Consider the following 115343-nt stretch of genomic DNA (forward strand, 5'->3'; position numbering starts at 1 on the left):
GAACAACATTAGACCGTCTATGACAGATGGCTATGACTGTTATCAAAATGCTTTAGCTGAACGCGTTAATGGCATTTTAAAGGATGAGTTTTTAATTCATCAGTGTAATACGTTAGATGAGCTAAGAGTGCTCGTTGATGAGTCGGTTTATATTTATAATCATATGAGACCGCATTTGAGTTTGAATATGAGAACGCCTTTCGAGTTTCATCAAAGTTATGGGTGTTCTGCATAGAAAAAACCAGATACACGGGGTATCTGGCTTGTTTTAAATCATCAACCTATTTTAGGACGAGACACTACGTATAGAAGAAGATAAGTTAAAGGAAATAATTTAGCTGAGTCTCAGACCAATAATTGCTGGGATACCTTGACGGATGACTTCAATCGTGACCACCCCTTCTGTCGGAAGTTGACTCAATGCCTTCTGAAAGTCCTCTATATTAGTGATTGGCCTTTGATGAAGGTTGGTAATAACATCTCCTGGGCGAATACCTGCACGTGCTGCAAGCCCTGTTGGATCGACCTCTGTGACCAGTACGCCTTCACCGCCAAGCTTCGCTAAGCTTGCCTCAGGCAATGCCTGAATACGTAGGCCTAAGCGTACTTGGCTGTTATTAGCCTTAGTCATGGTATCAGACGTCACATCACTTGGCGCGACTTCAAGCTTACCTGAGATACGTCTGACTTTGCCGCCACGCAAAATTTGTGCAGTAAAGCTGTCACCTGGCTTAGAGCGGTTGATTTGGTTAATCAAGTCATTGGCTTCTAACACATTACGGCCATTAAACTGGGTAATAATATCGCCTGATTGTAAGCCCGCCGCTTCTGCAGGTGACTTTGAAGATACTTTAATCACTAGAGCACCTTGTGGCTTACTTAAGCCATAGGCTTCGGCTAGATTGCGGTCGATATCTTGTGGGAATAGACCCAAATAAGCACGGGTTACTTCGCCATTTTGTTTTAATTGCTGATAGATATCCATCGCCGCATTAATGGGAATAGAGAACGACAGACCCATATAGCCACCGGTACCACTAAATATACGCGAGTTAATACCTATTACCTCACCTTTGCGGTTAAACAACGGGCCGCCCGAGTTACCTGGGTTTAACGCCACATCAGTTTGAATAAAAGGCACACTGGTATCACGTGAGAAGTTACGTGATTTGGCACTGACGATACCTGCAGAGGCAGAATAGTCAAAACCAAATGGAGAACCAATTGCCAGTACCGGCTCGCCTACTTTTAGTAAGGTAGAATCGCCAGTTGGTAATGACGGATACGTCTTACCAGGTTGTGGCTTGACTTTTAACACTGCCACGTCCGAACGCTCATCACTACCAACTAAAGTCGCATCCAGCTCGGTACGGTCATTTAAGGTGACTGTGATTTTATCAGCACCAGCAATCACATGATGGTTGGTTAGTAAATAACCATCAGCGGTCACAAAGAAGCCGGTACCGTAATTATATTCGATGGCAGGGGCGGTTTGTGCGCCCGGTATGCGAATACGGTTACCGAAGAATTGACGTAATAGCTCAGCAGTTTGCGCTTTGGCCAACTCTTCTTGACTGACTTGCTTAACCACGTTAACGCGGACCACACCTGGGGTCACTTGCTCGACTAGGTCAGAGAAGTCAGCAGCGACCACAGCGGCCTGAGCAGAGGTAGGCATGGTAGAGGCAGCAACCACAGCGCTACTCACCGCTAATCCGCCAATACCAGCGCTAACGCCGATTGCGCTTAGGGTTAATAATGAACTTGCTCCTAAGGCTTTCAAAGCAGCCTGTCCTTTTTTGAGTATAGGACTAAAAGCTGCTTTATTATCTTGATTCGTATGTGTTTTTCTCATTTGTCTCGCCAAGTTATTTGGCTCCATGTTATTCACTGTTGTATCCTCCAAGAGTACTTTCCTTTAAATAGTCTGTTATCTGCTGCGCCTAACGACTTTATCAGCGCTCAGACGTATATGCTCATGATCTTTATAATCAATTACTTTGATAAAATTAACAAGTATGCAGACCTCGCCTTACTCTTTTATACCAGAGTTTTAACACACTCTGATTGCACGCGTTTGTAATTTTGGTAAATAGTTTCCTATTAATAGCCAATATTCACATCGACTGCCATTACCATTAAGACATTCTTGATGACGTGTAGAGCAGATACAATCCACTTTTGTATTTCGTGATATCATAACACGCAGTGAATCATCGATTTTAATCATTGCACTAATTACTTACCGCATTATTTATCACCGTATTGGCAGAATAATTACGAGCATTAGGTTATCAGCTTAGATAGGATACCTGTCTTGATAATTAGTTGGATAACTCGCTTATTGATAAACTGAGTGTACAAATAATCTTTCTTAAGTGCTGACAATAGATTAAAATCGACTGATGACTGTTATTGAACAACAAAACAGCTGCCCGAAAAAGCCTAGTCATGACTAGGCTTTTTTTTACAGTACGTCTTTTTAATAGCCATATTTGAGCCATATCCATCGGATAGTCATCAATATTTATTATAATAATAAAGCACGTGCGTCTACCATTAGATAATGGGTTAGCTGACACAAAATGATATCGTGATGATGTCTTGCAAACACAAGGAAAACTTCATGGATACCGCCTTATTACTATCTGGCGTGGTCGGGCTTGGCATTGCAGCTCAGTGGCTTGCTTGGTACTTAAAACAGCCGTCCATCTTATTTTTATTACTTATCGGCATCTTCGTTGGTCCTGTGATGGGCTACTTTGATCCTGATGCTGTGCTCGGCGACTTGCTGTTCCCGTTCATCTCCCTCGGTGTGGCCATCATTTTATTTGAAGGCTCATTGACCTTAGAGTTTGAGGAGATTAAGCAACACGGTAAAGTGGTACAAATGTTGGTCTCCTTAGGTGTGGTTATCACCATTGCGGTGGTGGCACTTTCCACTTACCTATTATTCGATGTCGATCCGCTGATTGCCCTATTATTTGGCTCCTTGGTGTGTGTGACCGGCCCAACGGTAATCATGCCGCTGCTGCGCAGTGTGCGTCCGAATAAGACCATCTCCAACATCTTGAAGTGGGAAGGTATTATTATCGACCCTGTGGGCGCCATCGCAGTGGTTTTGGTATACGAATACATCATCTCAGGCGGTGAGGCGAACAGTATCTTCTTGTTTGCTGAAATCGTCATTATCGCGACCATTATCGGTATGTTTGGTGCCTTTGTACTGGCAAACCTGATCAAGCGCCATATGATTCCTGAGTTTTTGCATAACGTCTTTACCTTGGCATTTGTGCTGTTGTTATTCTCTTTATCTAACCATTTAGAACACGAATCAGGCTTATTGGCCGTGACCGTAATGGGTGTTGCCCTAGCTAATTGGAAAGGCTTCCCACGTGAGCAGATTTTAGAGTTCAACGAATCGTTAACGGTTCTGCTTATCTCGGTTCTGTTCATTGTATTGGCCGCCCGTGTACAGCTTGATAGCTTATTAAGCGTTGGCTTTAGTGGCCTTGTGCTATTGGCAATTGTCATGTTTATCGCACGTCCATTATCGGTATGGGCATCAGCAATGGGGTCGAATTTGAAGACCTCTGAGAAGATGATGATTAGCTGGATTGGCCCACGTGGTATTGTTGCCGCGGCAATCTCATCACTGTTTGCGATTCGTCTACAAGAGTATGACATCCAAGGGGTTGAGCTACTGGTACCACTGGTATTTATGGTGATTATCGGTACGGTCTTGATTCAAGGCTTGGGTGCTAAAATCGTCGGTAACTTGCTTGGTGTACGTGAGCCTGCCAGTAACGGCGTGCTTATTGTCGGCTCAAACCCAGTGGCATTAAAAGTCGCTGAATCGCTGCAAGAACAAGGCTTTGATGTATTGGTTGCACATAACAACTACACCAATATTGCCAAAGCACGTATGGCCGGTCTACGCACTTATTTTGGTAACCCAATCTCAGACCATGCAGACCGTCACTTAGACTTGATTGGTATTGGTCATTTATTTGCGATGAGTACCGACAAAGAGATGAATACGCTGTCGGAGCTGCATTACCGTCATGAGTTTGGTGAACAAAAAATCTATCGCCTTAAATTCAGTGATGATAAGTCTAAAAATGAGCGTGAAAAGAAACGCTCGCACTTCGAATCACGTTGGTTGTTTGGTAAAGATGTGACCTACACCAAGATGGCCAGTATGCTGTCGAAAAAGGCCCGTATTAAGATTACCAATATTACCGACAGCTACAGCTATAGCCAGTATCGTGCGGATAATAAGCAGTTTGTGCCGTTATATACCATTGATAAAGAGGGCCATCTTAACGTCATTACTGACAGCTTCGAAAATGAGATTCCACGTGACCATAAGCTGGTTGCACTGGTTATCGAAGGTGAGGTTCAGCCAAAAGAAGTCGATGTGACGCAAAAACAAAATGAAGCGCGTGCTTTGGCAGACTCACAGTTTGAGGCGACCTCAAAAGCGCCAGAGAAGCGTAAGCAAAAGACGCTGCTTGATGTGCGTGACCCTATGTATGATGACGATAAAAAGTCAGATACTAAAGCGGATACCGCAACTAAGCCAAAAGCGGAGACTGCTGCTGCACCGGAAACGGCCGCTACGACAGATGATAAGTCTAAAGCTACGCTAATGCCGACACCTGCTACTCAGCTTGAAGCCGACTTAGCAAGCAAGCTTGAAAAATCGCTTGAGAAACAAACCGAAGCGTCTAGCAAGAATAAGAACACCTCGGTTAAATCACTACAGTCGCAAGCCAATGGTAACTCGCAAGCCCCGAAACAAGCCGATGGCTCACTAGATCCAGAGCGCCTACCAGACACGCAAGCACGCAAAAATGAAGCTGATAAGAAGTCGTGAGTTAGTGATCGCCCTTAAAGTTATCGTTAAACCGTTACCGTAAACAAGGGCAGCCCATGGGCTGCCCTTGTTGTTGTCTGTCTCTATAGTTAGCGAAGTCTAACATGGTTATAAGGCAACTGAGCGCAATTACAAGCGTAGGTTTAGCGGGTTAACACCGTAACCGTTTAGTAGGCCACTAACTCTACCAGACAAACTAATTAAACTTATAACGCACTCACTACATCCCAAATACGCTCAGCAACTTGCGTCTCATCGCCGCTAGCATCTACACGCTGAATACGGCTAAGATTGTTCTGATACTGCTCGCTAAAGCCCTGATAAACCCGCTCAAAAAAAGCCACCGCTTCTTGTTCAAAACGGTCGGCTGCGCCACGTTTACCGGCACGGCGCATGCCCTCTTCTACCGGCAAATCTAGCCACAATGTGGCATCGGGCAAACGTGGTACAAACTGCGTCACTAATGTCTCAATTTTGCACAGCACCTCAGGGTTAGCAAAGCCGCGGCCATAACCTTGATAGGCAACCGTAGAATCAATAAAGCGGTCGCAGACCACCCACTTACCGTCCCTAAGCGCTGGCAAAATAACGTGATTCAAATGGTCGCTTCGTGCCGCAAACATCAGTAGCAGCTCGGTATCATCATCAATCTTGGTATCAGTGTCTAGTAACAGGCCGCGTAGCTGCTCTGCAAAGGGACTGCCCCCTGGTTCACGAGTACGCACATAATCAATGGCTTCTGCCTCTAATCGAGCGCACAGGCTATTGATAGCAGTGGTCTTACCCACGCCCTCTGTGCCCTCAAAACTAATAAATTTACCTTGCCCAGTTACCGCCGCTGATGTCATGCTTCCCCCCACCTAATCTGCTAATTAATTGCTATTTTTTTCACGCATTACTTTGAGATATTCTTGCACCGCGCGGTTGTGCTCAGCATAGGTCTTGGTAAATTTATGTCCGCCATTACCAGTGGCCACAAAGTACAACGCATCACTGTCTGCAGGGTGCATTGCCGCTTCAATTGAGGCATGTGAAGGCAGTGCGATAGGTGTTGGCGGCAAGCCGTCGATTTGGTAGGTATTATAGGCGGTCTTCTCATCGATATCGGCGCGGCGAATATTACCGTCATAACGATGACCCATACCATAGATAATGGTTGGGTCTGTCTGCAAACGCATGCCTTTATTCAGACGGTTGACAAATACCGCTGACACCAATTCACGCTCTGATGGCACGCTGGTTTCTTTTTCGATAATAGAGGCCATAATTAGCGCCTCGTAAGGTGAGTCATACGGTAAATCATCGGCACGATTGGCCCACGCTTTATCTAGTGCCTCACGCTGACTTTTATATAAATCAGTCAAAATCTGCTTGTCGGTCGCACCCTTAGCATAATGATAAGTGTCAGGGGTAAACCAACCTTCTAAATTATCCGAAAACTCGCCATCTGGCGTAGTGGCATCAATCTCTAATAGATTTTTGAAATTATCTTTGGGCGTGCCATCGGCATTGAGTACTGTCAGCTCAACGCCTTCGGTCGCCGCTAGAGCACGATATAAATCGGCAGCAGTTTTACCCTCAATAATCTGCACCACGACCATATCCATCTTCTGCCCTTCTTGAAACGCATCAATTAACTGCTTCAAGCTTGGGTTCTCAGGGACCTCGTAAGTGCCGGCATGTAGCGGCGCATCGACACTGGTCTTAATATACAACTTGGCAATCATCGATGAGAACATGGGCACATCTTGTTGAAACTGTGGCAAGAAGCCGTAATAGCTCTGCCCCTCTTCCACCACCAAATCCCCGCCTGACTGATTGGAGTGACCAAATAAGGTCTGATACCCCATGGCAGCGATAAATAGCAAAATCAGTCCTAGCACCAGTAATACCTGATAGCCGCGATTGCTACGTGGCTCAGGCGCTTTATGCGGCTCCGCTTTGGCATCACACACTAAAGACACGTCGGTTTTCGGCATATGCTCTGTCTCGATATGCGGTGGTTGCTGGGTTTCAGGCGGAGTACTCGAATTATTATCAGGTTTTTGAATATTTGGTTCGCTCATAGCCACTCACGAGGTAAAAGTTTGGCTAGAATTTAGCACTCTCTGCACTTATATTCAATGGGGATTAGGCATCTGGTCTTAGTTTTATCTTCATAGAGTAAAAGCATATATCCTTACCTAAGATTTGAGTCCTTATTATTTGCTATAATACTGAGCTATTTGATTTCCAAAGTAGGCGCAGCTAATGGCGAAACCGTTTATAAAATGGGTGGGTGGTAAAAGCCAACTTATACCTGAGATTACAAACAGACTCCCTGACTATATCAAAGTGGGTCAACCTTACCAATACGTTGAGCCTTTTGTTGGTAGTGCTGCTGTCGCTCTACACTTGCTAGATAGCCCAAACCCGCCTACCAAGGTTATATTGAGTGACATTAATGCTGATTTAATTAACTTATACGAGGTGGTTCAGTCGCATCCTCAGAAACTATTGAACTACCTTCAAACGCTTCAATATGAATATGACCAATTAGAAGATAAAGAAGCTAAAAAGCCTTACTACTATGCAAAACGAGAAGAATTCAACCTCAGAGACACTGATGCTATAAAACATGCAGGCTTATTTATGTTCTTGAATAGAGCAGGTTTTAATGGGCTATATCGCGTGAACAGTAAAAACAAATTTAATGTGCCTATTGGTAGCTATAAACAGCCAAAATTTGCTTTTGAAGAGGTTATTTATAGGTGTTCTGAGTTACTTCAAAATGCCGAGATTCTTAATATGAGCTTTGAGGACACGATACAGACAGCTCAAGATGCCAATATTGAGCAACTATCAACCTTTGTCTATCTTGACCCTCCTTATAAACCACTAAGCGAGTCATCTAGCTTTACGTCATATGCCAAAGATAGCTTCAATGATGATGACCAAAGAAAGCTCAAACAAACATGTGACCTATTGCATAAACAGGGATATCAATGGCTTCTTAGCAATTCAGACACCACTAACTTGGATCCTGAAAACAAGTTTTTTGATGAATTATATTCAGAATATAATATTGAACGTGTCTCTGCAGGAAGAAGCATAAACTCAAAGGGCAGCAAACGCGGCAAAATTAATGAGTTACTGATTAGGAATTATTAGAGAATAGCAATACTTGGAATAGATTTTTCTTGAATTGCTATCATGAACTCTTTTTTGAAATAAAAGGCAAAACCCTTATTAGATACATTACGACCTAAGTATTGGGAATATATTGGATGATAAGGTTTGCTATCTTTGGTCCTGATCTGAATATATTGACCACTAACTGTGTGTAACATGCCATCTTCAGTATCATTCATCAAATTATGAACCTTCTGTTTTATAAGCTCAAAATCATTGTCTAAAATATTTTTTAGACTTTCATCATCCCTAAGATCTAAATAATAAGCTGGTAGAAAATACCATTCCTCTTCTTTGTTTCCCTTAACAGCTGGTACATATAAAATACTTTCTATTTTCTGATATAGGTGAGTTTCATGAAACTTTTTATCACTATAAAATAATTCATCAAACTGTCTACCTACTTGGGTAATAGCCATAGTTTCCATAGGTTTGCCATCAGGGTAAGACTTATTAGTTTTTAGCTCACCATTATCAAAGTCTCTAATTTGGTTTGATAAAGTTAAACCTAATAACTTTTCTAAAAACTGCCCAGCAAAACCTTTGTTTTTTTTAATACTTGCAAGATCAATAGGTTCAGCTAACATTTCATGATTTTTTAAGTCTCCAAACTTGATATTGTAAAACTTTGGTAATACTTTAAAAGCCTCTTCAATCTTCATTTTAGTCCTCTACGTTAAATAGTTCCGACAAACTCATACCAAACGTTTTAGCAAACACCTCTATGTTAAGCAGCGAGGGATTTCGCTCTCCACGCTCAATCATCCCCACATAATTACGATGAAAGCCCGCCATCTCAGCCAATTGTTCTTGGCTAAGTCCACGCTCTTTACGTAAAGCTCGAATGCGTTGTCCGAATTTAATTAAAATTGGTTCTTTCATTTGCTTTATTCTCGAGAGTTCGTTAGACTTTAACTACACACAATAAGTGTCATTTTTAAATCGGGTAAATACTTACACTAAGGTTCTGCTATGCTTAATATCGAAAATATCACTATTAATATTCAGCAAACACCCACTCAAAACGTACCTGATGAAAATTTAGGCTCACAGAGTCCTGTAGTAGTAAGAGACGAGTTAGTTAATACCTTAAGAATAATCAGTGAAGATCCTAGGTTTCTTGGCCAACAGGTTCTAATCCCTGAAGACTGTGAACAATATGGCTTCGCAGAAGGTACATTCGATCTCCCAACACTGCTCCATTTTTTAGCAGATATGTTGGAATAACATATGCAAACTCCATATTTTCAAAGCAATAATAAAGACTTCACTCTTTATCAAGGTGACTGTTTGTCAGCGCTTGATAATGCTAGCCAACCAATAAATATGATTTTCGCTGATCCTCCCTATTTCTTATCTAATGACGGTCTAACCGTTAAAAATGGCAAGGTTCAATCCGTTAATAAAGGGAAATGGGATAAATTTACAACAGATACTGAGACTTATGACTTTACCTATGAGTGGTTAGCTAAAGCTCGTGAAAAAATGGCAGATAACGCGACTATTTGGATAAGTGGCACACACCATAATATATTCACCCTAGGCACTATATTGCCGCAGCTCGGATTTAAAATACTTAATGTGATTACTTGGGAAAAAACAAATCCACCACCTAATTTCTCATGCCGCTTTTTTACACACTCTACTGAATTTATTATCTGGGCAAGAAAACACCCTAAAGTTCCACATTATTTTGACTACGATCTCATGAAAAAGCTTAATAACGATAAACAAATGAAAGATGTATGGCGTCTGCCAGCTATCGGTAAATGGGAGAAAGGCTGTGGAAAGCATCCTACGCAAAAGCCTTTAGCGCTTCTTGCCCAAATGATATTAGCATCTACTAAAAAAGATGACTTAATTCTTGATCCATTTACAGGTTCTTCAACGACTGGTATTGCGGCTAACGTACTTGAGAGAAACTTTATTGGAATAGATAAAGAAGACGAGTTTATGAAACTAAGCGAAGACCGGTATCACGATTTACAACAAGAAGGGCGTAAACCGTTTTTTAAACAACATTTTAATCGCTTACTAAATAAGGCTCTATAGACAACCCCAACCGCTGATTATCCACAATCAGCTCACTCACCGGTATCACGCCACGTACCGCATTACAAAAGAACAAGGATTTTATATTACCCAAATCCTCGTCTCGCAGGCTACGCAGTATCACCGGATATTCTGTGGCCTCAAGCTTATCCATAATCGCTTGGCGCATGGTGCCGCGCACCCCTGAGGATTCAATAGGCGGAGTAAACCATTGCTTATCAAGCATTTGCTCATCTAAATAATCGCAGTCACGTTCAGAGTCACGTTTTAACTGATAAAACACATTACTCATCACCCCTTCAACCCAGTGACCTGCCATATCACTGACCAAACCTTCTGCGACTTCAGGATGCATTATCTTAACACGCTCAAGCTCGCCGGCAATCATCACACCATCTAATCGGTTGAGACTTTTAAGACCAGCAATAGGCCGTGGCAGCGATGCAAGCTGCGCGCTCAAGCAAATAGCGGTTATCGGTGATTGTTGTAGGATAATCGCTTGAGAGGTGAGCTTATTTTGAGAGTCCGGCGATTGTGCTTGGGTCAGAAAATCTGCGTATTGAGTAGATAAAGGCGCACTGGGCATGACGCCCATCCAGACCAAGGCCTGATTATGTTGCAAATTATCAGAGTACGCATAGCCGCGTAAGCTTTGGGTAGGACGCGAGACGATAATCTTGATAATACCGTGCTCAATATCATCCGCAAATGCGGTCGCCGCTTGCCACAGCGTTGATTGTGCGTCTGCACTCAAATAAAGATGCAAAGCCTCACAGTGACTACGAATTCGAGCTTGATGATAAGCTAGACCGAGTATCTGACCTTGATAAACCCCAATCGTGGTAAAAAAACCATCACCATAGGCCAAACCACGTAAGGTCGGCAGAAATAAGGCGGGGTAAGACGCTGATGTCTCGGGGTTGTCTGAGTTTGTATTTAAATCTATCGAATCAGCGCCACCAAAAAAAGCCATGCCGGCATCGCTGAGGTGATACCAAGTCATGACTTTAGACATAAAACAACCCTTTAGAGCAGTAGATAAAACCGAACCAATAAACACCAGTTAAACAACGAGCAACTCGTTATTCTCTATTCCTCTTTATCCAAAATCAACATACAGCTATAAAACTCGCATTTTGCCAACTCTACCGTATGGTCTGATATTTGCTTGTTTTTAACAATTTGCCCAGACAGGATATTGGCAACCAATTGACCGCCTTGCTCGCCCATCAGTGCAGTAGCAGCTTTATAGACCTTTTTGGCGTGCTCGATACTGGTTTGTTTTTCGCTATCTGAATCGGTCGGATTAGCATAATACCAGCCAAATTCTAGGTAATCTTGTGAGTCTATAATATCCAAATAGGGCTCTTCACCTTTCATAAAGCGGTATTTGACCGCCGTATTACTGGCATAATCTAGGCTATTCTCATCGGTGACGGTGACTTTGCCAAATATTTGCTGCAAAGCATCCAAGTTATCCGTAGTTAACGGCTCTCCGGTATACGCTTCCCAGTTTTGCACATCGTAGCTGACTGGTCGGTGCTCGACCACTGCCCCATCAGCATCATCACGGCCTTTACCTAATACAGCCGCCTCTTCTGCGTCACCTTGCTCAACTACTTGTTGCTCTGCGTCCTCATCGACGACGGTATTAGCAGGCTCGGAGTTCGAATTGCTACAAGCAGTTAGCATTAGCCCTGCAGCCAAGCTCAGTGCGCCTATACGTGATAGAACCGAGCGGCTAGATAAATTGCGACTAACGTTTGTTGACTTATTTGAAATCATGCTGAAAATCATTCACGCACACCTTTTACTTATATTCCAATATCGTTACCAACCTTAGTAACTTGTTGATGATGCCTTTATAGTAAGACCATCACCCTGACTACCACTGAGCAATTGCCAAATAGGCTCATCTCATTCTATCCTTTAAACGAACCCCTAGTTTATCCAAAAGCCCTGCTATTGCATAGTGAAAAAAGCACGCAAAGGGCTTTAAATCTTACTGAGGACTCTCGCTATGTTGGCGCCTTTGTTATAGTAGCCTTGCTAACTACCACAATAATCGATAAAAATAGAGCAAAATACACCGTAACTGCCCTCATAATGCCTATGCCTATATCAATATAGCAGCAACGCCGTGTTGATAACAATAAGACGCAGCGTATTATCCATAAAACAGCATACTAATAAAGAGTGACTTATGACCCAAGCAGCCAGACAACATTTCGTGGTAATCGGTAATCCGATTGCACACAGCAAATCGCCTGACATTCACGAGGCTTTTGCTAAGCAAGCAAACCTTCATATTAAATACGCACGCCAGTATTGTCCAGATGATGCCGACAGCTTTCAAGCGGTTGTTGATGCTTTTTTTAATGGTGGCGGCGTGGGTGCTAACGTGACTGTACCTTTTAAACAAGTCGCTTATGATTTATGCCAACAGCGCGCCGGCGTATCACAGCATGCGGCAGTAGCCGGTGCGGTGAATACCCTGAGGCTAAAAGACGGGCAGCTTTATGGTGATAATACCGATGGCCAAGGGCTGGTTAATCATTTGCAGCAATTAGGCTGGCCACTTGAGCGTGCAAAAGTTGCCCTGTTAGGAGCAGGCGGTGCTTCTCGCGGCGTGGTATTGCCGTTAATTGAGGCCGGTGTTATACAATTAAGTATCGCCAACCGCACGGTTAGTAAAGCTGACGCTTTAGTGAGCGAGCTGCGTGCCGCAAGTCCACTGATTGATAATATCGACATCTCAAGCCATGCGCTTGATGAGCTACAAGGTGACTTCGATATTATTATAAATGCCACATCGATTGGGCTGTCTGGTGAGATGTTGCCCTTAGCTGATAATTTAAGCGCCAAATATGCTTATGACATGATGTATGGTCGCAATCTGCCCTTTTTAAACCATTTTAAGGCAAAAGGTGCGCAAATATCTGAAGGTTATGGCATGTTGCTTGGTCAAGCGGCACTTAGCTTTGAGAGATGGACCGGCGTTCAGGTGAGTACGGATATTTAAACGGCATCTTAAAGACTAAATAATAAGCATCTGGTTATTAGTAAACTCCACGTCACTGGCCAGAGGCACAACCTTTTTAGGCCTTTCGCTGCATAATCTTAGCTTCAAAGGTGGTGAGCGGACGTCTGAACCAGACCGAGTGCATCACCACGCCGCCGATTAACGCCAAGGTACAGCCAAGTACCGTATCCCAAAAACGGGCTTGGATAATGCCTTGATGGCTCAGTGCATTTGCAGCAGTCACAGCATAATCACGGCCGTACTCAGCAATAAAAATCGTCAATGGGGTAATCATCACCACCGCTAAGGCATAGTGGCGCACCACCATCGACTCAATCCAGATAAACATTAAGAATAACGCAATCACTACCCCAATAGGTTGTAGCGGTAAGGTTAATAAAACCCCTGCAACCAACATCCCAATACCAGTGCCCAAAATACGATGGAACTGTTTGATCCACATGGTGCGCAGCTGCATACCCTGCATAATCACAAAGCAGCTCATTGGTACCCAATACGGATACGGCATATCAAACCATAAGGCCATTTCCATTGATAACGCCACAAAGGTAGTCACCACCACGCTATCGGTAATCATACCGTGCTCGTAGCCATGTCTACTTGGCGTACGCTCTGAGGACGGTCTAACGACAGTTAAGTTATACAGCAGTACCATAAACCAAGAAAATAGCGCCCCTGCTGTAACCACACCTACCTTTAAGGGTAACTGCTCCCAGCCCACCGGCATCAAAATAGCAATTACCGATGCCATCATGATAAACATGCCACTTGGCGGCGCTAAATGCAGATAACGCCCCAACATCACTATGGTAAAGGTCACCAGTACAAAGATAGGAAACCTAAATAAGGGCAAATTATGTGCCACAAGCCCAAGCGCAAAACTCATCACCATTATCATTACCACAAATAGCAGCTCACCTTGACGCTGCCATAAGTTACCGACACTGGGCTGATTAAGCACAATCATGGCACCAAGCGAGGCCAAGATACCCGTTGATAACTTATCGAGTAATAGTCCGGTTAATATTGACAAGGTAATGGTTACTGCGGTTATCAAAACCAGATGCCACGGCCGAGTAGTGCGCTGAATGGTGAGCAGATGATCGGCTTCACGTTTGGCAAGTTCTTTGATACGTGTTTTTTTATTTGGCATAGTCAGTGATGCGCTGTTGGTTTAAGTAAAAAGTCGGTTTGAGCCAATAAAGAGATAAATTAAGCGGTACTGAAATAAAGCCGTGCGCCGTTATAACAAGATGTTACGCAATATACGAGCTGATACTGGCAAATTATTGATTGTTTATGATACCGTTTATTATAAGGTTTGATGTTTGAATATAGTAGACATTACCGAGATTTTACCCTTTTCAAAATGCATTCGAATCATCAGTCATCTCACAAAACAGCCTGACTCTCTTCATGATGCTGATCTTTTAGAGCTCATTGAGTTTTGGGAGTGGTTTTATCGTCTTTAGTTATGACAAGTCTAATTTATATAAACATTATTTATCATACACCTGTTCACCGATGAATAATATTTATCAATCATAGGTTTTTATATAAATTGCGCTTATACTAAAATTGATGATAATTCTCACATTGTCATGGACTGATAATGGTCGACTGATACACACCTGAATATACAAGAGATTCAATTATGCTAAGTTATAAAGCCCCCCTACGCGATATCAAATTCCTATTAAATGACGTTTTTGACTTTCAAACTCATTATAAAGATCTAAGCAATGGCGAAAACGCTGATCCAGAAACAGTAGATATGATTCTACAAGGCATGGCTGATTTCTCTGAAGATGTTCTTAGCCCACTTTATCAGCCAGCAGATGCAGAGGGCTGTCATTTTGAAAATGGTGTTGTTACTACACCAAAAGGCTTCAAAGACGCTTACAATCAATTCGTAGAAGGCGGCTGGCAAGGTATTTCATACCCAGAAGAGTACGGCGGTATGAACCTCCCAATGTCACTTAACCTAATCAAAGCAGAAATGTTTGGTACGGCGAACTGGCCATGGGCAATGTACCCAGGTCTAACCACTGGCTGTATCAATACTTTAATGCAGTACGGTACCGATGAGCAAAAAGACACCTACCTACCAAAACTAGTTGAAGGTACTTGGTCAGGCACTATGTGTCTAACTGAGCCACAAGCCGGTACTGACTTAGGCCAAGTAAAAACCAAAGCAGTGCCACAAGATGACGGTACTTATAAGCTAAACGGTACTAAAATCTTCATCTCAAGTGGTGAGCACGACCTAACCGATAACATCATTCATATCGTTTTAGCACGTCTGCCAAATGCACCTGAAGGTACTCGTGGTATCTCACTGTTTATCGTACCTAAATTTAACATCAACGAAGAAGGCGAAGCCGGTGAGCGTAACGGCGTAAGCTGTGGTTCAATTGAACACAAAATGGGTATCGCCTCATCAGCCACCTGTGTTCTAAACTTCGACGATGCAAAAGGTTACCTAATTGGTGAGCCAAACCGTGGTCTAAAAGCGATGTTCACGTTCATGAACACTGCCCGTATCGGTACCGGTATCCAAGGTCTAGCGCATTGTGAACTTGCTTTCCAAAACGCCCTACCATACGCTATCGAACGTCGTTCAATGCGTGCTCTTTCTGGTACTAAAGAGCCAGAAAAAGTAGCTGATGCGATTATTAACCACGCTGACGTACGTCGTATGCTATTGACCATGAAGGCGTTCGCTGAAGGCGGCCGCTCAATGATTTATCATGCTGCTCGTTATGCAGACAAGATGTCTCAAGGCGTTGCTGAAGATAACAATGAAGAGTTTGAGAAGTGGGATGACAAATTAGGCTTCTACACGCCAATCCTAAAAGGCTTCTTAACTGAGCTTGGTATCGAAGCGGCTAAAGAAGGTCAGCAAGTATATGGTGGCCACGGCTATATCAAAGAATGGGGCATGGAGCTAATCGCTCGTGACGCACGTATTGCTACTCTTTATGAGGGTACAACTGGCGTACAGGCTCTAGACTTATTAGGTCGTAAAGTTATCTTGCAGTCTAAAGGTAAAATCATCCGCGATTATACCTCAAGCATCATGAAGTGGTGTGGTGAATACGCACTTGATAAAAACATGCGCAAATACGTTTGGGCATTAACCAAGCTATGTGCTGAATGGAACACTCTAACCGTACGCTTAATGCTAAGCGCGCGCAAAGACCGTGAAATCATCTCAGCTGCCTCTGTTGATTACCTAATGTACTCAGGCTATGTAATGATGGCATATCACTGGGCACGTATGGCAGCAGTCGCTTATGATAAGCTTGAGAACGGTGGTACTGAAGCGCCTGAATTCTATACAGCTAAGATTCAAACGGCTAACTTCTACTTTGATAAGATTCTACCACGTACATCAGGTCACGCAGAAAGCATGGTAGCCCCAAGCTCTTCTATGACTGATATGGAAGTAGAAAACTTCTCGTTCCTAGACTAATTAGCCTTCTGTTTTATCGAAGGATCTATTCTAGAACATAAAAACCGCCCTATTTGATATAGGGCGGTTTTTTTATTGATGTTATTTTTGCTATAGTCATTAGGCTAAAAAATTAAGTAGGATAAAAATAAGGAGAAGGTAGTGAGCAAGGAACACGATTCAAAAAAAGAGCCCAATAAGTTAGTGCAAGACTGGATAGACAGACAGGCATTAGTCGCCATACAAATGAGCGAGGACGACAATTATCGTCAACTGGTAACAGTCAGGGCAACAAATTGGGGAAAGCACATACAAGCTAAGTCCGACGCTCGCATAAGACGAGCTAATGCTCCGCACCTCGAAATTAAATAAGAGTGCGTAGAACTTAACCTAAATCAGCTTAATGCTTGTGTTGTCTGTTGTATGCAATATCTTAAACCCGAGCTTTGCGATAAGCAGCCGTCAACTCCACTACTTCAACACAATACTGCACCGTAACGCGGCTTGATTGGTCAGCACCTAATTGCGCTTGCAAACACGCCAATAGCGTATCCGCTAAATCATCTCGAATCTCTTGACTGCGCCCTGGCATCAGCCTCAATTGCACATAGACAAAGCCTTCCGCTTGTTGGTCATCTTCAATGCCGACTAAGAAGGTCTCGACATCGAGCATGCGTGCTTTAATCGCTTGTGGTGAGCCGAAGTGACCGGTATCCCATAAGGTAGTATTTAACTTTTTAAGCAGGCTCTCAGGGTTTTTAATAGTGACATTTGGGGAAGCTTGAACAATAACGTGCGGCATAAGCAGGTCTCAGAATAAGTGGCTTAAAAACGATTAACCACAGTCTATACGTAAGGTAGATAAACTGATAGGCACTAAACAACATTGATTGGGTTACGCTATTTCAAAGCTTCACAAGCGATACCGTCTTTATCTCTATCTAGTCTTTTGTAGCCTGGTTTTTTGGCATCAAAGTAAGCTTGTGCTTCTGCTTGACTGCGAAAGTCAGCACATTTAACACCAGCAGCATTTGCAGGTAGACTAGCAGCTAGCAGCGTAAAAGAAACGATAGAACAAATCATCTTATTCATAGAAAGTAACTCCAAATAATAAAAGTTAAGACCCATGAGTAATTTTAGCAAAGAAATTAATTTTTTTATCAATCATTGTTAATCAATTATGTCAGCAAATGTAGCAGACAAGGTTTTCGCTAGGTGTTTTGGTGGTAATTCAATCTCAAGTCCTCGTTTACCGCCACTGACATGCATCGTATCTAGCGCCTTTGCTGAGTCATGGATGACAGTTGGCAATCGCCTCTTTTGACCCAAAGGGCTAACACCGCCCAACACATACCCAGTAGTACGTTCAACAACCTTTGGGTCTGCCATATGTACCTTCTTAGCTCCCAAAGCCTTAGCCATCTTTTTGAAGTTTAGCGTGTCACTTACGGGCAAGATAGCCACGGCTAATTTATCGGCATCGGTTGTCACTACCAAGGTTTTAAAAACGTGCTCTGGTGCGACACCCAATTTGTCAGCAGCCTCTAAGCCATAAGATTCTGCGCTCGGGTCATGTTCGTATTCATGAATTTGATAATCAAGTTTTAGCTTTTTGGCTAAATTGACAGCTGGGGTCATTGGATGACTTCCTTACATTTATATGCTAAAAAATCTTTTAAGACGTACCAAAATAATAGCGATTAAACACTAATAGGTGGCTGGATGTTATTTATTAAGTGCCTAGATCTACTTAAGTGCCTAGCTCTACCTCTCAGACAGTACAAATAAATAATAACCAGTCACTAAAATTTTTAATTTGAGTTAAATCTCATGCTAAGTAAGACAAATAATGAACCTCTTACGAGTTTAGATTACCCTATTTCTCAAAAAACAAAAAGCCCTCCTTTAATAGCTAAAGGAGGGCTTTTTAAAAAGATATTACATAAGAAACTACGGCTTAACCGCGACCAACACACGGATGCTGTCTGGAACCAGCGATAGATTACTGAGCGCTTGCTCCCCTTGAGCTTTAAGCGATTCTAGACGTTCAATCTCTTCATCACGTACGTTCGGGTTAACCTGTTGTAGCTGTTTTAGACGGCTGATTTCACGTTGCCACACTTGGCTAAAACGCGCCATGGCTTGTGCGCTGATATCATCCAATTTACCTTGCGCAATGGCTTCGGCATCATGGTAGCGTGATTCAATCACACCGCTACGTACCTTGACCACCTGACGCGCACGGTTTTTATCCAAGCGCTCGATGTGCGGCATAATCATATCGGCAGTGATACGCTCTGATAAATCACCGCCGTGCTCGCCTAAGAACACACGCAAGGTCTGGGTCGGTAGCGTCGCCGTTAGGTTCAAAACTTTAGGCGCGATCGTGGTCACTCTAAAGTTAACCTCTAATAACAGCATACCTTCCGGCACAGTGTTGCTCTTAAGCATCGCGACCGTGGTATTACCAAATGTGCCCGAGTTAATCATGTCATAAATAGCCAACATCAACGGATGCTCATGGGTAATAAAGTCCATGTCCTCACGCATCAAGGCTTGGCTACGCTTAAAGGTCAGCGTCATGCCATCTTCAGAAATCGGTAAGTTTTCGATATCCGGATGTTGGCTGTTTTCAGCCTCTGGCGGATGGACAATCCATGAACCATCACGCTGTACGCTGTGATCTAGGTTTGCTGAACCTAAGAAGCGGTCTAAGAATGCTGGCAATAAATTATTGGCATCAAAATCACTCATTGCATCGGCAATACGCGACGCCACACGTGGACGACATGAATTGTATTCAAGCAAACGGTCACGACCGGCTTGCAGCTCTGCTTCTAACTCTAAACGCAGCTGACTGGCATTTTCGATTAAGGTGTCTAATGCTTCACGGTTTACTTCGTTATCCTCGCCCTCAAGCAGCGGCTTTAAGTCAACAATAAACTGCTCTTGCACCGTTTGTGCCGTTGGCGAAATATGATTAAAGATATTTAGCGCACCGTCGTACCATTTGTACATACGCTCTTGTGCGGTGCCTTGTACGTATGGCACATGTAGAGTGATTTTTTGGTTTTGACCAATGCGGTCTAGACGACCAATGCGCTGCTCTAGCGTATCTGGATTGGCCGGTAAATCCCATAATACGAGATGACTCGCAAACTGGAAGTTACGACCTTCTGAACCAATCTCTGAACACAGTAGAATCTGTGCGCCCGCTTCATCAGCAAAGAATGCTGCTGCTTGGTCACGCTCAAGTAGGCTCATCTGCTCGGTGAAAATCGCAGTTTTAATACCCGCATGTAGACGCAGTACCGCCTCCAAGCTCTCTACCGTTGCACCACTACGCGCAATGAGTAGTACCTTTTGCTGCTTCAACTCATCTTTTAACAGGTTAATTAGCCAAGGCACACGGGGGTCATCTTCTAGCCAGCTACCATCGGGCTGATTTTCTTCACCCCATAGCTGCTCACGAAGTTTACCGCAAGTTTGATAGTTACCAACCCAAGCGTCGGGACAAGGCAGTGGATGCGGACGGCTGGTACGACCATGGAAGCCCTGTACGCTATCACGGGTATTGCGGAACAATACACGGCCGGTGCCATGACGATCTAATAACTGATTTAATGCATAAGTACGCAGCTTGTCATCTTCATTAATCGTCGCAAGCTCATTCTCATCTTCAAAGCCAAGCAGATGCGTCAGCGCGCTAATCTGACCTTCAGACAGTGGCTTTTCATCCATCAATACTTCTGCCACAGCAGCGGTATCGGCAAAGGCATCTTGACCGGCAATAAAGTCATCTAAATCATCAAAACGATCAGAATCTAGCAGGCGCAGACGCGCAAAATGACTCTCAACACCTAACTGCTCAGGCGTTGCGGTTAATAATAGAACGCCTGGTGTTTCATGAGCAAAATCGGCGACCAGCTCGTACTTATCGTTACCGCCGTGGTCGCGATCCCAATGCAGATGGTGCGCCTCATCAACCACCAATAAATCAAAGCCTGCTTCCATCGCCTGCTCATACAAATCATGATGATCAAGCAATAAGTCCAGACCGGCAATAATACACTGCTCGGTGGCAAAGACATTTTGATCCGGATTGTGCTCTTTAATTGCCGCCGTACGAACCAAATCAAACAAGGCAAAGTTCAGATTAAAACGACGACGCATTTCAATCATCCACTGATACTGCAAGCTGTCTGGCACGAGAATTAACACGCGCTGTGCTTTACCGGTTAATAGCTGCTGATGGATAATCAGACCGGCTTCAATGGTTTTGCCCAGACCCACTTCGTCCGCTAATAATACGCGCGGTGCAATACGTTTACCGACTTCATGTGCAATATAAAGCTGATGCGGAATGATATCGACACGGGCGCCCATCAAGCCTTTTAGCGGATGACCTGCTAAGGCCGACTGCATACGCAGGATATCTTGACGCAGCTCATACCAGTCACTACGCTCAACTCGGCCCGCCAGCAAGCGCTCTAATGGCTTAGCTAGAGTAATATTGGCTGCCAGACGGGTTTCCATAATGCCTCGTGGATGCCCTTCCACATGGTATTTCACCACGCCCATCACCTCATCAACGCCAGTAACGATATGGGTATTGCCATCTTGGTCGGTAATCTCATCACCGACTTTGAAGGTCACACGCGATAACGGCGCAGAGTTTTTGGCATATACCCGTGTCTCTTCGCTTTGCGCAAATAGGATATGCACGCAGCGGTCATCGACATCAATGACGACACCCAAGCCAAGCTCTGCTTCAGTGTCTGAAAGGTAGCGTTGACCAACGGCGAATTCGGGGATTAAAGCAGCTATTGTCATAAATCAGTCAATTCTTATTTATCTAGTAAAGTGTCGGGGACTATTTTAGTCTACAAAGCACAGCGCACCAAGCGCTATATCAATTTGAGTCGGTCTGCATCTATATCTTATATTCTAAAAACCATTCAGCAGGCGCTAGATAGATAGAGACGCTAACCGTCGTCTTGATGCTTTGTATTAACCTAGTCCTTTATATTATAAAGTCTATTTGCCTTTATGAGGACAAACTTCTCAATTTCTATAGCCGATTGCTGAAAAGGCGGTTAAACCAATAGTGGCCTTTTTAAGCTTAATCTTCTGCAAACACAGTAATAACAGGCATCTTGCCTCTATGTTAACGTCAATACATAAAAAACAGAGCACTAAATTTTGAGACATATATTTGCAACTATAAGCACAACTCATACACAACAATCCTGCCCTACCCCTAAAATGGGTACTACTCATTAAACTTAGCATAGGTTTAAGTCATATTAATTATAAAATCAGACTTTTTGTTCGCTAATTGGTTTTGATGATGTTCTTCGATAATCACTAATTTTTGATGAGAGCTAATTTTCATTAATAAATAATCATAGGAGTTAATAATGAAAGCCGTATTACTGGATGAAGTACGATTTAATGACGAACTAGAATTACCGCAGCCAGAGGGTGTCACCGAGTACGTTACCTACCAAAAGACCCCGCAAGATAACCAGACCATTATCGAGCGCTGTCAGGATGCCGAGATTGTCATCGTTGGTACACTAAGAATAGAGCGTGACGTGATTGAAGCGCTGCCTAACTTAAAGCTGTTGCAAGTCACCTCTGTCGGTACCAATCAAATCGATATGGAAGCTTGTAAAGACAATGGCGTCGAAGTATACAACGCGCCAGGATTTGCGACCCAAAGTGTGGCAGAGCATGGATTTATGCTTATGCTAAACGCCATGCGAGCTGGCATCCATTATCATAATACCGTCCTTGATGGTACTTGGTATAAAACTGGACAAGCCTACTACATGGATGAGGAGCTGATTGATGTTGATAACTTAACCATCGGCATCATTGGCGTCGGCTCAATTGGTAAACGTATGGGCGAGCTTGCCAATTCGTTCGGCATGACGGTGCTTTGGGCAGAACACAAAGGTAAAGAGCCTCGTAATGACGATTATACCGACTTTGACTCTGTGCTTGCCGCCTCAGATGTGCTTAGCCTGCACGCCCCGCTAACAGAAGAAACCAAACATCTTATTAATGCTGATGCCATTACAAAAATGGATAAAAAGCCTCTAATCGTCAACGTTGCCCGTGGTCAAATTGTAGATACTACCGCATTAGCAGAGGCCATAAAGAACGATAAAATCTTAGGCTATGCCACCGATGTGTTCGAAAAAGAGCCTGCGAAATCAGACGACCCCATCGTACAACTGGCAAAAGACAATCACCCCCGCGTTATTCTGAGTCCACACCACGGTGCCGGTAGTAAAGCGGCGCAAAGAAAGCTGTGGAATATCGTGTGTGAGCAAATAAACGAGTTTATTAAAGAACACGGGCATTGAACGTTAAGAGCTTATATTCAACGTTAAGACCCAAGATCAGTTGAACCTTCCCTATTATAAGTTATAAAAGGTTATGTTATGAAAGCCGTTTTTTTAGATAAAGGAACATTCTTAGACAGTGTTGAGTTGCCAGCACCTGATGGCGTCACCGATTATGTCACCTTTGATGACACTGAGCAGGACAATGACTTGATTATTGAGCGTTGCCAAGATGCCGATATTATTCTCACCAATAAGGTTAAGATTGACCGTGAAGTTATCGCTGCCCTCCCCAATCTTAAGCTCATTCAACTCACTGCCACTGGCATGAATAATGTCGATAGTGATGCCTGTAAAGAGCATAATGTCGAGCTGTACAATGTCGCAGGCTATGCGGTCAAAAGTGTGCCCGAACATACCTTTATGCTGATGCTGGGGGCACTGCGGGCGGTGGTTCATTATCACCAAAAGGTCGTCGATGGTACATGGGAGGCGTCAGGTAGCTTTAGCCTATTGGATATTCCGCTAATTGATTTAGAGAACAAAACGTTAGGCATTATCGGTGTCGGTACTATCGGCGAGCGGGTTACTAAGATTGCCAAGGCCTTTGGTATGAAAGTTCTTTGGGCGGAGCATCAAGGCAAAGCGCCGCGTAATGATGACTATACTGACTTTGACACCGTACTCAAAACCTCCGATATCATTAGTCTGCATTGCCCATTGACCGAGGAGACCAAACATCTGATTAATCAGGATACCTTGGCGAAAATGAAAAAGCAGCCCTTAGTGGTCAATGCAGCACGTGGCGGTGTTGTTGACACTGAGGCTATGGCAGAGGCGATTAAGCAGGAGCAAGTGCTTGGCTATGCGACCGATGTGTTTGAACAAGAGCCGATTGCAGAGGATGATCCGCTACTGGCGATTGCCAAAGAGCAGCATCCTCGCGTTATTTTTAGTCCGCATAATGCATGGGGCAGCGAGGCGGCGCAGAAGAAGTTATGGAATATTTTAACCAAGCAGGTTGAAGACTTTATTGCCAAAAATGATTAAAGCACGATACTATTAAATGGCTAAACAAAGAAAGGCGACACTCATGCAGTGTCGCCTTTCTTTGTTTTTCTGACGCTGTTTTAAAGTGGTTATGCCGTGATTTCGCTTCAATATTTGGCTACCTTGACTATCTTAAGTTAGCCCCAAAATAGAACCAATACGCAGCAGATAGCAAGCACGATACCCAGTAGGTTAATTTTGCTAAGTGTCTCTTTGAAAGCGACCACACCGACAAGGGTCGCCACAGCAATTACGCCGACGTTCATACCTGTGAATACCACGCTAGGCGCATCGGATAAGGCTTGGTGTGCTTTGACATAAGCGTAGATATTACCCATGTTTAATATGCCCAAAATGACGCCAGACGCTAATGCTTTGCCTTGCCACTGCGTCTTTTTGATAAGCAGGTAAATAAACAACAGTAAGCCTGCCAGACCGAAGCTCATAAACAGGGTTAAGGGGAAAGCGGCGCCTTGTTTTGCCACTTGTTTGAACAAGATGTCAATGACACCGTAGCCAAGCCAAACACCCAGTAACCATAATCCTACCGGAAGCTTTGGTGCATCATTAAAAGCCGTTGTATCATAAACGCGATAACCAATCACACTTGGATTATTTTGACGATAAACCAGTGCGATTAGTGCCACAAAACCAATAGCAATACCCAATATGCGCTGCGTGGTTAACGTTTCACCAAACAGCAAAAAGGCGGAGACGATTGGAATAATCAATGACAATCGCTGCGCAGCATCAGTGGCAATAATACCGACTGACTCAATCGCACGACCCAAGATTAGAAAGACCAGTGGCAGTAATATGCCCAGTAAAAGAATAATACCCCACGCGCTACCAAGCGTATCAATACCGCTTAAATCTGGTCTGAGTAACAGTCCTGTCAGCAAAAAGGCGACTGGATAACCTGCCACAATGGTCTGACGGATATCGATGCCTTGTTGGCGTAATATTTTTAGTAATACCGATACCGAGACACTGCATAGCACAGCAATAATGAGATAGGTCATAAGTTTGTCTCTAAAATGACAAATGTAACAAAATATTACAATCTATGCAATCGACTTTTGATAATTCGCTCATTTAATAAGAAAAGTATTGAACTAATTGAGTCGTTTAAATAGGAGTTTGATTGCTTATCAATTTATCGACCTATTGGTCAGCTGCTGACACGTTATTTAAAGTCTCAAAACAGATTTCACATAAATGGGTGAGCCGAATGAGTGACGCTCTAAATGGTAGTTATTTATGAACAAGCTTTTCAATTATTTCGAAACCCGCCTGCCAGCCTTCCCCGAAAACAAGATTCCTTTACCAAAGGAGGGCTTGTTTAAATTTTTGTGGGCCTGTACTTATGGCCTTCGCGGCTGGCTGCTGATGTTTATCATACTTACGGCAGGTATCGGTATCTACGAAGCCATGCTATTTGCGTGGATTGGCGATGTCGTCGATTGGCTCGGCATGTATACTCCTTCCACACTTTGGGCTGCCAAAAGTGACACCATTTTGTTGATTGCCGCAGTGCTGTTATTAAGTCCATTTTGGGTGGGCCTCGCCTCGCTGGTGCACTTTCAGGTAATTCAAGGCGTGTTTCCGATGCAAATGCGCTGGCGGTTTCACAAGCGTATGCTGGGCCAGTCTATGCAGTTTTATCAAAACGAATTCTCTGGTCGTGTTTCAGCGAAGGTAATGCAAACCGCACTGGCCGTCCGTGACACAGTCATTACCGTTGTGGATATGATGATTTATGTGCTGGTGTACTTTGTGACCAGTGGCATCATCTTGTTCCAACTCGATAGCCTGCTGCTGATTCCTTTTGGTATTTGGATGGTGCTGTTTGGCTTTACGCTGTGGTACTTTTTGCCCCGTTTAAAGCGAACTGCCAGCGTTCAGGCCGATGCACGTGCCCTGATGACAGGACGTATTACTGACGCTTATGCCAATATTATGACTGTCAAACTGTTTAGCCACTCGCAGCGTGAGCTTGGCTATGCCAAATCGGCGATGCGTCAGTTTTTACATACGGTACATGGTCAAATGCGCTGGGTCACTTGGCTTGAATTTGTGAACCATTTAATCAGTGTTATTTTGATTGGTAGTACTGCCGGTATTGGTCTGTATCTATGGCAGCGCGGTGATGTCGGTGTCGGCGCGATTGCCGCTGCCACTGCGATGGCGCTGCGTCTTAACGGTTTGACGCACTGGATTATGTGGGAAATGGCAAGTCTATTTGAGAGCATCGGTACTGTGCAAGATGGTATTCACACTCTGTCAGCACCACAATCGATTATAGACAAAGACGGTGCTGCCGATATGGTAGTTAGTGAGGGACGCATTACCTTTGAGCATGTTGATTTTGGCTATGAAGGGTCGGATTTAAGCATTGCGCGTACTGAGCCACTGAATGCCGACAATGTGCTGCCAGCAAATCCTAACTATATCAAACTGCTTGATGACTTTAATCTAGATATCAAACCAGGTGAAAAAATTGGGCTGGTCGGTCGCTCAGGTGCCGGTAAATCAACCTTGGTCAACTTACTACTGCGCTTTTATGATGTCGATTCTGGGAAGATTACCATTGATGGTCAGGCCATTGACGAGGTCACTCAAGAAAGCTTACGTCAGCAAATTGGTATGGTGACTCAGGATACCTCACTACTGCACCGCACCGTGCGTGAAAACATTGCTTATGGCCGTCCGACAGCGACCGATGACGAGATTATCGCGGCGTGTAAAGAAGCGCAAGCTTGGGACTTTATTCAAGATTTAAATGATGCCAAAGGCAATACAGGGCTAGATACCCAAGTGGGTGAGCGCGGCGTTAAGCTCTCTGGCGGTCAGCGTCAGCGTATTGCCATTGCCCGTGTAATGTTGAAAAACGCACCTATCTTACTGCTTGATGAGGCCACCAGCGCACTAGATTCTGAGGTGGAACATGCCATTACTGAGAGCTTAAAAAGCATGATGACCGGCAAGACCGTTATCGCTATTGCGCATAGACTCTCAACAATTGCCGCACTTGATCGACTTGTGGTGATGGATAAAGGGCGTATCATTGAGCAAGGCAGCCATGACGAACTACTGGCTAAAAATGGCGTGTATGCTGGATTGTGGCAACGTCAAAGCGGCGGCTTCTTGGGCGATGACGACGACAACGCACTCTAATACCGGAATTAAACGCATAATTTAAGGACATAATGATAATGAATGGATATCAACAGCCAATGCAAGATTTTGAAAAGAAGCTCACTTTGGCGGGCAAGCAAGCCCGCTATTATGACTTTACCACTCTGGGGACTAATGAGGACTCAAGCAGTCAGGATACAAAACCCATCGCCCACTTCTATGGCGGCAATGGCTTTGCTGTAGGGGTTTATGAGCCATTAGTCACTGAGCTTAGTCAGCAATTTAATGTTATCAGCTTGGCGATGCGAGGCTATTGGTTGGACTTGCCAACAGATAAGGTACTAACCCGTGAGCAAGATGCAGATTACCTCATTGAGTTTCTAGAGCAGACGCAAAACGGTCCTGTTATTGGTATTGGCCACTCACAAGGCGCCACAGCAACCGCGATGGCAGCGGCCAAACGGCCTGATTTATTCTCTGCACTGTATTTGATTGACCCGGTGACTTTTACCAAAAATCAGACCTTTATCTATAGGCACATTCCTCGGCCTATCTTACTGACGCAAGAGCCGTTTAAAAGCACTAAGACTAAGCCAAATAACTGGTCAAGTATTGACGCTTATTATCAAAGCCTGCGTGATAATCGTGCTTACCGGCGTATCAGTGACCAGCATCTAAAGCTGTTTGCAAAAAACAGCCTGATTAAAAAGGAAGAGGATAGTTATCAGCTGTTATTTGAGCCTAAATATGAGCTTGCCAGCTATTTTGGTACTCCGTATGTCACCCCTGCCCTAAAAAAACTGAACAACACAAAAGTTAATTACTTACTGATATTGGCAAAACCTTCTGTATTTAATAGCGATAAGGTCCGCGACAGCTGGAAAAAAATAGTGCCAGACTCGCATATCGTCACTCTCACCGATTATGGTCATTTATTACCGATAGAAGCGCCTGAGCAATGTGCAAAGGTTATTTTCGAGTCGTATAAGCAGACTAACCCTCAACCCTCAAAACCTCAACCCTCAAAAACTAGCTAACTGCCTAAATGACTGATTTATTTGCGCCACACCCCACAGATAACTTGCTGCCTTACGATGGTATTGTCAATGACTTAGGCCTTGTCGTAGAAAACGATGCAGACCTTTATGAGCAGCTTTTACGTGAGCTGCCATGGCAACCTGATAAGGTCACCTTATTTGGCAAAACCCATATCACGACTCGGCAGATTGTGTGGATGGGTGATACAGGCGAGCGTTCAGGTCTGACATTGACCTACACCTATTCTGGGCATACTAGACCGATTAATCCGTGGCACCCTGTAGTGTTTCACGTGAAACAATTCATTGAACAGCAGCTATCGCAGATGGGCGTAGCGGTTACTTTCAATACCTGTCTGCTGAATAACTATCCCAGTGGCCTAGACGGTATGGGCTATCATGCCGATGATGAACCAGAGCTTGGCCCCCAACCTATTATTGCCTCATTATCACTGGGTGCGACACGTAAATTTGTCTTAAAGCACAAAAAGACCCAAGACAAAGTCGAACTTTATCTTGAGTCAGGGCAATTGATTATAATGCGCGGCGCCACACAGCAGCACTGGAAGCACACCGTTACCAAAACCAAAACAATCCACGACGGTAGAATCAGTCTCACTTTTCGCTATATGCTCAATCACAGCAAGGCGTAGTGACTGTCTAGAGATGAACTAGCTGGTTTAATTAGGCCGCTGCACGATCTAAGAAGCGTTTACGATAGCATTGATAGGCCGCTTCACAGACGGTGGCAGTATATTTAGCATTCACACCACCCGCGACGACGGCACCAACCGCTGGTACCACTTGAGCGGCTTTTGTTTTAACCAAATTGGTCGCTACTTGAGTCGCTGTCTGACGGATAACGCGTGACATCAGCTCCTCATTCACCTTGTTAAAAGCCATCGTTTCTGGGTCTTTTAGTAAATTTAGGGTATCATTTAGCGCAGCCTGACGCTCCTTCTCTGAGTGAGAGGTAGCAATTGCCAACAAAGAGATGGCAAATAGTTGCTCGCTCTCCTTATTTGTATCAAAGCCATAGTGCAAGGCATACTCGTTGATGGCTCTCAGATTGGCAGTTAATAGCCCTGCTATATCTACAGCAATACCAGCCCAACCGACGACACCTGTGGTAATACCTTGTGCGCTTGCTGCGGCAACATATTTACTTTTAAACAGTTTTACCTGCTCATCAATGGTCTTTAATGGTAGTTTTTGAATATCCGCAATGGATTCTATCTTGTCTGAGGTATGCGTCTGATTATATTCTTCTAGAATCTGTTCATTATCAATCGACCAACTGGCGGTATCACTTAGCGTGGTTAGCGCCTCTTCGACAGCGTCTTTTAGGGTGTCACCAAACTGCGGCGCATTCATGATGGCATCGCCTGCCTGCTCAATCGGTGCACTGATTGCGGATAGGCTTTTGGTTAGCACATTTTGCTTCGGATTCATCCAGTCCTCAATCTCTTGACGAGCGCGAGCAACATACTCTTCTGAGGTTAATTTATCGTTGCTGTTTTTTGAGTCAGTGGCATTTTGTAGCTTTTGTTTGAGTGACATAATTTGTCTGTATCCTTTGATTAAGACTTTGATTAAGAATTGAATGACTAAAAAATATTTAACTGTTTAAATTCTGTCTTTAGTTGAACATGCTACAGCTACCCATGCCACCATGTTTAGTTAGTCAAGCATAAGGTTCGTGTTAACTATGTATTGCTTTCTTAAGCAAACGAGGCTGCACAGTCCTTTATTTGAATAACCCAAAAAAACCCAAGACAGGGCTAATCTCATCTTGGGCTGAACTTTTGATTGAACTTTTAATTGAAATTGGACTAAATTTATCTAACCTAGACTCAACTTGCCTACGACATCTCTAACACAATCTTACCAAAGGTACCGCCTGTCTCGAGTGCCCGATGTGCTTCAGCGGTTTTGGCTAGGGGATACGTCTGCTGAATATGCAGCGTCAGCTTCTCTTTAGCAATTTGATCCAGTACTGCTGCTAAGTCTGTCGCATTTGGCTTGGCAATAAAGCCTTCAATAGTTAAGCTATCAGGGCCTTCTTGTTTTAATTTATCAACCCAGATAGACGGCAATACCACAACTCGGCCGTCCTCTTTAAGCACAGGCAAAGCACGTACCCCAGCATCGCCTCCGACCAAATCTAACAAGACGTCAGCATTTAATTCTGGAAAAGCAGCGCCTTTAGTGTAATCAATCCACCCCGTCAGCTTACCGGTATCAATCAAGTCGCCTATCTTCTGATACTTTTCAGGCGAACAAATCAGTGTCAGCTTAATACCTTTATCATCCACCAACTGCGTTAACATTTGTAGTGCCAAGTGCCCAACACCGCCTGCTGGCGCATTTATAACCACGTGCTCGCCTGCTTTAATATCAGCAAATTCTATGAGCTGATAAGCCGTAGTACCGACGCAAGGTAGCGCCCCAGCTGTTTTTAGATCTACGCTCTCAGGCACCCGAGCTAATAATTCAGCGTCTATGGCATTATATTGAGCATAACAACCGCCTTTAAAGCTCAGTGAGGCAACTCTATCTCCTGCCTTAAAGCCATCGACATTACTGGCTACCACCTCACCTGCCATATCAAAGCCTAAAATAGCCGGTTGATTATTAGCGAACTGATTGTTACGGATATTATCGGCACCCCAGCCTTTACCTTGACGGGTTTTATAATCAATAGGGTTGATACTGGCATAAGCAATTTTGACCAACACCTGGTTCTCTTTAGGCTCAGGTACTGACACATCACTTTGATAGTTTAAAACATCTGCCTCACCAAATTCTGTGATGGTAATGGCTGATTGGGTTTGAGGATATGTTGAAGACATTGCATACTCCTTGTTTGATTATTTTAAATTCTAACCATGTTGTTCCTAATAGCTTATCTATTTAGCATACTAAACGCTACTCTCAACATCTATCAAAATAGACAATAAAAAGCTGAGTCCCGTTGGAGCTCAGCTTTTTATTGGTTAGTTTATTTTATTAGCCACCTTATTCGATAAGATTGTCTAACTATAGAGTACACCGTGCTATTGGATTCGCCTTAGGAGAGTAATACTCACTCTTTTATATGTGCCTGACGATAGCTATCTCTGTATTACTCTTGCGGGCTGTCGTGACTCAGTAAATCTTGATCGCCACCATTGTCCTTTATTTCCTCCTCCACTTTTTGCATCAGCTTAGGATCAGGACTTGCATCGAACATTTCTTTGACATTGCTATTACCCAATATTTTCTTCGCACGCTTCTTAGCCGCTGCTTTTTCGGGGGTTTCTGGCTCAATGACTTTGTCTCTAGAGGTTGGCTTAGGCTCAGTATCCGGTGTTTTAGACGCGACATTGACGTTAAGCGTGTCCTGATTATCTGTATCTTTATCGACCACATAATTGGCCTGTTTGAGTGCATTTTCCACATCGCCATTAAAACGCAGCTTATAAATTGGCTCGGGTAAGCTAAAGCCTTGGTCCTCAAGCGCATGCTTGGCTTCACGAATGGCAATACTACGTGCTTTCAACAAATCCGTATCGGCCTGATTGACCCAAGCCTGAAATTGAAGCACGATATTAGAATTACCCACCTCATCGATAATGGCCACAGCTTTGGGGTCTTTTAAAATAAAGTCCAATTCATTAATCGCATCCAATCCTACTTTAATAGCAGCAATGGGGTCATCATTGGCATCAACACCGAGCTTAAAATCAAAGCGACGTTCTGGATTTTTGGTGTAATTCAAAATAGTCGCTTTAAACACCTCAGAGTTTGGCACCCGCAATTGATTGCCATCTGGGGTCATTAAAATCGTCGCACGACTGGTCAGACGCACCACAATGCCCTCTTTATCATTAATTTGCACGAAGTCGCGTGCCATAAACGGCTGACGGATACTGAGCATCAGCGAGGCGATATAATTTTCAATGGTGTCTTTTACCGCAAAACCGACCGCAATACCAATCACACCAGCACCGCCAAGCAGTGTCCCGATAATGGCTTCGGCCCCTAATAGACTCAGTCCCAAAATCAGACCAAGAACAATAAACAATACCTTGACCGTTTGTGATAAAAGCTCTGCCACAAAGGGATTGGGCGTAACACGTTGCCATAGACCCTTACGGCGACCGAGCCACGAGCCAAACCATACCACAAAGGCAAAGACCAATATCGCAACCAATAATAAAGGCGCCGCTTTAATCAGCGCTCGTGCTTGCTGCTTTAAGCTATCAATGACTGGCGTGACATTGTCCTGAACATCTAGCGTACGGCTGATACGATCTTCAACCGCCACCACATCACTGACACGGTTAGCAAGACTAATCGCTTGCTGCGCTTTTTTCTCATTGGGCGCCTCACCTGATAATCTGACTACGCCCTGATTGACGGTCACAACGATGCTTTTTAGGCCTTCAATCTCGGAGAAGATACCCATAATTCGGTTTTTGATATCAGAATCATTGACCTTATCTGGGTTGGTCTCAATAACCGTATCTTTTTGAGTCAGATTACCCGCGACCGGTGCATTTTCTTTGATCGTTGACTCAGCGGTTGGGAGTGCCTCATCAACATCTGGAATACTAATGGCACCACTGTCTGTGTTGTCAGCACCCACAGACTCCGTACTATCCTCGCTGCCATCCACCGTATCAACCGTATCCGCAACCTCTTGTGTATCTTCAACAGCCGCTTCTGGTGCAGCATACGTTGGCACGCCAGCTGCCACCATAAAGAAGAGACCAAGGCTAAGTAAGCTGCGTCTAAAAACTGAACGATGTCGAGTATTTTTGTCGCTTTCCTGATGGTTTGAGTCAAAGGCGTCGGGCATTTTAGTATCCTAGTGCGAGAGGTGTTCAATTTAAAAAATTTAAGCAAACAGCGGACTATTTAAGGCTATTTATCTAAATAGGCCTGTGCTTCACTCAAATCTAGCGTGCCTTCATAAATGGCACGGCCAGTAATGATACCTTCGATGCAGTCACCATAAGGTTTTAGTAGCTCAATATCCTTCATATCGGTCACGCCGCCTGATGCAATCACCGGAATACCGCCTTCGCGCGCCAAATTAACGGTTTGCTCAACGTTTACGCCTTGCATCATGCCATCACGCGCAATATCGGTATAAACAATAGACGACACACCGGCATCGGCAAAGCGTTTGGCAAGCTCTGTGGCTTTGGTATCGGTGACATTGGCCCAACCATGGGTGGCGACCATACCGTCTTTGGCATCAATACCAACAATAATATGACCGGCGAACTCGCGGCATGCCTCTTCCACAAAATCTGGATTTTCGACTGCTTTGGTACCGATAATAATGTAGGTTAAACCTGCGGCCAGATAATGCTCAATGGTCTGCAAGCTACGCACACCGCCGCCCAATTGTACAGGTAGATTAGGATGCTCTTTGGCAATTTCCATGACGACGTCTTTATGAACCGGCACTCCATCAAACGCACCATTTAAATCCACCAAATGTAGACGGCGAGCGCCTTCATTGACCCAACGTGTCGCCATAGCCACAGGGTCATCAGAGAATACGGTGTCATCTTCCATGCGACCTTGTTTTAGACGTACACATTTGCCATCTTTTAAATCAATGGCAGGAATAATTAACGGCGCTGTCAAAATTTTGGCATCATTACTTGATTGAGATGAAGAGGAAGTACGCATATAAAGACCTTAATTATAGGAAGATTTGGAAATAACTTGGATTATTAAAAAACAATGGATGGCAACCTTTGTCTACTAAAATAGCTTAAATTGGCAAACATACTGGCAATTTTAGGGTAATTTAACGTATAATCCTAGGTTATATTGTATATGTATTTTGGTAGCCAGTCGCCACTGTCTTCTATGCTAAGAGGTTAGCACAGGTCTATTTACTCGCAAGCATTTATCATTAAATAATGCGGTTTTTATAGCTCTGATGTGCGTTTTGTCGTGCTGTTGCTACATGCTCTTATCTTGCAAGAATCATACCTCGGTCACCATACCGTACGGGACTTGCTCTCCCCCGACAGGACGTCTGGCCTTTCTTCGCTTATGGAATAAGTTCGCTTATGATTACCACCAAAAAGGGGCTTGATTTGCCCATTGCTGGCGTGCCCAGCAGTGAAATCACCCAGCATTCGCCAAAGCACGTTGCGCTTGTCGGCTACGACTATGTCGGCATGAAGCCTACGATGAACGTCAAAGAAGGTGATACCGTCACGAAAGGCCAACCCGTTTTTGAAGATAAAAAACGCGTTGGTGTCATTTACACTGCCCCTGCCTCTGGTAAGGTAATTGCTGTAAATCGTGGTGAACGCCGAGTTTTTGAAAGCTTAGTTATTGAGGTTGATCCCAATGCTGAGGAAGTGACGTTTGATAAATTTGCTTCTAGCGAATTAGCGGGTCTTGACTCTGAAACCGTTGAAGCGCAATTAGTCAAATCTGGTGAATGGACGGCATTTCGTACGCGTCCTTATAGCCGCACGCCAGAGATTGGAGCGCGTCCACAAGCCATTTTCGTAACCGCAATGGACACCAATCCACTGGCTTACGACCCTATGTTATTGATAAAAGAAGAACAGCAAGCCTTTAATGATGGTTTGGCTGTTCTTTCTACGTTATCGCCAAAGACTTACGTCTGTCACCATGGCAATGCGACTTTACCTAAAGTTGCGAACACGGCAGCCGGTAACAGCACTGAATATCATGCGTTTGCCGGTAAGCATCCAGCAGGTCTGGCAGGTACGCACATTCATTTCTTGCATCCAGTCAGCCGTGAAGTAACGGTTTGGACGCTTGGTTTTCAAGATGTGATTGCGATTGGTAAACTATTTACCACTGGTAGAATCTTTACCCGCCGTTTAATCAGCTTGGCAGGCCCAGGTGTGGCAAAACCGCATTTGGTTGCCACTGAGCGCGGCGCTGATTTGACTGAATTGACCAAGGGTCAGCTCAATCCTGGCGATAACCGTATCATTACCGGCTCAGTATTATCTGGCCGTAAAACCATTGCATCGACAGCCTATCTTGGTCGTTTCCATAACCAAGTAAGCGTGTTACAAGAAGGCTATGAGCGCCCTGCGTTCCACTTCTTCAGCTTAGGTTTCAATCGTTTCTCAAAGCTGCCTATTTATATCTCTCAGTTCTTTGGTGGCAAAAAATATAATTTCACAACCACGACTAATGGCTCGCCTCGTGCGATGGTGCCCATCGGTGTGTATGAAGAAGTTATGCCGCAAGACTATCTACCCACTCAGCTATTACGTGCCCTTATTGTTGAAGATATTGTGTCAGCGGTAGATCTCGGTGCATTAGAGCTTGATGAAGAAGACGTGGCACTTTGTACCTTTGTTTCACCAGGCAAATATGAGTTTGGTGACATCTTGCGTGATAACTTAACTCGCATCGAGCAGGAGGGCTAACGCTGATGAAATTTTTACACAATATGTTTGACCGCTTAGAGCCTAGCTTTACCAAAGGCGGCAAATTTGAGAAATACTACGCTGTGTTTGAGATGTTTGACACATTCTTACGTCAGCCTAGCAGCACCACCCATTCAGCATCGCACGTTCGTGATGGTATCGACTTAAAACGCATCATGATTGTGGTGTGGTTATGTACCTTCCCTGCGATGTTTTGGGGTATGTACAACGTCGGTCACCAAGCATTAATGGCAATTAGCCAGTTAGGCTTGCAGCCTGAAGGTTGGCGTACAGCGGTTACCAACATGGTCGGTTATGATCCGAACAGTATTTGGGCAGCCTTCGTCTATGGTGCGATGCAATTTTTACCGATTTATATCGTCACCTTCGCGGTAGGTATTCTTTGGGAAATCATTTTCGCAGTGGTTCGTGGTCATGAAGTCAACGAAGGTTTCTTCGTAACCTCCGTGCTATTTGCACTGTGTTTACCACCAGATATTCCTTTATGGCAAGTGGCACTAGGCATCAGCTTCGGTGTTGTGGTTGCTAAAGAAGTATTCGGCGGTACTGGTAAAAACTTCCTAAACCCTGCCCTATCAGGTCGTGCGTTCTTATATTTTGCATATCCTGCTTATATGTCAGGTGATACAGTATGGACCGCGGTTGATGGCTTCTCAGGGGCAACCCCACTTGGTTTATCAGCCATTGGTGTGACCCCAGATCAGTTCGTTAATGCTTATGGCACTGCGATTACTTGGATGGATGCCTTCTTAGGCAACATGCAAGGCAGTATCGGTGAAGTATCGACACTGGCTATCTTAATCGGTATGGTGTTCTTAATCTGGACTCGTATCGCGTCATGGCGCATCATCGCAGGCTGTGTTATCGGTCTGGTTGTTACCTCTTTTGTCTTCAACCTAATCGGTTCTGAAGACAACTTAATGATGAACCTACCTTGGTACTGGCATTTAGTTTTGGGTGGTTTTGCTTTTGGTGCGGTATTTATGGCAACAGACCCTGTGTCTGCCGCTCATACCAATAAAGGCCGCTGGGCATACGGTATTTTAATCGGTTTTATGACTGTATTAATCCGTGTGATTAACCCTGCATTCCCAGAGGGCATTATGCTAGCCATCTTATTTGCTAACTTGTTTGCCCCATTATTTGACTACTTTGTCACTCAAGCAAACATCAAACGTCAAACGGCTCGGAGGATGCGTCATGTCCCAGCAGACTAAGAAATCAAACTCTAATATGACCACCATTATGGTGGCGTTGGTCTTGTGTTTGGTGTGTTCCGTACTGGTATCTGCTGTTGCAGTAGGCTTAAAGCCATCTCAAGTGGAAAACCAATTGCTTGACCGTAACAAAAACATTCTAGTCGCCGCGGGTCTATTTGACCCAGCGACCGATACCAATGCAGATGTTGAAGAGCGTTTTAAAGACTTCGACGTTAGATTGGTCGATTTAGAAAAGGGCGAATACGCTAACGAAGAAGATTTAGCAAGCGCTGGTATCGAAGATGTCAACGCGTATGATGCAAACCAAGCCTCTAAAAACAAAGCGCTAAGCATTGATTTAGGTAACGATGACCCAGCAAGTATTGGCGCTGTGCCAAAATTTGCTAAAGTCTACGTAAAAAATGACGCCGATGGCAACCCAGAGCTGATGGTACTTCCTGTCCATGGTTATGGCTTATGGGGTACAATTTACGGCTTCTTAACGCTAGAGGGCGACTTAAATACTGTAAAAGGTATCAGTTGGTACTCTCATAAAGAAACACCTGGCTTAGGTGCGCGTATTGAAGAACCTAAATGGCGCGCTCAGTGGGAAGGTATCCATGCATATGATGAAAATGGTGAAGTTGCCACTGGTGTGACCAAAGCCGGCCAAAGCAAAGATAACTGGGTTGACGGTATCAGCGGTGCAACACTGACCAGTGTTGGCGTGCGTAACCTGATTCAGTTCTGGCTTGGCGATCGTGGATATAAGCCATTTTTAGATAATTTACGTGGTGGCACTCCGACTAATAACGCTAACGCTCAAACAACCACTGCGGGCGAGGAGGCATAACATGGCAACAGATACCAAAAAAATCTTAACCACGCCGATTTTTGATAACAACCCCATTGCACTTCAGATTCTGGGTATTTGTTCGGCATTGGCAGTTACTACCAGCGTTAAAAACGCCTTGGTTATGTGTATTGCGTTAACCTTGGTAACTGCTTTTTCAAGCTTTTTTATCTCAACTATTCGTAACCGTATTCCATCAAGCATCCGTATTATCGTACAGATGACTATCATTGCATCACTTGTCATTGTGGTGGATCAGATTCTAAAAGCCGTTGCTTATGACGTCAGTAAGTCGCTGTCGGTATTCGTTGGTTTGATTATCACCAACTGTATCGTAATGGGCCGTGCTGAAGCATTCGCAATGAGCAACCCACCAATACCAAGTTTTATGGATGGTATTGGTAATGGTCTTGGTTATTCAGCGGTATTGCTATTTGTCGCGTCGATTCGTGAATTACTCGGCAGTGGTAGCATTTTAGGATTTACGGTTCTAAACCCAGTAACAGACGGCGGCTGGTATGTGCCAAACGGCTTATTACTACTGCCTCCTTCTGCATTCTTCATTATTGCTCTGTTCATCGCTATTGTGCGTACTTGGAAACCTGAGCAAGCTGAAGAGCCTGAGTTTGTTATGAAGCCCCAATCTAAAGGCATGGCTCATGGAGGAGGACACTAATGGGACATTATCTTAGTCTATTTATCACGTCTGTTTTTATTGAAAACATGGCGCTTGCCTACTTCTTGGGTATGTGTACCTTCCTTGCGGTATCAAAGAAAGTATCGACTGCCATTGGTCTAGGTGTTGCGGTTATCGTGGTTATGACGATTACCGTACCGCTAAACAACCTATTATTTCAGTTCATCCTAAAAGATGGTGCGCTGGCTTGGGCAGGTTTCCCAGATATCGATTTAAGCTTCTTAGGCTTATTAAGCTATATCGCACTAATTGCAGCAACGGTTCAAATCCTTGAGATGTTCTTGGACAAATTTGTGCCAGCGTTATACAACGCACTTGGGGTATTCTTACCGCTAATTACCGTAAACTGTGCCATCATGGGTGGCGTATTGTTCATGGTTGAGCGTGATTATAACTTCACTGAATCATTAACTTATGGTGTTGGTGCAGGCTTTGGTTGGGCACTTGCAATCGCCTTGCTAGCGGGTATCCGTGAAAAGTTAAAATACTCAGACGTACCTGCTCCACTCCGCGGTTTAGGTATTACTTTTATTACTGTCGGATTGATGTCGCTTGGATTTATGTCATTCGGTGGCATGTCAATTTAACCGATTCACATTGCCCAGTTAATAGATAACAAGCGATTTTAATATTTAAATAAGGACAAAAATCATGGAGTTATTTGGTACCGCCATTGGCGGCGTCGCCATGTTTACCCTGATTATCATGAGCTTGGTAGCCATTATTTTGATTGCCCGCTCACGATTGGTCAGTTCAGGGGATGTCACCATTCATATTAATGACAATCCTGACAATGATATTGTGACGCCAGCTGGTGGTAAATTATTACAAACTCTAGCAAGCGAAGGTATCTTCTTATCTTCTGCTTGTGGTGGTGGTGGCACCTGTGGCCAGTGCCGCTGTAAAGTTATTGAGGGCGGTGGGTCTATCCTACCGACTGAAGAAGGTCATTTCACTCAAGGTGAAATCCGTGACAACATGCGTCTTGCCTGTCAGGTAGCGGTTAAGCAAGACATGCAAATCGAAGTAGATCCTGAGTTCTTTGATGTTCAAAAATGGGAATGTGAAGTTGTTTCTAATAACAACGTAGCGACCTTTATTAAAGAGCTGGTACTTAAGATTCCTGAAGGCGAGGAAGTAAACTTCCGTGCTGGTGGTTATGTACAGTTAGAAGCGCCGCCGCACGAAGTACACTACAAGGACTTTGATATTGATGATGAATACAAAGAAGACTGGGAAAAATTCAACATGTATCGCTACGTGTCGAAAGTCGATGAGGAAGTGATTCGTGCTTACTCGATGGCGAACTATCCAGATGAAAAAGGTATCATCAAATTTAACATCCGTATCGCAAGTCCGCCGCCACGTGGTCCTGAAGGTATCCCACCGGGTAAAATGTCTTCTTGGGTATTTAACCTAAAACCAGGCGATAAAGTAACCGTTTCTGGTCCTTATGGTGAGTTCTTTGCCAAAGATACCAAAGCTGAGATGGTATTTATCGGTGGTGGTGCAGGTATGGCACCAATGCGCTCACATATCTTTGATCAGTTGAAGCGTTTGCATTCAGATCGCAAGATTAGCTTCTGGTATGGTGCACGTTCTGTTCGCGAAATGTTCTATGTCGAAGATTATGACATGCTACAAGAGCAGTTCGATAACTTCGAATGGCATGTCGCCTTATCGGATCCACTTCCTGATGACAACTGGGATGGCTATACTGGATTTATCCACAACGTGTTGTATGAAGAGTATCTGAAAGATCATCCAAACCCAGAAGACTGTGAGTACTACATGTGTGGGCCTCCTGTCATGAACGCTGCAGTTATCGACATGCTACACAGCTTAGGTGTGGAAGATGAAAACATCTTACTTGATGACTTCGGTGGTTAATTTTCTACTTTGTCATTAACAACATGCCTTATAATAGTGACAAACTGTGATAAATTAAGAGCCTCAAATGAGGCTCTTTTTTATGGCTAATAATTTTAGACTCTCTCCCCTACCCTCATCTATAGTCAGCGAGATACTAAACGGTTACGGCGTTAACCTCGCTAAGCCTACATTTGTCATACTTGCGCTCGGTTGCCTTGTCACCATTTTAGACTTCTGTGACTACAGATAAATAAGAAAGGATGCTTATGAAAACTAGAATCAACATTAAAGATATCACGGTATGGATTACCGGTGCTTCAAGCGGCCTTGGCGAAGCGTTAAGTATAGAGTTTGCTCGCCGCGGGGCGACCGTGATTTTAAGTGGCCGCAATACCGAAAAGCTCGATCTTGTTAAAAGCCGCTGCAAAAAGCCCAACAAACACTTTGTCATTCCTTTCGATGTAACAGATGCTGAGCAAAGCAAAGAGGCGTATGCTTCGGTAATGGACCAAGCCGGTCATATTGATTGGCTGATAAATAACGCCGGCGTCAGTCAGCGCTCGTTAATCATGGACACTAATGAAGCTGTCGAGCGTCAATTAATGGAAATTAATTATTTTGCGCAAACTCGTCTAACCCGTTTGCTATTACCTAAGCTGATTGAACAAGGCGGCGGCAAAGTGATTATGGTATCTAGTGTTGCAGGATTACTCGGCACCCAATATCGCGGCGCGTATGGGGCAGCCAAAGCTGCGATTCATATGTGGGCCAACAGCTTACGTGCAGAGCTAAGCGAGCAAAATATTCAAGTTGCTACTATCTTCCCTGGATTTATCCAAACCAATGTATCGATTAATGCACTGACGGGTGATGGCAGCACACAAGGCACGATGGATAAGGCAACGGGTGCCGGCTTAACCGCCACGGCTTTTGCCAAACAAGTGGTGAGCGCCTTACAAAGAGATGAAGAGTACATTATTGCAGCCGGACAAAAAGAGAAGCTTGCCACCTTATTAAACCGCGTATCTCCGCAAAAGCTGTATAAAGTAATTCGACGTGCAAAGGTGACTTAAAACCTAGTTACTTTCAGGCTCGACTCCTTAACTAGTCGTTCTTAGATATGGCTCTACTTAATGACTTGAGCCGCCTTTAACACCTTTTATCGACATAAAAGGTGTTAATAAATCGAGCGAGCGTTGTAAAATAGGGCAGCAGATTATTCACAGCAGCCATGCTATCAAAGTCACACTAAATTGATAAAAGCTGTCCAAATCCATTCCATCTTTAAATTAACCCTTCAACCGCGCCAAAGGATGTCCTATGTCGTCTCGCTTATCTAACAGCCTCCCTTCTCGCTTCTCTAACTTTTCTAGCTCAGCCAGTACTGGTATCACTATTATTGCTGCTAGTGCCATTGGTCTGAGTGCCTGTCAGAAGCAGCCGGAATATAGTTATATTCAAGGTGAGACCATGGGAACTAGCTATCATATTCGCTATCAACAGCCAGATAGTGTCGATGAGCAAGTAATAAAACAAGCGGTCGATGAGCGTTTGGTAGAGATTAATAACAGCATGTCGACCTATCAAGAAGACTCGACCATTTCTAAGTTTAATCGCTTATCTGCTGGAGAATCAATCCAAGTGGACGATGACTTTATTAAAGTATTAAGCGACTCCAAGCAGGTATACAAACAGTCGGGCGGCGCCTTTGATCCGACAGTGATGCCTTTAGTCACCTTATGGGGCTTTGGAAATGTGATGACGGTAGATAGACTACAGAATCCGCCCTCTGCTGATGAGATTGCTGCCGCTAAGTCGCTGATTGATTTTGATAGCGTGACCGCAAAGGGTAATAGCGTGACTAAGTCAAAACAGGATGTAGAGCTGGATTTCTCGGCAGTCGCTAAAGGATATGGTGTCGATGTCATTGCTGATGTGCTGCGCAATAAATACAAGATTAACAACTACATGGTCGAGATTGGCGGTGAGATATCAAGCTCTGGCGTCAATCAAAAAGCACAGCCATGGCAGATTGCCATTGATGCACCCGTGATAGACAGCAGCGTGTCCGAGCGTCTGACCATCGCCGGAATTCGTCAGCCAAGCTCGCCAAATCAACTGCATTTGGCTACCTCAGGCAACTATCGTAACTCAGTGATTTTTGATAACAAACGCTATAGCCACACCATTGATCCGACCACAGGTCAGCCGATTGCTGGTGGTGCGCCCTCGGTATCGGTTGCAGCCGAGACAGTCTCTTTAGCAGATGCTTGGGCAACAGCTTTGACCGCCATGTCTTATGAGAATGCACTGAACATGGCGACCGAGCAAAATATAGCGGCGATGTTTGTGATACCCAAGGATGGTAAGATACATGATGATATTGCGTCTGTAGAGGATATTACCTCTAATAATGTGGACCCATTGGCATATTGGCAAATTGTTGAGACACCAGCAATGAAGGCGTTAAGAGCGGGTCAAACTGATTGAGTTTAAGACTAAAAAACCACACATTTTAAGAAGTGATACTTACAAAACATCTTAACACAAAACACTATCAATTTCCCGAAATTAAAGGGTTTAAGCACTAATTTGACGAGTCATTTTACTGTCTATCTTAACGCTGTTGTATCCCTTAGAATGGTTGCGTTGTCATTGTTCAACGCGACACTTTAGGACTTTTATTAACATTGAGGATAGGCCATGATTTACTCGTTAATGGCATTGGTTTTTGTTTTAGGTTATATAGCGATTGCGCTTGAACACAACGTTCATATTGATAAAGCAGCCTCTGCCCTGCTCACCGCAATCCTCATCTGGACGCTGTTGGTTTTTGGTGCCGACACCTTACTTGCCGGCCAATTAGCGTCCCATGGTGGACAAGGTGTCACCGAGTTATTAAACACAGAGCTGCGCCATCACCTTGCAGAAATTGCAGAAATCTTATTTTTCTTGATGGGTGCTATGGTCATCGTCGAGCTGATTGACGCTCACGATGGCTTTTATGCCATTACCAGTCGTATCAAAACCACCAGTGCCATCAAGCTACTGTGGACCATTGGTCTGATGACGTTCTTCTTCTCTGCCCTGCTCGATAACCTAACCACCACCATTGTTATGGTCTCTTTGCTACGCAAATTAGTCGCAGACAAGCACATGCGTTGGTGGTATGTGGGCATGGTCGTTATCTGCGCCAATGCCGGGGGTGCTTGGTCGCCCATTGGCGACGTTACCACCACCATGCTCTGGATTGGTAACCAAGTCACGGCAAGCAAGATTATTGTGGATTTAATTGTGCCAAGTCTGGTCGCTGCGCTCGTGCCTATGCTGATATTAAGCTTCATTTTTCGCGGCAAACAAGTGTTTCGTCCTAAGCCTGCCAAAGTGCCTTTTCAGGCCTCAAACGTTAACTATCTCGGCAATACCGCCACTGATTCTGAGCAACACAGTACAGCGCCTAACCCTGCGGCGGCAATGACAGGTCAAGCCGAGGTAACTCAGACAGCCATCACAGCCGATACCCCAATAACTCAGGATAACCTGACGCTTATGGCGCAGCAGTCAATTACCAGCAAGATGCGCATTAGCGTATTGACATTGGGCTTGTCGGCATTGGCCTTTGTGCCTATCTTTAAAACGATCACCCACTTGCCACCTTATATGGGTATCTTATTTGGGGTAGGCGTCCTTTGGGTATTCACAGAAATTATGCACCGTCATCACGACTGGTATATCAAAGAACGTATGACCGTGGTCGGCGTTTTGACCCGTGTCGATATGCCAAGCATCTTATTCTTCTTAGGTATCTTATTAGCAGTCGCCGGCCTTGCCACCGCCGGACATTTAACCGATGTGGCTTTATGGCTAGACAATACCTTTGGCAACTTGTACGTGATTAACGTATTAATCGGTTTGCTATCCTCCTTAGTCGATAACGTGCCCTTGGTCGCCGGTGCGATGAAAATGTATCCGTTATTAACCGATGCATCAGTGGCCCAACTGACAGGCGATGAATTGGCACGTCAAAGTCAATTCTTACAAGATGGCGCATTCTGGCATTTCTTAGCTTATTGTGCTGGTACCGGTGGTAGCTGCTTGATTATTGGTTCTGCCGCTGGCGTGGCAGCAATGGGGATGGAAAAGCTGCCGTTTACTTGGTATCTCAAACGTATTAGTGGCCTAGCGCTATTAGGCTATTTAGCCGGTGCGATTACTTATATTATCATTCATGTCATCTGATTCTTAGTGTTATAAATTCGTAGTTTTATAACTAAATATCTTTTATAGCGCCTATGGTGATTGTGACCTTACGTTAGGCGCTTTTTTAGAACCTGTATTCATAAGCTACAGTTATGGTATTTTTAGAATAAAATGAGACAATACGAGGCAAAATTGGGTTGAATAGTCATTCTATTCGAGCCGAATTTTAACAAAGTAGTGGCTTGTTTTAGGCAAAAAAGAGCCAATTATAGCTTGTGAATACAGGTTCTTAGTTTTTGGCTTAATATAATTGAAGGTTAAAAGCTAAATATCCAAGATTGCATATTGATATTCGAATTAGCACTGCTTGCTGTCGTTACAGCATTTATACTGCGCTGCCGCGGCCTCTTATCTGAATATGTGTTAAAATTGAACCAATAAAATACTCTATTTAAACTAAGTGAGGCTATTATGCTCGCTCAATTACTTCCTATGCTTGGCATTACCTTTGCCGTATTTGTCCTATTCTTTTTGTTTATGGGCATCGGTTACATGGTAAAAAAAGAACCGTTACGTGGTTCATGTGGCCGTGTTGCCAATTTAATGGGTGATGAGACGTGCCAGTTCTGTGGTAACGACCCCAATCTATGTGAACAGATTAACGATGAAAAAGCGTTTGATAGCAAGAAAGCAGCTGATTTAGGTAAATCTGCTCTATAAGGGTTTAGTTAGATTTCGGCACTGTTTAACCAACTCTGAAGCACTCTATAACAAGTAGCGATAGTAGATGCCAGTGTCTGTTATCAGCGGCCAAACTTTCTGGCTTAGGTTCTGCTGATTATTTCTGCTATAGTTAAACCATCGCTTATGCGGTGGTTTTTTATGTCCGTCACCCTCCACCCCGTTTACCAAAAGTAAGTGGTTTACTATGTCACATTCCGCCTCTGCTCCGAATCAAGCAATGCCTAAGACCAATGAGCCTAATTCAATGCATCACGCCAATCATGTGGCCGAAAAAACGCCGCGCGCTGTCTTTTGGCTAGTAGCGATTGCCATCTTATTATTGGCCAGCAACATGCGCTCGCCTATCGTGGCATTAGGCGCAATTGCACCTGTAGTCGAGCAAGCGCTTGGCTTAAATGCCACTCATATTGGTTGGCTTGGTGCTATCCCGATGTTGATGTTTGCATTAGGCGCACTGATTTCACCGGCCATTGGTAAACGATTTGGATTAGAGAATACATTAATCGCTGTCTTAGTCGCTATCACCGCGGGCATCATTATGCGCTCGACATGGATAGGCTGGCACGGCTTCTTGACCGGTACTGTTTTGTTGTCATTGGCCATCGGTTTTGCCAATACGTTGGTCGCACCGGTTATTAAGCAGCGCACCCCGCATAATATTGCACTAATGACTGCTTTGTTTAGCTTAACAATGTCGGTTATGGCAGGGACGGTATCCGGCTTGGTGTATCCGTTAACCGAACGCGTCGGTTGGCAATGGGCATTGGGCGGCTGGGCGATATTGGGCATTGCCGCTATCGTCGCTTGGATAATATTACGCTTAAAACTAGGCTCCTCACACAAGATGCCGGCCGCTGTAATGAATCCAACAGAGGCGGCTCAAGAAGCCACTTCTATCTGGAAATCGGGCCTGGCATGGCAAATGGCAATGCTTATGGGACTGCAATCACTGCTGTTCTATACCGTAGCGACTTTTTTACCCTCTATTTGGATTAGTAAGGGTTTAAGCGAGGTCGAAGGCGGTAATATGGGCTCAGTATTCCAGTTTATGGCGCCCATTGCTATTATTGGGATGACATGGCTAATTCGCCGCGGCATACCCATTCAAACTGTGGCGATTACTGCGACACTACTCAACCTCATAGGTCTGGTCGGTACCGCCTATTTGTCACCGTCATTGGCGTGGCTGTGGAGCTCGGCCATGGGGCTTGGCTGTGCCAGTATTTTCACGCTCTGTATTATGCTGTTCTCGCTGCGCACTTATTCTCCAAATCAGGCCAGTAAACTGTCCGGCATGGCACAGACTGTGGCATATTTGGTGGCCTTTACTGGTCCGTTTGGTGCCGGCTGGTTGCATGAGGTGACAGGCAGCTGGGATGCGCCTTTATTATTCATCTTAATCGTCACTGTCATTAATGTGGTGTTTTCTTGGCTCGCCAGTCGCCCTATTATGATTGACGGCAAGCCTGCATAAGCACTACTCTATTGATATATCGGGGCTTTTTTAATCTAAAAATAACTTAAACGGTACTAATATGAAGTTTTCAAAATATGGCCAACAGTTCACACAAACCAGTGCCATCTCTCAGCTAATGGATGATTTGGGCGATGCCTTAAAGAGTCCAACGCCAGTGAATATGCTCGGCGGTGGTAACCCTGCGCGTATCGATAAAGTGAACGAGGCGTATTTTAATGTCTATAAATCATTAGAGCAGGGCGGTATTGACGGCGACGCTATTGAGTCCATTGGGAACTATTCTAATCCGCAAGGCGATGCTAAATTTATAGATGCTTTGGTTGCTTTTTTTAACCGTCATTACGACTGGAATTTAAGCACAGATAATATTGTGCTAACTAATGGCTCGCAAAATGCCTTCTTCTATTTATTTAACTTATTCGGTGGCACCTTTGAGGACGAAAACGGCAATACCAGTACCAAGTCTATTTTAATGCCTCTAGCGCCAGAGTATATCGGCTATAGTGATGTGCAAATTGACGGCGAACACTTTATTGCCATTGAGCCTGAGATTGAAGAAGTCGAGCACGAAGGCGAAACAGGTTTCTTTAAATACAAAATCGACTTTGAAGTATTAGAGAACTTACCGGCACTCAAAAACGGTGAAATTGGTGCAATTTGCTGCTCACGCCCGACCAACCCAACCGGTAACGTGTTAACCGATGAAGAAATGGCGCATTTATCGAAGATTGCCAAGCAATATGATGTGCCGCTAATTATTGATAACGCGTATGGCGAGCCGTTCCCAAATATTATTTATCCTGATGTGAATCTCAACTGGGATGAAAGCACCATTTTGTGTTTTAGCTTATCGAAGATTGGCCTACCTGGGGCGCGTACCGGCATTGTTATTGCTGCACCGGAAGTGATAAAGACGGTGAGTGCAATGAACGCTGTGGTTAATCTTGCACCAACACGCTTTGGTGGTGCCATTACTGCGCCATTACTTAACAACGACAATTTAAAACAGCTGTGTGATGAGACCATTCAGCCATTTTATGCGGCAAAAGCCAAACTTGCGATTCGTCATATTAAGTCTGAGCTTGGCGATTATCCGGTATTTATTCACAAGCCCGAAGGGGCGATTTTCTTATGGGTATGGTTTAAAGACCTACCCATTACCACCACCGAGCTGTACGACCGTCTAAAAGAAAAGGCCACGTTAATTGTGCCAAGTGAACACTTCTACCCGGGTTTAGATACGGCCAATTATCCGCATGCTTTTGAGTGTATTCGTATGAGTATCGCTGCCAGTGATGAGACCTTAGAGGCAGGTATCAAGGTGATTGGCGAGGTGGTTCGCGATTTATATGACAATAAGTAAGGTCATCTCTACTTCACAGATGACGCATGCGCTGCCTAGGAGAATACGGCGATGGCTTTGAAAAAATTATTTAGTACCACAAAAGCCGAGGTCTATTTGCTCAACCAAGACCTAGCGCAGCCGCTACAAGATTATTTACTGCGTAATGAGGCGCGCCTAGCACCTTATGAACCACAGAGAGATGCCAATTATTATACGTTGGAAAGTATTGAGGCACATATAGAGGCCACGCTAGATGCCTACCATCAGCGCAGTGGTATATCAATGGTTTTTACCCCAAAAGATTGCTCACAAATTATGGGGGTGATTAACTTTAATGGCTTTATGTATGGGGTATTTCAGGCGGGATATCTGGGATACTCCATAGATGCCGATTATGAAGGTCAAGGCATCATGACCGAGGTGCTCAGCCGTGCAATCGATTATGTGCGCAAACACTATGGACTGCATCGTATTATGGCCAATCACCTGCCGGATAACGACCGAAGTGCTCGCCTGCTCAACAAACTTGGTTTTGAGAAAGAAGGCTATGCCAAATCCTATCTAAAGATTAATGGGCAATGGCGCGATCATGTTTTAAATTCGTTGGTTTTTGATGATAATACTAATGACTCATACAGAGTTAAATGATGGATTATAAGTCTCACCGCTAATCTACTTTATCATTCGTTTAACCTTTCTACTCTCCTATCCTGCCCTCTATAGTTATAGTCCGGCAACACCATAACCAATCATAAACAGCTAAAAATATCTACCATTGTTAGTATGATGTCATTGCCTGATTTTATTGTTTTTTAACCATGCGTTTTGGTTTATGGAGTTGTTATGTCCTTGCCGTTTCTTAAACCACTGTCGTTTATCGTTGTTGCAAGCTCATTGTTAATGGCTTGCCAGCCTAGTAAAGACAACACAGATAGTCCTATAAATGCTGAGTCTGAAACTCCGACTTCGACTCAGTCTCAAAGCATACCTGCGACTACAGAATCCAGTACATCACAGCCATCAGATGCTGACCCCACCCAAACCATCGAACAACCCATAACTATCCTAGCACTTGGTGACTCACTCACCGAAGGTCTAGGCCTACCAGAAAATGAAGCTTACCCCGCTCAATTAGAAGCCGCGTTAAAGCAGGCCGGTTATATCAATGCTAAAGTCGTCAACTCTGGCCTTAGTGGCGAGACGAGCACCGGACTGGTGAATCGCCTTGATTGGGCGCTTAAAACCAAACCTGATATCACTATTTTAACCATTGGAGCCAATGATGCGATGCGCGGCATTGATGTCGCCACGATAGACAGCAATATTCGTACTGCCATTGAGCGTCTACAGAATGAGGGCAGTATTGTGATTCTGGGCGGTATGCAGATTTATGATAATTTAGGGGATGATTACGTGAAATCCTTCTCTAACTTATATCCAAAAATTGCTGAAGATACCGGTGTGCCTTTTATTCCCTTCTTTTTAGAGGGTGTCGGCGGTGTGCCTGAGCTCAACCAATCTGACGCCATTCATCCGACTAGCGAGGGCTATACACGTATCGTCCAGAATAATATCCTGCCTGTGCTTAAACCGACACTAGATGAATTCGTTGGTGAACAAGCAAGTGATAGCGCACAACCGTAACCCTACTGAGCCTGACTATGAGAGATTCGATGACCAACGCAACTGCTTCCACTAAGCCTTTATTACACGCGACCAATCTGAGTAAAAGCGTGATGATTGGCGAGACTAAGACGAACATTATCAAAGATGTCAATGTGAGTATTGGTGCTGGTGAGTTTGCGGTAATCATGGGTAAATCAGGTTCGGGCAAGTCAACGTTATTAGGCTTATTGGCAGGACTGGACTACCCTGATACCGGTGAGGTTTGGCTAAATGGTCAGAATTTAACGGACTTGAGCGAGGATGAACTGGCACAAAAACGTCAACAAGATATGGGCTTTGTGTTCCAGTCCTTTCATTTGTTGCCGACGTTAACCGTTGCCGAAAACATTGCATTTCCACTCGATATCGCCCGTCAGCCAGACGCCAATCGTGTGGAAGAACTGCTGGTTGCAGTAGGCTTAACTCATCGCCGTGACAGCCTACCACATCAACTTTCAGGCGGTGAACAACAACGCACCGCATTGGCTCGGGCGCTAGTGGCTCGTCCAAAAATTATTTTTGCCGATGAGCCAACAGGTAATTTGGATGAGCAAAACGCCCAGCAAGTAATGAACTTACTACTGGAGCTACAACAACAGTCGGGCACCGCTTTGGTGGTGGTGACACATGACCCTGCATTGACTGAAAATGCGGATCAGGTGATTACTATTCATGATGGGCGGGTTGAATGAACCTAGCATTATTCGATTTCGACGGCACCATTACCCATACAGATACATTTACTCAATTTATGCTATTCGCTGTGCCTAAAAACAGATTGCGTCTTGGTAAATTAGTACTGCTACCCGCGCTTATCAGATATAAATTAGGCTTTGAAAAAGGTCGTGATATCCGCGCAAAAATCTTACACTTTGCCTTTAAAGGTGTCGATGAACACAGGCTGCAAGCCAAAGGCCAAGCTTATGCCTATCATATTCTGCCTAAATTTTTGCGCCCTAGTGCCATGCAACGACTACAATGGCATAAAGACAGAGGGGACACAGTGGTTATCATTTCTGCTTCTTTGGATATATACCTAAAGCCTTGGTGTGAACGACATGGGCTGAAACTGATATGTACCGAAGTGGATGCGAAAAACGGCATTGTCACTGGTTTTAGCAAGCAAGGCGACTGTAGCTCTCAGCAAAAAAAACAGCGTGTCATGCAACAATTTAAGCTGTCTGATTATCAGCATACTTATGCCTATGGCGACACGCCAGAAGATAATGAGCTACTAGCAATGGCGTCGGATGACAAGCGCTTTTATCAGTACTTTGATTAAAAATCGACATCGTCTGCACTGCTGTCTGTACTAATCACTTACCGTGTTTTATGCGTCACAGCCTGACTGCTCTATATTATTAAATCCTCATCCTCACCCACATCAACCATCAATCAATAGCCCTGCCACTATGACCAAACAACATACGCCCATTTCAACCAACTCTCATACCAACCTAGGTAGTAAATCGCTTAACCGAAGCTGGTGGCGACATTGGGTGTATCCGTTGTTGTTTTTGCTCGCAATGGTATTGTCGTTATCAACTTATTTGACACTGGATTCGATTCAACAGTCGGTGCGTGATTATGTGACTGAGAATCAACGGGCGCTGGTTGGTGGTGATTTGATTTTAAGCAGCAAGCAAGCGTGGACGCCCGATGTGCTAGAGGCGGTACAGGCGTTTGAGTCGGTAACGGATTCAAAATCCGCTGCTTCTTCTAATAGTCATGTTGAATCAGGCGTCGTTTACGATTATCAATTTAATGCGATGGTGTCTAACGTCAATGCTGATACAAACGCTAACGATGATTCAGACGTGAATACCCTCCTCGCCCGTATCAAAGCCGTATCGAGTCAATATCCATTATATGGTGAGGTGGTGTTAGGGTCAGGCAAACCGCTTTGGCAACAGCTTACTCCCAATACGGTAGTGGTGGAAACACAAGTGTTGACAGGGCTGAATCTTAAAGTCGGCAATAAGGTCAAAATTGGTGATGCGGTGTTTACCATCGCCGATGAGCTGGTCACTGAGCCTGATCGTCCGTTGACTGCCTTTGGGTTTGGCGCACGGGTGCTTATGAGTGCGGATGACTTAGAAGCGACCAACTTAATGGGGCAACGTAGCCGAGTTAATTACCGTATTGAGTTGGCGGGTAGCCCTGACGCCATTGCCAGTGAGCAGACCAAACTTAAGCAAATTATCGATGCCCTGCCCGCCTCGCAAGAAGTGGAAATGACAACAGCGGATGAGTCGGATACGTCAGTGACTGAGGTATCGGATAATGTACTGATGTTCTTAAAACTGCTGGTGATTGCAGTGTTGTTTTTATCAGCGGTAGCACTTTTGAGCGTGGTAAAGGCGTTTGTTGGCTTGCAACAAAACTCTAATGCCATTCGTCGTGCACTCGGAGAGTCGGTGCGTTCGATTAAACGCAGTTATTATCTGCTATTTTTGGGGATGGCGGTGCTGGCATGTATTGCCTCTGGATTGTTAAGTCTGGGAATGCTCAATATCGGAGCACAGTATTTAACCGCTATTTTGCCGCCTGATATCCAGCTGTCTATTAAGATGGTCAGTTTGGTCAAAATCAGTATCGTGGCGTTGGTAATTACGGTATTGGTAGTGCAACAAAGCTTGTATGCGGTGACTCATACCAAGCCATCAGCGGTGCTCAAACAATCGGCTAGCAATACTCGCCAACATCCGCCCTTATATTGGTATGGTTTGGTGTTATTAGCAAGTTATGGACTGCTCACCTATGAGTTTGGCTCACTGTTGACAGGCTTACATGTATTGGGTGGTATGCTGGTGCTGGCTGGCAGCTTTTGGTTATTGGGTAAAGGTTGGTTGTGGTTATTAGCGAAACTGATTGAGCGTGGCTTGTTTGGTAGGAGGCTTGGGGGTAAACAGTCAGGATGGATGGCACGTATCGCAGTACATAACTTGTCGCGTAAGGGCAATCAGTCGGGACTGTTTTTTGTCACCCTTGCCTTATCGGTGGCGGTCTTGACCATGATTACGCTCTTAAATCATAGCCTGAATAAACAGTTTGTACAGGCGTACCCTGAAGATGCACCAAATCTGTTTTTGCTCGATGTGCAAAGCGATCAGCATGATAAATTAAATACGATGATTGACTCGCCGATTACTTATTATCCAGTCGTACGTGCGAGAGTGACTGAGGCTGGCGGTGTGGCTGCTGACAAGATTGAGGTGCCACAAAGTGAGGGTGATGACCCAACTCGGGTGTTTAATCTCAACTATGCCGATAGTGTAATGGATACTGAATTTATTAAAGAATCGGTAGCGCCCAACCAGCTTTATGCACCGATTGCATCTGACACTCGAGCTAATAACGACTTAGACAGTAAAGATGAGATCGTGCCGTTATCGATATTAGATTCTGCAGCTGAACTGCTCAATGTAGGTATGGGCGATCAAGTACGCTTTAATATTCAAGGTATTGAAATCGTCGGACAAATTACCAGTATTCGGGAGCGCTATGAGCGTGGCCCCAGTCCGTTTTTCTATTTCTTATTTGAGCCTGAGGTGTTAGCAGATGCGCCACAAATTCAGTTTGCGACGACCAAAGTAGATGCCACTCAAATTCCACAATTACAAACTGACCTTGTGCGGGCGTTTCCTGCGATAACCACCATTGATGGTGGGGCAATTGCCAAGCAAGTGCAAGGTTTTGTTAGTCAGATGAGCCGACTGGTAGAAGTGTTTACCTTACTCGCTATGATTACAGGCATTATGGTGCTAATTACCTCATTATTATCCACTTCGCAAGACCGGTTACGGGACAGTGCCTCGTTTCGCTTACTCGGTATGCAAAAGCGGGACTTGTATAAGATCAATATGCTTGAGATTGGTTTACTTGGCGTCAGTGCAGGAGCATTTGCGGTGGTACTCGCGAGTGGTACGGCGTATATACTGATTACCCAGTGGTTTAATCTACGCTTTAGCATCCCTTGGGGTCGCTTTGCGCTCGGTGCGGTGTTACTCGTTGCGGTGTTGTTAATTATTGCGATTGGGTATGTGCGATTGGTAATTGGTCGTGGGATTATGGCTAGGGTGAGAGGGATGGTTTGAGGGTTATAAATGTTGAAGCTAATCTCGCCATTCGCTTCTATCTTGCACACCCACTGGCGCAGTGAGTAGTCAAGTATATCTGCTACTGTCGGGGCTAAACCGCTCCTTCGATTCACATTTACAATGATGAATAAAATTGTGTTTGCGAGTTATACTAACAATAGATATTATTTTGTTTTGCTGACTTTATAATTATTATTCATAAAACTATAGTTATAGGTTCTTTGTACTTACGTTTATACTTGTACTTAAGTTTTTTAAATAGCTGACCATTATTCTCAGTTAGTATCTTGGGAGTATGATTAGCAATAATATCAACTAAATTCTGACTATCGTAATTCATACCTAAGCTATTTATTTCATCCGCAGTAAAAAATTTATATTTTTCCGAGTCTATATCCATAAGCGATTTAAACAACTCTTTTTGAGTATTTGTTAATTCAACCGCTACAATGTCAGCCAACAATAATTCGTACATACCAAAGGCTGTCTTTTCAATATTTGTAATATGTCTTCCGCAATAACTATAAACCAAATTACCAAAAGCATCTTTCTTTAAGATATCAGTGTTGAAAATCTCTTCTATAAACTCTCTAGATAGGTTGTCTATATTTTCTCTATCCAACGTATTATCAAACCTTTTTACAAAGTCCTTCAAATATTTATTTTTAATTAATAACCTATAGTCTGCTTCTGTAACCTCATCTACTTGAATACGATTATCATCTTTAGCTGAAAAATTTTCAACTAAATACTTAGCTTCATGTACACCAAACTTATATGCTCCCCCAACAGGTTGAAATTTTCCTGTTCGCGAATTAGGTACTAAAAAATATTTATCCCCAACTTTTATCCTAAAAAGATAAGCAAAGGAAATTCTAACTAGTGTTTCATCATTTAGTTTTTTGGATATTTCTAACTCTCTTTGTGAGCGTTTCCAACTATGCTGTCCAAATATAACTTTCAGTTGAGAATAAAGCTTTACGGCATTATCTTTAATATATAGTGTGAATAGAAATATAACTACTCCGACAAATATGTTCTGCTTATATCCTTCTAAACTAGTTATTATTAAGGAGGTTATTAGCATCAATAAAAATGGAACTAATATCTTTTTCATGGCTCTCAAAGATAACTCCTATTCTCTACCAATTGGCACATTAACACGCCCAATTGCTACGCATATTCCGTCCTTTACTAGATAACATTCAACAAAATGCTGACCCTCAAATGAAGTTATTTCAGTAATTTCATTAGCTCTTTCTATAATTTGCCCGCGTATATCATCATTTTTTTCTGCAACCTCTCCAACATTTCTCACTTTCCATAAGACTTTGTCATAAGATGGACAGTTAGTTTGACCTACTTTACATTTAACTTTGAAGTTAAAAGGTATAAACCTGCCAAACCCACTTAGATATCTTTCTAGAAATTTATAAAGAGGCAGCTCTCTATAACCATCTCGTGAAACTCTACAATCAATATTGACATAATATGTTTCCATCACAGGATATAAATTTTCTATAAACTCTTCTGTATCTCTGTAATCGTATGGAGCTAATGATTCAAGTGACTCAGATATATTGAGTACTTTATCTTGTAAATCTGACCAATATGAATGATTAAAGAACTCTCCCCAAGCGGATATAGCTTCTTCGTATGTACAATCATCTTCAAATAATATATCTAACTTCTGTAATTGATTAGATAGCTTATCTCGCCATCTACTCATTTTTTCCAAGTCAGCTTGCCTATTTGTAATCTTTCTACCATTATCTACATTATATGGTGTATAAACATCTAGATTATATTGCAACCTACTTTCAATAGACTTCATAGTATGGTAAAACTTTTCATCTATACGAGAATGTGAGTTATTGAATTGATCTGAACATAATAACGTTTGAGCTAGACCACTTGGCATTGATCCCCAATTGTCTCTCGATTTACAAAACATCTTAGATAGTCTAACTAACTTTCTTAAGTCATTAGTTTTGGTTTTTATTTCATCAGAAAACCAATCATCTAAAGCTTTAATATCTCTAACAGACCATTGGTTACCTGCATATTCGTAGTTGTATTCTTCTTGCCCCTCGTAATATTTCGACCTTTTAAATATTGCGAAATCAATATGGTAGCCAGAGTCATAGCGTACTCTCACACAACCTGTCTTTACCTCTGGTTCTTGAGAAAATTGATTCATCTCTCTTTTCAATGCATCTGCAACCATATTTCTTGTAGCCTGTGCTCCTAGATCACCTAAATTATCTGAATCAAAAATTATAGCTACATCTATATCGTAGTCCCTCTCATCATTCTGTACAATGGTGTGCATTGCCATAGAACCTTGAGTTCTATTATCTGCAAATTTATAGCTTGTACCTTTTTCCTCATTATATTTAATTAATCCTTTTTTTAACCTCTTTATATTCTTCTTTCTTTTGTCTCTTAACTCATTTTTTTCTTTTTCAGATAATCGAACATGATTTTTGTAAAAAATATTGAACTCTTTGGAACAATCAAACATTATTTTTTCCTTTCCTAGAAGCTTACTTAGAGGGTATTAATCAAAACCTGCTTATTTTTACAAACCTTCACTTACTGTACTTTTCAAAAAATATTATTGTAGTTTTCATTATGGATATTCGTAGACTAATAAGCAATAATATCTAAATATAATGCGTCATCTACCGTCGTTATTGTATTAAATACAAACTAGCGCCTATTTTTGTATAAATTTAAAATAGTATAACTTGTAATTTGATTAGAATTTTCAAAACCTTCAATTACCAACACAAACGTTAACTGGAGGAGCGGTTTAGCCGTGATTGAAGCGGATATACTGACGAGCTGAAAGGATTCAGTGGTCAGATTTGGGGTGGCGCGCGAAGCAAGCGACGCCACAATCTGATACCACTGCCCTGTTCAGACCGGCAGATAGTAGCGAAAAGCAGGAAATAGCTATAAATCCCCAAACCCTAAAACCCCTTAACGCTTCAAACAAAAACGCCCTCTAAAGAGTAGAGGGCGTTTTTCAAATATGAGACTTGTGTTTTTAGGTCAAAGATTTAGATTCAGCTTAATGAATGAATACATGTATAGTCAATTACCCTTAAAAGTGGTACAAGTTAAACGAGTAAAAGTACTACTGTTGTAGGATAAACGAGTTTAACGCTGTAACAATTTACGGGTGGTTTGAATATAGCTATTTAACATGGCTGTATAACCACTCGTTGCGGTCAAGCGCACGTTCAGTTAAACGGACTTCAGCGACTTTACCGTTAAATAAGTTGGCATACGCCCCCTCCCAACTGGCAACACCCACTGCCCACTCGCCGTTTGGCATGGTGTACCAACCTGGCTGCTCGGTTTTGTGAGTGCGCATGACACGTGAGCCGTCAACATACATGGTGTTGTACTCGCCATCATTGACGATGGCAACATGGTACCAATAGTCTTTATTAATCTCCCAAGACCAATTGGATGAGGTATCACCGTTACCTGCCACGCCAAAGAATTGTAACTCTTTTAAGCTTGACGTGAATAATCCGCCTGAGGCATCGTCACTGCCACAAGACAGCTTATGATATTGGCAAACTTGGGTTTCGCTTGGTACATGGGTAAATATGCCCGACCACGCATTGACCGCGGGTATCCATTCTGGGTTGACTTTAACAACTGCCTCAAGGGTGAACTCTTCAAGCTTGCCATCCTCAGGGATGCTACCTATGGTGCTAAGAAGTGCGCCATCGCCCGCTTTTGTTGTGCCTTTAAAGTTAGCCGCCCCTTGTGCATAGCCAAAGCTGGGCGCATCATCCGTGACATTAAAAATGGCATTGATAGGTTTGGTATTGGTAGGGAACGTTTTTAGGGTCATGTCATTGCCATGACCTGATAAATCACTAAATTTAAAGCCGTTGTTTGGGTCGGTAATTTGATGGTCTTCATCAAATATCCAGTAAGCCACCGTGCCCTCAACATTGCCTGCTTCATTGCTCGCACTTGATTGATTTAATTGCGTAAAGCGTTTGTCAAAATCGAGCGGTAGGCTAAATTCTTTGCCTAATAAGCGGTCTTGCGGCTCACGCTCATTGGCAGGTTTGTTAGCGACAAAAGGCGAGAAGGCGGTGAAGTCTAATTCGTTGTGATTTTTATCAAACTCAATCAGTTGCATCATGCCATTACCGCCCCAAAACCCAGACTGGTAATCGACGACCACCAAGTAGACGGTTCGACCAAAGCTGTTTTTAGCCGTTTTGACCGCTTCGCCATGATGATGACCGTTTAGCGTTAAAAATATTTGGTCGTTGTCTTTGATGAGCTTATCCCATAAATAAGCACCATGCGGCGTAAAAATAGCGGTTTCGCCGTCATCATCAATGTTCATTAATTGATGCGTGGTCAAAATGGTGGGCATATTCGCATGTTCTTTTAATACTTTATTTGCCCATTCGATGGTTTTCTCCGAAGCCCGCCAATCTAATGCCAACACCAGATACTGATTTGCCTCATCATCAGTAAAAATATGGTAGGAGTTAAAGCCTGTGCTGTCTGCCCCTTGAAATGTACTAAAGTTAGATTGCTGTTTGGCGACTGAAAAATAATCTAAAAATGGCGGGGCAATCATGTTGTTGGCTTGATTGCGTACGACTCTGTCACTGTCTAATAACCATTCTGCTGGTTCATCACCACCTTGATAAACGACGTCGTGGTTGCCTGCCAATATGCTATACGGGGTCGCTGGGTTAGCATCAAGAATGCCCATTGCTTTGGTGGCGACCTCCCATTCTTTGGTATTGGGCAAATAACGACCGTCGGCACTTTCTTGGTAAGCAGTTTCGACGATATCCCCTAAATGAGTCGTAAATTTAATATTACGTGTTTTGTAATTATCAGCAATCCACTGGGTTTGAGCGTAGAAGCGCTCTGGTGAGTTTTCAGAATACTTTTGTGTGTCTGGTATCACGGCAATGGAGAAATTACCTTGCTCTACTGTTGGGATACCTGTCTCAACATTGCTGTCTGGATTGTCAGTGTTACCTATTGGACTGGTGGTTGATGAAGAGTCTGAATCTGAACCACAGCCTGTTAGCGCTAGGCTTAATGCCAGTAAGCCAGTTGTTAATAGGTTTTGAGAAAAGAACGATAAGCCTCTGTTATTTATTATACTTTTTCCAGATAAATAGTGATTTACCATAGTGTGGGTTCCATAGTTTGATAGAGAGATTGTAGTTAAGCCCAAACAACTAAAGAGAATGAAGAACGAAGAACGAAGAATGAAACAGCGCAAACCTTATACTGAAAATAAGATAGAACCCTCTTTTTAACGCACCAATTTTAAATAGGTATAGTGACATTACGATGAAAGCGAGACAGCAAAATGACTATAAGTACTTAATAATATTAGTTACAAAGCCCATAAAAAACGCCCTCTAAATGGTAGAGGGCGTTTATTGAATTCTCTTATAACCGACTATTTACATCGCTATATAATTTGGCGACCCAAACCGTAATATTCTCCATCTCTAACACAAAGTGACGCATCAAAAACCCACAGCCATATTAATAGTCAAACATTAAGCCGTGGGTTTCGCTTCACTACACCGCACGCTAGCCTTTCTGCCTACTATGACTATGATATACATTCGACTATATAACCCCTACTGCCTCTCAAATATCTGACCATCAAAATAGCCCCGCATTCCGCAGTTCACTTTTGCATATTGGTTGTTAAGGTCTCTGACTAGTATTTGGGTTTTACCCTTTTGAGTGACGGGATAAAAGCGCAACTCGGTCGTTACGCCGTTGTAAGCGTCCCTGATTTCCCAATGGTTCTGCGCCCAGCGTGCTAAGGTTTCATCGACGCTACAGGTATGTCCATTGGCAAAATCAAGCCACATATCAATGACGGCGAGATAAGGCCTTTCACTGACTTTCATGATATGCAGTCTGTTATTTTTGATGGTAGCCTCATTGTTATTAACCTTATCATTAACATTGAGATTAACCTTGTCATCAACAACAGAAACTTTTGATGAGCCAACAAAGTTCCCAAAGGCCTCATCGTCAACGAGGTCGCCACGACCACGGTCATTACCGCAATCAACCTGACACCCCAATCGTTCTTCATATTCACGCATAAGGCATGATTCATCTTGGCAAGTATTGCGCTGAAAGGTGAGCCACCTGTGTTGCTCAGAGCGAATATGATTGACAGCGTCGTTACCCTTGCGCTTAGCTTTTGCAAGCTCATTGTTGTACTGCTTTGCCATCTTTTCATCTTGCTTAGACAATATTGGACTCGTACAAATTAAATTTTCAACAGTACTACTGGCTTTGTTGCAGTCAAAACTGGCTGAGTGTGCAGGTAGAGAATATAGGCTGGTGCTTAGAAAGATAGAGACGGCAATAGAAGTTAATGTCCAATTTTTCATAGCGTTTCTCCTAATTACGACGGATAAGACGGATACGACGGGTGTCTAAGATTATTCCACATCCTTTATGAACATTTGTGATGATAGTTATTATATTTACTAGAAATAAACATAAATACCAAAGTTTACAGGCGTATACTAAAAGTGTGGCACTTATTGGCTCTGATATCATTTTATGTGTCGCGGCAACAATAAGAATAGCTAGTACAATAGGAATAGCTAGCAGAGCACAAACAAGGAGAATACTGTGATGGAACATAGCAATAAAAAGACGGCAAAGCGTGTCAGTAAAGATTGGACCGATGGCAATCAAGCCAAAGATACGGGAAAGTATAGCGATAATGATAGAGCATACGACTCTTGTGATCGTGTTATTCAAGACATTAATGAGGCCGTGGATCAGCAAAGTGAGTCGACGGATTGTGAAGATGGTGAGGAAGGATGCTGATAAAGCTTGGCGTGCTGCGCTTTTAAAATAATGCTTAGAGCTTTTAAAAAATACAACTACGTTAGCCGACTGAGTACATTCTATACTTACGGGTACTCAATCTAGGCGACTATATATAGTCTAAAATTCTAACCAATAAAAAACTGGGCTGATTACCCAGTTCTTCAACTAAATTCGGAACTAAACCCTTAAACTTAAATAGGTTAAACGATAAAACAACACTTTATCTTGACTCTAAAATAAAAGAGCCGACTGCCTAAATAGACAGTCGGCTTTTTATTAATCTTGATATATGACACAACGATAATAGCTAAGCAATCACCCCATTGATGTGGCCTATTTATCTGCCCTACCACACCTTAAATAGACTGATAAATGCTTAATACATTCAACTCAAAATTAGTCAAACGTATTTGAAGAGGTCGTGTACTCCGCTTCCGGTGCTCGTAATGATGGCGCTGAAGGTAGAATCACATTACGGAAGTATTTAGACTTTCCCTCCAAAGTTTCGTTCACTTTTTCAATTAAGTCTTCAATAATATCATCATAGATACCATGATGCAGTTCAGTCTCAAATGATGTCAATGGGTGCTTACGTGCCGCCATTCTCGCCTCGGTCACGCCATGCTTGGTATAGAAAATATCAACGCTACCGTCGCTGTTTAGAACACAATTTAAATCGCCGCCCTCCACATTTAAATCAATGCGTTCTGGTAAGAAAATATAGTCCTCTACGTCGGTCAATTCTTTTTCTACTTCTTGCTTAAACAATGATTTTATATCAAACATGGCGTCGCTCCTAATAGTTAAAATGGGTGAAAACGATTATGTTTTTTAAGAGTTATTCTGACAGAGTAAAACAAATGTTTTCTGCTGATCACGGTTTTATTTTCTACTATTGCTTAGATAAAACCGTTTCGGCTGTTCATTTAAAATAATCGCTGTTTATTAATCTATCCTATAAGAAGCTTCGGACATAATTAAGTGAGAAAGTGTAAAACTACGTTAGTTATTAGCAAAGTAAGCGGTAGTTAGGTTTCCATTTCGCTAATTAGCCATTGTTCAACGTCCTCTACTTGCGCAGAAAAATCAGAACCCCCCTGTTTTAAGTGCTCAAACTTGGCTTTGACCTCATTAATGGTGTATTTGGTATCGGTCAATGCCTGCTTAAGCATATCGATTAGCTCGACATTAAGCGCATCGGAGAAAATCACCACCTCTCTAATAATCGCTTGCTGCACATCCAAATGCAGGTCGATAATGCCCCAATCAAAGCGGGTCTCAATATGATGGCTAAACTGCGGTGTCTTACCAAAGCGCCAATCCCAATCGGCCATCTGCTGATAATATTTATTTAGATGTGGCTGCTTTGATAAGCTGGCCTCCTCTAACTGCTCAACCTCAACTTGCTGTCCGTAATACTCACAAAACGCTTCGATAATCGCTTGTGACAACACTTCATGATTGATGTCTTTATTAAATTCAATCAGGTTAGCAACCCGTGAACGCACTGACTTAATGCCTTTGGCTTTCAGCTTAAGTGGATGCGGGTTTAGATAATCGCCCAGCTTTTGCATATTGGCATTGACCAATAAGGTGCCATGGTGAAAGCTGCGGTCTGAGGCATGTTTAAAGGCACTACCTGATATTTTGCGCTCGCCAACCTGCATGTCATTGCGCCCTGACTGAGTCGCATTGATACCTAACTTTTTGAGCGCATTAATAATGATAGTGAAGTTGGCATCTTGGTTATAATCGTCTTTGGGCGTTAAGAAAGTAAAGTTGGTGTTGCCTAAATCATGAAATACGGCCCCGCCGCCACTCTGACGACGTGCCAGATACACCCCATCTTCTTCCATTTTATCAATCTTACACTCCACCCACGGATTCTGTGTGCGTCCAATGACCACGGTTTCACTGTTACGCCATAAAAACAGAGTATGTGAGCCGGGGTCTAGTTCTTGAAAAATCCAGTCCTCGGTCGCAAGATTAAACCAAGGATTGGTCACGGAAGATTTTAAGATACGCAGTTTCATTGGTTATTCCCTTATATATTGTCTTTATGGTTCGGATGTTATTTAATTAAAGTTAATAATTTTTATAGAATGAATATCTACTTTATATTAGTCAGTTTATAAACCCAATTAACCTTTAGGATTATTCATGAAGTCTATCATCTCGCCCGCTTTGATTTTTATAAGCTTGTTATCTGCAAGTATTACGCCTACGTTGGCTCAATCGCCTTCAGCAGCAGCAACCACATCTAAATCTGAGCTGGTAGCCGGATCTTATACCAATCAGAATTTACGCCAAGATACTGCCGCCGCACTGGTTGAACATGGATATATTAAGCCACTAGATGACATTACGCCGTTTATTATCGCTCAACCAACAGGTCCTGCCGGCAAAAAAACGTGGCGGGAGCTATGGGTCACCTCACCCGACCATTCTCCTGCCTATTTTGCCATTACCTTTACGGAGGACGGTAACGGTTCAGCTGACTTTGCCATATCAGCTATATATGATGTAGATCAAATCAGTCAATAACAAGCCAAGCAGTCTTGTAATGATTGCGAGACTGGCTCACATGTATAAGACTTCTAGCTGTTAAAAAATAAAAAACGCCCAATTTGGGCGTTTTTCAGTCTTAATCTAAATTGGTCTAACTTTATAAAAATGGCCTATGAAAAATCTTCCTTCACAATCGTCGCCATATTGCGCTCAGCAAGGCCGGTGATAAACACATAAGGGTTCACGCCAGCACTACCTGGAATCAATGAGCTGTCTTGCACATAGATATTGCTGTAACCTTTAACGCGTCCATATTCGTCAGTGGCTTTACCTAATACACAGCCACCTAATGGGTGGTAGCAGAAATCATCACCAAAGCCGTTGTTAAATAACAAGCCTGCTTTGGTGCCGTCATTAGATGCTTCTAACTTCTCTAGTAGCTTTTTGGCGCCGTTAACCGAATATTCGTTTTGCGAGCGCTTCCAGTTAAGTTTTACTGATTTCGACTCTTCATCATAGTAATAGTTGCCGCGCTCAGGATTGTCGGTAATGGCTAAGAATAAGGTTGACCATGTCTCAATACCCAGTGGTAGCGGTGCAATTTCAGCGAAGATTTTGACCTCAGAGTCAGGCTGATTATCCCACATATTGATGCCTTTCACTGGAATGGTGGATTGAACTGAGCCGGCAGAATCTACAAAGTTACGGCCAGTCATGATATTGCCGTTGGGTCCCCAATATTTACCGATGTGCTCATTTAAGTTATTTAACTTACCCTCAGCTCGGCTTTTGATTAGCAGCTCTGAGGTGCCAGTGCTACCTGCATTTAAAAACAGCTTATCGCAAGTATAACGCTCAATGGCTTCAACGCCGCCGCGCTTCCCAAGCACGTGTACTTCTAACGCTAATTTATCATCCTCTAAAGCTTCAATAGACACCACTTTACGCAAGGTTCGTAGTGAGACTTTGCCGGTGTCTTCTGCGTCTTTTAGATAGGTCAAATCGAGTGAGAACTTACCCGCATTGTTGCCATAGATCACCTCACCACCTAGACCTGAGCGATATACCTTGCCTTTCTCTTCTTGTTGCATATAGTCAAAGTCGTAGCTGTTAGCGAAGAATTCGGTTTTTAGACCTGCTTTTTCAGCCTGCTTTTCTGCGGCGCGGGTAAATTGATAGTATTTTGAGTTATTAAAGAAGTCCTCTGGAATTTGGCTGACCTTTAACTCTTTCATCGCCAAGGGGAAGTAAGTGTCATACATCTCATCGGCATCAATCCACGGAAACACGTTTTCAAAGTGATCACGTCTTGGCTCAATAGCGATGGCGCCATTGACGATAGAGCCGCCGCCATAAGCACGGCCTGTAAACACACTTATCTCATCGTATTCGACCAAATCCAAAACCCCAGGATATTTTTTAATAGGGATAGGAATGGTAATCGGTGCGTTAGGTAAATTAGTAAACCAACTCGAGCGCTCATCCGCATTAATCATCTTACAGAAGGTATCATTCTCAGGCATTCTGTCCCAGCGCATGCCCATCTCCAGAATCAAAACCTCATGCCCTTTTTCGGTCAGACGACGTGCTGCTACTGCCCCGCCATAGCCACTACCGACAATAATATTGCTAAAGTGACCCATCTCTTGTGTGGTTTCTGGTAGAGGCTTGCTTATCATGCCACCAATTGTCTGGCAACCCGTGACCGTAGCTGATGCGCCAACTGTACCCAAACTTAGCCCCATTGTTTTCATAAATTGACGTCGTTTCATACGATTGCACCCTAAAGTTTTGGTAAAAATATTCCCATTCAAACAAGCGCTCAGTATCTGTAGCTAAATAATCTAAGTCGCTCATAAAAGCCCTATACACCCTTGGGCTGTCTAATCAGAGGAGTTAGAGAGCTTAAAACACTTGTCTATATTTTAATCAGTCGTGCCAATTTTTAGGCTCAGTTTAACAAGCTTAACTGTCGCAATTCTTTAAATTAGGTAACATCGCACAACCAATATCAAGTTAAGACTATCTACTTATCACCATGCTAAATTTCATATTATATTAAAAGTGGCACTGGCATAAATATGCGCTAAAATATGAAGCCGTATGCTTTTGTGACAAAGTTGCGTTATTTTTTGGCGCAGTAATTGTCTAAAATAACCACTTCTTGATCTGTTAAGAGCCCTTTATGAGCCAGCCCATTCCCGACTTTACAACTAACCCCTTTTTTAATCTGCAAGATCAGTGGATTCAGACCAACCCCAATGAGCTGACCCATTATTTTGATGAGGGCGCGGGCATGCCAGTACTCATGCTGCATGGCTCTGGACTTGCCACCTCAGCGGCAGGTACCTGGTGGCTGAATATACCGACGCTGAGTCAACACGTACGCACCATCGCTTTTGACTTTATAGGTTACGGTGAGACGATAACTGCGGAGGATTCAGAGTTTGGTATAAGGGCGTGGGGCGAGCATACAATTCGCTTAATGGATGCACTTGAGATTGATAAAACATGGCTTATGGGCAGCTCACTTGGCGGCTGGGTGGCGTTGCAACTGGCCATTGATTATCCTGAGCGTATTTATGGTGTCATCTCTGTTGGTACTGGCGGCGCGAAACCGCAAAAATTGTCGTCTACGTCAAATACGGCAGACCACGCTAATGCAGAAAATACCGCTGCGACTAAGGCTGTAAAACGTCCCACACCGCCGCCGTTGACGCCCGAGCGCATTCGCCAAGATCTACAAAAGAATATCCAAAAAGAATCGCTTATCTGTGATACCTTGGTAGACCTACGTTATCAGGCAGCTTTGCTGGAGTTGGAGAAAGGACTCAGACCAACGCTCCTTGCTGCTCGCGACCGTGACCGCTATCAATTGCCACTAGATTTAAACACCTTAGCACGAACCCAATTGCCGGTATTATTGATACATGGTGTCAATGATAAGGTAGTGCACTTATCGCGTACCCTAGAGCTGGTAACAGCGATTCCAACAGCAGACGCGCATCTGTTTAGTGCTTGCGGGCATTGGCCGCATATCACTAAGGCAGAAGAGTTTAATCAATTGATTGGTCACTATTTGACGGCCAACAGCTTGATGAGTAATAGCATCCCATCTACTTGATAAAGATGGCTTATAACAGGGGTGTAGAAGCCCGTAGATAATTTGTCATTTTGTAGTCACACAATCTAGATATTCTTTGTCATCAGCGCTTGTCTGAACTGGTTAAAACACCCTCAAAAAATTGAGACGTCTATATTGTTTTTTATCGGACACTTGTATAGACTTGCGCGCTCGAAATTCAACCCTGACTGATTCTGTAAATCCTTTTAACCCCTAACTCCTTTGGCTTACTTTATGCGCCTATTCATATGGAATGGCTGCTATAAACTCCTGCTTACATTACCTTTATGGCTATTGCCTTATTTTAGTGACAGTAGCTCCTTAAGACATGACTTACTTTGATAGGTTCGTTTAAAAAGAGATTATAATATGAAAAAACACGTTGTTATTTTTGAGGCTCGTGGTGGTTCTGACAAAAGCAAATATGGCTATCGCCGTGACACCTACCCTATTATTGAGTCACTAAAAGCACGTGGCTGGAGTGCAGAGGTCATTTTTTATAGCGATGAAAATCGTGGTGAAATCTACCGCTACACCATCGATAAAGCCGACGCTTATGTCAGCCGTATTAACCCAGGTAACCTTAAAGATGAAACCGGTTATTTTCAGATGTTACGCGAGCTGGTACATCAAGGCGTAAAAGGCCTACCGCACCCAGATGTCATGATTAATTATGGCGCCAAAAACGTCATCGAGCGCTTAAAAGGTACCTCTTTGGTGCCAGAGGACGTCTATTGCTACTACGAATATGATGAGCTAAAAATCCAGTTCCCTATGACATTGGCCCGAGGCGAGCGTGTCCTGAAACAGAACCGTGGCTCAACCGGTGAAGGTATTTGGCGAGTGCAATTAAAAGACCCTAAAAAGTACAAAGATGTGGCCGAAATTCCGGAAGATGCGGTGCTTAAACTTACCGAAGCGCTTGATAACCATGTCGAGGAGAAGACCTTGGGCGAGTTTATTGAGTTTTGTTATCAGTACCTTGAGGGTGACAGCGGTTTGCTGCTAGACATGCCATTTTTGCCACGTATTAAGGAAGGAGAAATCCGCGTATTGATGCTTCGTGACAAAGCAGTGTCTGTGGTACATAAAAAGCCGGATCAATCAGCCGATGCGTTTTCAGCAACCTTGTTCTCTGGCGCAACCTATCGCTATGACAAGCCAGAACAGTGGCAAGAAATGGTTGATGAGGTAGAAGCGAGTATTCCGATGTTGCAAGCAAGATTAGGCGGCTATGCCTTGCCACTACTGTGGACCGCTGACTTTATCTTAGATACCGATGACAAAGGTAATGATGTGTATGTGCTGGGTGAGATTAACGCGTCATGCGTTGGCTTTACCACTCATTTGGAGCTGTCAGAGAATATCGCAGATGAGATTATGAATTTAATCGAAGCCGAAAGCGTGATTAACAGCCGCTTCCCTGCTTTTAGAATCTAATAAAGCGTGAGCAACCCAGATTCCTGAGTAATTTTAAAATGCACCGGCTAACGGTGCATTTTTTATAATTAACCATCAGCATTCAAGAAACAAAAAAGGACGATTATCTGATGCCTAAAACACTACTCATTATAATCATCACTGCCATCATCGCATTTATAGCCGGCTACAGCGTTAAAGGTTGGCTCTATAAAGATATCTGCTTAGATATGGGCGGCGGCGCAAATCCAAATAACCACGATATTTGCGTCATTGAAAAATAACAATTCTAGTCATTCAAACACACTTTTCTAAAACGTTGTAAAGCCTAACTTCAGTGAAAAGCATGCGAATCAATATTAATTTAACAATGTATCATTTTGTTTCCGTTGTTTATAAAAGTTTACCAAGCAGTGTCTCTTTTAAATTTCTATGGTAGATTACCTTTTATTGCTCGACTATCATTTTATTCTTAACCCATTGTAACTTTTATTTATCGAGAAGCCGCCATGAAGAAAAACATACAAAAGAAAAACCTGATATTGCTCGCAGGTGCTGCCAGCGTATTATCTGCTTGTGCCACTCAGAACGCCCCTTTTAGCAGTAATGATGCCCGTCAAAATACGGCCAATCAAACAGCAGATATGATTGTTACCAATGCCAAAGTTGCGGTAATGGATGATAAGAGAACCACTGCTGAAGCCATTGCAGTAAAAGACGGCAAAGTATTACGCACTGGTAGCGATGAAGAGATTCTAAATCTACGCGGCAAAATGACACGTGTGATTGATGCCAATGGCCGTACCATTATTCCAGGTCTTAATGACTCGCATCTACATATTACTCGTGGTGGTCGTTTCTACAATACTGAGCTACGTTGGGACGGTGTGACCTCGCTTAAAGAAGCGCTGCGCATGCTAAAAGAGCAAGCGGACAGAACGCCTGAAGGTCAATGGGTACGTGTTATCGGCGGCTGGTCTCCATATCAGTTCGAAGAAAAACGTATGCCAACGATTGAAGAGATTAATGAGGCGACAGGTGATACGCCTGCGTTCGTCTTATTCTTATACAGCCGCGGTTGGCTTAATAAAGCTGGCTTAAAAGCGTTGAATATTGATAGAAATACTCAGCCACCTAATGACGATAGCCGTTATGAAAAAGATGAAAACGGTGACCCAACAGGGGTATTATTAGCTGAACCAAATGCCATGATTTTGTATCAAGTCATTGGCAAATTGCCACCATTATCTGAAAAAGAAATGGTTAACTCTACCAAACAATTCTATCATGAGTTAAATCGCTTCGGCCTAACCAGTGCGGTAGATGCTGGCGGCGGCGGACACACTTTTCCGCAAGATTACGAAGCGTCTGAAACTCTAGCGACGAGTGGTGATTTATCAATGCGCATCTCCTACTACCTCTTCCCTCAAAAAGCGGGGGAAGAGCGTAAGCAGTTTGAGCAGTGGATGGCCAATAACGAAGCGTCAGTTAACAAAGCCCATGCCCTATCACACGGCTATGAGCTAAAAGGCGGCGGCGAATACATGACTTGGGCGGCTGGCGACTTTGAAAACTTCTTAGCGCCTAAGCCCTTTATTAAAAATAATGAAGGTTGGCGTGAGAGTACTAAAGAAGTCATCCAAATGCACGTTAATGAAGGCTGGCCATTTAGACAGCACTCAACTTACGGTGAAAATACAAAGTTGATTGTGGATTTGGTTGATGAGATTGACCGTGAAAATAACGGTAAAATCAGAAATGACATGCGCTGGGCAATTGACCATGCGGAAACGATTGATGATGAGACACTCAGAGAAATCAAACGTCTGAATGGTGGTATCTCAGTACAAGACCGTATGGCATATGCAGGTGAGTACTTTGTAGAACGTTATGGTGCAGAAGCCGCTAGTACTGCTCCGCCGTTTAAAAAGATTTATGATATGGGCATCCCTTTAGGATCTGGAACTGACGGTACTCGTGTGGCAAGCTATAACCCATGGATTTCATTGTATTGGATGACCACGGGTAAAACAGTTGGCGGTACTCAACTATATGGTAAGGATAATATTTTAGACCGCGATGATGCGCTAGAAGTTTATACCAGTGGTAGTGCTTGGTTCTCAAGCGAGGAAGACGTTAAAGGTACGCTTGAGCCAGGTAAATATGCCGACTTTGTGCTGCTATCAGATGACTACTTCACGGTACCAGACGAGAAAATCAAAACGATTGAATCTGTGTTAACGGTTCTTGATGGTAAGGTTGTTTACGGCGCAGGTGAATACAGCAAGCTTGATCCTAAACTACCAGAAGTCATTCCAAGCTGGTCTCCTGTTAAATACTATGGTGGTTACCATAACCCTGCAAAACCAGCTGCTAAGTAGTCTCTAACGCACAGTTAAATACTCGTAGTTGTTGATAATAAAAAATCGGCCTATTAAATAGGCCGATTTTTTTTGGTTTAAATGCCCTTAAAAAATAAAGTGAAGAGAGTTAATTAAGTTTAGAAGAACTCTTTTAGAAAAACCTGTCTTAAACTTGTTGGCTCTTGACGGCGCACGTTATTTAACTTATGACGTGTTTTTGAAGCCGTCTGATAGGCTTCTAATCGCGCTTGCTGTAACTCACCAATCGGGCGATTTTGTTCTAAGCTGCGAAATGGCGTGAATGATAGATTTTCCATAATATCAAAGTTACCATCTTTGGGTGCATGTTGGCGAAGTATGGTCAAGCGAGCCACGGTCACAAATGGCGCCTCTGACTCTTTCCATTGAGTAGTGATTTCATTGATTGGCTGCTTTTTAACGTTACGGCACAATTGAACTTGCACCTCATACACGTGCTCATGCTCACGTATTTCATTAATAATCAGCGGACGAATCGCATCATCACGCTCAATTAAGTCTAAATCACAGCGCGTCACCTTATCTTTAGACTCTTTGGTAGGTCTAACACGGATTTTGGCCATATAATCGCCATGACGGACCACACCTTGAGAGTGGAAGTCATAAAGCAAAGTGTTCTTTGGCTCAATCTTGGTAAAGGTACCTAGCGCTTTAAAGGTTTTTAACGACTCTGTATTTGGAAAATGAGATCCAAAATTAGTAAGCCAGTTAAACGCCAATTGCACTTGACCGATTGCGCCTTTTTCAGTGTACTTTGGCAATTCTAAGAACAGTCTAGAGATATAAGCATAATCTTCAATGCGGTTACAGAAGAAAATAGGATTATTAATGAGATTATAATCAAAAGTAGTGCAATCCTCTTCACCTGGCGCTAACTTCTTGCCCGGTACATCGAATATCTTAATCGCCAAACCTTGTGCCAACCCCAGCTTGCGATCAGGCGATACCATTGGCGCACCGTTAGAAAAGCGAATCACTGCATCATGTACGCCTGCATTGGCATACAACCCTTGAGCATATTCTTCTGGTAAATTATCTAAAATCTCAAACTCTGCTTTTAATGCACAGTAGCCTTTGGCATGAGCATCACGGGTATAATAGTTAACATCACTTACTTTATCACTACGTGAAATATAGCTGTTAATGTCTTCGGTGATGACGCGGATACTCTCTTTATCCTCTTTTGACAGTTGAATATATTTGTCATCATAACGGGCATACTTTGGTTTAAATAGTTTTTTTAGCATGGGGATTAACCTAGTTGTTGATTGTGAATAATGGAATGAATGTTAAGTGTTACTCTTCTACTAACTATCGGCTCTTAAACGCTCATAACCGCCCTCTTTTAAGTTAACAACGAGCAAATTAACAGCTAATTTAAAGTCATCGAATGACTCAGCGATTTTATCCTTTAAACCTTCTGAATTATTGAGAGGTTTTTAGCGCGCTTGGTTCTATCTCGCTTAAAATATAATATTGCTGATATATAAGATTTATTTATCTTAGGAACTCAACAGATGTTGAATAACATACAAGACAGAGATTTCAATCACCATGCATACACAAGTGATTCAAACAAAACTCTACAGATTGCAAACAATTGGGCTTTTATATCAATATAAAGCTACTGAATAGTCAAGACTGATTGTCTATTATGAGCGCTTAACAATAGGTCTAGAGTTTTGGCATTACTGATTCACAGTTATTGCTTTGATGGCTATCAGATTTTAAAGCACTATGGTTAAACCAATAACCATTTAAAATTGCCGCTCGTTTATAATAGCCGCTCGCTTATAGACCTACCTCATCAATGCCGTATCGGGAGACATGTTTTGATAGAAAACCTTGTTGAATCCATTGATTTAATTGCTAAGATTGTTGAATTCGTTGGCGTGATGATTATGTTTTTGGGATTGGTATTGGCCTTTGGTAAAGCGCTTCTCTCAAAACGTAAGTTTAGTCGAGATACCTACTTAGATATTCGACAAGGCGTGGGGAAATCCATCTTACTAGGACTAGAAGTATTGATTGCAGCAGATATTATGGCAACCGTTGTGACCGAACCGACGCTACGCAGTGTGTTGGTATTGGGTCTTATCGTGCTGATTCGTACTTTCTTGAGCTTGTCCTTACAAGTTGAACTAGAAGGCCGCTTTCCTTGGCAGAAAAAAGTCTCTCTTGAGGAGCAGGCTTCAAATACGTCATCGAGTTCGTAAGCCTACCCCAAATAAAAAGACGTCATAAGCCAAATAGATTATCTTTTATATTACGCCACCTTTTATATCACTAGGCGATACATTAGCTTATCTAAATGTGAGTCAGTGCTATTTGTTACGATTTACCCACGATGAAACCACGTGTTCACCTTAATAAATGGTCAAAATTTTGATATGTTAATAGGAGTGATTTGATGATTTTTGATAAGCTTTGACTGTCATCTAAATCCTCATGATTTTAGTCACAATTTTTGAGCTACTCTTTAACCCCGAATGCTCTGATTATGATGAAAGTTATATTCTCAGAGAAGTTGGGACTTACTCATACAGATGAGTGAAAGTTATCAGCATTTAATGAATGACGCCAACGTGATAAAAATGCAACAAGCCAGAACAAAGATGACGCTTAATAAGCTCAGCCTATAAATAGAGTCCACAGTTGTTATCTATAACGCTGATAATAAAAAAGCCACCTTACTTATAAATAACCATTAATAATAGAGAAGGAAGCCAATATGAGTGATATATTCAACGTAAAAGACAGCTTAACTGTCGCCGGTAAAGAGCACGCTTACTATAGCCTGCCAAAACTTGCTGAAAAATATAACAATATCAATCAACTGCCTTATAGCATGAAGATTGTATTAGAGAATTTACTGCGTAACGAAGATGGCGGCCAATCTGTCGGTGAAAACCACATCGAAGCGGTTGCTAACTGGGATGCTAAAGCAGAGCCATCAAAAGAAATCGCCTTTATGCCAGCACGTGTGGTATTACAGGATTTCACGGGTGTTCCTTCTGTTGTTGACTTAGCGGCAATGCGTGACGCCATTGTGAAATTAGGCGGTGATGCTGAGCAGATCAACCCGTTTATCCCAAGTGAGCTTGTCGTTGACCATTCTGTACAGGTCGATGTCTACGGTCGTGCAGATGCGCTAGATTTAAATAAAAAGATTGAATTTAAGCGTAACAATGAGCGTTATGAGTTTTTGCATTGGGGTAAAAACGCCTTCGAAAACTTTGTTGTTGTGCCACCAGCTACTGGTATTGTTCACCAAGTAAACCTTGAGTATCTAGCCCGTGTTGTGATGGCGAGTGAGCAAAATGGCGAGCTAACCGCGTATCCAGATACCGTATTTGGTACTGACAGTCACACCACTATGATTAACGGTGTTGGCGTATTAGGTTGGGGTGTCGGCGGTATTGAAGCAGAAGCGGCCATGCTTGGTCAGCCATCGTCTATGCTTATTCCACAAGTAGTCGGCTTTGAGTTAACCGGTAAGTTATCAGAGGGCGTTACCGCAACTGACTTAGTATTACGTGTGGTAGAAATGCTACGTGCGCATGGCGTGGTTGGTAAATTCGTTGAATTCTACGGTGAAGGCTTACATCAGTTGCCGCTCGCTGATCGTGCGACCATTGCAAACATGGCACCAGAGTACGGTGCAACTTGTGGTATTTTCCCAATTGACCAAGTTGCCGTTGATTATCTACGTTTATCTGGCCGCAGCGAAGATCAAATTGAATTGGTCGAACAGTATGCTAAAGCACAAGGCTTATGGCATGACAAAGACACCAAAGAAGCGGTTTATTCAAGTAACCTAAAACTAGACCTATCAACTGTTGAACCATCACTTGCGGGTCCAAAACTTCCGCATCAACGTATTGCTCTGTCAGATATGTATGAAAGCTTCGGTAAAACCTTGACCGAGATGACCAAAGATCGTAAAGCTGAAGTCGTTGGTAAAGTGCGCTTCGATCAAGAAGGTGGTGAACAAGAGCAAGCTGAAGAGCTAGCAGCACAGCCAGATATCGAAGTATCGACCAGTGATGAGGAATCAACCTCAGACAGAAAGCCTGCTGCGAATAGTATTTACTCAACGGTTTGTATTGATGATAAAGAGCATCACTTAAATGATGGTTCGGTAGTTATTGCGGCTATCACCTCGTGTACCAATACCTCAAACCCTGCGGTTATGATCGGCGCTGGTCTGGTTGCTAAAAATGCAGCCGCAAAAGGTCTAAAAGCCAAGCCTTGGGTTAAGACCTCATTAGCACCAGGCTCTAAAGTGGTGACTGACTATCTTGAAAAAACCAACTTGATGGATGAGCTTGAAAAAATCGGCTTCTACCTAGTCGGTTACGGCTGTACCACCTGTATCGGTAACTCAGGTCCGTTACCAGACGTTATTGAAAAAGGTATCGAAGAAAAAGACTTAGTTGTGGCATCTGTGTTATCAGGTAACCGTAACTTTGAAGGTCGTATCCACTCTCATGTCAAAACCAACTATCTTGCCTCTCCGCCATTGGTGGTGGCGTATGCACTAGCCGGTACGGTAGACATCGACTTGACCAAACATCCATTGGGCCAAGATCAAGACGGCAATGATGTGTTCTTAAAAGATATCTGGCCAACCACTGCACAAATTGATGAGCTTATCGCTAAAAATATTAATGCTGAGATGTTCCACAAAAACTACGGTGAAGTATTTAACGGTAGCTCTGAGTGGAATGCTATTAGCTCAGCAGACAGCCAGTTATATCCTTGGAGCGAAGCATCTACTTACATCAAGAACCCACCCTTCTTTGATGGTATGACCATGGATCCAGAAGGTATTCCAGATATCGAAAATGCCCGTATCTTAGGTCTGTTTGGTGATTCAATTACCACTGACCACATCTCACCTGCCGGTAATATCGATGCCAACTCTCCTGCTGGTAAATACTTGCAAGAGCGCGGTGTGATGGAAGAGGACTTTAACAGCTATGGTTCTCGCCGTGGTAATGATGCGGTGATGACGCGTGGCACTTTCGCTAATATCCGTATCAAAAACTTGATGATGGATGGTAAGGAAGGTGGCTACACTTATTACTTCAAAAACGACAAAGCAACCTTACAAGATGGCGAAGAAATGGCTATCTATGATGCAGCGATGAAATATAAGGAAGATGGTCGTACGCTAGTCGTCCTTGGTGGTGAGCAGTATGGTACGGGCTCAAGCCGTGACTGGGCTGCTAAAGGTACTATCCTATTAGGTGTGAAAGCGGTATTAGCCGGTTCATTTGAGCGTATTCACCGTTCAAACCTAGTCGGTATGGGCGTATTGCCATTGACCTTTAAAGAAGGTGAAAGCATCCAGTCACACAACCTAGATGGGTCAGAAGTATTGAGCATCACTGGTTTGGACAATGGCGAAAGCAAGACGGCGACTGTGACAGCAACGCGCGCTGATGGCAGCACTGAAACCTTTGAGGTGAATGTAATGCTACAAACGCCTAAAGAGCGTGAGTATGTGCGTCATGGTGGTGTTCTACACTATGTACTACGTGAATTGGCGACTGAAAACCAAGCCTAATATAGGTGGTTTAGCGTCAATAGGCTGTTAAATAGCAGTTCATAAAAATACCCGGTCAATGGACCGGGTATTTTTATTGCTCAAATTATTAATCTGCTATATCACTACTTTATATTGAAGAAAATTAAAACGAGCAGACAATATAGCGGAAGTCAGTTGTTTCAGTAACTAATACCAACCGAATTCATGTGCTGTCCATTTGGGTTTATCGAGCGGTAGATGACTGCCATCGTCCTCCCCTTTCACCTCATTATTAATCAAGACATTCAGCTTAGTATTCATCTTAAGTATCAAGTCTTTATACTGTTCAGACTGGGTCGCTAGATTATTCATCTCATCTGGATCACTTTGCAAATCAAACAGCTCCACATCGTTTAATTCAAATAACTCATCCAAACTCTGTGGTTGATTATGCTGTTTTGGCGAGAAATAACGGCTGAATTTATAGCGGCCATCAAATACACTGCGAATCGCCCCACGCTTATCGAAATCTATCTCAAACTCTGGATCAGCATCGTCATCTTGCGGATTATTTAAAAACCTCTGCACGCTGTTGAGTAGGTTGCTATCAAGATAAGCAAACATATTAAAACAGTATAAGCTGCCGCAGCGCACCTCGTTTATGCCCGCCTTTTCACCTAACTTGAGCAGCGGTGATAAGTCTTTACCCGCTAGATTATTAGCAGCTTCAGTACGCTCTCCTGCCCACGCTAGTAATGTTGGTGCAATATCTAAATGAGAGGTCACTGCCTGACATGCTTGACCTTGAGTATCAGGATAATCAGGGTGTGAGATAATGAGTGGTACATGGTTTTGCTCTTGATAAGCGGTTGCCCCTTTACCATGCGTACCATGACCACCGCCAAGCTCACCATGGTCTGAGGTCAGCACTACAATCGTATTATCTGCTAACCCCAAATCTTCTAATTCATCAAGAATACTGACCACCTTCTCATCAGTAGACAGAATGCAATTATGGTAATAATTAAGCAGACGTTGCCAACGCGCATCCTCATTTGGGAAGCCGCCGACCTGCGTATCACGGGCACGCTGATACTCTAAATGCGCTTGAGGACGACCTGCTTTATCAAACGGCTCTTTACGGCTTTTTGGGAGTTCAAGATCCCACTGTCGTTTATAAAAGGGGGTATTGGGCTCACGGCTAAGGCCTATCAAAGGCGTTGGCGTATCTTGAACGTGCTCATCAAGCTCATCGGTGTTATAAAACATCACATCATGCGGGTTGACCAAATTGACTGCCAAGAACCATGGTTTATTTTGCTCGCTAAGCGGATTGCCCTGTACTCTTAACCAGCGGCACGCCTGCGCTGCGATTAAATCATCGTTAATCCAGCCGCCTTGTACCATACCGATGACATCACCGATACCAACGTAATCTTTAAAACCATAGCGCTCAATAATTTTGGTCAGCTCGGGATCAGGCAGCGCCTGCTCGCCCAAATCACCTAAGTCGGATAGATGCCACTTGCCTTTGTACGCCGTGTAATAACCGGCATCGCTTAGCATATGCCCTACAGTGCCAACCTCTGGGTCGAGGTCGTTGGTCCATGGAAAATCCAAATTATCAAACATATGCGTCTGCTGAATATGCTTTCCGGTATAAATAACCGAACGTGAGGACGTACAAACTGCTGAGTTAATATGGTGATTGGTGAAGGTGACGCCGCGTTGTCTTAAACGTTCTCTACCAGGCAAGTGAAAGCCATGTGGTAAGGCCGTATCATCAATATAGCGCTCTTGATCGGTTAAGATAAATAGAATGTTATAAGGCGTATTTGTATCAGAAGCTTTGTCTTGCCGTTTACTGGCAGCAGCTAAGCCTTCATTGCGTGACGAGGTGGGTATGCCAAGATTATTGGCAGGCTTGTTATTATTAGAATGATTGACATTGCTCATAGACATAACCTGTATTTATCGATGATAAAACTTAAATCGTGATATACAGAATATACTAAAGCAAATCATTCCATCAGTATGATTAACGAATGTAAACAGCGCGGCTAAACAATATTTGTGTGACTATGCAATTTACGTAACTATGCATAGATTCAGAGCAATAAGCGTTATTCTGGAACAGGGAAAATCTTGTCGTAAGCGATGTTATAAAAAAAGGCATATATTAGATAAAATGCCGCCATGCCAATATCCATAATAAAGGCTTCCCATAGCGTAATATCTAAATACCAAGCAATGATTGGCATAAACATCAGCAATAGTCCGCCCTCAAAGAGTACAGCATGTAACACCCGTATCAGTACCGTCTTCTGGACGTTATTACGAAACTTGAGCAGGGCTTTGTCAAATAGAATGTTATAGAAATAATTCCAGACTGTAGCGACTATTGAAGCAGCAACGGCAATCACACCCATCGTATGCATCTTATAGCCAAACACCCAACTTGCCAGCGGTGCAAAAAGTATGAGCCCGATTATCTCAAAAGCTAGGGCATGGCGAATACGGTCTGCTTTACTTCGCATACAGCCCCTTCCTACCTTGCTGACGCCTTACGTGATAAATGTCCATCAGCCCCTAAACAACGTCGTCCAACGAATCACAATGTACAACACCACCGGCCAAAAGCTGGTATTGATAATATCATGAATGCTGTCCCTTAGATTATCGCCTGTAATATGGGGGTAATTGACCCTTAAGTCCAAATACTCCCCTAATAATGCAAAAAGTATTGCCAACAGTAAGGCCATATTTAAGCGACTGATATGACGCTTAATAATAGATCGAGACAATAACAGAGTGAGTAAAAACACCCCAATACCCACGTAAATATGCAGGGCATCTCTTTCAAGACCCGTGATATTCATAACGTGTAGTTTAAAAGTTTGAAAATCCAATGTAATATCTTTCCGAGGCTGATGGGTGATTAATAATCAGTCAATAGCTTACTGAAACTTTCTCACGCATTTTTGTAGGATATGTACAGAAAATAATACATCAGGTCTGTAAAAAGTGCGATGAAAGTGTGATGAATATTTGATAAAGGTTATGTGAATTCAAGGAGTTAGTAACTACGCAAATAATAATGTATTGAAACATTTATAAGCGGCTGGGGATTATTTATTAAACATCTGGCTCTACCTTTCAGATAGTGCAAATAAATAACTACCAGACGCTATACATGTTGATTCTGATTAAGCTCAAAGAATTACCCTTAAGATTCGGCCTGAATGAACAGCTTTGTAAGGAGAAGGCGAAAGCGATACTCGGGTACTAAGTATTTATACTTAGCATAGCACTGGGTCTGATGAGCTAATCCATAATTTTACGATTCATGACAGCGTTGTATTGAAACAGTCGTTCGAACTGAGTATTTAGCATTAGGCTATACAACCTTTATGTTTTAAAACGGAACGGAATGGCATGGATTTGGGAACGACTTAACCCTCTGTGATAGAGGGTCGCATTAGGATGCGGTTTAGCCCCGATTGCAGCGGTTATACTTGGCACGGCACTAAGGCAGAGACGCCCGCTTTAACTCGGTCTCGCGAAGCAGGAACGAGGTAAAGCTTGGCGCATCACCTAGTGCAAGCCAAGATAATAGCGAAAGCGGGAATAGCTTAAAACTATTTAGCGCTTAACTAAATAGCGACTCACTAAATAGCTGACTATTCAAAGGATCTAAACCTTGGCAATAAAAAGACGATTAGAAAACAGGGGATATTGACGTAAATATCATAAGGGGTCGGTTCAAACCCTGAAAAAAAAGTATCATACGTCAATAGTGCTAAAAATATAATACGAATGCTCACTGTCGCATACTGCTTGTGTTTGGGCCGTGCTGGAAAGGATGAAAATATAAAGATAACTTGTAATATCGCCAATGCAATATATAAATACATTACTTTCATAACCGCATCCCCTTAACAACCTTAATTCAGGTGATGTAAATCACACCCTCCACTCAACGAAGTTTTTAAGCAGTTGTAAGCCGTCTTTATGGCTTTTTTCGGGATGGAACTGGGTCGCAAACAGGTTGTCTTTGATAACGCTGGCACAAAATGGCTGACCATAATCACAGACAGCAGCGGTCACCGATTTATCTTCAGGATCACAGTAATAACTATGCACAAAGTAGAAATGAGCATGTTCATCAATACCTTGCCACAGCGGATGTGATAAATCCATGCCCGATATGGTATTCCAGCCCATGTGCGGGATTTTAATCGTTGCGCCCTGCTCATCTGTCCAGTCGGCATCGAACTTTTTGACTTGACCCGATAGAATATCCAGACACTGGGTGCGCTCAAACTCTAAAGACTCAGTAAATAAGGCTTGCATACCGACACAAATCGCCATAACGGGCTTGTTAAATACTGCCTCGCATACCGCCTTATCAATACCCTCTTCGCGCATATGCGCCATACAGTCGCGCATCGCACCGACCCCTGGAAAGACAATTTTGTCAGCGGCGCGAATGATTTTGGCATCATTGGTGATGGACACCTCTGCGCCGACAGCTGCTAAGGCTTTGCTGGCTGAGTGTAGGTTGCCCATGCCATAGTCGAGTAGTGCAATTTTGGTCATATTACAAAGCTTCTTTGGTTGACGGTAGTGTATTTAAAGCCCTCTCATCATATTCACAGGCCATACGTAGTGCGCGAGCGAAAGCTTTAAAGGTGCTCTCAATCTGGTGGTGACTATTCACCCCTTTTAAGTTGTCCAAATGCACCGTCATCCAAGCATGATTGACAAAACCAAAGAAAAATTCGCTAAATAAATCCACATCAAATTTACCGACATAAGCACGGGTAAACGGGATATCCATGTGTAGACCCGGACGACCTGAGATGTCAACCACCGCACGAGATAATGATTCATCAAGCGGCGCATAAAAATGTCCATAACGGCGAATGCCTTTTTTATCACCCAGCGCTTTAGCAAAAGCTTGACCCAACGTAATCCCTGTATCTTCAACGCTATGATGGTCGTCAATATCGACGTCGCCTTTGCAGGTAATATCGAGATCAAATAATCCATGACGCTTAATTTGGTCAAGCATATGGTCTAAAAAAGGGACACCCGTATCAATGGTGCCTTGGCCGGTGCCGTCAAGATTAACCGTTACGCTAATTTTAGTCTCGGCGGTATCACGGGTAACACTGGCGATACGTGCAGGACGCTCGGCTGGGTTCGGGCTGATTTGAGTAGTCATGGCTAATTGGCTCACTAATAATTGGCTTATTTGTAGAAGTTTATAACAATAAAGTGTCTGTTTTTAACAGCAATGTCATGATAATAGCAAACGTACTGAATTTAAGCCATATTCCTACTATACCCATAAGTAATGTTTGCTAAAATATAGGAATTGGTTTGCCAAAATTACGTTTACACGCCTTGTTGTATCATAAACGCTTATTATTATTTGGGACAGTCTTTATGCCATTAGAAGCCATTGCTATTAATTCTTTTGACGCGCCTATCATGCGTGAAACCACTCATGATGGAGAGCTGCGTGAGCGTATCGCCAAGCTATACACTGCTGAAAATGCCAATCTTGGAGATTTGGCTGATAGCGAGGCGGTCATGGCGCTGTTTAATGCGGCCTTTAAGCGCGGCAATCTGATGTATGTGGGGATGTTTAATGACAAACCCATTGCGGCCGTAGGCTGTTTTGATGACGGTCAAACCGATACCAAGCGTCTACAGTATCTAGCGATGCATCCTGAGAACGTCAATCGTGGTATTGACGCCAAATTCATCAAATTGGTCTATGATAAAGAGGTTCGAAAAGGGGTGCGTCAATTTATGCCCTCTGATGATAATATTCACCGAATTATGAGCGAATACGAACTTATACGAGTTAAATCTTAAAAAAAACCGTCTTTTTTCAATTATTTTTGCTTATTTTTAAAAAAGGTGTTGACAGATCTTCGAATATTTAGTTTAATAGCGACCTCATAAAGACGGCTCGATAGCTCAGTTGGTAGAGCAAAGGATTGAAAATCCTTGTGTCGGCAGTTCGATTCTGCCTCGAGCCACCATCTTTATGCTAAATTCTGCTTAACAAGCATAGATAACCCTCAAGCTAAATTAGTTTGGGGGTTTTTTTATACTTAAAATTTCTTACTCAATCTATACTCGCAGCGGTACGGTGGTTACCTATAATAGGTTATATAAAAATGCTAAATAACCTATAAGACGGCGTATTAAACATAAGTCACAAGCTTAAATTGCCGACTATAAGCCATGCAGGAGTATCATGAATGCGAGAGTTCGATTACGACCTCGATTATAAAAATCTTAATTTACGTGAACATCCTGAACTGTATCGGGTCGGCCGTGGTGAGCAAGGGGTGTTACTGGTTGAACCTTACAAATCCGAGATTTTACCGCATTGGCGATTTGCCACACCGGATATAGCCACTGAGAGTAGCGAAAAAATCTATCAGATGTTTTTGGATTATTTAGACAAGGATGATTTTGTCGGTGCTGATATGGCGCGCAAGTTCTTACAAATGGGCTATACCCGCGCCCGCCGCTACGCCAATCATAAAGGTGGCAAAAAATACAAAGGTCCTGTCCCCGATGACAAGAAAGGTCAAAGCGGCGCACATGGACGTGACGAGCTACCTCGTGACGAGGAAGATCCGGTTAAAGCGGAGTCGGCCCGTATCTTTAAACAAAAGTGGGATTTGTGCCGCGCCAATGAGACCTATCTGAAAATGAAAAAAGAACACCGCGAAAAATATAAGGACATCGAATAAAGTCATAGAATCTATTCAACAAACTTAATCTAAGGACTATCACCATGACCAATACGAGTCCGAAACAACTTCTGATCTTTGATTTTGATGGGACTTTAATAGACAGCGTGCCAGACTTGGCCGATGCGGTGAATAATATGCTGGCTACCTTGGGCAAACCGACCTACCCTATTGATACCATCCGTAACTGGGTCGGCAATGGCTCAAGGATGCTGGTAGAGCGTGCGCTAGTTGGTAATGTAAACGTCGTAGAGGGCCAATTAAGCCAAGATGAGGCTGACCATGCCGAACAAGTCTTCTTCGATGCCTACAAGCAAATTAGCGGCAGTAAGACGGTCGCCTACCCGAATGTGGATAGCGGTCTAAAACAGTTAAAGCAAGCTGGATTTAAGCTTGCTTTAGTGACCAATAAGCCCATTCGCTTTGTACCAAAGATTCTAGAGAGTTTTGGCTGGCAGGATTTATTCGAGCAAGTACTCGGCGGTGATAGCTTACCAACCAAAAAGCCTGACCCTGAACCGCTACTTTATGTCTGCGATAAACTTGGCGTGACTCCTGATAAGGCGGTAATGATTGGCGACTCAAAAAATGATATTTTAGCGGGTCAAAATGCCAAGATGGACACACTTGGGCTGTCTTACGGGTATAATTACGGCCAAGATATTCGCAAGCTTAATCCTACCGCTGCTTTTGATGATTTCCAAAGCTTGGTAGATTGGATTATTGAACACGGCTCTAAATAACTGTCTACCTGTTATCAATAATAGCTTTATACCCTTTAAGCTTTTTGCTATTACAACTTTATCGTCCTTTCAAATTTAAATTAAGGCATTACCATGACTCACAGACCCCCTGCTGATTTATTAGACAAAGCCAAACACTGGCGCGAAGATATCGCCTTTACCCAAGACGTGCTTGGTACGCCAATGCATTTCACTACCACCTGGGGGATTTTCTCACCAGAGAAGCTTGATGCCGGCAGTCTAATGCTATTAGATCATGTTGATTTCCAAAGTGATGATGACTCAATCGATTTGGGATGTGGCTATGGCGTGCTTGGCATGACAGCAGCACGCGAATGCCCTCAAGGGAAGCATACGCTGATTGATAAAGACTTTATGGCAGTAGAATATGCGCGCCGTAACTGCGAGAAAAATGGCTTAAGCAATGTTGATGTGCATCTGTCTAATGGTTTTAACCATGTCGACCCCAATAAAGACTTTAGTCTCGTGATGTCGAACTTGCCTGCCAAAGTGGGTAAAGAGCAGCATTATTTATATTTACTAGATGCCTACAGCAAACTGCGTACCGGTGGCCGTTTTTATGTGGTGACAATTAATGGTCTACGCCAGTTTATGAAACGGGCATTTACCGAAGTATTTGGTAATGCCGATAAAGTAAAACAGGGTAAAACCTATACCATTACCCGTGCTATTAAAGAATAAAAGAAGCCCCGTCTTAATTAAGACGGGGCTTCTTTTATTCTAACGCTAAAGGTAAATTAGCCTTGGCGTCTGATCAAATAAAAACCAAATAGCGCACTACCAATGATAGGTAATAACACCATCAATAATGGCGAGAAGCCAGTTGCTAACGCTACAAAACTGGTTAAATCCTGCATGTAGCTAAAGAATAATCCAAATACTAAGGCCACCACGATACGTAATCCTAAGCTGTGCGTACGTAATGAGCCAAATACAAACGAACAGGCAACAATTACCAATGACAAAATGGCAAACGGTGACAATAATTTCTGCCAAAATGCCACTTCGTGCTCTAAAGAGCGTGTGCCTTGCGACGCATTGAAGCGCTTGTGCTCATACAATTGGGTCAGCGACAAGTCTTCTGCACGGCGAGTCAATAGATATACCGAGCTTGGCGATAATGGCAAGGTGATGATGTCACTCTTGATGCCTTGCTGCGTTACTAGCGGCTCATTATTTAGAATAATATTGCTAGACTGCATTGCTCTACTTTGCGGCGCAGGCCCAAGTTGCGATGACCCCTCTGCTACTTCAGTATTAATGGTTGATGCAGCATTGGAAACAGACGCGCGCTCTGCCAATTGCAAAGTGGTGACGTTATTTAATTGCCATTGATGATTGATGCGTGCTGAATCATCGTCTGATGCGTGCTTCTGTGCTGCTGCTATCTGGGTATCCGTATGCGGCAAATAAGTGCCGTCAGTCGCTTTAGAGACTGCTGTTAGGTTGTTATCGCCATCAAGGTGCCAACGTTTAACCGTGCCGATATTACCGTTCGCATCCGCATAATCGATATATAGGATGTTATGGCCGATATTGCCAGAGTCATCGACTCTATCTGGCGCATCTTGCAAGGTCCAATAGCCATTGACCGAGGCCAATAAAGCGGTATCCGGTTTGCGGATTTGACTGGCTTTTAGATTGGTTTGTGGCAACACATATTGGTTAACTAATAAGGCGATAATTACAAAGATAAACGCCGGCTGTAACACCCAGCCTACTATACGATAAATACTTAGACCGGCGGCACGCATCACCACCAACTCTGAATTATTCGCAAGCAAACCTAGACCAATAACAGCGCCTAACAAGGCACCAGTCGGGGTAAATTGCTCTAAAAAGTAAGGCGAGCGATAGGCAATGTATTTTAGAGCGTCGACATAGGTGTAAGTATCATTGAACTTTTCTAACTGCTCTAAATAAGCGAAGATTAGCTGCAATCCCCACAAGCCCAATACCGCAAACAGCATGGCCAATAATGCGTTCTTTTTTACATAGCGTGACAGTATTTGACCTGACTTAACACCGGTCGGTGCAGTAGCGTGGTCAGAGCGTTTTTTAATCATGACCGGCCTCCGCTTGTTGTCTCATCATTATTGCCTTTATTTGCTTGTTGTGCCCGCTGCTCTAGGTTAAAGCGAACTCTGTGACGAATACGGCTTGCCCAGTTTAGATACAGTGCTAATAGAACAAAGGCGACGATTGCCAGCGCATTGACCCAGACTGGCATAGTGCCTTTAGCGACTGCGCTTTTTAGCGAGATAATCACCAGTGCACAGCTTGTAAAAATCATAATGGCCGGTAGCAGTCTTAACCAGCGTCCCTGCCTAGGCCTTACTTGTGCTAGCGGTACTGCTAACATCGGGGCAATCAGTATCAGCCATGGCAGTGCCAAGCGATAACCCAGCTCTGCTTGTGCCGGTAGAATCTCTTGCTCTGTTGGCGTCACTGGCGCTGATTCACCACCTTCAGCGGTTTCACTATTCATCACCGGTAATGAGCGCCCAGTGGCCACACGCCATAATACAGGCAGTGTTTGGGTAGTAACATTATCCTCAGTAATCACATCGCTTGGCGGTCTGTCGATACTGATACGATAACGCTCAAAGCTGACCTGATTGTAGACCAAGCTATCGGCACCCACTTGATAGCGGCGACCTTGCAATAAATCTAACTGAGTGCGATTGCTCTCCTCGCTACCCTTAACCTGAATCGCACGCTTTGCCAGTACAATGGTATCGCGAGGTATGTCATTATCTGATCCATTTTGAGCTCTTTGCTGCGCCGCCATAGGATTGGCCATAATGGTGGTCATCTGGTCTTCTTGCAGCGGTTTATCTTCACTATCAGCCTCTGCACTTGCCGGCATATCCTCTGACACCACTCGACTCATCTCTTTCTCAATCGTCTGAGCATCAACCGGTGCCTCTATGGTGTCATCAACAGTACTATTGGTGGTACCAGACTCATCGGCAGTCTGAATTAGAATAACGTCTTGTAGCTCCGTTCTATCCTTATTCATAGAACCGACATACAGATGATAATCATCACTGCTAATAAATGACTTCGGACGAATCAAGTCAAAGGCGCTACTAATCGACTGCTGCTGCCAAATATTATCTGAGTTTCTGACGCCCCATGGTTTGCCAAATAAAGACAGACCGGCTTCGGCAACAAACAACGCCAAAATCAATGGAATAATCAGCCGAGCCAAACGTCCGCGCGAGATACCACTACTATTTAGTACCGCCATTTCATGATCGACATACAGACGACCAAATACCAGCATTAAGCCAATAAAAAAGGACAGCGGTAATACCAACTCTAAAAAGTAGGGTAAATTGTAGCCAATAATGGCAAACAACAGCCCCACATCAAGGCGCCCTTCTGCTGCGATACCGAAATAGCGAATCATGCGTCCGCCTAATAGCAGCACCAGCAAAAACCCCAGTACCAATGCGGTGGTTGAGGCGACTTGTCGGGTCATATATCGGCGTAAAATCACAGGCAAACTCAAATTATAAAAGGAGGATGGAATAGGGTTAAATATACGATTATTGTCATTTTAATTAAATCAGCTATCAAAGCGAAGCGTTATCACGGATGAACCTCATTTGATTATCCTGCCATAAATAGCCTTTGTAGAGGCAGTTTACCCCTACCCTACTACGGCCGATTATCATTCCACAACATCAACTTTATGGCAACATAACACTGGCGTATTATAATCGTAAGCATTGTCGTGATGATAGCGATATTCGGTGTAAGATATGGCTGTATATCCTAGCATGATTCTACTTAGCATAGGTTAGCAATGTTGCTACGAGTATCTATATGCTAGACTATGGCCCTTTAATAAGCCGACTTTCGGCCTTTATTAATAATCCCCTAATAACAGGCCCATGCCGTGCTAAATAACTGAGTAAATTGGCGTCTAACTTTTAATTTTTAATCATTCTATAGCGCTCTACCTATTGTGTTGTTTATTTGCGTAAGTAAGATAGGTAAATTTGCATACGATAAAGAGCTATTGATCGAATAGCTAAATAATTGCCATAACAATAAAGACCTGTTTACCCACCGTTTCAATAACCCTTAAATAGCCGGATTAATAAACCGTCATAAATAAAAAAGAGGAATTATCATGAGTTTAACCCTGACAGTTACCAATAGCCTACCAAAACCTACTGCCAAAAAATTACTAAAAAAATCGACGGCTACGAATCTGAAATCACAATGCCTAGCGGTCTTGGTTGATGAAAACGGCCACCTTCTTGGCCCAAATGATGGCACATTAGATGCGTATCTGCCTCGTATTGAAGCCTTAATTGCAGCGGCTGATTTTAAAGGTAAAGCTGGCGATATTACCGCTGACTTCGCCTTAGCAGCAGACAACAAAAAAGCGCCACTACAATTATTACTAGTGGGCGTAGGCAATACAGACAAACTAAGTAACAGCACCATTCAAAAAATCACCACTGCGTTATACAACGCTGCGCAAAAGCGTGTTAGTGAGCTAACGCTTGCCGTTGGTGACGATTTATCAGACGACGCGCTACATCAGTTTGCACTAGAGCTATTAAACGCAAGCTATCGTTTTGATAAATACAAATCAGAGCAAAGCAAACCTTCATTAACCCAAATAAACATCCTATCTCAGTCTATCAAACAAGCAGATGTGGATTATGCCACTGCGGTTCATAGCGGTCAGTCACTGGCACGTGATGTGGCGAACGAGCCTGGTAACGTTTGTTTCCCAGTTTATATGGCAGAACAAGCCAAAGCACTTGCAGCAAAATACCCTGACTTATTAAAAGTGACTGTACTGGGCGAGAAAAAGATGGAAGCGCTGGGTATGAACTGCTTTTTATCTGTGGCACGTGGCTCAGCACGTGAAGGTCAATTGGTCATTATGGAATATCAAGGCAAATCTAACATTGCCAGTGATGTGCCAAGCGTCGGCCTTGCAGACACGCTCGCCAGCAACCTAAAAGTTGTGGCAGAAAAGCTACCAACCAAAGCCAAAACCAAAAAAGCGACCAAAGCCGCTACTAACAACACCGATGATGCGCCTATCGTTTTAGTGGGTAAAGGCGTAACCTTTGATTCAGGCGGTATCTCTATCAAGCCTGGCGCGGCTATGGATGAGATGAAATTTGATATGGGCGGTTCAGCATCTGTATTAGGTACCATTAAAGCCTTATGTGAAGCACGCCTGCCTATCAATGTTGTGGGTGCATTAGCTTGTGCAGAAAACATGCCATCAGGTGAAGCGACTCGTCCTGGCGATATCGTGAAAGCGATGAATGGTAAGAGTGTTGAGATTTTAAACACAGATGCGGAAGGCCGTTTGGTACTGGCCGATACTTTATGTTACGTACAGCGCTACAACCCACGCGCTATTATTGATGTAGCGACATTAACCGGCGCTTGCGTGATTGCACTGGGTCATGTGCGCTCTGCGGTATTTAGTAACAATGAAGACGTATTATTCGAATTAGAAAACGCCAGTGATCAGTCAGGCGATCTTATCTGGCACATGCCAATGGACGATGAGTATCAAACTCAAATCGACTCTCCAATCGCTGATATCCAAAATATCGGTGGCCGTGCAGCCGGTGCTGTGACCGCTGCTTGCTTCTTATCGCGCTTTATTGAAGAAGGTCAAGCTTGGGCGCATTTAGACATCGCAGGTACCGCTTGGAAGTCAGGTAAAGACAAAGGGGCAACCGGTCGTCCTGTACCACTATTTATGCAGTATCTAAAAAATATGGCTAATCAGTAAATACTGATGCAAATTAGTTTTTACGTTTTGAGTGAGCGCTTTATGACCTCGGTCGCTGCCACTCAAAACGCTCATTCGTCCGATAGTTCTAACACCGCTGCAGCCGTTGATGCTGAGGCGGTGCTTAATTTTGTCTGCAAATTGACCGAAACGGTACTCAAAAAAAGTGACTATAGCTTGGTCGTGGTCGATGATAAGGTTGAGCGCTTAAAGCAGCTTGATACTCGGTTATGGGACTTTAATCCCAGCAGTTTTGTACCTCATAATTTAATTGAGGAGGGACCGATTAGCGCTAATATGTTATCTGCACCGGTGACGTTAATGCCGAGCCTACCTGATAACTTCGATGGCGTGGTTCTGAATTTAGCCGCAGCAGCTTTGCCGTTAAAAAACAACAGCAGCCTACCTGAACGGGTATTGGAAATCATCACTCCAGATGAAATAAGTAAACAACAAGGCCGTGATAAATACCGCATTTATCAGAATTTAGGCTTTGAGCTTATTCACTATTCGATTTAATCATTACGATTATTCTAATTATTTCAAAAACTTAGTCGCTTCTTATCAAAATAATAAGCCAATCTAAGGCATCGTCTATCCGTTAACCTCTCAGTAAAGCAGCAAAAACCCTCTGGTCTTTAATTAACCAATCGTTATAGGTCAGGCTAATTTTTACTTATTTCTTGCAGATGAAGTTATCTTTTGTATAATCAAATTATCAAATTGATAGTACGCTAAGGTTCTACCTTATAACTCTTGCCTACCTCCCGCACCATTTCTGCGTTTGAGACCTCTTTTTGACGGCATTGATACGCGTTATCCTATCTTTTTCTATTCCCTTACTCAAAGCAAAGCAGAGGCTCTGCCTGCTTTTGTGTACTTTTTTAAATTATTATCGTTACTCATCGTGAGTAACTCATTGCACGGAGTGCTTATGAGAGCCATTATTGACCTGTATCAACGCATCGGATTAGTTCCCCTTATTATTATTGGGCTGGTGCTTGGTGTCTTAATAGGCTGGCTTGTACCCTCAGTCGGTATCGCCTTAGGACTATTAGGTACTTTATTCGTGGGTGCGTTAAAAGCGGTTGCCCCTATCTTAGTATTTATTCTGGTGATGGCAGCCATTAGCCAACATCAAAGCGGCGGCAAGGTTCATGTCAAGCCAGTACTGGTTATGTACGTGTTTGGCACCTTCCTCGCAGCGTTAACGGCTGTGTCAGCCAGCTTTTTATTCCCAACCGAGCTCATCGGTTTAACCACTATCGAAGCGGTTGCAGACCGCGCGCCGCCATCTGGCCTAAAAGAAGTATTGACCACCTTACTCATGAATTTGGTTGATAACCCAGTTAATGCCATCGCTAATGCCAACTATATGGGCATCTTGGCGTGGGCCGTGATTATCGGTTTTGCGCTACGTAAAGCTTCTGAATCAACGCGCACCATGGTATCTGACTTATCAGACGCCATCTCAAGCGTGGTTCGCTTTGTCATTGCCTTTGCGCCAATTGGTATCTTAGGTCTAGTGGCAAATACTGTTGCCGAAACAGGCTTTGATGCTCTAATGGGTTACGCACGTCTGCTAACTATCTTGGTTGGCTGTATGTTGTTCATCGCTTTAGTGGTGAACCCAATTATTGTGGCCTTTAATATCCGCCGCAATCCATACCCACTAGTATTTAGATGCCTACGTGAATCAGGTATCACTGCCTTCTTCACCCGTTCATCAGCAGCCAACATTCCTGTTAACATGAAACTAGCGGCTGATTTAGGTCTGCATGAAGACACTTATTCGGTAACTCTACCACTAGGCGCGACCATCAATATGGCCGGTGCTGCGATTACCATTAACGTGCTGACTTTAGCGGCAGCACATACCTTAGGTGTGCCCGTCGACTTCGGTTCAGCATTACTGCTCAGTGTGGTAGCGACAGTCGCTGCTTGTGGTGCCTCTGGTGTAGCAGGTGGTTCATTGCTATTGATTCCACTGGCTTGTAGCTTGTTTAATATTCCGAACGATATGGCGATGCAAGTGGTTGCTATCGGCTTTATTATTGGTGTGGTACAGGATTCTGCAGAAACAGCGCTTAACTCGTCAACTGACGTGTTATTCACTGCAGCGGCTGATCCAGTGATGAAAAATCAACCTGCTTAAACCATTGTTAAGCCGTAGACCCTAAAAAGTCACATTAAAAAACCTCAGTATCCAAAGATACTGAGGTTTTTATTGGCTGCAAATCAATAACGCTTCGTTTAAACACGAGCGCTTATTTTTGTTGCATATCGACTTCGATAGTATACACACAATGCGTCGCTGCTTCTTGTTGACGCTTATATTGACGCAGCTGCTCTACTTCATCGAGCAGCTCTAAAATCAGCCCGATTGCCGGCACACTGGCATCAAAGTCACGGCTTAAACGTGACGCACGGCGTACTATCGCTAATTGATAGCCCGTAAATTGCTGCGTCTCAGGCACATCATATTCAATTACATTTTCTTCAATTAATGACATCACCCAGGTTGGCTCTTGACCACAGGCGGCGATTAGCTCATCTAAGGTCATGACCAGATCATTAAACTCATTTGAATGTTGCATGATAACTGTCCTCTTATACTTTTATTTTTATGGTGGCATCAGTACATCTATTGACGCTATCAGCGCTGAATATTGGTCTCAGCAAAACTGGCTTTTAATGCCTCAAAAGCCTCTTTTTGAGCGTCACTGGTAATCTCTGGATTGACGATATTCAGTGTCAGGTACAAGTCACCTGCTTGCTTAGCCGGAATACCTCTTCCTTTAATACGCAAATGATTGCCTGATTTGCTGTTCTTAGGAATAGACACACCCAATGTACCGGCCGGCGTGCTGACGTTAATCTTCTCACCCAGCGCTGCCTCCCAAGGGGTAATATTGACAGTTTGGTACACATCGGCCCCTTCTAAACGAATATTGTCGGCATGATCAATGACAACTTTTAAGAACAAATCACCATTTTTACCACCGGTATAACTTGCCGCACCCTGCCCACTTAGGCGAATTTGCTTGCCTTCGGTGATGCCTTTTGGCACTTTTATTTTTAGCGTCTTTTGTTCGTGAGTAACGCTACCATTGGCTTGTCGAGTCGGTACGTTTAATTTAATGCTATAGTCATCGCCTTTATATACAGACTCTAATGAGACATTAATCTCGGCATGTTGATCCTGACCCGGCGCAGGTCCGGTATCGGCATAAGCACCACCGAAGTGGTCAAATCCATCAAAGCCTGATTGTGTCGATTGACGGCTAGATTGTGCACGGCCGGCACCAAATGCTGAGAAAATATCATCAAAGCGGAAGCTGCCACTACCAAATGGGGCGCCCTCACCGAACTGATCTTTGATGTCTTCCCATCTAAAGCCACCTTGAGTGCTGCCACCACTGCCAAAGCCGCCTGCACCACCAAAACCACCGCCTGCACCGGCGAATGGGTTAGACTGCATAGCATCATATTCTGCACGCTTGTCTTTGTCTCTTAGCGTCTCATAGGCATTGTTAATCTCAGCGATTTTTTCATCAGCATCCTTAACGTCGCTCACGTCAGGATGATATTTACGCACAAGCTTTCGGTACGCTTTTTTAATTTCTTGTTCTGTGGCATCTTTGCTGACACCCAAAACGTCATAAAAACTTTTATCTGCCATTGTTATTATCCTTTTAAGCGGTCCAAAGAGTTACGTTTACATGTCTGTCTATATAAGGGTTATTAACTCATATTTCACGGGTGGTTGTTCATATTTTTTGTGGTGCTGCGTTAATAAAACTTTAATATTAGGTCGATAAAGGGCTATTGTAGTTACTGATTTTGACTGTGTTAGCCTCAATTTAAGCCCATTTAAACAAAAAAAGAGCCTACATAGGTAGGCTCGTGTTGATAACAAGTCATTATAGGGCGTGTCCTCATTTTAAAAATGGTAATAAAAATAAGATAAATCGCAGTCAGACAAAGAAAGCAATGCCGTAAATATCGAGATATTTACCCGTTATTTGAGGCAGTATGACAAGATTTAGCTATTTTTAGCCCATTTAAATGTAATCGTACGAATTGCGGACACGCCCTAGTTAGGCTATTTTAAGCGTCGTACTGCTCGAGCTCAGTCATTGCGTTAAGCATAACCTCTTCTTGCTCCGCCTGTTTTTGCTGCAAAGTGGCCTGTTCGTCAAGCAGCTTTAATAGCTCATCTTTACGGTCATCATCATACAGCGATGTATCGGCCAGCTTTTCTTCTAAATCAGCCAAGCTAACGTTTAATTTATCTAACTGCTTTTCAGCCACTTCAATACGCTTACGAATTGGCGCGGTCAGTTTGCGCTGCTCGGCGGCTAATTTACGGCGCTCTTCTTTAGTCAACTGATTGTCCTCAGCGGCTTTGGCAGCAGCCGCTTTTCTGGCCTCTTCCGCTTTTTTATCAGCGGTCGCCTGTGCGCTTTTGGCATCACGGGTCTCTTTTGCTGCTTCTTTGGCGTCTGATTTACGCTGCTCAGATAGCCACTTGCCGTAATCTGACACATCGCCATCAAATTCTTGCAGCTTGCCATCATGTACCAGATATAGCTCATCACACACGTTAGCAATCAGTTCACGATCATGCGATACCAGAACCACGGCGCCGGCAAAACCTTGAAGTGCCATAGTCAATGCTTGGCGCATTTGCAAATCTAAATGGTTGGTTGGCTCATCGAGTACTAAGACGTTCGGTTTTTGCCACACAATAAGCGCTAAGGTCAATCGTGCACGCTCGCCACCTGAGAACAGTTTACTTGGCGTATCAATGCGATCACCGCGGAAATCAAAGCTACCCAAGAATGAACGCAGTTCGGCATCGGAGGTCTTGCCAGCAATACGGCGCATCATAATCATTGGCGTCGCTTCGGCATCCAAGCTGTCCATTTGATGCTGGTTAAAGTAACCAATATGCAATGTGTCCGATACTTTATAGCTGCCGCTCATCGGCTCAAGCTCGCCCACTAACGCTTTAATTAATGTCGATTTACCAGCACCATTCATACCGAGTAAACCGATACGGGTGTCTGGGGTAATTTGCAAACTGGTATTGGTTAATAGCGGCACACCGTTATAACCAATGTCTGCTGACTTTAATGAGATAAGCGGTGAGCTCATGTGGCTCGGCTCATAAAACTGGAACGAGAACGGATTGTCTGCCATTACCGGTGACAAATCCGCCATTCGCTCTAGCTGTTTTAAGCGGCTTTGTGCTTGCTTGGCTTTTGAGGCTTTGGCACGGAAACGACGCACAAAATCTTCTAAATGTGCACGGGTCTCTTGCTGCTTCTCAAAGGCTTGTTGCTGCTGAGCCAAACGCTCACTACGGGTACGCACAAATTGAGTGTAATTACCGGTGTATAAGGTCATTTGCTGATTTTCGACGTGCAAAATATAGCCAATGGTCGCATCTAAGAAGGTTTGATCATGCGAGATGAGCAGTACAGTGCCATTAAATTTAGCAATCCATTCCTCTAACCATAAGATGGCATCCAAATCCAAATGGTTGGTTGGCTCATCAAGTAATAGTAGATCAGCTCGGCTCATCAAGGTTTTGGCAAGGTTTAAACGCATGCGCCAACCACCTGAGAAGTCATTCACTGGTAAATCATGTTGATTGGCTTTAAAACCAAGGCCGGCCATAATTTGCGCTGCGGTGGTCGGGGTACGGTAACCATCAATATCGTCAAAACGCTGATATAACTGGGCAATCTCATCATCGCTTAGCGCATCAGGCGCCATCATTTTTTGGTTAATCTGATACCACTCTTTGTCACCGCTTAGCACATAATCAATTGCAGGCTGGCTGCTGCCTTCTACTTCCTGCGCCATATGCGCCACATCCCAGCCACTGGGGATACTAATATTACCAGCATCAATGGTGAGCTCATCTGAGGTATGCTCGCCCATATAGGTCAAAATCACCCCAAATAGGGTGGATTTTCCAGTTCCGTTGTTGCCAGTTAAGCCTACTTTTTGACCAGGATGGATCTGAAAGGTGGCGTCTGAAAATAGTACTCGGCCATCACGGCGAACACTAACTTTATTAAATTCAATCATGGTTTATCACTTCTGGGTTTGCTAATGGTTATCGGTTTAGAAACGAACATCGGCAATACAGTCTGCTTGGCAAGGCATTGACTATATTGGTGTTTCTCAATTTAATTTTCTCAATAAAGGTATTTAGAAAATGGATATAAATCAGGACAATATTAGGTGTATTGTATAGGGATGTGCGCTCATATATAAGCTTTGTTATTCAATAGCAGGCCTAGTCCGGCTAATATTCGGCTTAAACGTAAGGTATGACAGCGACTTTAAAATAAAACAAACAAAAATAGTTATCTATATTGACGTACAGAATGTTGAAAATCAGGCATTATGCCTCATTATGCTATACTGAATGACCGATAATTTAAATAATCATAAAATCAGTTCTCACGGGTCATGGTCTGACCATTTTACTCTGTTTTAAGCCGATGCGCTTTGTTAACTGCAAAGACGTGGTTTAACGAGCCGTTGATTTTATGTTAAGTGAAGTTTAGTACTTTACGAGGATATTATGACAACCATTACCTTAACTGATAGTGCGGCAAGAAAAGTACGCAAATTACGTGAAGAAGAAGGCGATAACAATTTAATGTTACGAGTATACGTCACTGGTGGCGGTTGCTCAGGCTTCTCTTACGGGTTCAACTTTGCTGACGAAGTGGGCGATGAAGATGCCCGCTTTGAAAACGAAGATGTGACCTTATTGGTTGATTCATTGAGTTACCAATACTTAGAAGGCTCGACGGTTGATTATACGGAAGGATTAGAAGGGGCGCGCTTTGTTGTCGTTAACCCTAATGCCACAACCACTTGCGGCTGCGGCTCATCATTCTCTATCTAATTGTCACGGATCTAAGCTACCAGTATTTAACGGGCGTTTAATGGATTGACCTATTGATAACTCGGTACGTTGATGACATGGCTCTTTGATAATACGATTTTTATTTGTACCGCCTAATTTGGACGACGCTAAAGGGATTGCCAAAATAGATATGGCCGCTATTTAATCAGTATATAGCGGCCTTTTGCTTATTTGAGCGCTGCAAACCACCCTTTATTCGAGTGTGAATAAAATAGAAACCATTTGACTATCATTTGTAAGCACGCATGATTTTTTAATGGGTTTAGGCTACACTAATTTAACTGCTTAATTAGTAACTATTTTTTGGCAAAACCCCCTTATACATCTACTGAATATAACGACTAATAATAGCGACTGACAGTGATGTGCCTAATTGATTTGAGATTATTGTATGACTGAAGCAATCACCCCCCATAGTGCCCTGATTCCCTCTTGGTTATCTAGTAAACACTTAGCAGGCATGCTGCGTGGTATCGAAAAAGAAGGCCTACGTATGCAGCCGGATGGCTATTTGGCGCAAACGCCACATCCCAAATCACTAGGCTCAAAGCTGACTCATCCGTATATCACGACCGATTACTCTGAGAGCTTGCTTGAGCTGATTACTTCACCTAAATCGACTGTTGCTGAAACCCTGAATATGCTGCGCGAGCTGCATGTGTTGGTGTATCAAGCGCTGGAAGAGTCTGGCGAACTGATGTGGCCTCTATCTATGCCATGCATGCTATCTTCTGATGACAATGACATTCCATTGGCCGATTATGGCAGCTCAAATGTGGGCCGTCTAAAGACATTATATCGTAGCGGTCTTGGCGTACGTTATGGCCGCCGTATGCAGACCATTGCTGGCTTGCACTATAATTTATCATTTGGCGATGATTTGTTTGCCACATGGCGAGATAATGTGCCAAAAAATGAGCAAACAGAATCACTGACCGAATTTAAAAATGCCAAATACCTTGGGTTAATCCGTAATTTTAAGCGTATGAGTAGCTTGGTACTGTATCTAACCGGTGCTAGCCCTTCGGTGTGTCCTTGTTTCTTAACTGGGCGTAAACACGATTTAGACTTGATGAATGGCAAAACTTACTACAAGCCAGAGGCCACAAGCCTACGCATGAGTAAGCTTGGCTATACCAATAGCGTGCAAGATCAATTAGATATCCGTTATAACAATCTGCCAGAATATATAGACGGTCTGCGCCGTGCGATTAATACCCCGTTCTCAGGCTTTAGCGATTTAGGGCTTGATGATAAAGACGGTAATCCGATTCAGATTAATGATCATATATTACAGATTGAAAACGAATACTATAGCCCGATTCGTCCTAAGCAGGTTGCCGAATCTGGTGAAGCGCCAAGCCATGCGTTAGAAGCGCGCGGTATTGCTTATGTTGAATTTAGAGCCGTGGATTTAGACCCTTATAGCGACATCGGTATTCGTGTGTCTACCGCGTGCTTCCTAGAAGTATTGGCACTATATTGCCTCCTTACTGACTCTCCTGACTTATTACCTGAAGAAGATGCGGTATTGGCTGAGAATTTAGAGCGTGTGGTCAATCGTGGTCGTCAGCCTGATTTAACCGTACAAACGTGCGATGGCGAAAAACCCCTTAGCGAGTGGATGCGTGAGCATTTAGAAGCCATGTTGCCTTTTGCGACTTTACTAGACAGCCAATATGGTGGTAATAACTACCGCGTGGCAGTGACCTTAATGCTAGGTAAAGCGGTGTATCCTGATGCGACCTTATCGGCTCAAGTATTGGCAGATACTGCTCAAATGGGCAGTACTTGGCAGCTAGGTCATGCGCTGGCACTACAACATCGTGACTCGATTATGTCAAAAACACTGAGTCCTAAGACCCGTGCGATGTACGAGGTATTGGCTGAAAAATCTTGGATTCAGCAGCACGATTTAGAGCAAAGCGATACAGAAGACTTTTACGACTATGTGCAGCAGTACCGCTAATCTAATAAGGCATTGTCTGAGCGCCTTATTCATATAAGAGATTAATATGTCAGTCGTTTAGTCTTACTTTAAACCTAAACGGCTGACATAAGACGGGCTTTTATATTGAGTTATTTTAGGTTTAAAATAGCTCAATAAAGCTCTCTTTTTTGACGTTGCCAAGGAGCAACCTGTTATGCAGCGCTTACTGTCTTATCGTTTTTTAAATACTGTACTGGTCTTTTTTGCTGTGGTTGCCATGGCATTTGCCATGTTCTATCTACAGAATGTACGCGGATTTGACCCCTGCCCGCTGTGTATTTTCCAGCGTGTCGGCTTGATTGTGATGGGCATATTCTCATTAATTGCCGCCTTAGGTAACCCAAAAAGTATGGCACTACGCTTGATATTATGGGTAGGCTCGATGGCCGGTATCCTATGGTCAACCGGCGTTGCTGCCCGTCATGTTTGGATACAGCATCTACCGGCTGATCAGGTACCAAGCTGTGGTCCTGGTTTAGAATACTGGATGGATGCGCTACCTATGCAGCAGGTCATCCACCAAGTGTTAGCAGGGTCTGGCGAATGTGCGGTGGTTAGCTGGCGCTTTATGGGTTTAAGTATCCCTGAACAGTCGCTTATCTTATTCAGCGCGCTGGTTATCGTAAACTTGCTTGTACTGTGGCGTATCCTTAAAGACCGTACTCTAAATCGTCCCGTTAATACTCACACTGCTTAATTATTTAAGTGGTCCATCATGTAATTTGTTTATTAGATAGAAATAAGAGGTTTCATGCACGTTCATATTTTAGGTATTTGTGGCACATTTATGGGGTCACTTGCATTATTAGCCCGTGATTTGGGTCACACCGTTACGGGTTCTGACGCCAATATTTATCCGCCGATGTCCACTCAGCTAGAACGTGCAGGCATTACCATTCAAGAAGGTTACGATGCCAGTCATCTACAGCCTGCACCGGATTTGGTCATTGTTGGTAATGCCATGAAACGTGGTATTGAAGCCGTTGAATATATGCTTAATGAAGGCATTGCCTACACTTCAGGTCCGCAGTTTTTGTCCGAGCATGTGCTACAAAAGCGTCATGTGCTGGCCGTTGCTGGTACACATGGCAAAACCACAACTACCACTATGTTGGCTTGGGTATTACAGTACTGCGGTATCGATACTGGCTTTTTAATTGGCGGCGTACCATTGGTTGACAGCGATGATGATCGATTAAACCAAGCCTTTGCGCACAGCAGCTATTTAGGTGCTGATGAAAATACAGAGGGCGAGCGTGGCTATTTTGTGATTGAAGCAGATGAATATGACTCAGCTTTCTTTGATAAACGCTCTAAGTTTGTTCACTATCGCCCGCGTACCGCTATTTTGAATAACCTTGAGTTTGATCACGCTGATATCTTCAAAGATTTAGCAGCGATTCAAACCCAGTTCCATCATATGATTCGTATGATACCAAGCACTGGCCAAATCATCATGCCGGCCAATACGCCAAGCTTAGAGCAGACCATTGATAAAGGCTGCTGGACACCGATTTGGCGCACTGAAATCTCAGATAATCAGAGCACTGACAGTCAGTGGCGAGCACAGTTATTGAGTGAAGATGGCAGTCAATTCCGTATTCACTTTAATGATACCGATAATGGTGAGAGCACTAGTGCAGACGTTAATTGGGGAATGAGTGGCCGTCATAATGTCGAGAATGCCATGGTCGCAGTTGCCGCCGCTTATAATATTGGTATTTCTGTTGCTGATGCCTGCGCCGCTCTATCGCAGTTCTCTGGTATCAAACGCCGTATGGAGCTGATTGCAGACCTAGACTATCGTGCCGCAGAGACAACGAGTAAAGTGCGTGTTTATGATGACTTTGCGCATCACCCAACTGCGATTGCCACCACCTTAGATGGTGCCAAAAAGAAATTGGGTGATTCTAAGATTTGGGCCATTATTGAGCCGCGCAGTAACACCATGAAACTTGGTGTACATAAGGACAATCTAGCCCGTTCAGCACAATTGGCGGATGAGGTCATTTGGTATGAGCCTGCTGGCCTTGAATGGGGCTTAAGCGAGGTTATTGAGCAAGCTGAAGGCATTAATAATACTCAGTACGTGATGAATGACACTCAAAAAATGATTGACCATATCATCAGCCAATTGGGTCAAGCCGGTAAAGACGACACAATTATCATCATGTCGAACGGCGGATTTGAAGGCGTAAATCAGCGTTTGGTTTCTGTCCTACAAAAATAGAAAACAGCTTAGATACTAAGCTAATATTCTAGCCCTATACAGACTGAAAAAGTGCCTGTCTAATCATTAAACAGGCGCTTTTTTAGTGTCTTATCTATTCACCAAATCTCTCTGTTTTGGCTTAAAAACGAGCGACTTGCTCTATCTCTAAATATAAAACTGGTTTGTTAGCAGGTAATTTTTATTAACCTAAAACATAAGTTAATACAAAGAATACAATTAGTTAACCAAATGTTGCTAATTATAACCAGTTCAGCGCGCTTTATCACATAGCTTGTACATGCTTAACATTTATCTCTTAGCACCGGTTAAGGTTATCGCCTAGAATTTAAATTAAAATATCTATGTGCAGATAAGATAATTAACACATGGATTTTTGTACCTATAAATTGGATATACACATTAGAAAAGATACATTACAACCTACTAAAAAGGATGACAGATTATGAATTTTATTTGGATGATAATTGTTGGTTTGGTTGCCGGCTTACTGGCTCGTGCTATTAAACCAGGTAATGACTCGATGGGCTGGATTATGACTATAGTCTTAGGTATCGCTGGTGCCCTTGTTGGTGGCTTCTTAGGTAGCATGATCGGTGTCGGTACCAATGGTGGTTTCATGGGTCTTGCATTCTCAGTAATCGGTGCCATCATCTTGCTATTTATCTATGAGCTAATCTCAGGTAAACGTAAGCTATAATTCACCAATTTATTTGACCTACTCAAAATAAGTTTGGCTAGGTACATGAGATATCAAGTACAAGCAGTGTGGTGAATGAAATACATCAAATTGCAAACAAATAAGGTGCTTAGGTACCTTATTTGCATGTTCTAAAAAAACTTTAGAACATCAAAGTTAGAAAGAATAATGAAAAAATCGTAGAGTTTTGCGGACTTACTGGCTAAGTCCGCTTTTTTTGACTTTTTAATTTAGTTTTTAGAGTGTTTAGATACTTAGGGCGTGTGGAACATTCGCAAATTAGCACTGCTGATAGCTAAAATTGTTTCAGACTAGGCGTAAACCGTAGTTAATGTCTAGACCTTGACTAGGTTTGCAACAACGTCTGGGGCGATTTTAGCATCAGCCTCACTCGAGCACAGCTCTCGCCTTGCGAACGGGCAAAGCAGTGCTTTGCTTAATCCGTTCTCAGGGGCGGGACTCTTTTTTGCCAATATATTGCGAAATTGTCAAACTTAGAATGACTAAGCGTCAAAAATTTCACTGCATATTGACTAAAAAATAGTCGCCGCCAGTGCCATGGTCGAATGTTCCACACGCCCTAATTGTTCATTATCTCTTCTCTAGAGCATTATGACTCACTCGTTATTTCTGAGTTCGTTTTTAAGGTGTATGATACTGCCCAGTTATCCGCTAGCCCTTGATAATTAGCACTCTCTCCCTCATTTATTTATAATAACGTACAATACTTTATTCATTTAACAAACCGTGTGATTTATTATGGCCATATTACCAATCTTAAGTTATCCAGATCCTCGTCTGCGTACTATCGCAGAGCCTGTGAAAACTGTCGATGATGACATCAAACAGCTTATTGATGACATGATTGAAACCATGTATGCCGCAAAGGGCATTGGCTTGGCTGCAACACAGGTTGATCGTCATATTCAACTGATTGTGATGGATTTGTCTGAAAATAATGACAATCCTCGCGTCTTTATTAACCCAAAAGTAACCCCATTGGTTGAAGATAAAAAGCCATACGAAGAAGGCTGCTTGTCTGTGCCTGATGTCTACGATTCAGTAGAGCGCCCAACTAAGGTCAAAATTGAGGCCCTAGACGGTGAAGGCAACGCTTTTGAAGAGATTGCTGAAGGTCTACTTGCGGTCTGTATTCAGCACGAAATGGATCATTTAAATGGCGTGCTGTTTGTGGATTACTTGTCACGCCTAAAACAGACCCGTGCACGCGACAAGGTGCGTAAAGTGGTTAAAATGCGTGAGAAACAAGCAGAGTCAGTCAAAGCTTAATAGGCTATGTAGCTTGTGTCTAAACAAAGAAAAGCCTTATCCCATTGCGTAGGGATAAGGCTCTTTTATGTCTGGTATTAAGGCTTTTATAGTGGACTAAGAATGACTAAAGCTTTTGGGCCAAATCCGTTATTTTAGACCGAGTACATCTTGCATGTCGTAACGACCCGCTAATTGCTCAACAACCCAAGTAGAGGCACGTACCGCACCGGCAGCAAAGGTCATACGCTCACGAGCATGGTGTTTAATCTCAACCATTTCACCATCAGCAATAAGCATCACACTGTGATCACCTATGATTTCACCACCGCGAATCGCATGGATAGCAATACTGCCCTGCTTGCGCTCACCAGTTTGACCTTCACGCCCATATAACGCTACCTCTTTTAGGTTCTGACCACGAGCCGTCGCTGCGGCATTAGCCATCATATAAGCGGTGCCAGACGGCGCATCGACTTTGTGCTTATGGTGCGCTTCAATCACTTCGATATCTGCTGTTTCACCAAAGGCTTTGGCCGCCATCTCGATGAGTTTTAAAGAGACGTTTACCCCTGTTGAATAGTTGCCAGCATAGACCACAGGAATCTGTTTGCAAGCCTCATTAAGTACCTCTTCTTGGGCATCGCTTAAGCCTGTAGTACCAATCACCATCGCAACTTTGTGTTTGGCGCACAGTTGCACGTTTTTCTCAGTTGAGTCTGGCAAACTAAAGTCAATCAACACATCAATCTTGTCTAGCTGCGACTCTAAGTCATCACTTAGTGCCACACTATTCTTCTCAAGCCCAACCAGTTCACCAGCATCAACGCCGATTAAACTTGAGCCGCTTCGCTCAATAGCAGCAGATAAAGTGGTCTTTGGGTTATTATTGACAGCTTCAATCAGCATGCGGCCCATACGGCCCCCAGCGCCAATAATACCAACATTGATGGTGTCTGACTGTGTTTGTGCCATTGCGCTATTCCTTTGATTTATTTATAAGGGGTATACTAATAGAGCTAATGATAGCATGATTATTCGCTAGGCTAAATTTGAGTGCTGCATTGGCTGTTAGGTGATAATTAAAATTAAGGGTGAAAAAATCCTGTATGTTTCACGTGAAACATACAGGCTCATTAAACGCTTATCTTAAAAAAAGACTCTCTACTTTAACGCTAAAATCTAGCTATAGAGTCTGATTGACCTAGTCAAATAAATCGCCTAGTTTTTCAAAAAAAGACTTCTTCTTCGGTGACTGATCGTGTTTGCTGTCACCATCTAGCGTATCTTGGAACTGACGTAGCAAGTCTTTTTGCTCACGGTTTAGATTCACTGGTGTCTCTACCATGATGCGGCAAATTAAATCACCCTTCATCGTGGTACGAACAGGCGTTACGCCTTTCCCGCGAACACGCAATAGCTTGCCACTTTGTGTGCCTTCCGCTACTTTGATTTTCACTTTGCCATCAAGGGTTGGGATTTCCACTTCTTTACCAAGCGCTGCATCTGTAATGCTAACTGGCACATCCATATATAAATCAGCGCCTTGGCGTTTAAATACTGGGTGCTCTTTTACACGCACTTCGACATATAAGTCTCCGCTTTGTACACCAGCACCGCCCGCTTCACCTTCACCGGCTAGACGAACTCTGTCGCCATCATCAACACCGGCAGGGATAGAGACTTCAAGGGTGCGTGACTTGTCTTTTACGCCGCTACCATGACAGTCTGGGCATGGGTTTTTAATTTGTTTACCAGTACCATGACAGTCTGGGCACGTTTGCTGTACGGCAAAGAAGCCTTGCTGCATACGCACTTGACCATGGCCACCACAGGTACTACACGTAACAATATCTGACGCGTCTTTTGCGCCTTTACCGTCACAAGTTTCACAAGGGGCTGGGGCGGTAAAACTGATTTCTTTTTTGGTACCGCGAACCGCTTCTTCTAAAGTGAGCTCAATGACATAACGTAAATCTGAGCCACGGCGCTGACGACCACCGCCACCACGAGACTGACCAAAGATATCGCCGAAGTTTCCGAAAATATCGCCAAAAATGTCTTGGAAGTTACCGGCGCCAGCACCACCAAATCCACCGCCGCCCATGCCATTTTCAAACGCAGCATGACCCATTCGATCGTAGGCAGAACGTTTTTCTTTATCACTTAATACTTCATAAGCCATAGAGGCTTCTTTAAATTTCTCTTCAGCATCTGGGTCGTCTGAATTACGATCCGGATGGTACTTCATGGCCAATTTACGGTAGGCCTTTTTAATCTCGCGCTCATCTGCGCTTTTATCAACGCCTAAAACTTCGTAAAAATCTCGCTTGCTCATGGAGTCTCCTATCAATCTGCCTATTATGTTCCATGTGAAACATACGCATAACAGGCATTAAATTTTACACAATGTGCATAAGGGTTAAAATAATACAAAAATTAATGATTACTTTGCCTCATTAATGGTGACTAACACCTCATTTATCAAGCAAGCATGATAAAATCAGTGCATCCTCTTCTCATTTTATAAGACAATACCTTCTGCCATGAAAAAAATCTTTGCTCTTCTCACCGTTATTCTGTTGGTTGCTGCCGCTGTATTTTTTGGTTCGCCCTACTACACCGCGCACCAAATCAAAAATGCCTATGATGCTCACGATGGTGATACCTTGATCAGTTATATCGACTTTGAGCAATTAGCGCCCAATATCGAAGTGCAATTAACCACTAATTTTGCCAATACCTTGAGCCAATATCCTATGGTGGCACAGATTGGCGGTGACCCATTAAAGCAAACGGCCAATCAGTTTATTGCCAGCGCCGTGCAGCGTGCAGTAACGCCGGAGAATATTAGTACCCTGATTAACACTCAAGGTCAGGCTAACCAGGCCACCAAAGAGCTGACAGCAGCATGGGCCATTGCCAGTAATCAGGTCAACTTGCAAACCCTAATTCAAGATATGATTGTGCAGCGTGGTGATATCGATGCAGTGATTAAAAACCAAATTAATGTGATGATGAATAAGCAATCAAGTGAGCTTGAGTCACATGTCCAAACTGGAGAGGACAGCAGCAAACCTGAGCTTTCTTACTGCGGAATTAACTGCTTTAACGTCATAGGTAAGCTCAAAGGCTATCCGGTTACGGTCGAGATGCAGCGAGAAGGGTTGGTGGACTGGAAAGTGGTAAATGTGGTGCTACCCTAATTTGGTCTTCGCCCTACTTTGATAATATGTGATGATTCGATAATCTGTGATGACACCCTTTACTGTTTATTGACGATCGCTTGTTTTTTAATCTGACCGCATTTATAGTCACATTCACTTTAATATGCCACAACATCAAACCGGTAACTGCCCTATGCCTCACACCTTGACTCATACCTTCGCATCAGCTGTCACGAATACGGATAATAAAACGCCCTCAGTCACTCTATTAGATGGCGGTATGGGACGAGAGCTTGAGCAGCGCGGTGCACCGTTTCGTCAGCCTGAATGGTCAGCATTGGCATTAAAAGAAGCGCCTGAGACGGTGGCAGCGGCCCATCTCGACTTTATCCGAGCAGGCTCGCGAATTATTACGATTAATAGCTATGCAGTGACACCATTTCATTTGGGTGATCGCTTTTATGATGAGGCAAAAGCGCTAATCTGCACGGCCAGTGAGATGGCTGCCAAAGCAGTAGCGGATGCCAAACAAGAAGCAGAAAACCAAAATAAAGCGCTACCCAAGGTAAGCATAGCAGGCTGTCTACCGCCATTATTTGGCTCATATCGCCCTGATTTATTTGATGAAAATCTAGCCGAGTCTATCGCCAAACCGCTGATTATCCATCAACAGGAAGTGGCTGATATTTGGCTCGCCGAAACAGTCAGCAGCATTAAAGAGGCGGTATATTGGCATCACGTTGTGGGCCAGTTTGCAGCAGTCGATACGGACACTGAAATAAAAGACACCACCGAAGCTTTCAAACATTTAGCCAAACCATTTTGGGTAGCGTTCACCCTTGACGACAGCTATTTGGATGAGATAACAGACACCCAAAGCGATGCATATCTGGCCCAGCACTCACCTAAGCTGCGTTCAGGAGAGTCTATCGCTGATGCGGTAAAAGCAATGCTTGAACTGGGTGTCGATGCCATACTGTTTAATTGTAGTCAGGCTGAGGTAATGAGCAGTGCGCTAAATACTGCCAAACAGCTTATTGAGTCAGCAGATACACATACCCAGCTTGGCGTCTACGCCAACGCATTTGCACCCAAACAGAATAACAAACAGGCCAATGACCAGCTGCGAGGGCTGCGTCAAGACACCACGCCAGACAATTATCTTCAGTGGGCAGCGCAGTGGCAGCAGGATGGTGCAACGATTATTGGTGGGTGCTGCGGTATTGGGGTAGACCATATTGCTCGGCTATCAGAGCAGCTGACACAAAAAAGTGGATGCAAATAGCATCCATTTTTTATGATTGTTATGACTAAAAATCGTAGCACCAAGCTTAAGCGTTAAAAGCTCGCCACTTCCTCTTCGGTTAAGAAACGGCTTTCACCTTTATCTAATCCTTCAAGGGTCACACCACCGATACTGGCACGGTGTAATGCGTCTACTTTATTACCAAAGTAGCCCATCATACGTTTTACTTGATGGTATTTGCCTTCGGTCAAGGTCAAACGGGCATGTGTCTCGTCCATAAACTCTAACGTTGCCGGCTTGGTTGGCTCATAGTCGCCATCAAGCAAGATACCCTCGGCTACTTTTTGTACCGCTTTTTGCTGTTCTGCTTCATCCATTGGCTCTGCCAATGTCATCTCATACACTTTGGCATGTTGATGACGCGGGCTAGTCACACGATGCAACCAGCCGCCATCATCACTTAAAATCAGTGCGCCAGTGGTATCGACATCCAAACGGCCAGCAATACGCAGACTGCTTAGTTCAGGAACCGCAATAAGCTCAGTAACAATTGGGTACTCTTTTGGCTTCAAGGTACATTCAAAACCTTCAGGCTTATGCAGTAAAATATAACGGCTACCGGTGGCAACTGATAATGGCTCGCCGGCCCACATGACTTCATCATTAAGCACATCGACGTGTAAGCTACCGTCTTTTACCACTTGATCATTGACGGTAATTTCGCTGGCATGTAATACTTTTTTGGCTTCTTTGCGCGACAGTTCAGTCGCCTTGCTAATAAATTTGTCTAAACGCATTTATGTTATCCTTTGCTATATCGCTAGGGCGTACCCTAATATCGTATATAAAAATAATATTGGCAACCAGTTTACCACACCCACCCTATCTCGCATTGATGACTTTGTTTAATCCGTTTAAATTTACCTGACATTTACCGCTTTTAACCCGACGATACCCACAGACCCTTATGAGCTACCAAACTTTAGCAAAGCCGGTTACGGCTCGACTTGAAATCAAAAAGTCCGAATTTATCACTTATGCTTATCCAGTACACAGCCGTGAGAAGGCAATGTTTCACGTGGAACAATTGCGTGAAAAATATCCTGATGCCCGTCATCACTGTTGGGCATACATTATCGGCGACCCAGATAATACTACCAGCGCCGGCTTCGATGATGATGGCGAACCTGGTGGTACAGCAGGCCGCCCTATCCTGAATGTGCTACAGCACAAAAGCATCGGTAACGTGATTGTCATAGTGGTGCGTTATTTTGGGGGTATCAAGCTCGGTGCAGGTGGATTGACCCGTGCATATGCCGGCTCTGCACAAGCGGCAGCGGACGAAATGACCCTCACCCCTTATGTTCCTATGACACAGGTTGATATTGAGGCCGATTTTGCCAATGAATCTCAAGTACGCTATGTCGTTGAGGACATGGGCGGTGAAATCAATAAGGTGGACTATAGCAAAGCGGTTACGTTAAATGTGACTTTGCCAGAAGCAGATATTGAGACCTTAAAGGAGCGTTTGGGGATGGACGGCCGGGTGCTTGATGATGAATCAGTATTTCAATCTGACGGTTCTAATTTGCATAATTGAGACATAACAAGATGAATAATAAGAAGCAGGACTTGGACCCGTCTGATTTTAAAGTGGCTGATTTTAAAGTGCATGGTTTTAAACCACCTGTATGGTTAAGAAACCCGCATTTACAGACCATATTACCTAGGTTTATTATGCCCGAGTCGCCCCCTTATCGACGCGAACTGGTATTGGACTCGCTGGATGAAAGCGAGGTCGCTTACGATTTTTGGGACGACGTAGAGGTTCATAAAGGACAGGCTAAAGATAAAGAGGCTCGAGACAAAGAAGTTGTTGATAAAAAGACTACGATAAATGAGACTAATGTCGGCTCAAATACCAACCCGTCAGACACAAACCCATCAGATAAAATAAACACGCCTTTAGTCGTGCTATTTCACGGTATGGAAGGCAGTAGCCAAAGCCACTATGCCCGAACACTGGCGCATTACGTGCATGACCAAGGTTGGCACTTTGTTGTGGTGCATACTCGAAGTTGTGGCGGTGTGGCGGTAAAAGGGGAGCGTCTTTATAGTGCAGGCGATACCCCAGAGGTGCATCATGCCTTGCAACAATTGTCAGCCCGTTACACTACGATTTATTGTGTGGGCGTGTCGCTTGGTGGCAATACGCTTGCTAAATATATGGGTGAATATGGCGATCAAGCCCAATGCCAAGCGGCCACTATTTTTTCAGCGCCCCTAGATTTATCCTCTGCCGCTACCGCTATGGAGAATTTTTTGGGTCGTAAAATTTATACTCCCTATTTGCTCAACCCTATCGCAACCAAAGCGCTTCAACTGACGCTTAGCGAGGCGCAAATACAAGCGATTAAGACCAGTCGTAATATTGGTGAATTTGATAGCGTGTTTACCGCCCCCTGCTATGGCTATCGTTCAGAAAATGATTATTATCACCAAGCGTCTGCCATGCCGTATTTGCATCAAATTACCAAACCGACGCTGATTGTGATTGCCAAAGACGACCCCTTTTTGGGAGTGCTGCCTTCTCAAGGAGATGTATCAAAACAGGTGACGCTGTATACTCCCGAATATGGCGGACATATTGGTTTTTTGCGTTGGAAGAATAAGCAACTTGATGCTAATTGGGCACCTGAAACAGCGTTTAAATTCTTTAACAGCGTTGCCTCAGCATAATTGCTTGACGTTATTCATCCGCTATCAATTCGCTTTGTCTTATAAAGTACAATCAATGCTTACATTTTCAGTAATCATTTGTTCACTGAAACTATTGGTTTTGTCATCACTTATAGGTATTATATTTCCTACTGACTTCTATCCGTCTCTATTTAATACCTCAAAGACACCCAATATGACAATTGCAAAGCCCCCCTTTGATACAACTTCTAACCGTCTGAACGATACGTTTAAGGCCCTTGACTTTAAGCCGCCTATTTGGCTAAGAAACCCCCATTTACAGACCATTCTGCCTAAATTTACGATGCCAGGGCCACCTGACTATCGTCGTGATTTAGCGCTTGATTCACTTAATGAAAGTCATATTGCCTATGACTTTTTGGATGCTGATGAACCTAAGCCTGCAGAGGGCGAGCGTTATCAAATACCGCTTGTGGTGTTATTTCATGGATTAGAAGGGAGCAGTCACAGTCACTATGCCCGTACCATGGCGCACTATGTACAGAGTCAAGGCTGGCATTATGTGGTGGTACATTATCGCAGTTGTGGTGGCGTGCCCGCCAGCGGACACGTTCTATATGAAGCTGGTGACACGCTTGAAGTCCATCACGCCCTACAATACCTTGCCAGAAAATACCAAACCATTCATAGCATTGGCACCTCTATGGGCGGTAGTGTATTAGCAAAATATATGGGTGAATATCAAGACGACGCCATCTGTGCATCGGCCTCTATCGTCTCAGCGCCGCTTGACTTAGCGTCCTCGTCTATTGCTATGCAAAAGTTTTTTGGGCGAAAAATCTATACCCCTTACTTACTAAATCCGATTACTGAAAAAGTATTACAGCATCATCTGAGTGACAAAGAAATTAGAGATATTAAAGCCAGTAAAAGTATCAGTGACTTTGATCAAGCTTTTACCGCCCCGCGCCATGGTTATCGCTCAAAAAATGACTATTATCATCGAGCCTCTGCCATGCCCTATCTGCATAAGATAACCAAGCCAACACTCATCATCACCGCTCAAGACGATCCTTTCTTGGGCATTACGCCTACCGTAGGTGATGTCTCGGACAATGTGGTGCTGTGTGAACCGAAGCATGGCGGTCATATTGGCTTTATGCGTCTTATCAATAAAAAGCTGGATGCCACTTGGTTTCCAGAAGTGAGCATGCAGTTTTATCGTGCTGTTTAGAGCCTGTATGCACAAGCTACTATTAGTTCTTATTGTCATTACCTCTTCTGAGTCGAGTTTATAATAGCCAAAATCGACTCACCGACACCCAGTAACATAATGAGCATTACTTATGATTCCAAATACATCAGTTAAATCGAATAACACTGATCAGATAAATAACCCTAATAACTTAAATAACTTAAATGACCCGAATAACCTAAACAATTTAGATAACCCATCACAACATTCAAACTTTTCACCTGAGCCCTTTAAGCCCCCTTTTTGGTTAAGCAATCCACACATTCAGACCATTTTACCCAAGTTTTTTGCGCCAAAAGCACCAGAATACCGCCGTGAAATCAAACGCGACTCGCTTAATGAAAGCGATGTGGCTTATGATTTTTATGATGCAGAGTCTGTATCTCCGGTGAACAGTGACAACAAAGAGACCACGCCGGTTGTGGTCTTGTTTCATGGCATGGAGGGCAGTAGTGACAGTCATTATGCGCGCGCTTTGGCACACCATGTTCATGCCCAAGGTTGGCACTTTGTGGTGGCTCACTTTCGCAGCTGCGGTGGTATTCCTGCCAAAGGTCGTGTGTTTTATAACGCGGGCGACACTGCCGAAGTGCATCATATGCTAAGCGTACTTAGCCAAGACTACGCTAATATCTACGCCGCTGGTGTGTCGCTCGGTGGTAATGCGTTGGCAAGATATATGGGTGAATACGCAGACGACGCACTGTGTAAAGCGTCAGCCGTCATCTCCGCACCTGTCGATATGTCATCGGCCGCTATGAATATGCAGCGCTTTTTAGGACAAAAAATATACACCCCATATCTGCTGAATCCTATTATCAAAAAGGCACTTAAAAATGAAATCAGTGATGAAGAGATTGCCGCTATCAAGTCTGTCGACCGCATCAGCGACTTTGACCATATCTTTACCGCACCGCGCCATGGGTACCGCTCAAACAATGACTATTATCGCCGTGCCTCTGCCCTACCTTACTTGCTTGATGTGACCCATCCCCTACTTTTAATTAGCGCTAAAGATGATCCCTTTATTGGCTTTACCGCCACCGCTAATGATGTATCAGACGCAGTGACATTAGTTGATACTGAGCATGGCGGTCATATTGGGTTTTTGCGTTATCAGCGCAAACCCAATCCTAAGACAGGCAAACGATTTGATATCAACTGGATACCTGAGACAGTCACCAGCTACTTTAAATCGGTAGGTATCGATAAGTCCGTCTAGCCAAACTGATTGAGCTGATTATATAAAATACAACCTATCAACAGATACAACGTTTATAAAGAGCTTTAACTATTGTATATGCATAGCGCTGTCAGTCTGGTCATATCGTCTTAATGACGGGTTAGACACGTCTGCTACTTTGCAACCGTCCTTATTTTGAGCATAATCGAACCACTGTTTTTATTTTGAGGCGTGACTATGTATCCCTTTTATCGTTATACCAAGGCTATCGTCAAAGCGGTTAATGCCACTCGCAAAGGCGAGACCATTGACCTTGAGGACACCGCAGAGATTCAGATACGCTGTAGCTTGACTGATATTGATAACTTTATCGAGATGAATAATGGACGGGTTCTCACGTTATACGACTTTGGCCGTACCGACTTTGCCATCCGCACTGGACTGGGTAAGAAGCTACTTGAAAAGCGGTGGGGTCTTGTGGTTGCTGGCAGCACCATTCAATATCGCAAACGTATCCGTCCCTTTGATTTAGTCACGATTAAGACGCACATCGCTGCTATTGACGAGCGCTGGATCTATGTCGAACAATCTATGTGGGTAAAAGGCAAACCCTGCTCTACCGCCTTATTGCGTACTGGTGTGACCAAAGGTGGAAAGGTGATAGACACTCAAAAGATCTTAGATGCGCTAGGTCAATCTGATTTAAAACTGCCTGCAACGGGATATGTGGCGGAATGGATCGAAAGTGAAAAGGATAGACCGTGGCCGCCGCAGATATAGAAACCCAATAGACACAAACGACAAAACGCTGAAGATTGACCTTCAGCGTTTTTTATTATTAATAAATATTAGACTGACTCAACAAACCTAAATTAAACCAAAAGCTAGCCAATCATCGCTGTAAGCTGATCATCAGTCAGTACCGTATCAGCCAATTTTATGGTTTCAATATGGAAATAACTGTTCAAGATTGGCGCACTCCACTGTTGAATAGTGATGCTGTCATTATGACTCGCCTGCTGAGCGTCAAACTCAATGACTAAATCATTATCCTGTAGATCAATAACCAAATCTGACAAGCTAAAGTCGGTTAAATCAAGTGTGTCATTACCAGACCAGTCGTGTATGACATCCTTGCCATCTCCTTTATGGAATACAAAGGTATCATTACCTAGCCCGCCATGAAGACAATCATTACCCGCACCGCCGTTTAACGTATCGTTACCAATACCGCCGTCTAGGTAGTCATCACCTCCTCGGCCATACAACTCATCATCGCCAAGTCCACTCAACAGTGTATCTTTACCATTGCCGCCTATTATTAGGTCATCCCCTAATAATCCAGAGATTGAGTGCTGAGCATTGTCCTGAGCCACAATGATATCATCACTTAAGTGACCTAGCGTTATGCCTTCATTGACTTCCATCACTGACTTATCGATAACCAGTTTAGTAGCACTGCTAGCTTCAGCACCGTAGGCATCACTCGCTGTTATTTGTATATCGTAAACCGCTGAACCACGATAGTCGTGAGCCGCTAATTGAGTAGCATCAGCAATCAGCTCACCAGTATTCGCATCAATACTGATACCTGTTGGAACCTCACTACCCTCTACCATGCTCAATTTATAGGTTAGCGCATCTCCATCAGCATCTGTAAAGATGTTTTGACTATCATAGTGCCAATTATCGTTTGAAGCTGATATATACATGACAGGCTGTATCGCTTGATTGACTTGTGGCGCGGTATTAACGACTTCATTTTGATTTAAGTTCAGCCCAATTAATACTGGGTTGTGATCACTGGCTCGGTAAGCATCTGGGTTATATAACTGCTTCTGTCCATCACTCTTAAAGCTTGTATCATAATCAAAGGCCGTTGCTTCCTCTGCATTGATGCCCCAAGTTGCCACACCAGTAATTTGATTACTCAATGAGTCACTGGTAAGGATATGATCGAGTGATCCCCATACGCCTTTAAATACATAAGAGTAGCCCTCTTTTTGGATATCGTAACCATTGTTTTCCAGATACTGTAAAGAGTCTTCCATGGTGTATGAGTTAAAATCACCAATTAGCACATTGTCCGTATCGCCTGTGCCAGTTGGGTCCGTATCCATCCATTGTTTAAGCTGCTGGGCGGCTTCTAAACGAGTGATTGGGTTATTACCTTGGCCGTCTTGTTGATCTGGATCAATGACACTACCTTTTGATTTAAAATGATTCACAACCACACTAAATTGCTCGCCATCTGAATTTGCTTTAAACGCTTGGGCTAGTGGTACACGGTTGCCCTTATCAAAGGCAGGGTATGCATCCGTATCTGGCACCACCGCCGAACCAACTGGGGTCACGTTGGCAGGCTTATAAATCATCCCTACCATAATAGCGTCATCGCCTGCTGTGGCTTCGGTGCTACTGTTAAATGGGCCTTTGATATAGTTATAAGTATCTGCGCCCATTTTTGCATTAATGGCATCTACCAATGCATGAATAGCGCTGTCTTCGCCATAGCCGTTGTTTTGAATCTCCATCAAGCCGACCACATCAGCATCTAAGCCTTCTATCATAGACACTAATTTATCAAGCTGACGGTTATACTCCTCAAGGTTATCAGCGCCACGCCCAGACTGCTCATTGCCGTAAGGCGTTTCAAACTTCGAATTGCCAAAGGTGGTAAAGAAGTTGAGTACATTGGCAGAAGCCACTGTTACTTCAGCATCACCAATTTTGGCATGTAAATCTTCAGCAGTTGGTCTATCTTCACCAGTAAAGTTATAGCCTTTGCCATCGATAGGTTGAATTTTGTAATTTCCGAATGAGTAATTCACCACACCGTTTACTTCATCAACACTGTCACCACCTCGTAGAGTATTGGTGTCTGATAACGGCTCGCCATTTCTACCAAAAATAACCGTATCTGGATTTTGTTTGGTGTTGGCATCTTCAATAATGATGCGATCATGCGCTAAGGCTTCAATATAATTCTGATTACCCTCAACGTCCGGTTTATTGATTTCTGTATATTGTACTTGTACCTCATCTGAGGTTAGAACCACTTCTCCATATCGTCCTAAATTATAGGTTTCAGTAACCACTAAGCTGCCATTGTCTGACCCAGATTTAATGTTGACATACATGCCCTCAACGGTTTCAAAGTCGAAGCTGTCACTAGTGGGTAGAGTAATGGTGGTTGGCTCAGGCAAATCATTCACTGTACCGTCATTGGTAACCGTAAATCCTTGCGTATAATTAATTTGGGTATTGTCATAATACTCATTAACAAGGCCCGATAGCGTGACGGTATCGCCAATACTCGCCATCATCACACCAGGATTATTAGAACCATAATAAACAAAGATACCTTCCGACGTCGCCTCGTTCACATCATAATCGGTCGCTTGCTCTTGTACATAAAACCCTTTAAGGCCGGGCACATAAGCGGTGACAATAGCATTGATGGTGACTTCTTGACCTAGATACGCCTGCGAGCCATCATTGCCTTCGCCTTGGATATCATGGATGAGCGTGTAGTCGGTAGGTTGAGGCGCTGATGCTGAAGTTGTAAAATCAAGCGTATTGGGTGTGTTATCACTAAAGTTAGCTGTCCAAGCGTTTCCTGCAACATCGGTAATCGCAGAATTATCCAAACTTAACTGATAAGACTGATTC

At 43.5% G+C, this 115343-nt stretch carries 95 protein-coding genes, 1 tRNA gene and 1 pseudogene (1 of these 97 running past the window's edge); 58 read left to right on the plus strand and 39 right to left on the minus strand.

Going from position 1 to position 115343, the window contains the following annotated elements:
- Positions 1–235 (plus strand): integrase core domain-containing protein (locus AC2SLM_RS00005; protein ID WP_486551188.1); only part of this gene is annotated, 235 nt, incomplete at its 5' end.
- Positions 236–334: 99 nt separating this feature from the next.
- On the opposite strand, the gene AC2SLM_RS00010 is transcribed toward AC2SLM_RS00005, so the two are convergent.
- Positions 335–1678: a Do family serine endopeptidase gene (locus tag AC2SLM_RS00010; RefSeq protein WP_486540217.1), complete on the minus strand. Its 1344-nt coding sequence runs from the start codon at positions 1676–1678 to the stop codon at positions 335–337.
- Between the two features lie 948 nt (positions 1679–2626).
- Between AC2SLM_RS00010 and AC2SLM_RS00015 the strand changes: the two genes are divergently transcribed.
- The gene (locus tag AC2SLM_RS00015) at positions 2627–4879 is read left to right on the plus strand and encodes a cation:proton antiporter domain-containing protein (protein WP_486551190.1); all 2253 of its coding nucleotides are present in this window, start codon (positions 2627–2629) and stop codon (positions 4877–4879) included.
- A 206-nt stretch (positions 4880–5085) separates the two neighbouring features.
- Here AC2SLM_RS00015 and tmk read toward each other — a convergent pair whose 3' ends face one another.
- Positions 5086–5727, minus strand: coding sequence for a dTMP kinase (gene tmk / locus AC2SLM_RS00020; protein WP_486551192.1), 642 nt, complete (start codon positions 5725–5727; stop codon positions 5086–5088).
- Positions 5728–5751: 24 nt separating this feature from the next.
- Positions 5752–6945: an endolytic transglycosylase MltG gene (gene mltG / locus AC2SLM_RS00025; RefSeq protein ID WP_486551193.1), complete on the minus strand. Its 1194-nt coding sequence runs from the start codon at positions 6943–6945 to the stop codon at positions 5752–5754.
- A gap of 184 nt (positions 6946–7129) precedes the next feature.
- On the opposite strand from mltG, the gene AC2SLM_RS00030 reads away from it, so the two are divergent.
- Positions 7130–8029: a DNA adenine methylase gene (locus tag AC2SLM_RS00030; RefSeq protein WP_486551195.1), complete on the plus strand. Its 900-nt coding sequence runs from the start codon at positions 7130–7132 to the stop codon at positions 8027–8029.
- Here AC2SLM_RS00030 and AC2SLM_RS00035 read toward each other — a convergent pair.
- Positions 8026–8712, minus strand: coding sequence for a hypothetical protein (locus AC2SLM_RS00035; protein WP_486551197.1), 687 nt, complete (start codon positions 8710–8712; stop codon positions 8026–8028). The two genes, AC2SLM_RS00030 and AC2SLM_RS00035, sit on opposite strands and share 4 nt — an antisense overlap.
- A gap of 1 nt (position 8713) precedes the next feature.
- Positions 8714–8932 carry a helix-turn-helix domain-containing protein gene (locus tag AC2SLM_RS00040; protein ID WP_486551199.1) on the minus strand — a complete coding sequence of 73 codons (219 nt, stop codon included), beginning with the start codon at positions 8930–8932 and terminating at the stop codon, positions 8714–8716.
- Between the two features lie 90 nt (positions 8933–9022).
- Here AC2SLM_RS00040 and AC2SLM_RS00045 point away from each other — a divergent pair, with 90 nt between their 5' ends.
- Entirely contained in the window at positions 9023–9277 is a 255-nt protein-coding gene (locus AC2SLM_RS00045; RefSeq protein ID WP_486551201.1) for a hypothetical protein, read from the plus strand.
- A gap of 3 nt (positions 9278–9280) precedes the next feature.
- Entirely contained in the window at positions 9281–10102 is an 822-nt protein-coding gene (locus tag AC2SLM_RS00050) for a DNA-methyltransferase (RefSeq protein ID WP_486551202.1), read from the plus strand.
- Here the strand turns inward: AC2SLM_RS00050 and AC2SLM_RS00055 are convergent.
- Together AC2SLM_RS00055 and AC2SLM_RS00060 are read right to left on the minus strand one after the other, a co-directional pair.
- Positions 10074–11117 carry an aminotransferase class IV gene (locus AC2SLM_RS00055; protein WP_486551203.1) on the minus strand — a complete coding sequence of 348 codons (1044 nt, stop codon included), beginning with the start codon at positions 11115–11117 and terminating at the stop codon, positions 10074–10076. The two genes, AC2SLM_RS00050 and AC2SLM_RS00055, sit on opposite strands and share 29 nt — an antisense overlap.
- Positions 11118–11191: 74 nt before the next feature.
- Positions 11192–11887 carry a hypothetical protein gene (locus AC2SLM_RS00060; RefSeq protein ID WP_486551205.1) on the minus strand — a complete coding sequence of 232 codons (696 nt, stop codon included), beginning with the start codon at positions 11885–11887 and terminating at the stop codon, positions 11192–11194.
- A 418-nt stretch (positions 11888–12305) separates the two neighbouring features.
- Between AC2SLM_RS00060 and aroE the strand changes: the two genes are divergently transcribed.
- Positions 12306–13124 carry a shikimate dehydrogenase gene (gene aroE, locus AC2SLM_RS00065; protein ID WP_486551206.1) on the plus strand — a complete coding sequence of 273 codons (819 nt, stop codon included), beginning with the start codon at positions 12306–12308 and terminating at the stop codon, positions 13122–13124.
- A gap of 76 nt (positions 13125–13200) precedes the next feature.
- Here the strand turns inward: aroE and AC2SLM_RS00070 are convergent, their stop codons facing one another.
- The gene (locus AC2SLM_RS00070; protein WP_486551207.1) at positions 13201–14298 is read right to left on the minus strand and encodes an FUSC family protein; all 1098 of its coding nucleotides are present in this window, start codon (positions 14296–14298) and stop codon (positions 13201–13203) included.
- Positions 14299–14799: 501 nt separating this feature from the next.
- Between AC2SLM_RS00070 and AC2SLM_RS00075 the strand changes: the two genes are divergently transcribed.
- Positions 14800–16620 carry an acyl-CoA dehydrogenase C-terminal domain-containing protein gene (locus AC2SLM_RS00075; RefSeq protein WP_486539999.1) on the plus strand — a complete coding sequence of 607 codons (1821 nt, stop codon included), beginning with the start codon at positions 14800–14802 and terminating at the stop codon, positions 16618–16620.
- Positions 16621–17032: 412 nt separating this feature from the next.
- On the opposite strand, the gene AC2SLM_RS00080 is transcribed toward AC2SLM_RS00075, so the two are convergent.
- The 4 genes from AC2SLM_RS00080 to rapA all read right to left on the minus strand — a co-directional run bounded on the left by AC2SLM_RS00080 (position 17033) and on the right by rapA (position 21432).
- The gene (locus tag AC2SLM_RS00080) at positions 17033–17401 is read right to left on the minus strand and encodes a 5-carboxymethyl-2-hydroxymuconate Delta-isomerase (RefSeq protein ID WP_486551208.1); all 369 of its coding nucleotides are present in this window, start codon (positions 17399–17401) and stop codon (positions 17033–17035) included.
- A 98-nt stretch (positions 17402–17499) separates the two neighbouring features.
- Positions 17500–17691 carry an excalibur calcium-binding domain-containing protein gene (locus AC2SLM_RS00085; protein WP_486539995.1) on the minus strand — a complete coding sequence of 64 codons (192 nt, stop codon included), beginning with the start codon at positions 17689–17691 and terminating at the stop codon, positions 17500–17502.
- A 78-nt stretch (positions 17692–17769) separates the two neighbouring features.
- Complete coding sequence (gene ybaK / locus AC2SLM_RS00090) at positions 17770–18237, minus strand: Cys-tRNA(Pro) deacylase (RefSeq protein ID WP_486551210.1); 468 nt, start codon at positions 18235–18237, stop codon at positions 17770–17772.
- 312 nt (positions 18238–18549) lie between these two features.
- Positions 18550–21432, minus strand: coding sequence for an RNA polymerase-associated protein RapA (gene rapA / locus AC2SLM_RS00095; protein ID WP_486551212.1), 2883 nt, complete (start codon positions 21430–21432; stop codon positions 18550–18552).
- Positions 21433–22019: 587 nt separating this feature from the next.
- Between rapA and AC2SLM_RS00100 the strand changes: the two genes are divergently transcribed.
- Both AC2SLM_RS00100 and AC2SLM_RS00105 read left to right on the plus strand, forming a co-directional pair.
- A complete protein-coding gene (locus AC2SLM_RS00100; RefSeq protein WP_486539989.1) occupies positions 22020–22973 on the plus strand; it encodes an NAD(P)-dependent oxidoreductase in 954 nt (317 codons plus the stop codon).
- A gap of 78 nt (positions 22974–23051) precedes the next feature.
- Positions 23052–24002 (plus strand): D-2-hydroxyacid dehydrogenase, encoded by a 951-nt coding sequence (locus AC2SLM_RS00105; protein WP_486551213.1) that lies wholly within the window; start codon positions 23052–23054, stop codon positions 24000–24002.
- A 137-nt stretch (positions 24003–24139) separates the two neighbouring features.
- Here the strand turns inward: AC2SLM_RS00105 and AC2SLM_RS00110 are convergent, their stop codons facing one another.
- Entirely contained in the window at positions 24140–25024 is an 885-nt protein-coding gene (locus tag AC2SLM_RS00110; RefSeq protein ID WP_486539985.1) for an EamA family transporter, read from the minus strand.
- Between the two features lie 238 nt (positions 25025–25262).
- On the opposite strand from AC2SLM_RS00110, the gene AC2SLM_RS00115 reads away from it, so the two are divergent.
- From AC2SLM_RS00115 to AC2SLM_RS00125, 3 genes are read left to right on the plus strand one after another with little or no spacing between them, the layout of a single operon-like run.
- Entirely contained in the window at positions 25263–27179 is a 1917-nt protein-coding gene (locus tag AC2SLM_RS00115; RefSeq protein WP_486551215.1) for an ABC transporter ATP-binding protein, read from the plus strand.
- A gap of 38 nt (positions 27180–27217) precedes the next feature.
- Entirely contained in the window at positions 27218–28177 is a 960-nt protein-coding gene (locus tag AC2SLM_RS00120) for an alpha/beta fold hydrolase (RefSeq protein WP_486551217.1), read from the plus strand.
- A gap of 8 nt (positions 28178–28185) precedes the next feature.
- Entirely contained in the window at positions 28186–28830 is a 645-nt protein-coding gene (locus AC2SLM_RS00125) for an alpha-ketoglutarate-dependent dioxygenase AlkB family protein (protein WP_486551219.1), read from the plus strand.
- A gap of 31 nt (positions 28831–28861) precedes the next feature.
- Here AC2SLM_RS00125 and AC2SLM_RS00130 read toward each other — a convergent pair whose 3' ends face one another.
- From AC2SLM_RS00130 to hisA, 4 genes are all read right to left on the minus strand, one after another.
- Positions 28862–29737 carry an EcsC family protein gene (locus AC2SLM_RS00130; RefSeq protein ID WP_486551221.1) on the minus strand — a complete coding sequence of 292 codons (876 nt, stop codon included), beginning with the start codon at positions 29735–29737 and terminating at the stop codon, positions 28862–28864.
- Between the two features lie 302 nt (positions 29738–30039).
- A complete protein-coding gene (locus tag AC2SLM_RS00135; protein ID WP_486551223.1) occupies positions 30040–31029 on the minus strand; it encodes an NADP-dependent oxidoreductase in 990 nt (329 codons plus the stop codon).
- A gap of 272 nt (positions 31030–31301) precedes the next feature.
- On the minus strand, positions 31302–33020 hold the full coding sequence (locus AC2SLM_RS00140) for a mechanosensitive ion channel domain-containing protein (protein ID WP_486551225.1): 1719 nt from the start codon (positions 33018–33020) through the stop codon (positions 31302–31304).
- A gap of 65 nt (positions 33021–33085) precedes the next feature.
- The gene (gene hisA, locus AC2SLM_RS00145; protein WP_486551226.1) at positions 33086–33865 is read right to left on the minus strand and encodes a 1-(5-phosphoribosyl)-5-[(5-phosphoribosylamino)methylideneamino]imidazole-4-carboxamide isomerase; all 780 of its coding nucleotides are present in this window, start codon (positions 33863–33865) and stop codon (positions 33086–33088) included.
- 389 nt (positions 33866–34254) lie between these two features.
- Here hisA and AC2SLM_RS00150 point away from each other — a divergent pair, with 389 nt between their 5' ends.
- From AC2SLM_RS00150 to AC2SLM_RS00230, 17 genes are all read left to right on the plus strand, one after another.
- The gene (locus AC2SLM_RS00150; protein ID WP_486551228.1) at positions 34255–35607 is read left to right on the plus strand and encodes a Na(+)-translocating NADH-quinone reductase subunit A; all 1353 of its coding nucleotides are present in this window, start codon (positions 34255–34257) and stop codon (positions 35605–35607) included.
- Positions 35608–35612: 5 nt separating this feature from the next.
- Positions 35613–36845: an NADH:ubiquinone reductase (Na(+)-transporting) subunit B gene (locus tag AC2SLM_RS00155; RefSeq protein WP_486551230.1), complete on the plus strand. Its 1233-nt coding sequence runs from the start codon at positions 35613–35615 to the stop codon at positions 36843–36845.
- Entirely contained in the window at positions 36829–37680 is an 852-nt protein-coding gene (locus AC2SLM_RS00160; protein ID WP_486539965.1) for a Na(+)-translocating NADH-quinone reductase subunit C, read from the plus strand. Before AC2SLM_RS00155 ends, AC2SLM_RS00160 begins: the two co-directional genes overlap by 17 nt.
- A 1-nt stretch (position 37681) precedes the next feature.
- Positions 37682–38356 carry an NADH:ubiquinone reductase (Na(+)-transporting) subunit D gene (locus AC2SLM_RS00165; protein ID WP_486551231.1) on the plus strand — a complete coding sequence of 225 codons (675 nt, stop codon included), beginning with the start codon at positions 37682–37684 and terminating at the stop codon, positions 38354–38356.
- Positions 38356–38964 carry an NADH:ubiquinone reductase (Na(+)-transporting) subunit E gene (gene nqrE / locus AC2SLM_RS00170; RefSeq protein WP_486539961.1) on the plus strand — a complete coding sequence of 203 codons (609 nt, stop codon included), beginning with the start codon at positions 38356–38358 and terminating at the stop codon, positions 38962–38964. Before AC2SLM_RS00165 ends, nqrE begins: the two co-directional genes overlap by 1 nt.
- 64 nt (positions 38965–39028) lie before the next feature.
- Positions 39029–40267 (plus strand): NADH:ubiquinone reductase (Na(+)-transporting) subunit F, encoded by a 1239-nt coding sequence (gene nqrF, locus AC2SLM_RS00175; protein ID WP_486539959.1) that lies wholly within the window; start codon positions 39029–39031, stop codon positions 40265–40267.
- Positions 40268–40515: 248 nt separating this feature from the next.
- Positions 40516–41322 (plus strand): SDR family NAD(P)-dependent oxidoreductase, encoded by an 807-nt coding sequence (locus tag AC2SLM_RS00180; protein WP_486551232.1) that lies wholly within the window; start codon positions 40516–40518, stop codon positions 41320–41322.
- Between the two features lie 247 nt (positions 41323–41569).
- Positions 41570–42739: an FAD:protein FMN transferase gene (locus tag AC2SLM_RS00185; RefSeq protein ID WP_486551233.1), complete on the plus strand. Its 1170-nt coding sequence runs from the start codon at positions 41570–41572 to the stop codon at positions 42737–42739.
- A 213-nt stretch (positions 42740–42952) separates the two neighbouring features.
- Positions 42953–44488 carry a sodium:proton antiporter NhaD gene (gene nhaD / locus AC2SLM_RS00190; RefSeq protein ID WP_486551235.1) on the plus strand — a complete coding sequence of 512 codons (1536 nt, stop codon included), beginning with the start codon at positions 42953–42955 and terminating at the stop codon, positions 44486–44488.
- 432 nt (positions 44489–44920) lie between these two features.
- Positions 44921–45169, plus strand: a complete 249-nt coding sequence (nqrM, locus tag AC2SLM_RS00195; RefSeq protein WP_486539951.1) for a (Na+)-NQR maturation NqrM — start codon at positions 44921–44923, stop codon at positions 45167–45169.
- 208 nt (positions 45170–45377) lie between these two features.
- A complete protein-coding gene (locus tag AC2SLM_RS00200; protein ID WP_486551237.1) occupies positions 45378–46667 on the plus strand; it encodes an MFS transporter in 1290 nt (429 codons plus the stop codon).
- 61 nt (positions 46668–46728) lie between these two features.
- Positions 46729–48033, plus strand: coding sequence for a valine--pyruvate transaminase (locus AC2SLM_RS00205; RefSeq protein ID WP_486551238.1), 1305 nt, complete (start codon positions 46729–46731; stop codon positions 48031–48033).
- A 51-nt stretch (positions 48034–48084) separates the two neighbouring features.
- On the plus strand, positions 48085–48663 hold the full coding sequence (locus AC2SLM_RS00210; protein WP_486551239.1) for a GNAT family N-acetyltransferase: 579 nt from the start codon (positions 48085–48087) through the stop codon (positions 48661–48663).
- A gap of 195 nt (positions 48664–48858) precedes the next feature.
- Entirely contained in the window at positions 48859–49659 is an 801-nt protein-coding gene (locus AC2SLM_RS00215; protein WP_486551240.1) for an arylesterase, read from the plus strand.
- A gap of 29 nt (positions 49660–49688) precedes the next feature.
- Complete coding sequence (locus AC2SLM_RS00220) at positions 49689–50372, plus strand: ABC transporter ATP-binding protein (RefSeq protein ID WP_486551242.1); 684 nt, start codon at positions 49689–49691, stop codon at positions 50370–50372.
- Positions 50369–50962: an HAD family hydrolase gene (locus AC2SLM_RS00225; protein ID WP_486551243.1), complete on the plus strand. Its 594-nt coding sequence runs from the start codon at positions 50369–50371 to the stop codon at positions 50960–50962. The genes AC2SLM_RS00220 and AC2SLM_RS00225 overlap by 4 nt, the downstream gene beginning before the upstream one ends.
- 130 nt (positions 50963–51092) lie before the next feature.
- Positions 51093–53777, plus strand: coding sequence for an ABC transporter permease (locus AC2SLM_RS00230; RefSeq protein ID WP_486551245.1), 2685 nt, complete (start codon positions 51093–51095; stop codon positions 53775–53777).
- A gap of 199 nt (positions 53778–53976) precedes the next feature.
- Here AC2SLM_RS00230 and AC2SLM_RS00235 read toward each other — a convergent pair whose 3' ends face one another.
- From AC2SLM_RS00235 to AC2SLM_RS00250, 4 genes are all read right to left on the minus strand, one after another.
- Entirely contained in the window at positions 53977–54897 is a 921-nt protein-coding gene (locus tag AC2SLM_RS00235) for an SMODS-associated NUDIX domain-containing protein (RefSeq protein WP_486551401.1), read from the minus strand.
- Between the two features lie 18 nt (positions 54898–54915).
- Positions 54916–56304, minus strand: a complete 1389-nt coding sequence (locus AC2SLM_RS00240; RefSeq protein ID WP_486551247.1) for a nucleotide-binding domain-containing protein — start codon at positions 56302–56304, stop codon at positions 54916–54918.
- 678 nt (positions 56305–56982) lie between these two features.
- Positions 56983–58974: a LamG-like jellyroll fold domain-containing protein gene (locus tag AC2SLM_RS00245; RefSeq protein ID WP_486551249.1), complete on the minus strand. Its 1992-nt coding sequence runs from the start codon at positions 58972–58974 to the stop codon at positions 56983–56985.
- A gap of 463 nt (positions 58975–59437) precedes the next feature.
- Positions 59438–60211, minus strand: a complete 774-nt coding sequence (locus AC2SLM_RS00250; RefSeq protein ID WP_486551251.1) for a lysozyme inhibitor LprI family protein — start codon at positions 60209–60211, stop codon at positions 59438–59440.
- 247 nt (positions 60212–60458) lie between these two features.
- Here AC2SLM_RS00250 and AC2SLM_RS00255 point away from each other — a divergent pair, with 247 nt between their 5' ends.
- Complete coding sequence (locus AC2SLM_RS00255) at positions 60459–60659, plus strand: hypothetical protein (RefSeq protein ID WP_486551253.1); 201 nt, start codon at positions 60459–60461, stop codon at positions 60657–60659.
- Between the two features lie 399 nt (positions 60660–61058).
- Here AC2SLM_RS00255 and AC2SLM_RS00260 read toward each other — a convergent pair whose 3' ends face one another.
- Positions 61059–61448 (minus strand): hypothetical protein, encoded by a 390-nt coding sequence (locus tag AC2SLM_RS00260; protein WP_486539925.1) that lies wholly within the window; start codon positions 61446–61448, stop codon positions 61059–61061.
- 242 nt (positions 61449–61690) lie between these two features.
- Positions 61691–62695, minus strand: coding sequence for a lipoate--protein ligase (lplA, locus tag AC2SLM_RS00265; protein ID WP_486551255.1), 1005 nt, complete (start codon positions 62693–62695; stop codon positions 61691–61693).
- A gap of 127 nt (positions 62696–62822) precedes the next feature.
- On the opposite strand from lplA, the gene AC2SLM_RS00270 reads away from it, so the two are divergent.
- Complete coding sequence (locus AC2SLM_RS00270; RefSeq protein ID WP_486539921.1) at positions 62823–63206, plus strand: hypothetical protein; 384 nt, start codon at positions 62823–62825, stop codon at positions 63204–63206.
- A 134-nt stretch (positions 63207–63340) separates the two neighbouring features.
- On the opposite strand, the gene AC2SLM_RS00275 is transcribed toward AC2SLM_RS00270, so the two are convergent.
- Entirely contained in the window at positions 63341–64942 is a 1602-nt protein-coding gene (locus AC2SLM_RS00275) for a GMC oxidoreductase (protein ID WP_486551256.1), read from the minus strand.
- A 413-nt stretch (positions 64943–65355) separates the two neighbouring features.
- Here AC2SLM_RS00275 and AC2SLM_RS00280 point away from each other — a divergent pair, with 413 nt between their 5' ends.
- From AC2SLM_RS00280 to AC2SLM_RS00295, 4 genes are all read left to right on the plus strand, one after another.
- The gene (locus AC2SLM_RS00280) at positions 65356–66294 is read left to right on the plus strand and encodes an alpha/beta fold hydrolase (protein WP_486551258.1); all 939 of its coding nucleotides are present in this window, start codon (positions 65356–65358) and stop codon (positions 66292–66294) included.
- A gap of 369 nt (positions 66295–66663) precedes the next feature.
- Positions 66664–67734, plus strand: a complete 1071-nt coding sequence (locus AC2SLM_RS00285) for a Cj0069 family protein (protein WP_486539915.1) — start codon at positions 66664–66666, stop codon at positions 67732–67734.
- A gap of 110 nt (positions 67735–67844) precedes the next feature.
- Positions 67845–67997: a hypothetical protein gene (locus AC2SLM_RS00290; RefSeq protein ID WP_486539913.1), complete on the plus strand. Its 153-nt coding sequence runs from the start codon at positions 67845–67847 to the stop codon at positions 67995–67997.
- Between the two features lie 225 nt (positions 67998–68222).
- The gene (locus AC2SLM_RS00295) at positions 68223–70094 is read left to right on the plus strand and encodes an amidohydrolase (RefSeq protein WP_486539911.1); all 1872 of its coding nucleotides are present in this window, start codon (positions 68223–68225) and stop codon (positions 70092–70094) included.
- Positions 70095–70213: 119 nt separating this feature from the next.
- On the opposite strand, the gene AC2SLM_RS00300 is transcribed toward AC2SLM_RS00295, so the two are convergent.
- A complete protein-coding gene (locus tag AC2SLM_RS00300; protein WP_486551259.1) occupies positions 70214–71362 on the minus strand; it encodes a catalase family protein in 1149 nt (382 codons plus the stop codon).
- A gap of 585 nt (positions 71363–71947) precedes the next feature.
- Here AC2SLM_RS00300 and AC2SLM_RS00305 point away from each other — a divergent pair.
- Both AC2SLM_RS00305 and acnA read left to right on the plus strand, forming a co-directional pair.
- Positions 71948–72331: a DUF1622 domain-containing protein gene (locus AC2SLM_RS00305; protein ID WP_486539907.1), complete on the plus strand. Its 384-nt coding sequence runs from the start codon at positions 71948–71950 to the stop codon at positions 72329–72331.
- Between the two features lie 515 nt (positions 72332–72846).
- Positions 72847–75687: an aconitate hydratase AcnA gene (gene acnA / locus AC2SLM_RS00310; RefSeq protein WP_486551261.1), complete on the plus strand. Its 2841-nt coding sequence runs from the start codon at positions 72847–72849 to the stop codon at positions 75685–75687.
- Between the two features lie 168 nt (positions 75688–75855).
- On the opposite strand, the gene AC2SLM_RS00315 is transcribed toward acnA, so the two are convergent.
- From AC2SLM_RS00315 to hisB, 5 genes are all read right to left on the minus strand, one after another.
- Entirely contained in the window at positions 75856–77604 is a 1749-nt protein-coding gene (locus AC2SLM_RS00315; RefSeq protein WP_486551262.1) for a sulfatase family protein, read from the minus strand.
- Between the two features lie 167 nt (positions 77605–77771).
- On the minus strand, positions 77772–78185 hold the full coding sequence (locus tag AC2SLM_RS00320) for a PACE efflux transporter (RefSeq protein ID WP_486551264.1): 414 nt from the start codon (positions 78183–78185) through the stop codon (positions 77772–77774).
- A 45-nt stretch (positions 78186–78230) separates the two neighbouring features.
- A complete protein-coding gene (locus AC2SLM_RS00325) occupies positions 78231–78557 on the minus strand; it encodes a hypothetical protein (protein ID WP_486551266.1) in 327 nt (108 codons plus the stop codon).
- Between the two features lie 1054 nt (positions 78558–79611).
- Positions 79612–80247: an imidazole glycerol phosphate synthase subunit HisH gene (gene hisH, locus AC2SLM_RS00330; protein WP_486551268.1), complete on the minus strand. Its 636-nt coding sequence runs from the start codon at positions 80245–80247 to the stop codon at positions 79612–79614.
- A 1-nt stretch (position 80248) separates the two neighbouring features.
- Positions 80249–80875 (minus strand): imidazoleglycerol-phosphate dehydratase HisB, encoded by a 627-nt coding sequence (gene hisB, locus AC2SLM_RS00335; RefSeq protein ID WP_486539897.1) that lies wholly within the window; start codon positions 80873–80875, stop codon positions 80249–80251.
- Positions 80876–81099: 224 nt separating this feature from the next.
- Between hisB and AC2SLM_RS00340 the strand changes: the two genes are divergently transcribed.
- The 5 genes from AC2SLM_RS00340 to AC2SLM_RS00360 all read left to right on the plus strand — a co-directional run bounded on the left by AC2SLM_RS00340 (position 81100) and on the right by AC2SLM_RS00360 (position 83872).
- Complete coding sequence (locus AC2SLM_RS00340) at positions 81100–81534, plus strand: hypothetical protein (protein ID WP_486539895.1); 435 nt, start codon at positions 81100–81102, stop codon at positions 81532–81534.
- A 94-nt stretch (positions 81535–81628) separates the two neighbouring features.
- Positions 81629–81704, plus strand: a tRNA-Phe gene (locus AC2SLM_RS00345).
- 222 nt (positions 81705–81926) lie between these two features.
- Positions 81927–82427 (plus strand): DUF4385 domain-containing protein, encoded by a 501-nt coding sequence (locus tag AC2SLM_RS00350; RefSeq protein ID WP_486551270.1) that lies wholly within the window; start codon positions 81927–81929, stop codon positions 82425–82427.
- 44 nt (positions 82428–82471) lie between these two features.
- Positions 82472–83170, plus strand: a complete 699-nt coding sequence (locus AC2SLM_RS00355; protein WP_486551272.1) for a phosphoglycolate phosphatase — start codon at positions 82472–82474, stop codon at positions 83168–83170.
- A gap of 93 nt (positions 83171–83263) precedes the next feature.
- Complete coding sequence (locus tag AC2SLM_RS00360) at positions 83264–83872, plus strand: class I SAM-dependent methyltransferase (protein ID WP_486551273.1); 609 nt, start codon at positions 83264–83266, stop codon at positions 83870–83872.
- A 56-nt stretch (positions 83873–83928) separates the two neighbouring features.
- Here AC2SLM_RS00360 and AC2SLM_RS00365 read toward each other — a convergent pair whose 3' ends face one another.
- Positions 83929–85257: an LptF/LptG family permease gene (locus tag AC2SLM_RS00365; protein ID WP_486551274.1), complete on the minus strand. Its 1329-nt coding sequence runs from the start codon at positions 85255–85257 to the stop codon at positions 83929–83931.
- A complete protein-coding gene (locus AC2SLM_RS00370; protein WP_486551275.1) occupies positions 85254–86678 on the minus strand; it encodes an LptF/LptG family permease in 1425 nt (474 codons plus the stop codon). The genes AC2SLM_RS00365 and AC2SLM_RS00370 overlap by 4 nt, the downstream gene beginning before the upstream one ends.
- Before the next feature lie 657 nt (positions 86679–87335).
- On the opposite strand from AC2SLM_RS00370, the gene AC2SLM_RS00375 reads away from it, so the two are divergent.
- The 3 genes from AC2SLM_RS00375 to sstT all read left to right on the plus strand — a co-directional run bounded on the left by AC2SLM_RS00375 (position 87336) and on the right by sstT (position 91131).
- A complete protein-coding gene (locus AC2SLM_RS00375) occupies positions 87336–88976 on the plus strand; it encodes a leucyl aminopeptidase (RefSeq protein ID WP_486551277.1) in 1641 nt (546 codons plus the stop codon).
- A gap of 42 nt (positions 88977–89018) precedes the next feature.
- Complete coding sequence (locus AC2SLM_RS00380) at positions 89019–89495, plus strand: DNA polymerase III subunit chi (protein WP_486551279.1); 477 nt, start codon at positions 89019–89021, stop codon at positions 89493–89495.
- Between the two features lie 415 nt (positions 89496–89910).
- On the plus strand, positions 89911–91131 hold the full coding sequence (gene sstT / locus AC2SLM_RS00385; RefSeq protein ID WP_486551281.1) for a serine/threonine transporter SstT: 1221 nt from the start codon (positions 89911–89913) through the stop codon (positions 91129–91131).
- A gap of 112 nt (positions 91132–91243) precedes the next feature.
- On the opposite strand, the gene AC2SLM_RS00390 is transcribed toward sstT, so the two are convergent.
- The 3 genes from AC2SLM_RS00390 to AC2SLM_RS00400 all read right to left on the minus strand — a co-directional run bounded on the left by AC2SLM_RS00390 (position 91244) and on the right by AC2SLM_RS00400 (position 95078).
- Complete coding sequence (locus AC2SLM_RS00390) at positions 91244–91573, minus strand: chaperone modulator CbpM (RefSeq protein WP_486539877.1); 330 nt, start codon at positions 91571–91573, stop codon at positions 91244–91246.
- Positions 91574–91632: 59 nt separating this feature from the next.
- Positions 91633–92658 (minus strand): DnaJ C-terminal domain-containing protein, encoded by a 1026-nt coding sequence (locus tag AC2SLM_RS00395; protein WP_486551282.1) that lies wholly within the window; start codon positions 92656–92658, stop codon positions 91633–91635.
- 428 nt (positions 92659–93086) lie between these two features.
- Entirely contained in the window at positions 93087–95078 is a 1992-nt protein-coding gene (locus AC2SLM_RS00400; protein ID WP_486551284.1) for an ABC-F family ATP-binding cassette domain-containing protein, read from the minus strand.
- A 502-nt stretch (positions 95079–95580) separates the two neighbouring features.
- Here AC2SLM_RS00400 and erpA point away from each other — a divergent pair.
- The 6 genes from erpA (at position 95581) to def (ending at position 102141) form a co-directional block, all read left to right on the plus strand.
- Positions 95581–95910 (plus strand): iron-sulfur cluster insertion protein ErpA, encoded by a 330-nt coding sequence (erpA, locus tag AC2SLM_RS00405; RefSeq protein ID WP_486539867.1) that lies wholly within the window; start codon positions 95581–95583, stop codon positions 95908–95910.
- Between the two features lie 412 nt (positions 95911–96322).
- Positions 96323–97900 (plus strand): glutamate--cysteine ligase, encoded by a 1578-nt coding sequence (gene gshA / locus AC2SLM_RS00410; RefSeq protein ID WP_486551286.1) that lies wholly within the window; start codon positions 96323–96325, stop codon positions 97898–97900.
- A 175-nt stretch (positions 97901–98075) separates the two neighbouring features.
- The gene (locus AC2SLM_RS00415) at positions 98076–98618 is read left to right on the plus strand and encodes a disulfide bond formation protein B (RefSeq protein WP_486539863.1); all 543 of its coding nucleotides are present in this window, start codon (positions 98076–98078) and stop codon (positions 98616–98618) included.
- Between the two features lie 54 nt (positions 98619–98672).
- A complete protein-coding gene (mpl, locus tag AC2SLM_RS00420; RefSeq protein ID WP_486551288.1) occupies positions 98673–100151 on the plus strand; it encodes a UDP-N-acetylmuramate:L-alanyl-gamma-D-glutamyl-meso-diaminopimelate ligase in 1479 nt (492 codons plus the stop codon).
- Between the two features lie 445 nt (positions 100152–100596).
- Positions 100597–100851 (plus strand): GlsB/YeaQ/YmgE family stress response membrane protein, encoded by a 255-nt coding sequence (locus AC2SLM_RS00425; protein ID WP_486539859.1) that lies wholly within the window; start codon positions 100597–100599, stop codon positions 100849–100851.
- Positions 100852–101610: 759 nt separating this feature from the next.
- The gene (def, locus tag AC2SLM_RS00430; RefSeq protein ID WP_486539855.1) at positions 101611–102141 is read left to right on the plus strand and encodes a peptide deformylase; all 531 of its coding nucleotides are present in this window, start codon (positions 101611–101613) and stop codon (positions 102139–102141) included.
- A 129-nt stretch (positions 102142–102270) separates the two neighbouring features.
- Here def and dapB read toward each other — a convergent pair whose 3' ends face one another.
- Together dapB and dnaJ are read right to left on the minus strand one after the other, a co-directional pair.
- Positions 102271–103095: a 4-hydroxy-tetrahydrodipicolinate reductase gene (gene dapB, locus AC2SLM_RS00435; RefSeq protein WP_486551290.1), complete on the minus strand. Its 825-nt coding sequence runs from the start codon at positions 103093–103095 to the stop codon at positions 102271–102273.
- Between the two features lie 229 nt (positions 103096–103324).
- Complete coding sequence (dnaJ, locus tag AC2SLM_RS00440) at positions 103325–104458, minus strand: molecular chaperone DnaJ (protein WP_486539851.1); 1134 nt, start codon at positions 104456–104458, stop codon at positions 103325–103327.
- 208 nt (positions 104459–104666) lie between these two features.
- On the opposite strand from dnaJ, the pseudogene AC2SLM_RS00445 reads away from it, so the two are divergent.
- Together AC2SLM_RS00445 and AC2SLM_RS00450 are read left to right on the plus strand one after the other, a co-directional pair.
- Positions 104667–104969, plus strand: a pseudogene (locus AC2SLM_RS00445) (DUF2939 domain-containing protein); the annotation flags it as partial.
- A gap of 481 nt (positions 104970–105450) precedes the next feature.
- Positions 105451–106572, plus strand: a complete 1122-nt coding sequence (locus AC2SLM_RS00450; protein WP_486551291.1) for a homocysteine S-methyltransferase family protein — start codon at positions 105451–105453, stop codon at positions 106570–106572.
- 53 nt (positions 106573–106625) lie between these two features.
- Here AC2SLM_RS00450 and AC2SLM_RS00455 read toward each other — a convergent pair whose 3' ends face one another.
- The gene (locus tag AC2SLM_RS00455) at positions 106626–107330 is read right to left on the minus strand and encodes a pseudouridine synthase (RefSeq protein WP_486551292.1); all 705 of its coding nucleotides are present in this window, start codon (positions 107328–107330) and stop codon (positions 106626–106628) included.
- A 170-nt stretch (positions 107331–107500) separates the two neighbouring features.
- Between AC2SLM_RS00455 and AC2SLM_RS00460 the strand changes: the two genes are divergently transcribed.
- The 5 genes from AC2SLM_RS00460 (at position 107501) to AC2SLM_RS00480 (ending at position 112451) form a co-directional block, all read left to right on the plus strand.
- Positions 107501–108133 carry a YigZ family protein gene (locus AC2SLM_RS00460; RefSeq protein WP_486551294.1) on the plus strand — a complete coding sequence of 211 codons (633 nt, stop codon included), beginning with the start codon at positions 107501–107503 and terminating at the stop codon, positions 108131–108133.
- A gap of 11 nt (positions 108134–108144) precedes the next feature.
- Entirely contained in the window at positions 108145–109272 is a 1128-nt protein-coding gene (locus AC2SLM_RS00465) for a YheT family hydrolase (RefSeq protein WP_486551296.1), read from the plus strand.
- A gap of 175 nt (positions 109273–109447) precedes the next feature.
- The gene (locus tag AC2SLM_RS00470; RefSeq protein ID WP_486551297.1) at positions 109448–110467 is read left to right on the plus strand and encodes a YheT family hydrolase; all 1020 of its coding nucleotides are present in this window, start codon (positions 109448–109450) and stop codon (positions 110465–110467) included.
- A 112-nt stretch (positions 110468–110579) separates the two neighbouring features.
- Positions 110580–111710, plus strand: a complete 1131-nt coding sequence (locus AC2SLM_RS00475; RefSeq protein ID WP_486551299.1) for a YheT family hydrolase — start codon at positions 110580–110582, stop codon at positions 111708–111710.
- A 198-nt stretch (positions 111711–111908) separates the two neighbouring features.
- The gene (locus tag AC2SLM_RS00480) at positions 111909–112451 is read left to right on the plus strand and encodes an acyl-CoA thioesterase (protein WP_486539837.1); all 543 of its coding nucleotides are present in this window, start codon (positions 111909–111911) and stop codon (positions 112449–112451) included.
- A 104-nt stretch (positions 112452–112555) separates the two neighbouring features.
- Here the strand turns inward: AC2SLM_RS00480 and AC2SLM_RS00485 are convergent, their stop codons facing one another.
- A protein-coding gene (locus AC2SLM_RS00485) for an ExeM/NucH family extracellular endonuclease (protein WP_486551301.1) crosses the window boundary here: on the minus strand, positions 112556–115343 show its 3' portion. 833 nt of this gene lie beyond the right edge of the window; the window shows 2788 of its 3621 coding nt (coding positions 834–3621); its start codon lies beyond the right edge, outside the window; it ends in the stop codon at positions 112556–112558.

Source organism: Psychrobacter sp. CX16 (assembly GCF_057396245.1).

Coding starts and splice junctions, on each gene's coding strand:
- AC2SLM_RS00010 (WP_486540217.1), bottom strand. CDS start 1,678: ATGCCTACCTCTGCTCAGGCCGCTGTGGTCGCTGCTGACTTCTCTGAC.
- AC2SLM_RS00015 (WP_486551190.1), top strand. CDS start 2,627: ATGGATACCGCCTTATTACTATCTGGCGTGGTCGGGCTTGGCATTGCA.
- tmk (WP_486551192.1), bottom strand. CDS start 5,727: ATGACATCAGCGGCGGTAACTGGGCAAGGTAAATTTATTAGTTTTGAG.
- mltG (WP_486551193.1), bottom strand. CDS start 6,945: ATGAGCGAACCAAATATTCAAAAACCTGATAATAATTCGAGTACTCCG.
- AC2SLM_RS00030 (WP_486551195.1), top strand. CDS start 7,130: ATGGCGAAACCGTTTATAAAATGGGTGGGTGGTAAAAGCCAACTTATA.
- AC2SLM_RS00035 (WP_486551197.1), bottom strand. CDS start 8,712: ATGAAGATTGAAGAGGCTTTTAAAGTATTACCAAAGTTTTACAATATC.
- AC2SLM_RS00040 (WP_486551199.1), bottom strand. CDS start 8,932: ATGAAAGAACCAATTTTAATTAAATTCGGACAACGCATTCGAGCTTTA.
- AC2SLM_RS00045 (WP_486551201.1), top strand. CDS start 9,023: ATGCTTAATATCGAAAATATCACTATTAATATTCAGCAAACACCCACT.
- AC2SLM_RS00050 (WP_486551202.1), top strand. CDS start 9,281: ATGCAAACTCCATATTTTCAAAGCAATAATAAAGACTTCACTCTTTAT.
- AC2SLM_RS00055 (WP_486551203.1), bottom strand. CDS start 11,117: ATGTCTAAAGTCATGACTTGGTATCACCTCAGCGATGCCGGCATGGCT.
- AC2SLM_RS00060 (WP_486551205.1), bottom strand. CDS start 11,887: ATGATTTCAAATAAGTCAACAAACGTTAGTCGCAATTTATCTAGCCGC.
- aroE (WP_486551206.1), top strand. CDS start 12,306: ATGACCCAAGCAGCCAGACAACATTTCGTGGTAATCGGTAATCCGATT.
- AC2SLM_RS00070 (WP_486551207.1), bottom strand. CDS start 14,298: ATGCCAAATAAAAAAACACGTATCAAAGAACTTGCCAAACGTGAAGCC.
- AC2SLM_RS00075 (WP_486539999.1), top strand. CDS start 14,800: ATGCTAAGTTATAAAGCCCCCCTACGCGATATCAAATTCCTATTAAAT.
- AC2SLM_RS00080 (WP_486551208.1), bottom strand. CDS start 17,401: ATGCCGCACGTTATTGTTCAAGCTTCCCCAAATGTCACTATTAAAAAC.
- AC2SLM_RS00085 (WP_486539995.1), bottom strand. CDS start 17,691: ATGAATAAGATGATTTGTTCTATCGTTTCTTTTACGCTGCTAGCTGCT.
- ybaK (WP_486551210.1), bottom strand. CDS start 18,237: ATGACCCCAGCTGTCAATTTAGCCAAAAAGCTAAAACTTGATTATCAA.
- rapA (WP_486551212.1), bottom strand. CDS start 21,432: ATGACAATAGCTGCTTTAATCCCCGAATTCGCCGTTGGTCAACGCTAC.
- AC2SLM_RS00100 (WP_486539989.1), top strand. CDS start 22,020: ATGAAAGCCGTATTACTGGATGAAGTACGATTTAATGACGAACTAGAA.
- AC2SLM_RS00105 (WP_486551213.1), top strand. CDS start 23,052: ATGAAAGCCGTTTTTTTAGATAAAGGAACATTCTTAGACAGTGTTGAG.
- AC2SLM_RS00110 (WP_486539985.1), bottom strand. CDS start 25,024: ATGACCTATCTCATTATTGCTGTGCTATGCAGTGTCTCGGTATCGGTA.
- AC2SLM_RS00115 (WP_486551215.1), top strand. CDS start 25,263: ATGAACAAGCTTTTCAATTATTTCGAAACCCGCCTGCCAGCCTTCCCC.
- AC2SLM_RS00120 (WP_486551217.1), top strand. CDS start 27,218: ATGAATGGATATCAACAGCCAATGCAAGATTTTGAAAAGAAGCTCACT.
- AC2SLM_RS00125 (WP_486551219.1), top strand. CDS start 28,186: ATGACTGATTTATTTGCGCCACACCCCACAGATAACTTGCTGCCTTAC.
- AC2SLM_RS00130 (WP_486551221.1), bottom strand. CDS start 29,737: ATGTCACTCAAACAAAAGCTACAAAATGCCACTGACTCAAAAAACAGC.
- AC2SLM_RS00135 (WP_486551223.1), bottom strand. CDS start 31,029: ATGTCTTCAACATATCCTCAAACCCAATCAGCCATTACCATCACAGAA.
- AC2SLM_RS00140 (WP_486551225.1), bottom strand. CDS start 33,020: ATGCCCGACGCCTTTGACTCAAACCATCAGGAAAGCGACAAAAATACT.
- hisA (WP_486551226.1), bottom strand. CDS start 33,865: ATGCGTACTTCCTCTTCATCTCAATCAAGTAATGATGCCAAAATTTTG.
- AC2SLM_RS00150 (WP_486551228.1), top strand. CDS start 34,255: ATGATTACCACCAAAAAGGGGCTTGATTTGCCCATTGCTGGCGTGCCC.
- AC2SLM_RS00155 (WP_486551230.1), top strand. CDS start 35,613: ATGAAATTTTTACACAATATGTTTGACCGCTTAGAGCCTAGCTTTACC.
- AC2SLM_RS00160 (WP_486539965.1), top strand. CDS start 36,829: ATGTCCCAGCAGACTAAGAAATCAAACTCTAATATGACCACCATTATG.
- AC2SLM_RS00165 (WP_486551231.1), top strand. CDS start 37,682: ATGGCAACAGATACCAAAAAAATCTTAACCACGCCGATTTTTGATAAC.
- nqrE (WP_486539961.1), top strand. CDS start 38,356: ATGGGACATTATCTTAGTCTATTTATCACGTCTGTTTTTATTGAAAAC.
- nqrF (WP_486539959.1), top strand. CDS start 39,029: ATGGAGTTATTTGGTACCGCCATTGGCGGCGTCGCCATGTTTACCCTG.
- AC2SLM_RS00180 (WP_486551232.1), top strand. CDS start 40,516: ATGAAAACTAGAATCAACATTAAAGATATCACGGTATGGATTACCGGT.
- AC2SLM_RS00185 (WP_486551233.1), top strand. CDS start 41,570: ATGTCGTCTCGCTTATCTAACAGCCTCCCTTCTCGCTTCTCTAACTTT.
- nhaD (WP_486551235.1), top strand. CDS start 42,953: ATGATTTACTCGTTAATGGCATTGGTTTTTGTTTTAGGTTATATAGCG.
- nqrM (WP_486539951.1), top strand. CDS start 44,921: ATGCTCGCTCAATTACTTCCTATGCTTGGCATTACCTTTGCCGTATTT.
- AC2SLM_RS00200 (WP_486551237.1), top strand. CDS start 45,378: ATGTCACATTCCGCCTCTGCTCCGAATCAAGCAATGCCTAAGACCAAT.
- AC2SLM_RS00205 (WP_486551238.1), top strand. CDS start 46,729: ATGAAGTTTTCAAAATATGGCCAACAGTTCACACAAACCAGTGCCATC.
- AC2SLM_RS00210 (WP_486551239.1), top strand. CDS start 48,085: ATGGCTTTGAAAAAATTATTTAGTACCACAAAAGCCGAGGTCTATTTG.
- AC2SLM_RS00215 (WP_486551240.1), top strand. CDS start 48,859: ATGTCCTTGCCGTTTCTTAAACCACTGTCGTTTATCGTTGTTGCAAGC.
- AC2SLM_RS00220 (WP_486551242.1), top strand. CDS start 49,689: ATGACCAACGCAACTGCTTCCACTAAGCCTTTATTACACGCGACCAAT.
- AC2SLM_RS00225 (WP_486551243.1), top strand. CDS start 50,369: ATGAACCTAGCATTATTCGATTTCGACGGCACCATTACCCATACAGAT.
- AC2SLM_RS00230 (WP_486551245.1), top strand. CDS start 51,093: ATGACCAAACAACATACGCCCATTTCAACCAACTCTCATACCAACCTA.
- AC2SLM_RS00235 (WP_486551401.1), bottom strand. CDS start 54,897: ATGAAAAAGATATTAGTTCCATTTTTATTGATGCTAATAACCTCCTTA.
- AC2SLM_RS00240 (WP_486551247.1), bottom strand. CDS start 56,304: ATGTTTGATTGTTCCAAAGAGTTCAATATTTTTTACAAAAATCATGTT.
- AC2SLM_RS00245 (WP_486551249.1), bottom strand. CDS start 58,974: ATGGTAAATCACTATTTATCTGGAAAAAGTATAATAAATAACAGAGGC.
- AC2SLM_RS00250 (WP_486551251.1), bottom strand. CDS start 60,211: ATGAAAAATTGGACATTAACTTCTATTGCCGTCTCTATCTTTCTAAGC.
- AC2SLM_RS00260 (WP_486539925.1), bottom strand. CDS start 61,448: ATGTTTGATATAAAATCATTGTTTAAGCAAGAAGTAGAAAAAGAATTG.
- lplA (WP_486551255.1), bottom strand. CDS start 62,695: ATGAAACTGCGTATCTTAAAATCTTCCGTGACCAATCCTTGGTTTAAT.
- AC2SLM_RS00270 (WP_486539921.1), top strand. CDS start 62,823: ATGAAGTCTATCATCTCGCCCGCTTTGATTTTTATAAGCTTGTTATCT.
- AC2SLM_RS00275 (WP_486551256.1), bottom strand. CDS start 64,942: ATGAAACGACGTCAATTTATGAAAACAATGGGGCTAAGTTTGGGTACA.
- AC2SLM_RS00280 (WP_486551258.1), top strand. CDS start 65,356: ATGAGCCAGCCCATTCCCGACTTTACAACTAACCCCTTTTTTAATCTG.
- AC2SLM_RS00285 (WP_486539915.1), top strand. CDS start 66,664: ATGAAAAAACACGTTGTTATTTTTGAGGCTCGTGGTGGTTCTGACAAA.
- AC2SLM_RS00290 (WP_486539913.1), top strand. CDS start 67,845: ATGCCTAAAACACTACTCATTATAATCATCACTGCCATCATCGCATTT.
- AC2SLM_RS00295 (WP_486539911.1), top strand. CDS start 68,223: ATGAAGAAAAACATACAAAAGAAAAACCTGATATTGCTCGCAGGTGCT.
- AC2SLM_RS00300 (WP_486551259.1), bottom strand. CDS start 71,362: ATGCTAAAAAAACTATTTAAACCAAAGTATGCCCGTTATGATGACAAA.
- acnA (WP_486551261.1), top strand. CDS start 72,847: ATGAGTGATATATTCAACGTAAAAGACAGCTTAACTGTCGCCGGTAAA.
- AC2SLM_RS00315 (WP_486551262.1), bottom strand. CDS start 77,604: ATGAGCAATGTCAATCATTCTAATAATAACAAGCCTGCCAATAATCTT.
- AC2SLM_RS00320 (WP_486551264.1), bottom strand. CDS start 78,185: ATGCGAAGTAAAGCAGACCGTATTCGCCATGCCCTAGCTTTTGAGATA.
- hisH (WP_486551268.1), bottom strand. CDS start 80,247: ATGACCAAAATTGCACTACTCGACTATGGCATGGGCAACCTACACTCA.
- hisB (WP_486539897.1), bottom strand. CDS start 80,875: ATGACTACTCAAATCAGCCCGAACCCAGCCGAGCGTCCTGCACGTATC.
- AC2SLM_RS00340 (WP_486539895.1), top strand. CDS start 81,100: ATGCCATTAGAAGCCATTGCTATTAATTCTTTTGACGCGCCTATCATG.
- AC2SLM_RS00350 (WP_486551270.1), top strand. CDS start 81,927: ATGCGAGAGTTCGATTACGACCTCGATTATAAAAATCTTAATTTACGT.
- AC2SLM_RS00355 (WP_486551272.1), top strand. CDS start 82,472: ATGACCAATACGAGTCCGAAACAACTTCTGATCTTTGATTTTGATGGG.
- AC2SLM_RS00360 (WP_486551273.1), top strand. CDS start 83,264: ATGACTCACAGACCCCCTGCTGATTTATTAGACAAAGCCAAACACTGG.
- AC2SLM_RS00365 (WP_486551274.1), bottom strand. CDS start 85,257: ATGATTAAAAAACGCTCTGACCACGCTACTGCACCGACCGGTGTTAAG.
- AC2SLM_RS00370 (WP_486551275.1), bottom strand. CDS start 86,678: ATGACCCGACAAGTCGCCTCAACCACCGCATTGGTACTGGGGTTTTTG.
- AC2SLM_RS00375 (WP_486551277.1), top strand. CDS start 87,336: ATGAGTTTAACCCTGACAGTTACCAATAGCCTACCAAAACCTACTGCC.
- AC2SLM_RS00380 (WP_486551279.1), top strand. CDS start 89,019: ATGACCTCGGTCGCTGCCACTCAAAACGCTCATTCGTCCGATAGTTCT.
- sstT (WP_486551281.1), top strand. CDS start 89,911: ATGAGAGCCATTATTGACCTGTATCAACGCATCGGATTAGTTCCCCTT.
- AC2SLM_RS00390 (WP_486539877.1), bottom strand. CDS start 91,573: ATGCAACATTCAAATGAGTTTAATGATCTGGTCATGACCTTAGATGAG.
- AC2SLM_RS00395 (WP_486551282.1), bottom strand. CDS start 92,658: ATGGCAGATAAAAGTTTTTATGACGTTTTGGGTGTCAGCAAAGATGCC.
- AC2SLM_RS00400 (WP_486551284.1), bottom strand. CDS start 95,078: ATGATTGAATTTAATAAAGTTAGTGTTCGCCGTGATGGCCGAGTACTA.
- erpA (WP_486539867.1), top strand. CDS start 95,581: ATGACAACCATTACCTTAACTGATAGTGCGGCAAGAAAAGTACGCAAA.
- gshA (WP_486551286.1), top strand. CDS start 96,323: ATGACTGAAGCAATCACCCCCCATAGTGCCCTGATTCCCTCTTGGTTA.
- AC2SLM_RS00415 (WP_486539863.1), top strand. CDS start 98,076: ATGCAGCGCTTACTGTCTTATCGTTTTTTAAATACTGTACTGGTCTTT.
- mpl (WP_486551288.1), top strand. CDS start 98,673: ATGCACGTTCATATTTTAGGTATTTGTGGCACATTTATGGGGTCACTT.
- AC2SLM_RS00425 (WP_486539859.1), top strand. CDS start 100,597: ATGAATTTTATTTGGATGATAATTGTTGGTTTGGTTGCCGGCTTACTG.
- def (WP_486539855.1), top strand. CDS start 101,611: ATGGCCATATTACCAATCTTAAGTTATCCAGATCCTCGTCTGCGTACT.
- dapB (WP_486551290.1), bottom strand. CDS start 103,095: ATGGCACAAACACAGTCAGACACCATCAATGTTGGTATTATTGGCGCT.
- dnaJ (WP_486539851.1), bottom strand. CDS start 104,458: ATGAGCAAGCGAGATTTTTACGAAGTTTTAGGCGTTGATAAAAGCGCA.
- AC2SLM_RS00450 (WP_486551291.1), top strand. CDS start 105,451: ATGCCACAACATCAAACCGGTAACTGCCCTATGCCTCACACCTTGACT.
- AC2SLM_RS00455 (WP_486551292.1), bottom strand. CDS start 107,330: ATGCGTTTAGACAAATTTATTAGCAAGGCGACTGAACTGTCGCGCAAA.
- AC2SLM_RS00460 (WP_486551294.1), top strand. CDS start 107,501: ATGAGCTACCAAACTTTAGCAAAGCCGGTTACGGCTCGACTTGAAATC.
- AC2SLM_RS00465 (WP_486551296.1), top strand. CDS start 108,145: ATGAATAATAAGAAGCAGGACTTGGACCCGTCTGATTTTAAAGTGGCT.
- AC2SLM_RS00470 (WP_486551297.1), top strand. CDS start 109,448: ATGACAATTGCAAAGCCCCCCTTTGATACAACTTCTAACCGTCTGAAC.
- AC2SLM_RS00475 (WP_486551299.1), top strand. CDS start 110,580: ATGATTCCAAATACATCAGTTAAATCGAATAACACTGATCAGATAAAT.
- AC2SLM_RS00480 (WP_486539837.1), top strand. CDS start 111,909: ATGTATCCCTTTTATCGTTATACCAAGGCTATCGTCAAAGCGGTTAAT.